Here is an 84,112-nt window from a genome sequence, read left to right on the forward strand (position 1 = left end):
GGATCATGCATTGCGATCGCCTGACCCTGGTCGAATGCGGCGTCCATATGAGCGCGGCGGCGCGCAAAGCGTCGGACCATCTGCCGATCTGGGCCGAATTCCGCCTTTGATCGGCCCCTCGACAATATCCTCTCCCTCTGCGATCCATGGGCCATGAAGGAGCGGGAACTCAGGCTAGCGCTGGTCTGCTATGGCGGCATCAGCCTGGCGATCTACATGCATGGCATCACCAAGGAAGTGTGGCGGCTCGCCCGCGCCAGCCGTGCCTTTCACGACGGTGCGCCTGCCTCCACCGGCAGCGAAGCCGTTTATCGGCAGATGTTGGAGGAGATAGAGGCCAAGGCCGGCATCCGCCTGCGCGTCATGCCCGACATCATCGCCGGGGCCAGCGCGGGGGGCATCAACGGCATTTTCCTTGCTCAGGCGATCGAGACCGGCCAGTCGCTCGATCCGCTGACCGATATGTGGCTCGACAATGCCGATGTCGATCGGCTGCTTGACCCCGACGCCCGCCCCGCCCGCGCGCTCACCAAATTCTGGGCCACCCCGCTTGTCTGGATGGCGGCGCGCCGCCCCGGCGACGCGATCGAACGCACCGTCGCCCCCGACACACGCGAAGAAGTGCGGCACAAACTCTCCCGCTTCATCCGCTCGCGCTGGTTCGAGCCGCCCTTTGGCGGGGAGATTTTCTCTGGCATGCTCATGGACGCCTTCGATGCGATGGCGGCGGCGGAGCGTGGCCCGCCTTTGCTCCCGGCCGGGCATCCGCTCGACCTGTTCGTCACAGTCACCGATTTCGAGGGCCATCCGCAAAGCCTCAATCTCAACAGCCCGCCCCAGGTGATCGAGACCGAACATCGCCTGTCGATCGGCTTTCGCGCGCGCGGCCGGGCACCCAATGGCGACCCGCGGGCCTTCGCCGATGCCGCCGAACTGGTCTTCGCCGCGCGGGCGACCGCCAGCTTTCCCGGTGCCTTCCCGCCCTTCACCGTGCGCGAACTCGACCGCGTCCTCAAACGCCGCCGTCGCGCCTGGCCGACGCGCGACGCCTTCCTCCACCGCGCTTTGCCCCGCCATGCGGCGCGCGGCACGGCGGAGGACGCCGTGCTGATCGACGGCTCGGTGCTGGCCAACGCCCCCTTCGCCCAGGCGATCGGCGCGCTGCGCAACCGCCCCTCCCGCCGGGAAGTCGATCGCCGCTTCGTCTATATCGACCCCAAGCCCGGCCACCGCTCCATCCGGCTCAACCGCCATGGCGACGCGGAAGATGCGCCGACCGGCGCGGACGCCCCGCTGCCCGGCTTTTTCCGCACCATCTTCGGCGCGCTGTCCGACATTCCGCGCGAACAGCCGATCCGCGACAATCTGGAAGTGATCGACCGCCATTCGGCGCATATCCGCCGTATGCGCCGCATCCTCGACACGCTGAGGCCCGGCATGGAGGCGGAGGTCGAAAGCGCTATCGGCCGCATGCTCTTTCTCGATCGGCCAACGCCCGCCCGCCTCTCCGCCTGGCGCGCCAAGGCACAGCAACGCGCCGCCGGATCGGCGGGCTTCGCCTTCCCCGCTTATGGCCATCTCAAATTATCGGGCATCGTCGAGGCGCTTTCGACCCTGTTGTTCCGCCTGTCGGGGGAGGACAGCGCAATGATGCGCGAAACCTATCGCCGGGCGATTTGGGCACAGGTGCGCGCGACCGGCGCGGACCAATTGACCGACCATGGCGGTTCCGCCTCCGCCCCGGTCACCTTCTTCCGCACCCACGACCTCGCCTTCCGCATCCGCCGCCTGCGTTTCCTGGCGCGGCGTCTCGCCGAAACGCTGGAGCGCGAGAGCGCGGTGGAAGCGGTCGAGGTGCAGGGGATGCATGATGCGATCTACGCCGCCCTCGCCCTCTATGCCGAATGCGAGGACGCCGATTTTCACGGCCCTGCCGTCATCGCCGCCGCGCGCCAGGTGCCGACCGACGCCGCCGCCGCGCTGGAGGCCGTCGCACACGCCCGCAACCTTCAGGCGCGCGATGATTCGGCCGACACACTTCTCGCCGAAGCCTTCGCCGCGCTGCCCAAGCCGGCCCGGCGCACCATGTTGCTCGCTTATCTCGGCTTCCCCTTCACCGATATCGCTACGTTACCGTTGCTCCAGGGTGACACTCTGGACGAATATGATCCGGTCAAGGTCGACCGAATTTCGCCCGAAGACTGTTCCGCCATCCGCGCAGGCGGCGCGCAGGCGACGCTGAAAGGCATAGAATTCAACAATTTCGGCGCTTTTTTCAGCCGCGCCTATCGGGAGAATGACTATCTCTGGGGTCGCCTCCACGGGGTCGAGCGGCTGCTGGACATCGTGAATTCGGCCATACCCACCGCAAGCCGCCTTTCGCCCGACAGGGTCCACGCCTATAGGCGATCTGCGTTTCTGGCGATCCTGGACGAGGAAGAATCGCGCTTGCCGCATGTCGCGGAATTGATCGCCAGCTTGCGGGAGGAAATCGGGTGAGCAGGCCTGTTGTGCTGGTGCCGATTATCATGTTGCTGGCGCTCGTCGCTGGCTGCCGCGCGTCGGATGATACGGCGCAGGCGGACAATGGCGTTGTCCCGACCGCCGTGGCGCAAGTCGCCGACAATGCGACCCCGCCGCCGCCCGAACCCGTAGCCGCGCCGACGCCGCCACCCGCCGCACTGGCGCGGGTTTCGCCGACCGTGACAGTCCGCGCCCAGCCCGCGCCCTATTTCCCGCTCGACCTGCCCCCTTCAGACGTCGCCGCCAGCGCCGCGCCCTTCCCGCGCGAAGTCACCGAGTTCATGGTGTCGCGCGACAGTTGCGACCATTTCCGGGGCGAAGAGCCCTATGACGCCGAACGCCGCGCCTATATCGCGGAGAATATCGCCGCTTTGTGTCGCGGCACCGATACCAAGCTGGCGCTGCTGCGGCAGCGCTACGCCGCCGATCCGTCCGTCACCGCTGCCCTGCGCAGTTATGAGGATCAAATCGAAAAGCGCATGCCGAAACAGGCTGGGCTATACTAACAACCCGTCGATCGCCCGCGCCAGGTCGATGTCGCGCTGCGACAGGCCACCGGCGTCGTGCGTGGTCAGAACAATGTCCACCCGGTTATAGACGTTAGACCATTCGGGATGATGATCGGCCTTCTCCGCCAGTATCGCCACCCGCGTCATGAAACCGAACGCCGCGACGAAATCGCGGAAAACGAAGCGGCGGCTTATGCCGTCGGGCTCAGCCACCACCGTCCATTCGGGCAGTTCGGCTAGGGCTGCGGCGCGCTGTTCTTGCGTCAATGTGGCAATCATGTCCCTATCCTCTTAATATGCTTTGGCTTATGTGGCAGCCATGTCGCATCATGGTCAACCGCCCCGCTTTGCCCCCACGATCCAGGAGATCGAGACGCTGGCGCTCGGCGCGCTGGCGCGCCTGCCTGAAACCTTCCGCGATCATTTGTCCGATGTCGTGCTGTTCGTCGAGGAATTTGCCGATCCGGCGATCCTGAAGGAAATGGAGATCGGCGATCCCTATGGCCTGACCGGCCTCTATACCGGCCGCCCCGTGGGGCATGAGCCGCAGACGGGCGACACCCCGCCGACCGTCCATCTCTATCGCCGCCCACTGCTCGACGAATGGGTCGAAACCGGCGTCCCGCTCGATGCCCTCATCACCCATGTCGTGGTGCATGAAATCGGCCATCATTTCGGCTTGTCGGACCTCGACATGCATGTGCTGGAGGATATGGTCGGGTCATGAGCGACGCGGCCTTGCGGCTGACCGATGTCGCCTGCCTGCGCGGCGGGCGGATGCTGTTTCGCGGCGTCAGCCTGACGCTGGGACCGGGCGAAAGTGCGCTGCTGACCGGCCCCAATGGCGTCGGCAAATCCAGCCTGCTGCGCTTGTGCGCCGGGCTGCTCCCCGCCTTTGCCGGCACGGTCGATCGGCGCGGTGGCATCGCGCTGACCGATGAACGACTGGCGCTGGACATGGACCTGCCGCTCGCCACGGCGCTCGCCTTCTGGGCACAACTTGACCGGGCCGGGCCGGACGCAGTGTCGGCCGCGCTTGACGCGATGGCGCTGACCCGCTTCGCCGACGTGCCCGTCCGCATGCTCTCCACCGGACAGCGCAAGCGCGCGATGCTGGCGCGGGTGATCGCCAGCCATGCTCCCATCTGGCTGCTCGACGAACCGGGCAACGGGCTGGACAGCGCCTCGACCGACCTGCTTGGCGCAGCAGTGGCCACGCATCTGGCGAGCGGCGGCATCGTCGTCGCCGCCTCGCACCAGCCGCTGCCGATGACCACGCCCCTCACTTTGGCGCTGGCCGACTATCTGCCCGACGCCATGGAAGATAGCCCATGAGGCTGCTCTGGCTCCTTGCGAGGCGCGATCTGGCGCAAGCCTGGGCATCGGGTGGCTTGTGGCTCCCCGTCGCCTTCCTCCTGCTCGTCGCCAGCCTCTACCCATTCGCGGTCGGCCCGGACGCCGCGCTGCTGGCGCGGACGGGCGGCGGCATGCTGTGGATCGCCGCGCTGCTCGCCAGCCTGTTGCCCGTCGATCGCCTGATCGCGCCGGACCGGGACGCCGGAATATTGGACCAGATCGCGCTGCGCGGCATCGGCGAGGAGATGGTCGTCCTCGCCCGACTGATCGCCCATTGGCTGGGCTTCGGCCCGGCCCTGATGATCGCGACCCTGCCCGCCGCTGCGCTGCTGAAGCTCGACGGCGGCACCATCTGGATGCTGGAACTCGGCCTGCTGGTCGGCACCCCCGCGCTCGCCGCGCTCGGCCTGCTGGTCGCCACGCTGACCGCTGGCCTCCGATCGAGCGGCGCGCTGGCCGGCCTGCTCGCCTTGCCGCTCGCCGTGCCGCTGCTGATCTTCGGCGCAGGCACGCTCGGCGACGGCAGCGGCGCAGCCCTCAAATTCCTCGCCGCCGCCTCGCTCCTGCTGGTCGCCCTCACCCCCTTCGCAGGCGGCGCAGCGATCCGCGCGGGGCGGGAATAGGGGCAGTCGCTAAAGTGCCGATGCAACCCTTTGCCCGTCGGCCGGGTTTGCCTGACGATACCGACATGACGACACGAAGGACATGACAGCATGATGCGCCAGCTCCGCCCCCTTTCCGTTGCTGTCGCCTTTGCGATCGCCGCCTGTGGCTCCGGCGCGCAGTCGGCGTCCAACTGCGCCGTGATCAGCCCGCAATCCGGTTCCAACACCGTAACCGTGGGTGAAACCTGGGCGGGCGTCAGTACAGGCGCCGGGTCAGCCACGACTCGCGATGGCCGCCTCGTCGTCGCTTATTATGATCCCGAACGCTATCTGACGGTCGCGACCTATGATCCACGCTCCGGCAAACGGTGCAGCCAAAGGCTGGAATCGCGCTTCGCTGGCTGGGACGCGCATAATGCGCTGGTCGTGGCCATCGACCGCAACGACCAGATCCATGTGTCGGGCAACATGCATGATAGCGCGCTCGTCTATGCGCGTGGCCCGGTCAACGACCTTGGCAAGCTGCGGCTTCTGCCCATGACCGGCCGGAACGAAAAGGCGGTTACCTATCCGCGTTTCATGCAGGATAGCCGGGGCAATCTCCTCTTTCTGTATCGCGACGGCAGTTCGGGCAACGGCATATGGCGGTTGAACCGATGGCAGGACGGCCAATGGCAGCATCTCGGCGCGCTCTTTGCCAACCGGGACGAAAAAGGCCCGGTAAGCGCCTATCCCAGCGATTTCGTCCAGGATTCGAACGGCCGGTTCCATGTCACAGTGGTCTGGCGCCGCACGCCGGACGTGGCCACTAACTTTGCGGTGACCTACGCCTCTACCACCGATTTCCGGTCCTGGTGGGTCGGCAGCGGGGGCAAAAGCGCGACGGGGCCGTTGGCACCCGGCACCATGCAGCGCGTCGATGCGCCTGGCGAAGGCAAAGGCCTGGTCAACAACGCGAAGATCGCGATTGCGCCATCGGGCCAGCCCCTCATCCTCTACACCAAATATGGCGACGGGGGCCGCAATGCCGTGTTCGCCGCCCGCTACGACGGACGCGGCTGGGTGTCGAAATCGATTGCGACGGCCCGTTCGCGAAGCGAAATTAAAGGTGGCGGCTCCATCCCCAACCTGCCGTCGGCCACATTCATCGACGAAGAGGGCCGCGGTGGAACCATGCATGTCCGGGCTGTGCCATCAGCCAAGGATCGCCAGGAACTAGCGCTCGATCCGGCGACACTCGATACCGCACCGTGGCGCGCCCCGATGCTCGCTTCCGCCCGCACACCTGCCAAGGCAGCTGCCATCGCTATCCCCAAGGGCCTGGACGACGCCACGACCCTCTCGACAACCGTCCGCCAGAATGGCGTAAGCGGCCCCGCGCAGGGGCAACTCCACTGGTATGCGCAAAAATCGAACCGGGATCGCGCCCGCACCTGCACGCCCAAGGCGCCGCGTGCCTGCAACCCGCCGCCATCGCCCCTGATCTGGATGCCCCAGACCGGCCGATAGTCCCCGTCGCCATTATCGCGTTGGAGGAAAATGGACGACTTAGGGCGCGCCCATTCCCGGCCTGCGCTCGCTCGACATTAGACTGCCGTTGCGCCAAAGGCGCGTCATGTTCGCGCTCGTCGCCTCGATCCTGTTCGTCCTCATCTGGTCCACCGGCTTCATCGTCGCGCGTGCCGTCGTGCCGCATGGCGCGCCCGAACTGGTGCTGGCGATCCGCCTCACCCTCACGACACTGTTGCTCGGCGGCGCAGCGCTCTACGCCCGGCAGGCACTGCCGCGCGGGCGGCGGCTCGCCCTACATCTGGGCGCTGGCGCGATGTTGCATGGCGTCTATCTGACGGTCAGTTGGTGGGCGGTCAGCCATGGTATGCCCGCAGGCGTCATGTCGCTGCTCGGATCGCTCCAGCCGCTGATGGTCGCGGTCGCCAGCGTGGCGCTGCTGGGCGACCGGTTGCCCGCCCGCGCCTGGACCGGCCTCGCCATCGCCATCATAGGCGTCGCCTGCGTCCTCCTGCCCATCATCCTGCGCAGCGGCGCAGGCTCGATCAGCCTGATCCCGGCGGTCGCGGGAATCGTCGCTGTCATCGGCATGACCGGCGGCACGCTCATCCAGCGCGGCGCGATCGCGGGCGACCCGATCCTGATTTCGGGCACAGTCCAGAATGCGGGCGGCGCGCTGGTCGCCATCGCCGCGACGCTGATCGTGGGCGAATGGCGTTGGGACAATGACCCGGTCCTGTGGCTCGGCCTTGGCTGGTCGATCTTCGGCCTGTCCGCCGCGGGCCTCAGCCTGCTCGTCTGGCTGGTGCGGCATCAGGGACCGACCGCCATGTCGATGCTCCTCCTCCTCGTTCCCCCGCTCGCCGCGATCGAAGCCTGGCTGCTGTTCAACGAACGGCTCGGCCCGATCCAGCTGATCGGCTTTGCCCTGGCGCTGGGCGGTGTCCTGCTCGGCCGTTCGCGCGGCAAGCGGCCGCCCGGTGCCGACCCCGCCGAAACCGTCACCTGATTGTCATCGTCTGCAACAGGCCCGTCATGATCGGGCGATAAGGGACAATATGGCCAAACCTCCCCCCTCCCGCCCCTTCCCGCCGGTCGACATGCGGATGCAGATGGCCTTGCGACAGACCGGCTTCGACGCGATCAAGGATCCGCCCAAGACCGCGCCACCCGCGCCCGATCTCACCCGCACGCTGCGCCGCCGCGAATGGCTGCTCGACGTGATGGAGCGGCAACGCGCCCTGTCTCCCTACGCCTCCGGCCTGCTGACGGCGGAAAATCTGTCGAGCGAGGATTTCCTGCACAGCTTCTACGCGACCGGACGCCCGGTGCTGATCAAGGGTGCGCTGGCAGACTGGCCTGCCCTCACCCGCTGGACGCCCGACTATCTGGCCGATGCGGTGGGCGACGCGACCGTGGAATATCAGGGCGGCCGCACCGCCGCTGGCGACTATGAACTGATGAAGGACCGCCACCGCCAGCGCGGCCCGTTCCGTGCCTTTATCGACCTGGTGCGCGATGGCGGCAACGACGCCTATCTCACCGCTTATAATAGCGCGGCGAACGGCCCCGCGCTTGCCCCGCTGCAATCCGATCTCGGCACGATCGATGCTTATCTGACCCCAGCACCCGGCATGTTGTGGATCGGCGGCGAGGGCGCCTTCACCCCGCTCCATTTCGACCTCACCAACAATCTGCTGGCGCAACTGACCGGCACCAAGCGCATCGTCCTGATCCCGCCATCGCAGACCAGGCACCTGGCCCATCGCCGCCATGTGTTCAGCGACGTGCATGACGTGACCGACCCCGCGCGACTGGCCGCCCATCCCGCGGCACGCGACATCTTGCGCTATGATCTGGTGCTGACGCCCGGCGACCTGCTCTTCATTCCCATCGGCTGGTGGCATCAGGTCCGGTCGGAGAGTTTCTCCACCATGCTGACCTACACCAATTTCCTCTGGCCCAATGCCGGGCATGAAAGCTACCCGGCGGATTGACCGCCGCGCAGGGGATCAGCCGTCCCGCAACTGCTCATGATGACGGATCACTTCATCAATGATGAAGCGCAGGAATTTCTCGGTGAAATCCGGGTCCAGCTTCGCGTCGAGCGCCAATTGCCGCAGCCGGGCAACCTGCCGCTCCTCCCGCCCCGGATCGGCGGGGGGCAGCGCATGGGTCGCCTTATATTCGCCCACCGCCTGGGTCACCTTGAACCGTTCGGCCAGCATGAACACCAGCGCCGCGTCGATATTGTCGATGCTTTCGCGATAGCGTTGCAGCATGTCGGTCACGGGATGCTCCTTTGGTTCCACTCGCAGGCTTTTTGCGCCATATGGCCCTACAGGCAAGCTATTCCCGCTTGCCTTTAGCTTTTTGCACCGCCACATGGCGCTTGTCATGACAGCACCCGCCCCCGGTAACGTCCACCCGATCGGCCGCGCCAAGAGCGCGCCATCGCTGGCCCCCATCATGAATCTGGTTGCCGACGGCATGAACCAGGTCAACGCCGTGATTCTGGACCGGATGCAATCGCGCATTCCGCTGATCCCCGAACTCGCAGGCCATCTGATCGCAGGCGGCGGCAAGCGGCTGCGGCCGATGCTGACGCTCGCTTGCGCCGACCTGGTCGGCTATGCGGGCAGCCGCCATTACAAGCTCGCCGCCGCCGTCGAATTCATCCACACCGCCACCTTGCTGCATGATGATGTCGTCGATGGCTCTGGCCTGCGCCGGGGCCGCAAGACCGCCAACATCATCTGGGGCAACAGCGCCAGCGTGCTGGTCGGCGACTTCCTCTTCTCCCGCTCCTTCGAATTGATGGTCGAGGCAGAATCGCTCAAGGTGTTGAAGATCCTGGCCAATGCCTCGGCCGTAATCGCGGAGGGCGAAGTCAACCAGCTGACCGCCCAGCGCAATATCGACACCAGCGAAGACCATTATCTCGACATTATCGGCGCCAAGACCGCCGCGCTCTTTGCCGCCGCCTGCCGCATCTCCGCCGTGGTCGCCGACCGCGATGACAAGGAGGAGCATGCGCTCGACGTCTATGGCCGCAACTTAGGGATAGCCTTCCAGTTGATCGACGACGCGATCGATTATGAATCGGACGGCGCGACCATGGGCAAGGATGCGGGCGACGATTTCCGCGATGGCAAGGTGACGCTGCCCGTCATCCTCGCTTATGCGCGCGGCGGCGACGAAGATCGCGCCTTCTGGAAAGCCGCGATTGCGGGCCACAAGATCAGCGACGACGATCTCGCCCACGCCACCGGCCTGCTGCGCCGCACCGGCGCGATCGCCGACACGCTCGCCCGCGCGCGCCACTATGGCCAGCGCGCGATCGACGCGCTCGGCATGTTCGACAATGGCAAGGCCAAAGCCGCGCTGACCGAAGCGGTGGAGTTCGCCACCCTGCGCGCCTATTGAGGGTTCGGGCCAGTATTTCGTCCAACCCAACACACCCCGTTCGCCCTGAGCTTGTCGAAGGGCCTTCCTTGAGAAAGTACAGGGCTTCGACAGGCTCAGCCCGAACGGGATGAGGCTGGCAGGCCAAGCAGCCCATGATCCTGACCCCCGAAACCATCGCTTTCCTCATGGCCGCCGCGCTGATGGCTGGCTGTATCGATGCGATGGCGGGCGGCGGCGGCCTCATCACCCTGCCCGCGCTGATGGCGGCGGGCATCCCCCCGGTGCAGGCGGTCGCGACCAACAAGCTGCAAAGCTGTTTCGGCACCTTCGGCGCGTGCCTTGCCTATGCCCGGCGCGGCCATATGGACCTCAAAACCTATAAAGGGCCGGTGATCGCCGCCTTCATCGGTTCGGTCGGTGGCGCATGGCTGCTGCAACGAGTCGATCCCTCGATCCTCGCAGGCTTGATGCCCGCGCTGCTGATCATCATCGCCGCCTATTTCACCTTCTCGCCCAAGCTCGGCGATGCAGACCGGCACGCCCGCGTCGGCATCTGGGCGCTCAGCGGCCTGGTCGGCGTCATCGGCTTTTATGACGGCTTCTTCGGGCCGGGTGCGGGCGCTTTCTACACCACTATCTTCCTGGCCTTGGGCGGCCTGTCGATCCTGCGCGCCACCGCGCAGACGAAAGCCGCCAATTTCGCCAGCAATGTCGCGGGCCTGCTCACCATGGTCGCGGGCGGCCATGTGCTGTGGATCGCGGGCCTGACCATGGCGATCGGCAGCATCATCGGCGGCCAGATCGGCTCGCACCTGGCGATGCGCTTTGGCTCGACGCTCATCAAGCCGTTGCTGATCATCATGTCGCTGGCGCTGACCACCAAGATGCTGATCGACCCCAAAAACCCGATCCACATCTACCTGTTCGGCTAGACGGCACCTGTTCCCCGGCGCAGGCCGGGGCCCAGTTCGGAGCGTGGGACTGGACCCAGGCCTGCGCCGGGGAACACTATAATTCCAATGGAAATTAGCCCGCAGCGGGGTTGCGGAGACGGCCGATTGACGCAACAGCACAGTCCATGACCGCCCTGCCGATCCACGACGTCCTGCCCGACCTGCTGGCTGCGCTACGCACCGGCAGCAACGCCGTGCTGGTCGCCCCGCCTGGCGCGGGCAAGACGACGGCGGTGGCCCCAGCCCTGCTCGACCAGCCCTGGTGCAGCGGACAGATACTCTTGCTCTCCCCCCGCCGCCTCGCCGCCCGCGCCGCGGCCGAGCGGATTGCCGAAATGCTGGGCGAACAGCCCGGCGGCACGGTCGGCTATGCGACGCGGATGGACAGCAAGCAATCGGCCCGCACCCGCCTGCTCGTGTTGACCGAGGGCATCTTCGTCCGGCGCATTCAGGACGACCCCGAACTGGCGGGCATATCCGCAGTCCTGTTCGACGAGGTCCATGAACGCAGCCTCGACAGCGATTTCGGCCTCGCCCTCGCGCTCGACGCGCAGGAAGCCTTGCGCCCCGATCTGCGCATCCTGCCCATGTCCGCCACGCTCGACGGCGCGCGCTTCGCCGCCCTGCTGGGCGACGCGCCAGTGATCGAGAGCGAGGGCCGCATCCAGCCGCTGGACCTGCGCCATATCGGTCGCAACGCCGAAAAGCGGATCGAGGATGAAATGGCCGCCGCCATCCGCCGCGCGATCAGCGAGGAAGCCGAAGGCGACCTGCTCGCCTTCCTGCCCGGCGTGCGCGAAATCGAACGGACCGCGGAGCGGATCGACGGCGGCCCGTTCGACGTCCATCTGCTGCACGGCTCGCTCGATCCGACCGCCCAGCGCGCCGCGATTCGCCCGTCCCGCTCCGGCGTGCGCAAGGTCATTCTCGCCACCTCCATCGCCGAAACCAGCCTGACCATCGACGGCGTGCGGATCGTGGTCGACAGCGGCCTCGCCCGCCGCCCCCGCTACGACCGGGCCGCCGGCGTAACCCGCCTCGTCACCGAACGCGCGAGCCAAGCGTCGGCCACCCAGCGCGCCGGTCGCGCCGCGCGCCAGCGGCCCGGCGTCGCCTATCGCCTGTGGGAAGCCGCCGCAAACGCGGGGATGCCCCCCTTCGACCCGCCGGAAATATTGGAAAGCGACCTCTCCAGCCTATTGCTCGACTGCGCGCTCTGGGGCGTAAACGATCCCGCGACGCTACGCTGGCTCGATCCCCCGCCGCCCGCCGCCCTGTCCGAAGCCCGCACCCGCCTGACCGCCCTCGAAGCGCTCGACATCGACGGCCGCATCACCCCCCATGGCAAGGCGCTGGCGAAACTGCCGCTCAGCCCGCGCATCGCCCATATGCTGGTGCGCGCGGGAGAAATGGGTCTCGCCCAGACCGCCGCTGAAATCGCCGTCCTGCTCGGCGAACGCGGCATCGGCGGCCAGGACACTGACCTCACCCAGCGCCTCCAGCGCTGGCGCCGCGAAACCGGCAAACGCGCGGACGCGGGACGCGGCTTGGCAAAGAGATGGGCGAACCTTCTTAAGCCCCTCCCTTCAAAGGGAGGGGTTGGGGTGGGTGCTACTTCTATCGACCACCATGTCGGCCTCTGCCTCGCCGTCGCCTTCCCCGATCGCGTATCCAAACGCCGCTCCGCCGATGGCGCGGACTGGACCAGCGTCGGCGGGCGCGGCTTCCGGCTCGACCCGCTCTCGCCCCTCGCCCGCGAACCATGGCTGGCCGTGGGCGAAGTGCAGGGCAGCGCGGCGGGCGCGCGCATCCTGTCCGCCGCGCCGATCAGCGAAGAAGCGGTGCTGGCCCTCTTCCCAGACCGGATCGCGACGACCCGTACCGTCCGCTTTCGTGCCGCCAATGGTGGGATCGAAGCGTTGCGCGAACGCCGCTTGGGCGCGGTGCGCCTCTCCTCCGGCTCCGACGACAGCCCCGACCCGCAAGCCGTGGTCGCCGCGCTGATCGATGGCGTGCGGCAGGGTGGCCTTGCCCTCCTCCCCTGGTCGGAGGCTGCCCGTTCGCTGCGGATGCGCGCCGACTTCGCCGGGATCGCAGCGCTTTCCGACGAAGCGCTGCTCGCCAGCCTCGACGACTGGCTCCCCCCACTCCTGGCGGGCAAGCGCCGCCTGTCCGACATCGACCGCGCGCATCTGTCCGCCGTGTTGGAAGGCCTGATCGGCTGGGACGGCAAGCAACAGCTCGACCGACTCGCCCCACCCGATTTCCGCTCGCCTGCAGGCAGCACCCATGCGATCGACTATGCGGCCGAAGGCGGCCCGCGCGTCGAATTGCGGGTGCAGGCACTCTATGGCCTCGCCGATCATCCGACCGTCGGTAATCAGCGCATTCCCCTTGTCCTCTCGCTCACCTCGCCCGCGGGCCGCCCGATCCAGACCACGCGCGACCTGCCGGGCTTCTGGGCGGGTAATTGGCGCGACGTCGCCAAGGAAATGCGCGGCCGTTACCCGCGTCACCCCTGGCCCGACGATCCCACCGCCGCCAGCGCCACATTGCGTACCAAAAATGCAGATGCCCGCCGCAAGTCTTGACTTGCGCGCGCTCCGTGGTGCAACGCAGCAGGACGATTTACCGGAGTCCTTCGCGATGAACGCGCGCATCTATCAGATCCAGAAAAATGCCATGCAGTCTGGCAAGGCGCTGACCCATAAATGGGTGCTGGACTATGCGCCCGCGCAAGCCAAGACGCCCGATCCGTTGACCGGATGGGCAGGATCAGGCGACACGCAGCAGCAATTGAAGCTCAGCTTCCCGTCGCAGGAAGCGGCCATCGCCTATGCCCAAAAGCAGGGCATCGCCTATACCGTCATCCCCACCCCACCCAAGACACTGAAATTGCAGGCCTACGCGGACAATTTCCGCTAAGCGCCGCGCCCCTCGCGCAATTTCCGGGCGCGATGCTGCCCGATTGCCGCCTTATTCCCTTGCCAAAGAGCTGTCACGGGCGGCAAAAGCCGTGCTTTCACGGAAAGAATGACCAGAATGACGGATCGCACCGAAATTTTCGACAGCGTCGCGGCGCAGATCGCTCCCTTCAACAAAAAGGGCGTGGACCTCACCGAAACCACCAGCTTTGCAGGCGACCTGGAATGGGACAGCCTGACCGTGATGGATTTCGTCGCCGCCATCGAGGATGAATTCGACATCCTCATCACCATGAACATGCAGGCGGAGATCGAAACGGTCGGCCAGCTGATGGATGCAGTAGCGAAGCTGAAGTCCGCCTAACTAATTTTATACCGTTCGTCCTGAGTAGCCATTGAGCGCAGTCGAAATGGCGTATCGAAGGACCGGCCGGAGCACAGATGCTTCGATACGGGCCTTCGACTTCGCTCAGTCCCTACTCAGCACGAACGGATTGAGGACCATATCATGACCGACGCCGCAACGCTCACCCCCACGCGCGACCTGTTTTCCAAATTCGATCCCCTGATCGCGGAGCGCGAAGCGCTGCTCGCGACCGGCGTGCGCGATCCCTTCTCGATCGTGATGGACCAGGTGCTGTCCCCCACCCGCGCGATCATCAAGGGCAAGGAAACCATCCTGCTCGGCACATATAATTATATGGGCATGACGTTCGATCCCGATGTGGTCGCCGCCGGCAAGAAGGCGCTCGACGAATTTGGCGCTGGCACAACCGGCAGCCGCGTCCTCAACGGCACCTATCAGGGCCATCGCGAAGTCGAGGATGCGCTCAAGGAATTTTACGGCACATCGTCGGCGATGGTGTTTTCGACTGGCTATCAGGCCAATCTCGGCATTATTTCGACGCTGGCGGGCAAGGGCGATTATATCATCCTCGACGCCGACAGCCATGCCTCCATCTATGACGGCTGCTTCCTGGGCGATGCCGAAATCGTCCGTTTCCGCCACAACAGCGTCGAGGATCTGGCCAAGCGCCTCGCCCGCCTGCCCGCCGATGCGCTGAAGCTCGTCGTGCTGGAGGGCGTCTATTCGATGCTGGGCGACATCGCCCCGCTGCCAGAGATGGTCGCCGCGATCCGCCAGCACCCCAATTGCATGATCCTGGTCGACGAAGCCCATGGCATGGGTTTCTTCGGTCCCAACGGCCGGGGCGTCTATGAAGAACAGGGCGTCGAGGACGATATCGATTTCGTTGTCGGCACCTTCTCCAAATCGGTCGGCACGGTCGGCGGCTTCTGTGTCTCCAACCATCCCAAGTTCGAAATCATGCGCCTCGTCTGCCGCCCCTATGTCTTCACCGCCTCGCTGCCGCCCAGCGTCGTCGCCACCGCCGCGACCAGCATCCGCAAGCTGATGCATGCGAGCGACAAGCGCGCGCATCTGTGGAAGAACAGCAAGCGGCTGCACCAGGGCTTGACCGATCTCGGCTTCACGCTGGGCACCAAGACCCCGCAATCGGCGATCATCGCGGTCATCCTGACCGATCAGGCGCAAGCCGTGGCCATCTGGCAATCGCTGCTGGAACTCGGCCTCTACGTCAATATGGCGCGCCCTCCGGCGACCCCGACCGGCACCTTCCTGCTGCGCTGTTCGCTGTGCGCCGAGCATAGCGACGAACAGGTCGAACAGATCATCACAATGTTCGAAGCCGCTGGCAAGGCGACGGGGGCCATCGCCTGACCATTGCGCTAGGTTGTTTCGCTGGCGGTGCGGTTGGGCTAGTGTGAAAATCGATGGCACAGGGCGACTTCACGGACACAGAGCGCAGCGGCGGGCGCGGCATGGCCCGCCGCGCCCTGCCGCTGCTGCTCGTCCTGCTGCTGATCGGCTCGCTCGGCGCGCTCATCTATAGCGCCAGCAACGCCACCCGCGATCATCAGCAGGCATTGGTGGAGCAGCGGCGCAGCTTCGACATCATCGCCCTCGCCCGCGCGTTCGAAGCGCGCACCGCCCGCGCCGAAGTGACGCTGGCCCGCTATGTCATCAGCCTGGACACCGACACAGGCCGCCTGTTTCAGGACCAGTGGCGCGGTGCGGCCAGCCAGTTGAAGGCGCTGCACTATGCCACGCGCCACAGCGGCTGGCAGCGCGGCAATGTGCAGGCGCTGCAACGGGCCTTTGACGACCGCACCAAGACGCTGAACGACATCGCCCTGCGCACGACCTATGGGCAGAAGATCGGCGCGCTCGGCCGCTTCCATCAGGCCGGCAGTTCGCGCGACTTGAAGCGTATCACCGCCCTGCTCGACATCGTCATCAAGGCCGAAAATGCCCGCCTGCGCGAACGCAGCCTGGCGGTGACGCTGGCGGGCGACCGCACCCAGACGATGGGTCGCACGTCCGGCCTGCTTGGACTTGCCCTGCTCGTCTGCGTCCTCTTCGCCGCCTGGTTCGCCAACAGTGCGCTGACCGACCGGCGTAATGCGCGCCGTCTCGCCGAAGCGGAAAGCGAACGCGCCGACCGGCTCGACACCGCCGTCCGCGCGCGCACCGCCGAACTGACCGAAGCCTATGAACGGTTGAAGCAGGAATCGACCGAACGCGAGGCGGCCGAAGAGCATCTGCGCCAGATGCAAAAGATGGACGCCGTGGGCCAGCTGACCGGCGGCATTGCCCATGACTTCAACAATATGCTGGCGGTCGTCGTCGGCGGACTGGAACTCGCCAAGCGCAAGATGCGGGTACAGCCGGAGGAAGCCGGTCGCCATCTCGACAATGCGATGGAGGGGGCGAGCCGCGCGTCCGCGCTGACCCGCCGCCTGCTCGCCTTCGCCCGCGCCGAACCGCTGCTGCCGAGCGCCGTCGATCCCGATGCGCTGCTGTCGGGCATGGCCGACCTCATCGACCGTACCATCGGCGACCAGATCCGCGTCAGCTTCACGCAAAATGCCCAAGGGTGGCGCATCTTCGTCGATCAGCATCAGATGGAAAATGCGATCCTCAACCTCTGCGTCAATGCGCGCGATGCGATGGACGGGCGCGGCCAGCTGACCCTGTCCACCGGCCGCGCGACGCTGGCGGCCGACGAGATTGGCGAGTGTCAGGCGGGCGATTATGTCACGCTGACCGTCACCGACGACGGCTGCGGCATGAGCGCCGACGTGCTGACCCGCGTGTTCGAACCCTTCTTCACCACCAAGCCGGTGGGCAAGGGCACCGGCCTTGGCCTCAGCCAGATTTTCGGTTTCGTGCGCCAGTGCGAGGGCGAAATCCGCATCGACTCGCAACCGGGCGAAGGCACCAGCGTCCATCTCTACATGCCCCGCCGCACCGGGGATGCCGCCGATGCGCTGGGTCAGGAAGCCCAGGCCAACCAAAGCCCCGTCGAACATCCGCCGACCCGCATCCTGGTGGTGGAGGACGACCCGCGCGTCCTTAACCAGACGATGGCGGCGCTCGGCGAACTGGGCCATCTGCCGATCGCCTGCGATCATCCGTCGAAGGCTGCCCGGCTGCTATCCCATAATAGCGACATCGGCCTCATCATCAGCGACGTGCTGATGCCCGACCTCACCGGGCCGGAAATGGTCAAGGCGCTGCCGGCCGCGTACGCCCATATCCCCGTGCTGTTCGTGACCGGCTATGCCGGCGACATGACCGAAAGCGCCGATTTCGCGAGCCATGCCGTGCTGCGCAAACCCTATACGCTGATGGCGCTGGGCCAGGCGCTCAGCCAAGCACTCAGCGAATCGCCCCGGAACGGAACAGCGCAGGCAGCAGAGTGACCGCGCCCAGCAGCGGCCAGCGCCGTTGCCACGGCTTGATGGTGATCGCCGTCCCGGCATGGCGATTGATTTTCCAGGCGAGATAATCGATCCCGCCCGCATAGGTGAAGCTCGCTTTGGCCAGGCGCAACACCGAAAGCCGTTTGCCACGCTGCTGCAACGCGCGCCAGCGTCCCGGCGCATCGGCGGGCGACGGTGGCAGGCCCTGCCCCAGCGCCGCCTCGCCCAACCGCCGGTAGCGATCGGGATCGGCATCGACGATCGAGAGCGACCGCCCCTTCCGCTCCGCGCGCAATTCGGCCCCATAGGTCAGGGTGAAGCCGCAGCGCCACAAGTCTAGCACGTCGTCGCTCTCTTCCGCCATCGGCCGGGCCAGCGACAACAGGGTCGGCGCGGCCTGCGCCACCGCGACGATCGCGCGCTGCCGCGCCAGATCGTCGGCCGCCCACAACAGTCGCGCAGGCTGGGCAAAGCGCGCCCACACCGAGACATTGTCCGCCGCCACACTGTTCAACCGCGCAAAGTCCGCTTCCGACAGGACGGCATATTTGGCGATCAATCCCTGATGTTCGAACGGAAAGACATTGGGCGGGATCAGCGCATTGGCGCGCGCGAGCCAGCTTTTGCCATAGGCCGACGGATAGTCCGACACGATCAGATAGAAATCGAGCATCAGCCCGTCGAGATTCGCTTCCCGCAGGCACGAACCATAGAAAAGCACCGCCCGCGCCGCCTGCGGATAACGCGCCGCGATCGCACCCGCCATCGCCGCCGCGCGCGGATCGGCAGGCTGGAGCAGTTCGGCACGGACAAGATCGACAAGAGAGCTGGGCATTCGCCCGCCCTTAGAGCGGATCGCGCCCGAAATGAAGAGGGGCAATCAGTCCCAGCGCAAGGGCAGCGCAGTGCAGGCACCGACATTGCCGCCCTTCATCGTCACCGGGCGATCAGGATCGAGCCGAACGGTCGGCATCCGGCCCAGCCATTCGCGCAGGAACACGATCACCTCCATCCGCGCCAGCCCCGCCCCCACGCAGCGATGCGCGCCAACGCCCATCGTCGTATGCCGCGTCGCATTGAGCTTGCGGTCGAACCGCACGGCTTCGGGCGCATCGAAACTCGCCGGATCCAGATTATGGAGAACGCTCGGCAGATAGATGATATCCCCCGCCTTCAGCGTCACGCCATCCACCTCGACATCGGTCACCAGGTTGCGGCTGACCGAAACGGTCGGATAACGGCGCATCAATTCATCGGCGGCATCGGGGATCAAGTCCGGCCGATCTCGCAGCAAGGCCTGGTCCTGGGGATGGCGCGCCAGATGCAGCGCAACCATGCCGACCATCGCCACCACCGTATCCAGTCCGCCGAACAGCAGATTGCGGCACATGCGCCGCGCCTCATCCTCGCTCCATGCCCGCCCCTCGACCGGTTCGGACAGGATGCGGCTGAACAGGTCGTTGCCCGGATTGGCCATGCGCGCAGCGATATAGGGGGCGAGATAGTCGTCGGCCGCATCGCGCAATTGCTCGACGGTCATCGACCCATCGGGCCGCGTCAGTTGCGACCCCAGCGCCCGCAATCGCGGCCGGTCGGACAAGGGCACATCAATCAGCGTCAGGAAGATGTGCAGCGGCAATATTTCGGCGAAATCCGCCACGAAGTCGCACGAACCCCGGTCGATCAGTCCGTCGATCAATTCGCGCGCGACCTGCGTCACCTGCGGCTCCATCGCGACGACGAAGCGCGACGCAAAGCCCTTCATCACCGCCATGCGAAAGGGCTGATGCTCCGGCGGGTCTTGTTGCAGCGGAATGAAACGCATCACCTCACCAAGCCCCGGCGTCACCGCCAGCACTTCGCTCGACAGCCGGACATTGTCCGCCCAGAGTGCCCGGACAATCTCGCCGCGCGTCGCGATCCAGTGGCCGCCATTGGCGCTGGTCCATACGACGCCGGGACCATCCTCCCGCACCAGCGATTGCCACGCCGCGAAATAATCCTGTTCGACACCGGGCGGCGCGAAAATGTCGAAATCGACGATCCGATCTGCCGGAACATGGGCCGGCCGCACCATCATGCTCTGCATTAACCCTGCCTCCCTTGCCCTGTTTATCAGGCGAGAAGCTATCGCAGGGCCACGCTCTGGCAAGCTGTGACTAGCGGCAGGTCAGGAGCGGCGGAAGATCAGCGTCAGATTGTTTGCGGGCATCGCCTGAACGCGATCGAGCGCGAAACCCTGCGCCGTCGCCAGCGCCCCGACATCCTCCAACGCCCTTATGCCCCATCGCGGATCGCGCGCGCGCAAGCTGGCATCGAACTCCACATTGCTGGCCGCAGGCGCGACATCGGCCTGAAAATAGGGGCCGTAGAGGACCAGCGGTGCGCCCTTTGGCAAAAGCCGCGCGCCTTGCGTGAACAACCCCACTGTCGCGTCCCATGGGCTGATATGCGTCATATTGATGCACAAGATCGCATCCGCCCGGTCGATCGGCCAGTCAGCCGCTGCATCGAGCAGGATCGGCGCGCGCAAATTGGGCAGGCCCGCCTCCGCCCGCCACGCCTCGATCGATGCCAGCGCGGCCGGATCGGGATCGCTCGGTTGCCAGTCGAGCGCGGGCAGCGCGGCGGCGAAATGCACCGCATGTTCGCCGCTGCCACTCGCCACTTCCAGCACCCGCCCGGTGGATGGCAATGCCGCGCGCAGCACCGCCAATATTGCGTCCCGGTTCCGCAGCGTCGCGGGGGCGTGGCGCTTATACGCTTCGCCGTCCGCTTCGCCCGGAATCCAGACCGTCATTCCGCCGCCTGCGCCAGCGCCGGTTCACTCCAAGTTAGCACCGGCTTGCGCGCCGCCAGCGTCTCGTCCAGCCGGCGACGCGGCGCATGATAGGGGGCGCCCTTCAACGCTTCGTCCCCCGCCTTGGCCCGTTCCGCCAACGACCGCAGCGCCATAATGAACTGGTCGAGCGCCGCCTTGCTCTCGGTCTCGGTCGGCTCGATCAGCATCGCGCCATGGACGACCAGCGGGAAATACATGGTCATCGGGTGGAAGCCCTCGTCGATCAGCCCCTTGGCGATGTCGAGCGTCGTGAAGCCCTCGGCCAGCCCCTTGTCGCTGAACAGCGCCTCATGCATGCACGGCCCGCTGGTGCCGAACGGCGCGTCCAGCACATCGTCCAGGCTGCGCAGGATATAATTGGCGTTGAGGACCGCATCCTCCGCCACCTGCCGCAACCCGTCCGCGCCATGGCTCATGATATAGGCGAGCGCGCGGGTGAACATGCCCATCTGCCCGTGGAAGGCGACCATCCGGCCAAAGGTGCCGCCATGATGGTCCTGCGCGGATTCCTCCTCGATCAGGACGAACTGGTCGCCCTGCTTTTCGACGAACGGCAGCGGCGCATAGGGGGCCAGTGCCGCCGACAACACCACCGGGCCAGAGCCGGGACCACCGCCACCATGGGGCGTCGAGAAAGTCTTGTGCAGGTTGATATGCATCGCATCGACGCCCAGATCGCCCGGCCGCACCCGCCCGACGATGGCGTTAAAGTTGGCACCGTCACAATAGACAAACGCACCCACCGCATGGACGGCATCGGAAATCGTCTTGAGGTCGCGCTCGAACAGGCCGCACGTATTGGGATTGGTGATCATCACCGCCGCCACATCGGGGCCAAGCCGCGCCGTCAGCGCCGCCAGATCGACGCGGCCTTCGGGCGTCGCGGGAATATCCTCAACCTGATAGCCGCAAAAGGCCGCCGTGGCCGGATTGGTGCCATGCGCGCTTTCGGGCACCAGCACCACCGATCGGGCATCGCCCCGCGCCTCCAGCGCCGCACGGATCGCCAACAGGCCGCACAATTCGCCATGCGCCCCCGCCTTGGGGCTCATCGCCACACTATGCATCCCCGTCAGCGTCACCAGCCATTGTGCCAGTTCATGGATCACCGCCAGCGCGCCCTGCACCGTCGATTGCGGGGCCAGCGGATGCAGGTCCGCAAAACCGGGCATCCGCGCGACCTTTTCATTCAGGCGCGGATTATGCTTCATCGTGCAGGAACCGAGTGGAAACAGGCCGAGGTCAATGGCATAATTCTGCCGCGACAGGCGCGTATAATGGCGCACCGTTTCCTGTTCCGACAGGCCCGGCAGGCCGATCGCCTTGCGCTCCAGCCCGCCAAGACGGCTCGCCACCTTCGGCGCGGGCGCGAAATCGACGCCGGTCGTCTCGGTCGATCCGATCTCGAAGATCAGCGCCTCTTCCAGCATCAGCGCGCGATTACCCGTCGCCGTCGCCGGAGCCATATGCGCGTCCGCAACCGCGACCGGCGTGGTGGGACGGCCTTCCTTGAGCATGGTCATACGAACAAACCTTTCACCACAAACCGTTCGCCCTGAGCTTGTCGAAGGGCTGCACTTTTCTTCGGATAGAAGGACGGGGCTTCGACAAGCTCAGCCCGAACGGAATAAGGAGAGATGCTCATGCCAGTTCCTCCTCAAGCGCTATGGCCAGCGCCTCTATATCCTCTGCCGTCACCGTTTCGGTCACTGCGACGACCAGCCCCTTGCCGATCGCGGGTGCATCGGGGAACAGCCGCCCCAGCGACACGCCCCCCAGCACGCCCTTGTCGGCCAGGCTGCGCACGACATCGCGCGCATCCTTGGTCAGGACCAGGGTGAACTCATTGAAAAAACTGTCGTTGAGCAAGGTCACGCCCGGCACTTGCGCCAGCCGATCGGCGGCCTGCACGGCCAGGCCGTGATTAAGGCCCGCCATGTCCCGCAAGCCGCGTTCGCCCAGCAAGGTCATATGTATGCTGAACGCCAGCGCACACAGGCCCGAATTGGTGCAGATGTTCGACGTCGCCTTCTCGCGGCGGATATGCTGCTCGCGGGTGGACAGCGTCAGCACGAAGCCGCGCTTGCCCGCCGCGTCCACCGTCTCGCCGCACAAGCGGCCCGGCATCTGCCGCACATATTTCTGCTTGCACGCGAACAGGCCGAGATAGGGACCGCCAAATTGCAGGCCGACGCCGATCGACTGGCCCTCGCCCACGACGATGTCCGCGCCCATCTCGCCCGGCGGCACCAGCGCGCCCAGCGCCACCGGCTCCGTCACCACCGCCACCAGCAGCGCACCGGCCGCATGCACCGCATCGGCGAGCGGCGTCAGGTCGGCGACCCGCCCCAAAATGTCGGGATATTGCACCACGACGCAGCTCACATCCTTGTCGATCGCGGCGATCAGCGCGTCGATGTCCGTCTGCGCGGTCAGCGTCGGCGCGTCATGCGCCAGCACGTCGCCGGTGAACTTCGCCATCGTCCGCGCGACCGACACATAATGGGGGTGCAGGCCCGACGACAGGATCGCCTTGCCGCGCTTGGTGATACGCCGCGCCATACCGATCGCTTCCCAGCAGGCGGTCGACCCATCATACATGGACGCATTGGCGACGTCGCAGCCCAGCAGGCGCGCGACCTGCGTCTGGAATTCGAACAAGACCTGCAGCGTCCCCTGCGCGATTTCCGGCTGATAAGGGGTATAGGCGGTCAGAAACTCGCCGCGCTGGATCAGATGATCGACGCTGGCGGGCACATGATGCTTATACGCGCCCGCGCCCAGGAAGAAGGGCGCTTCCCCCGCCGACAAATTCTGCCGCGCCAGCTTGCTCATATGCCGCTCGACCGCCAATTCGCTGGCATGATCGGGCAGGCCTTCGATCTGGCCGGAAAGCCGAGCCTCGGCAGGCACATCCACGAACAGATCATCGATCGACGCCGCGCCAATGGTGGCAAGCATCGCCTGCCGGTCAGTGTCGGTAAGGGGTAGGTAGCGCATTTCTTGCTCCTTCTCCCCTCCCCTTCAGGGGAGGGGCCGGGGGTGGGGGATGTCCGCCAGACGCAGCATTAGGGGCACGCCCCCACCCCAACCCCTCCCCTGAAGGGGAGGGGCTATGATTGATTACAACGCAGCGACGAACTTCTTATACGCCGCTTCGGTCATCAGCCCTTCCAGCTCGCTCATGTCGGTGATGCGCAGCTTGAAGAACCAGCCATCCTCTTCGGCATCGCTGTTCACGAGCGCAGGCTCGTCCTCCAGCGCGCCATTGGCTTCGACCACTTCACCCGAAATCGGCGCATAGACGTCGGACGCGGCTTTGACCGATTCCACCACAGCGGCGTCATCGCCCTTGTCGAAGGTCGCGCCTTCGACCGGCAGTTCGACGAACACGATGTCGCCCAATTGCTCCTGGGCAAAGTCGGTGATGCCGACCGTGGCGATCTCGCCCTCGACGTCGATCCACTCATGTTCTTCGGTAAAATAACGGCTCATGATGATAGTCTCCGGAATGATTGCTTGAAAATCATGATCACAAAAAGTCGGAACAAGAATTAGGCGGTCGCGCGGCGATAGCGGTGCGGCACGAACGGCATCGGCACCACCGTCGCGCTGATGCGCTTGCCGCGCACGTCGATCTCCAGCGCGGTGTCGAGCGCGCTATGCGGCAGGCTGACCCAGCCCATGGCGATCGGCGCGCCCAGGCTCGGCGCAAAGCCGCCCGACGTCACTTCCCCGACCAGATTGTCACCGACAAAGATTTGCGCGCCCTCCCGCGCGGGCAGACGCCCCTGGATCTTCAAGCCCACGCGCTTGGTGCCTGGGCCATCGGCCAGTTCCTTCATCACCCGGCCATGGCCAATGAAGCCGCCCTCCGCGCGCCGACGCTTGCCGATCGCAAAGCCCAGGTCCGCGCCAATCGTGCTGACCGCCGGCGTCAGGTCATGGCCGTAAAGCGGCAGCCCGGCTTCGAGCCGGAGCGAATCCCGCGCGCCAAGGCCGATCGGCTTGACCTGGCGAAGCGCACACAACGCATCAGCAAAGCCCTCGGCGGCGTCCGCAGGCAGGCTGATCTCGAACCCATCCTCGCCGGTATAGCCCGACCGGCTGATCCACAGCGCCACGCCGTTCCAGTCGAACGCGCCGCACTGCATGAAGGTCAGGTCCGCCGTCCCCGGCACCAACGCGGCCATCGCCTCGCCTGCCTCCGGCCCCTGCAACGCCAGCAGCGCCTGCTCGTCCATATGGTTCATCACGACCTCGTCGGGCAGATGCTCGATCATCCAGGCCATGTCGTCATATTTGGTCGCGCCGTTGACGACCATATAGATCGCCGCGCCATCGAACGCCCCATCGGCCGGGCGCGCGACCATCAGGTCGTCGAGAATGCCGCCATCCTGATCCAGCAGCATCGAATAACGCTGGCGACCGGGCTTCAACCCCTTGATATCGGCTGGCAGCATCGCTTCCAGCGCTTCGTCCACGCCCTCACCCGAAAAGCCGATCTGCCCCATATGGCTGACATCGAACAGCCCGGCATGTTCGCGGGTCCAGCTATGTTCGGCCATGATGCCATCATAATGGATCGGCATATGATAGCCCGCAAAGCCGACCATGCGCGCGCCCTGCGCACGGTGCCAGGCGTCGAGCGGCAGCGCTTCAAGCGGCAAGGCCTCTTCGAGCGTAGCTACATCATCATTTGAGTCATAGGTGGCGGTCATCGGACGGCCTTTCCGTGAGAGGGTTGCAGCGACGTTCAGCCCGGCCCGCACCGGACCGCTTCTGTTCGTCACCCCCTCTGTCACGGGAACCTGAGAGCTTTGACCAGCGGCCTTGCGGCCACATGGCTTACCCCTTCGGTGGGACGAGATAACTCGTCCGCTTTCCAGAGTGCCTTGCGCGCGATGCGGTCCATTGGCCTGAGAGATTCCGGGGCGGTTGCTCCTTCGGCGACGGGGACGGCCTCAAAGGCCACCCATGCTCTCCCGCATCATGCCCAGCGCCGAATCCTCGACACCGGAGACGTCCTAGGCATTGCGACAAAGGACAGGACACGTCAATCGCCTATCATCCTCCCCTTGGGGCTGGATGGCTGCGGCGGGCAGCATGTCGGAAGCTACGCCTATCGCATCAACCCCACCCCGTTCGGGCTGAGCCTGTCGAAGCCCCCTTCCCTTCTGCCAGAAATGCCCTTCGACAAGCTCAGGGCGAACGGAAGAAGGATGAGCCTTCCCCCTAACCTACCCAAATATCTCCGCATGCCGCTTCTCGGCATAACGGTCCGTCATCCCGGCGATGAAGTCCGTAATGTGGCGACTACGCGCCGGTTCGGCCAACACACACTCGTCGCGCCATTCAGGCGGCATCAGGCCCGGCTCTTCCTGATAGGCGCGGAACAGGTCGGTCACGACCACCCGCGCCCGGTCGGCCGCTGCCATTTGCTCTGGATGATGATAAAGCGTGGCATACATGAAGCGCTTGAGGTCGCGCTCCTGCGCCGCCAGCTCCGGCGAGAAGCCGACCAGCGTGCGGCCCAGCGCGCGCACATCCTCGACCGTTTCGACCCGCGATTCCGCGATATTCGCCCGCGTCGCCGCCAGCAGGTCGTTGGCCATCACGCCGATCTGCTCGCGCACCAGTTCGCGCAGCAGGCCGTCCTGCGGAACGTCGGGATAGCGGGTCCGCACCCGGTCCCAACATGAGGCGACGAACGGCACCTCCAGCAACTGTTCCAGCGTCAGCAAACCCGCCCGCAAGCCATCATCAATGTCATGGTTGTCATAGGCAATATCATCCGAAATCGCCGCCAACTGCGCCTCCAGCGAGGCATGGCTCGTCAGGTCCAGCGGAAACAGCGCATCCAGTTCGCGCATCGCCCAGCCGGGATGCTCGATCGGCCCATTATGCTTGGCCAACCCCTCCAGCATCTCCCAGCTGAGATTCAGCCCCTTGAAGCGCGGATAGGGGCTTTCCAGCAGCATCAGCGTGCGCAGCGTGTGGGCATTATGGTCGAACCCGCCATGATCCTCCATCGCCACTTCCAGCGCATCCTCGCCCGCATGGCCGAAGGGCGGATGGCCGATATCATGCGCCAGGCACAGCGCCTCGGTCAGATCCTCGTTCAGCCCCAGCGTGCGCGCGGTGGTACGACCGATCTGCGCGACCTCCAGGCTGTGGGTCAGGCGGACGCGGAAATGATCGCCATCGGGCGACACGAACACCTGCGTCTTGTGGCGCAACCGGCGAAAGGCGATCGAATGGATGATGCGGTCGCGGTCGCGCTGGAACATGTCACGCGGCCCGCGCACCTCCCCGCCCGGTTCGGCATGAAGCCGTCCCCGGCTGGCGGCGGGGTGGCAGGCATAGGAAGCAAGGATCGTCATGGGACGTCCTCTTACTGGCCGCCCAGCCTTTCGACCACCTCTCCCGCGCTGCTTTTCCACGCAAAGGCATCGCCACCGGCAGCCTTGATCTTGTCCTCCAGCGCCTTGGCGCGCGCGAAGTTGGGGAACGGCCCGACCAGCAGGCGGTTGGTCTGGCCCCAGTTCGCGCTCCAGCCATCCTGCGCGGACAGGCTGTCATATTTTTTGCGCAGCGCATTGAGCGTGAAGGAGAGGCCCGATTTGCTCGCCCCGATGCCGATCTGCAACCAGTTGCGCGACGGATTGTCGGCCAGCTTCTTCTTTTCTTCGGCTTCCTTCTTCGCCTTGGCGTCGGCTTCCGCCTTGGCCTTGGCCAGCGCCGCCTTCTTCACCTTGTCGGCAGCGGCCTGCCGCTCGGCGCGGCGCGCCGCCTGCAGCGCGGCGATCTCCTCCAGATCGACGGCAGCGACACGCGCCTGTCGCTCCGCTTCGGGCACGTCGATCGCGCGAATGATGTCGGCCAGCGTCCGCGTCGCCCCCGGATCAGGCTGCGGCGGCGCAGCGGGCACGGATTGAACCATGGCCGGCTGCGGCGCGGTCTGCGGCGCAGGCGACGGCGCGACGGTGGCTACCGATTCGAAGCCCGGCGCGGGCGGCCCCTGCACCGCTGTAGCGGGCGCATTCGCCTGCCGCACCGGCGGCGGCGTTGGATCCGGGGTCGGCGCGCTTGCCTGGACGGATGGCGCAACCGCCGCCGGTGCCGTCTGCGCTGGCGCAGGGCCTGGGGTCGGCTGAACCATCGGCGTCGGGGGCGGCGCGGGCGTAGGTTGCACCATCGGCGTGGGCGTGGGCGTGGGCGTGGGCGTGGGCGTGGGCGTGGGCGTGGGCTGAACCGCCGGCATCGCCTGACGTTGCGTCTGCGCCCGTGCCATCGCCACGCGGGCGGGCGTTTCAGATCGGGCCAAGCGCGCAGCCTCGCGCCGCTGGCGTTGCTGTTCGGCGCGGCGGGCCCGCGCGCTTTGCGGTCGATTGGTCGGCGCGGCGGCGACCGCAACCGGTGCGGCTGGCACCACGACCTGCGGCGTGCCGGGCGCTGGCGGGGTCGGCGTGATCGCCGCGATGCGCGTGCCGGTCTGCGCCGGGAACTGCCCGAAATGCACCGCCGCCGCCTTTTGCGGCGCGGTCAGATAGGGCATTTTCTGCATATAGGGGACGATCGCCGCCGCGAGTTGCGCGGGCATGGTCTGGTCGGCCACCTTGCGCGCTTCGGCCTGCTGGTTGTTCATCGCCAGGATGAACGCGCGATAGCGCCATGCCGCCCGGTCGCTCTTGTAGAGCAACGGCTCCAAAGCCCGCTCCGCCGCCGCCACCTGGCCCGATATGCCCAGCGACGCGGCATAGCGGCGGATCAGTTCGGCGTCATTGGGCGTCCGCTGCAACGCGGCCTGATAGTCGCGCTGCGCCCCGGCCTGATCGCCGGTCATGTCCCGCGCCAGCCCGCGATCCGCCAAAATCGTCGCGTCGGCAAAGCCCAGCCGCCCCGCCTGATCGAACAGCCGCACCGCCTCCGCCGGGTTCTGCAGCTTCAGATTGACGCGCGCCAGCCCCACCTTGATCCGGCCATTGCCGCTGGTGATCGTATCGGCACGCGCAAAGAAACCCGCCGCCGCGCGCGGATCGTCCAGCGCCAGCGCCGCCTCCCCCGCCCCGATCAACGCATCCACGTCGCGCGGATTGGCCGACAGGCGCGCCAGATTGCTGTTGAGGTCGGCGGCGCCAAGGGGACGGACCAGTTGCGCCTGATCGGTTTGCGCCTGGGCGGTTCCGGCCATCAGCAGGCCGCCAAGAATCCATGAAAGATATTGTGTCACATCCGCGCTCTAGCGGATCAAGGCGCGAATAGGAAATCGCCCAAACAAAAAAGCGCGCCGTGCTGCCCCATAGGACAGACGGCGCGCTGCATGACCGGCGCGGCGTGGGCCGCGCGCGATGATCTTACTGGTTGTTCTGGCGGTTCAGGAAGCGGGGAATGTCGACACCGGCGGCGTCGTCACCACCCGGCACCTTGTCCGCGCCACGGGTCAGGCCCGCCATCCGCTCGAACAATGTTCCGCCGCTTGCGACGCGCGGTGCGGCAGGGGCTGCGGCGGGTGCAGCATTGTCCGCACCCAGCACCAGTTCGTCCTGATCCGGCCCTTCGTCGGAAAACACCGCTGCAGGCTTGGGCGCGGCGAAGGGCGCGGGGGCCGCTTCGACCGGCGCAGGTGCAGGCGGCGCGGGGACGTCCAGTTCCAGTGTTTCGGGTTCCGGCGCAGGTGCTGCGGCCGGCGCAGGCTGCGGCGCGGGCGTCGCGGCCTTGGGCGCACCACCCTGCTGCGGCACCGACACGGCGGGACGGCTGGCAAAGCTGAACGGCTGCGTCAACGGCGCGGCATGGTTGCCGATCTCATTGTCGATGCCGGTGGCGACCACCGACACGCGGATCTTGCCGTTGAGATTGTCGTTGAACGCGCTGCCCCAGATGATGTTCGCGTCCGGGTCCACCAGTTCGCGGATATGGTTGGCGGCTTCGTCCACTTCCATCAGGCGCATGTCCTCGCCGCCGACGATGGAGACGATCACGCCCTTCGCGCCGCGCATCGACACGCCGTCGAGCAGCGGGTTGGCGATCGCCTTCTCGGCCGCCTGCAAAGCACGGCCGTCGCCTTCCGCTTCGCCGGTGCCCATCATCGCCTTGCCCATTTCGCCCATCACCGACCGCACGTCGGCAAAGTCGAGGTTGATGAGGCCGGGCATGATCATCAGGTCGGTGATGCTGCGCACGCCCTGCTGCAACACTTCGTCCGCCATCTGGAACGCTTCCTTAAAGGTCGTGTTCGGATTGGCGATCAGGAACAGATTCTGGTTCGGAATGACGATCAGCGTATCGACATGCTTCTGTAGCTCATCGATGCCGCTTTCCGCCGACTTCATGCGGCGATTGCCCTCGAAGGTGAAGGGCTTGGTTACGACGCCGACGGTCAGGATGCCACGCTCACGCGCCGCCTTGGCGATGACGGGGGCCGCGCCAGTGCCGGTGCCGCCACCCATGCCCGCGGTGATGAAGCACATATGCGCGCCTTCCAGCGCCGCTTCGACCATGGCGATGGTTTCTTCCGCCGCCGCCTTGCCGATTTCGGGGCGCGATCCGGCACCCAGACCCTCGGTGATCTGGGGCCCAAGCTGGATGCGGCGTTCGGCCGGCGAGCTGTTAAGCGCCTGCGCGTCGGTATTGGCGACGATGAAATCGACGCCCTCGACATTGGCGGCGATCATGTTCGCGATGGCATTGCCGCCCGCGCCGCCGACGCCGATCACCGCGATCCGCGGCTTCAGTTCGTCCACATGCGGTGGGCTGATTTCAATGCTCATATATTCTGCTCCCTCAGCTTCCTCGTCAGGAAGCGAAACCGTCATTAATTGTTAACACCAGAAAATAGGGGATTTCACCAGCTATTTTCGTTTCATTCCAAATTCGGTCAATAGTTTGTCTTCATCGCGCGCATCATCCGCTGCCACCAGAGCGGAGTCCCCAGACGATGCACCGTCTGCGGCGACGGCGCCATCGTTCGGAGATCAACCGGGTTGGAAGCACCGTAAAGCGCCAGACCCGCCAAAGTTGCAAAGGCCGGGCCACTATGCGCTTCGGGCATGGCGGACAAGCCCCGTGGCCGCCCGATCCGCACGGCCCGGCCCAGCGCGCCCTGCGCATAATCGGCAATGCCCTTCATTTCCGCGCCGCCACCGGTCAACACCACCTGCCGCCCGGTCGGCGTGTTGAACCCCATGCCCGCCAGCGCCGTGTTCACTTCGGCCATGATCTGGTTCAACCGTTCGCAAATGACGCCGACCAGCGCCGCACGGGTGATCTTGCCCCCCTCCGCATTCGGCCCGGCCGCCTGCCCCGCCGCCGCACTTTCGCCATGGGGCGCGGCAATCTCGATCATCTCGCGGAAATCGCGCGGATTCTGCATCGCCGAGCCGTAGAAGCATTTGATCCGCTCCGCCTGGCTGCGGCGAATGCCAAAGGCCGACGCGATATCGTCGGTAATGTCCGCCGCGCCGATCGGGATGCTGTGCAGCCCCACCAACATGCCACCCGCATAAAGCGAGACATTGGTCACCCCCGCCCCGATTTCCACCAGCGCCACGCCCAGGTCGCGCTCCTCTTCGGACAGGCAGGCGAGGCCAGTGGCGATCGGCGCGGCGACGATCGAATTGACGTTCAGATACGCCCCCCGCACACACAGGTCGAGATTGGCGAGCGGCGCGCCATCGGCCAGCACGACATGGATATCCACGCCCAGCAGGTCCGCATGCATCCCCAAGGGCTTCTTGACCGGCACCCGGCCATTGATGGTGAAGCAGGTCGGCTGGGCATGCAGCACGACCCGGCCATCGGGGTCGATGCCCTGCTGCCCCGTGGTCAGCAGATCATCGATATCCGCCTGCTCGATGCGATAGCCCGCCATGTCGCGTTCGACCGTGACGACATCGCTGACCAGGCTACCGCCCGAAAAGCTGACCCAGACATCCTCGATATTGGTGCCTGCAACCCGCTCGGCCTGCTCGATCGTCTCGCGTACCGCGAGTTCGGTGCGCTCCATGTCGGCGATGAAGCCGCGCCGCACGCCCCGGCTCTCGCGCTGGCCCGTGCCCAATATCGCCAGTTCGCCCGTATCGGTCCGCCCCGCGATCAAGGCGGAGACCTTCCACGACCCGATGTCGATCGCGGTGATCAGCTTTTCGACCTTGGGCTGCGCCATGCGGTTTAGCCCTCTTCCTCCGCGGGCGCAGCGCTCGCGGTCTTGCCGTCGGTGGCCATCGGCTTGTCTTCGACCTTGCCCTGCGGCAGGCGCAGGACGAAACGATCGGGGTCACGCATGTCGAACTTGACGATTCCGCGCCCCAGCAGGCGGTTGACGCCATCCATGCGCGCGAAATTCACCAAAGCCGCCGCGCTCCCCTTGTCGCCTTCGGGCAGGGACAAGGTTTCGCCCGACTGGAACCGCAGATCCCAGCGGCGGTTTCCCACCCAGGTCGCCCCCGCCAGCATCGGCTTCAACGCGGGCGCATTGTCCATCAGCGCATTCAGCCCCGCCGTCTGCCGATTGGCGTCCGGTCCCACCACTAGCGGCAGGTCGGGCATCGCATTGGCCGACACAGGTTGCAGCACCACGCCCGTCACGTCGATCAGGTGCAGTCGCCCGCCATGCTGCCACACCGCCACTGGATCGCGCTCGACGATGTCCACCACCAGCGTATCGGGCAGGCGGCGGGAAATGCGCGCATCCTTGATCCAGCCGAGTTTCAGCATCTCACTGCGCACCTTGGGCAGGTCGAGCGACAGCATCGAACGATCCACCTGTCCCAGCGCGATATTATAGACCGGCAGCTCGTCCATCCGCTCGACGCCGCGCACCTCGACCTTGTCGACCTCGAACCCGGCGCGCGCGGCCAGCAAAGCCGCCTGCTTATGCGCCATGGCGGGCACGCCGAAGAACATCGCGACGCCGACCACGCCCGCGCCGAAAATGCCAACAATCGCCCAGCTCGCCATGCGTTGCAGCGTCGCTTCGCTGACCGGCAGCGCCTCGATCACTCGGTCCAGCGTCGATTTCCGCTTGAGCGTGCGGCCGCGCCGCCCCTTGGTCGCCGTATCGCGCGCGCTGCTCAATCGCGTGGAGCCGCCCCGTCGGATGCGTGTTTCAGCCATGTTCCGTCCCCCCGGCGCGCGACAGCGCTTGCTCGACAATAGTCTCTACCAACGTGGCATAGTCAATGCCCAGCTTCGCCGCCTGTTCGGGGACGAGGCTGAGCGGCGTCATGCCCGGCTGGGTGTTGACCTCCAGCAGATAGAGCCCCTCGATCCCCTGTTCGTCGTCCCAGCGAAAATCGGCGCGCGACGCCCCCTGGCAGCCCAGCAATTGATGCGCGCGCAGCGCGATCGCCTTGCACGCTTCGGTGATGTCGGGCGGAATATCGGCCGGGCAGACATGCTCCGTCATGCCATCGGTATATTTGGCATCGAAATCGTAAAAGCCGCTCTTGGGGCGCAATTCCGTCACCAGCAGCGCTTCATCGCCCAGCACGGCCGTCGTCAGTTCGCGCCCGCGAATATAGGGTTCGGCCAGCAGTTCGGGGAAATCCTGCCACGGGCCGACACTGTCGCGACCGATGGGATCGCCATAATTGCCCTCGGACGTGACGATCGCCACGCCGACCGAACTGCCTTCATTGACCGGCTTCAACACATAGGGACGCGGCAACGGATCGCCCGCAAACAGGCTCTCGCTCGCCACGATCTTGCCGCCGGGCATGGGGATGCCATGCGGCACCAGCGCCTGCTTGGTCAGCTGCTTGTCGATCGCGATGACCGACGTCGCCAGCCCCGAATGAGTGTAGGTCAGGCCCATCAGGTCCATCATACCCTGCACCGTGCCATCTTCCCCCGGCACACCATGCAACGCGTTGAACACCACATCGGCCTTGGCCTCGGCGAGACGCGCCGCGACGTCACGATCCATATCGATCCGCGTGACCCGATGCCCACGCGATTCCAGCGCCTTGGCAACGCCCTCCCCGCTCATGAGGGAAACAGGCCGCTCTGCCGACCAGCCACCCATCAGGACGGCGACATGCCAGGGACCACGGGTCATCGATCAATCTCCGTCATCCCAGCGAACGCTGGGATCTCTCTTTTCTGTCTGCGCGGCGCAAGAAGGCAGTGGGATCCCAGCGTTCGCTGGGATGACGGGAAGAGAATGCCGCTCACTTCACCATCCCCACCCGCTGAATTTCCCATTCCAGTTCCACGCCGCTCTTGTCCTTCACCCGCCGCCGCACTTCTTCGCCCAACGCTTCGATGTCCGCGCTGGTGGCGTCGCCCAGGTTGAGCAGAAAATTGGTGTGCTTCTCGCTCACCTGCGCGCCGCCCAGTTGCAGGCCGCGACAGCCCGCTTCATCCACCAGCGCCCAGGCTTTGTGCCCGTCGGGATTCTTGAAGGTCGATCCGCCGGTCTTGCTGCGCAATGGCTGGCTGGCTTCGCGCGCGGCGGCGATCCGGTCCATTTCCGCCTGGATCGCGGCCGGTTCACCGGGAACGCCGCGAAAGGTCGCGCTGACCACGACGGCCCCTTCCGGCAGGGTCGAGTGGCGATAGCTATAGCCCAGCTCATCCCTGGAAAGCGTGACCCGCTCGCCCGACCGCAGCACCACGTCGCATGACACCAATATGTCGCACGTCTCGCGGCCATAAGCGCCGCCATTCATCCGCACGAACCCGCCGACCGTGCCGGGGATCGAACGCAGAAATTCCAGCCCCGCTATCCCCTTGTCCCGCGCGGTCGAGGACACGAGGATGCCCGACGTCCCGCCGCCGCAGACCAGGGTGGTCGCGTCCAGCGCCTCGACAGTCGCGAACGGCTTGCCCAGCCGCACCACCACACCCGGCACCCCGCCATCGCGTATGATCAGATTGGAACCAAGGCCGATCGCCATCACCGGCACCGCCGGATCGAGCGCGGACAGCAAATCGGACAAGTCCTGCGCATCCTTCGGCTCGAACAGCCATTGCGCCGCGCCGCCCGCCTTGAACCAGACAAGCGGGGCCAGCGGCGCATCGGGCTTTATCGTGCCACGGACAGCAGGAAGGGCCAGGCTCAACCGCGCACTCCCCACATATTCATCCATTTTTTCATGGACTTAATGCCAGCCTCTTGCGCCTGAGTCGCGGTCACGCCGGCCTGTACGTTTTGCTGTGCGGCATCGATCATGTCGCGCGCGGCTTCGACGCCCTGCATCTGCACGTCGATCATCCGCTTCTGCATTTCCAGGCCAACGGCGAACAGTTCGAACATCAGACCGCTTCCTTGACCTTGGCGGACACCGCCGCCGCAAGGCCTGCCGCCCATTTGGTGATGTCGCCCGCGCCCAGGCAGACGATCATGTCATCCGGCTGGATATCGGCGGCGATCGCATCGATCAGTTCGTCCATATCTGCCACGGTCGAAGCATGGCGATGCCCCCGGCGCTTGAGCCCCGCGACCAGCGCGGCGCTGTCCACACCCTCGATCGGCTGCTCGCCAGCCGTATAGACCGGAGCCGCATAAACCATGTCCGCATCGTTGAACGCTTGCTGGAAATCATCCATCAAATCGCGCAGTCGCGTGAAGCGATGCGGCTGGACGACGGCGATCACGCGCCCCTGCGCACCTTCGCGCGCTGCTGCCAGCACGGCTTTGATCTCGACCGGATGGTGGCCATAATCGTCGATCACGATGGCACTGCCAGCCCCGACCGCAATCTCGCCGACCTTGGTGAAGCGCCGCTTGACCCCGCCGAACTTGGCGAAGCCCGTCTGGATCGTCGCATCGTCGATCCCCATATGCAGCGCCACGCCGATCGCCGCCATCGCGTTCAGCACATTATGGCGCCCCGGCATCGGCATTTCGATCCCCTCGATCTTCCGCGTAGATCCATCGCGCTCGCGCACCTGGATATCGAAGCGGTTGCCGCCGGGGAAGCTCACCACATTGTCGCCGCGAATATCGGCCTGCGCCGAAAAGCCATAGGTCACGATCCGCCGGTCCTGCACGCGCGGCAGGATCGCCTGTACTTCGGGATGGTCGAGGCACAGCAGCGCCGCGCCATAGAAAGGCACATTGCCGACAAATTCGACAAAGGCGTCCTTCACCCGGTCGAAATCGCCATAATGGTCGAGATGTTCGGGGTCGATATTGGTGACGACGGCGATGGTGCCGTCCAGCCGCAGGAAGCTGCCGTCGCTCTCGTCGGCCTCCACCACCATCCAGTCGCTATTGCCCAGCCGCGCGTTGGAGCCATAGCTGTTGATGATGCCGCCATTGATGACCGTAGGGTCCACCCCGCCAGCATCGAGCAACGCCGCGACCATCGACGTCGTCGTGGTCTTGCCATGCGTCCCCGCGACGGCAACGGTGGATTTGAGCCGCATCAACTCGGCCAGCATCTCCGCCCGCCGGATGACCGGCACGCGCGTTTCCAGCGCCAGCTCGACCTCCGGGTTGCCGCGCTTGATCGCGGTGGACGTCACCACCACGGCGGCATCGCCCAGATTTTCCGCCTTATGGCCGATCATCACACGAATGCCCTTGGCGCGCAGTCCTTCGACCACATAGCCTTCGGCCACGTCCGATCCCTGAACATCATAGCCCAGATTGTGCATCACCTCGGCAATGCCCGACATGCCGATGCCGCCAATGCCGATGAAATGGATCGTGCCGATGTCCGTGCCGACACCCTTCATGAGCGAGATTCCTTCAGGTTCATCATGTTGTGATCCTCCCCTGGCAGGGGAGGTGGCAGGGCGTAGCCCTGACGGAGGGGTGTCACGCTCTCGATAGGGCGACACCCCTCCACCGGCTTCGCCGGTCCCCCTCCCCTTACAGGGGAGGATGCATAGGCCGCGATCTGGCTCACGCCGGAACCCCCGCCAGATTCAGCGTCGTCGGCATCGGCCCAACTCGCACCGGATCATTGACGATCGGCGCGTGGCCGATGCTTTCCAGCAGGTCCGCCATGTCGCGCGCGGCGTTGGGACGGCCGCAGCCCCATGCGCGCTTCGCAGCGTTCTGCAGCGCGCCCGGCTCCATCGCCATCTTCTGCATCTGCTTGGCCAGTTCGACGGCGGTAAAGCGCGCCTGCGTAATGGTGCGCGCGCCGCCTGCCTCGGTCATCTCGCGCGCATTGGCGGTCTGGTGATCGTCCATCGCACTCGGCAAGGGGATCAGGATCGCGGGCCGCCCGGCGCACGTCAGTTCCGCCAGCGTCGAAGCCCCCGCCCGCGCGATCACCAGATGCGCCCAGCCCAATTTCTCCGGCACATCGTTGAAATAGGTGGCGAGGTCGGCGGGGATTTCCATCTCCGCATAGGTTTTGCGCACGCGATCAATATCCTCGGCGCGGCATTGCTGCGTGACCTGCAACCGGCGGCGCAGCGCGACCGGCAGCATCGACAGGCCTTCGGGCACGACGCTCGACAGGATGGACGCCCCCTGGCTGCCGCCGATCACCAGCACCCGGAACACGCTTTCCTCGGTCAGCGCCGGGAAATCCTCGTCGCGCAGGGCTTTCACCTCCTCGCGCACCGGATTGCCGATCAGATGGACCTTCGCGTCATATTTGGACTTGAGCCGCTCGACCCCCGGATAGGCCGTCGCGATCGCATCGACCCGCCCGGCGAGCAGGCGGTTGACCCGGCCCAGCACCGCATTTTGTTCATGGATCGCGGTCGGAATGCCATCGGCCAGTGCCCCCAGCAAGGCGGGCATGGCGGGATAGCCGCCGAAGCCGACGACCGCGGTGGGCCGAAACGTCTCGTTCAACCGCCGCGACATGGCGCGCCCGGCGAGGATCGCCTTCAATGCCCCCGGCCAACTCGCCGGGTTCTTCGTCATGCGCCCCGCTGGCATGATATGCACTTGCGCCCGGTCGAAGATACCGGGGATCTTCGCGCCCCGCTCATCCGTGACCAACGCGACATGATGGCCGCGCGCCATCAACTCTTCGGCCACCGCATGGGCGGGAATCATATGACCCCCCGTCCCGCCAGCGGCCAGGACGAAGTGACGGGAAATGCTCATCGACCACTCCATTTGACGACCGTATGCCGACCCATGAAGGGGTTGCGTCGCGTGAAGGCGAGCAACAGGCCGACGCCGATGCAAAGCGCGAGCATAGAGGAGCCGCCATAGCTGATAAAGGGCAGCGTCATGCCCTTGGACGGAAATATCTGCGCATTGACGCCCATATTGATGATCGCCTGCAATCCAAACTGGGTGGTGAGGCCCGCGGCGGCCAAAATGGTGAACACATCTTCCTCGTCCAGCAGGCGCAGCAGCACCCGCACGATGATGGCGAGATAGACGCAGGCGATGGCGATGCAGGCCAGCAGCCCGAACTCTTCGCCGATCACCGAGAAGATATAGTCGGTATGCGCTTCGGGCAGGCGGAATTTATGCTGGCCCCCGCCCGGCCCGACGCCGGTGAAGCCGCCATGGGTGATGGTGCGGAAGGCCAGGTCGGTCTGGTCGGGGCCCGCACTCTCGTCCACGCCGATGCCCAGAAAGTCGTTGAAGCGCTGGCGGCCATTTTCATAGAACATATAGACCGCGACCAACCCCGCGAGGCCTGCGCCGATCAGCGCGCCGATCGCCCGCATCGACACGCCCGACAACAGCAGCAACACGCCCCAGCAGGCGCAGAAGATCACCGTCTGGCCGAAATCGGGCTGGCGCATCAGGACGAGCGCGATCAGCGCCGTGGTCACGCCGGTCAGCGGGATGACCGGCAAAGTCTGGTCCTTGCCGCGCAGCGACAGCAACCAGGCCAGCGTCACGACATAAGCGGGCTTGAGAAATTCTGACGGCTGGAAGCGGAAGCCGGGCAAGTCGATCCACCGCTTCGCCCCGTTCACCGTACTGCCAAGCAACGGCACCACCAGCAGCATCACGAAGAAGAACATAGCCATGAAGGTCGCCAGCCGCCGCGCCTGCGGCCGGGGCAGCATGGAAATGACCAGCATGATCGGCAGGCCAAGCAGCACGAAGAAGAGCTGGCGATAGAAATAGACGAGCGGATTGACCGCGATCTGCGCGGTCGACCGATCGATCGCGGCCACGGGCGAAGCAGCGGCGACCGCCACCAGCCCGATCGCCATCAGCGCGACGATCAGCGACAGGAGGACGCGATCGATCTCCCAGAACCAGATGGCAAGCGCGGTGCGTTCGCGCGGCACGGTGCGGGTGCGAAAACCCTTCACCAGGTCGCCAGCTCTAGACATGCGCGTCGTCCCTTCCCTGTTCATGCCCTGCCCCCCGATGCCGTCTAGTCGAGCGCCGCGACAGCGGCGACGAACGCATCGCCGCGCGCCTCGAAATCGCGAAACTGGTCGAAACTGGCACAGGCAGGCGAGAGCAATATCACGTCGCCGGGCTGAGCGATGCGCGCGGCGCGGCGGACGGCGGCGCTTAGCATCTCGCTATCATCGACCGCCATAGAGGAGCGCAGCAGGTCAGCGAACATATGCCCCGCTTCGCCGATCGTATAGGCATGGGCGACATTGCCGAAATGGGGGACGCATTCGTCCAGATTGTCAGACTTGGCGACGCCGCCCAATATCCAGTGGATGCGGGGCTTGCCGTCCTTTGCGGGCCAGGCGGCGAGCGCGGGCGCGGTCGAGGCGGCGTTGGTCGCCTTGCTGTCGTTGACGTAAAGAACGCCGTTGCGCGTCGCCACCGCCTGCATCCGGTGGGGGAGGCTGGCGTAACTGACGAGGGCATTGGCCAACGTCGCGTCGTCAATGTCTAGCGCTTTGGCAACGGCGATGGCCACCGCCGCATTCTGCGCGTTGTGCGGGCCTTGCAAAGCGGGCCAGCCCAATTGAGTGTCGGGATCGATGTCTCTGACCCCAACCTCAATCACGTCATCCCAGCGAACGCTGGGATCTCTCTTTTCTTCTGGAGCCGAAGAAGAAGTGGGATTCCAGCCTGCGCTGGAATGACGGAGGTTTTCAGCAATCGCCCGGCTCGGTTCATCCTCGGTCGCGATCACCGCGACATGCCCCCCCGACTGCATCGCGAACAGCCGCGCCTTGGACGCCACATAACCCTCGAAGCCGTTATAGCGGTCGAGATGATCCGGCGTGATGTTGAGTAGCACCGCGACATCGCAGTCGAGGCTATAGGTCAAGTCGATCTGATAGCTGGACAGTTCCAGCACATAGACGCCCACCCCCTGCAGGTTCGGCTCCAGCGGCGGCTGGCCCAACACCGGCAGGCCGATATTGCCGCCCATGGTGGCCGGATAGCCTGCCTGTTCGATGATATGGTGGATCAGCGCGGTCGTGGTCGACTTGCCGTTGGTGCCGGTGATGCCGACGACCTTGTGCGGCGGCAGCGTCGGGCGGGCGAGCGCGAACAGTTCGATGTCGCCGATGATCGGCACGCCCGCGATCTTCGCCCGCATGGCGATCGGATGCCGGTTGAGCGGCACGCCCGGCGACACGACGATGCCGTCGAAACCAGTGAGGTCGATCTCCATCGGATCGCCGATTTCCAAAATTCCGTTCGTTTCGAGCCCTTCGACTGCCTGCCAAGGCAGGCGCTCAGGATAAACTTCATCCCGTTGGGATGAAGTCGAGAAACCCTGCTCCGCGCGATCGTCTCTCGACTTCGCTCGAGACGAACGGCCAAGGGCTATCGCAGCCTCGCGCGCCGTCTCCTGACTATCCCACGCCACGACCCTCGCCCCGCTGGCCAGCAGCGTCTCGACCGTGGCAAGGCCGGACCGCGCCAGCCCCAGCACCGCATAGGTCTTGCCTGCAAAGACGTCCGAAACGATCATCGCAGCTTCAACGTCGCAAGACCGGCAAGCGCCAGCACGAAGGCGATGATCCAGAAGCGGATCACCACGGTCGGCTCGGCCCAGCCCAATTGCTCGAAATGATGATGGATCGGCGCCATCTTGAACACGCGCTTGCCGGTGCGTTTGTAGAAGAACACCTGGATGATGACCGACAGCGCCTCCACGACGAACAGACCGCCGATGATGCCCAGCACAATCTCATGATGCGCCGTCACCGCGATCACGCCGATCGTTCCACCCAGCGCCAGGCTGCCCGTATCGCCCATGAACACGGCGGCAGGCGGCGCGTTGAACCACAGGAAAGCCAGCCCCGCGCCGATGATCGCACCGCACAAAATCGTCAGGTTGCCCGCGCCCGGCACATGCGGAATGCCCAGATATTCGGCAAAGTCGGCGCGCCCGACCAGATAGACGATCAGCATGAAGGCCAAGCAGGCGATGATGACCGGCATGGTGGCGAGGCCATCGAGGCCGTCGGTCAGGTTCACCGCATTGCCGAACGCCACGATGACGAAGGCAGCAAAGCAGAAGTAAAATGGCCCAAGCTCGATCGCCGGACCATTATAGAAGGGCACGTAGAGCGCGGTATTGCCATGGCTGTTGACGATCATCCACGCCGCGACGCCCGCGATCAGAAATTCGAACGCCAGCCGCATTTTGCCCGACAGCCCCTTGTGGCTGGCCTTGGTTACCTTGTCATAATCGTCGAGAAAACCGATCGCGCCGAAACCCAATGTCACGAACAGGCAGGCCCAGACATAGGTGGAGGACAGGTCCATCCACAGCAGCACGGATATGATCATGGACGTCAGGATCATCAGCCCGCCCATGGTCGGCGTGCCCCGCTTGGCCAGATGCGTCTGCGGGCCGTCATCGCGAATGGGTTGCCCCTTGCCCTGGCGCACGCGCAGCCAGCCGATGAATTTGGGGCCGATCACCAGACCGATGATGAGCGCGGTGAAGATCGCCGCGCCCGCGCGAAAGGACAAATAGCGGATGAGGTTGAAGATACCCTCGAAATCCATCGTCTGGGCAAGCCAGTACAGCATCAGTCTTGTTCTCCGTCGGCAAGGGCCGCGACCAGCCGGAACAGGCCGATGCCGTTCGATCCCTTGACCAGCAGCGCGTCGCCCGCGCGCAGTTCATGTTGGATGAGGGGGATGGCGCTCGCCGTATCGGCGACATGCGCGAAGGGCAGCACGCCGTCCAGCGCATCGGCGAGCGGCTGCATTTCCGTGCCGACCAAGATGACGTAATCGATCCCATTGTCGCGCAGCACAGGCGCGATGTCGGCATGGAGTTCCGCGCTGCGGCTACCCAATTCGCGCATCCCGCCCAGCACCGCCAAGCGCCGGTCGGCCGTCTCGCGGCCCAGCTGCCGCAGCGTCGCCGCCATCGACAGCGGATTGGCATTATAGCTTTCATCGATTAGCAGCGCCGTGCCGCTGCCGACCGACAGGGTCCGCCGCTCGCCCCGGCCCGGCAAGCCCGGCATCTCGGCCAGCGCCAGCCCCGCCGCCGCCAGATCGCCGCCGACCGCATCGACCGCCGCCAGCACCGCCAACGCGTTGGACACCCAATGATCGCCAGGCGCGGCAACCGTGAAGCACAATTCGGCATCGGGCAGCTTGGCCGTAACCAGCGTGCCGCCGCCCGGCGCGGGCACCGTTTCGCGCGCATGGACATCGGCCTGCGGACTGGTGCCGAAGGTCAGAATGCGCCCGGCATGACGCTCCGCCTTGTTGTAGAGCAGCGCCACATGCGGGCTGTCATAGGGGATGATCGCGGTGCCGCCCGGCTCCAGCCCCTCGAAAATCTCGGCCTTGGCCTCGGCGATCGCCGCTTCGGTGCCGAAAAATTCGATATGGGCGGGCGCGATGGCAGTGACGATCGCGACATGGGGCCGCACCTGCCGGGTCAGCGCGGCCAGTTCGCCCGCATGGTTCATGCCCATTTCGAACACACCGAACGCCGCCTCGCGCGGCATCCGCGACAGGCTCAGCGGCACGCCGACATGGTTGTTGTAGCTTTTGACCGAGCGGTGAACCTCGCCCGGATGCGCGCGGTCGAGCGCCTGGAACAGCGCTTCCTTGGTCCCGGTCTTGCCGACCGACCCAGTGACGCCGATCACTTTGCCACCCATGCGCTTGCGCGACGCGCGGCCCAGCGCTTCGAGCGCGGCGGCGCTGTCGGGCACCAATATATGGGGATGATCCACCGGCTCGCTGACGATCGCCCCGGCCGCGCCCTGGGCAAAGGCCTTGTCGAGGAACTTGTGCCCGTCGGTCGCTTCGCCCTTCATCGCGACGAACAGGTCGCCATCCGTCACTTCGCGGCTATCGAACGCCACGCCCGAAACGGCAAACGGCGCCGACGCGGCGCCGCCCGTTGCCTGAGCGATATCTGCGGAGGTCCACAATGGCCCCGTCACGCGCCCTCCTCCCCGTTCGCTTCGAGCAGCTTCGAGCGAAGTCGAGAAGCGTCCGTCGAGAAGGCAGCGCATAGTTCTCGACAAGCTCGAACCGAACGGAGGACGGATGGCAGGCTCACTCCGCGCACTCCCGCGCCACGGTCACATCGTCAAAGGGCAGCACCCGGTCGCCGATGATCTGGCCCTGTTCATGCCCCTTGCCCGCCAGCAGCACGATGTCGTCCTTGCCCGCCTGCGCGATCGCGGCGGCAATGGCGGCACGTCGCCCGCCAATTTCCTCCGCTCCACGCGCACCCGCCATGACGGCGGCGCGGATCGCAGACGGCTCTTCGGACCGGGGATTATCATCCGTCACGATCACATGATCGGCCAGTTCCGCCGCAACCTGCCCCATCAATGGCCGCTTGCCTGCGTCGCGGTCCCCGCCAGCGCCGAACAGCGCGATCAGCCGCCCCTTTGTGTGCGGGCGCAGCGCCTCGATCGCGGCTTTCAGGCCGTCGGGTGTATGCGCATAATCGACATAGACCGGCGCACCCGTCTTGCTGATAACGGCCCGTTCCAGCCGCCCGCGCACGGGTTGCACCCGGCCCAGCAATTCCAGCACCTTGACCACGTCGCCGCCGGTCGCGATGACCAGCCCGGCTGCGGTCAGCGCATTGGCGGCCTGATACGCACCGATCAGCGGCAGATTGACGGTGTAGCGCTTGCCCTCGACCTCGATCTCCAGCAATTGCCCCAATTGCGTCGGCGTGCGCGAGACAAGGCGCAGCGCCTCCCCCTTCTCGCCGACCGACAGCAGCTTCAGCCCGCGCGCCGCGACCCGCGCGATCACCTTGTCCGACCAGGCATCATCGGCCCACACCACCGCCGCGCCATCGGCCGCGACCACTTCATCGAACAGCCGCATCTTGGCGTCGAAATAGCGGTCCATATCGCCATGATAGTCGAGATGGTCGCGCGACAAATTGGTGAAGGCGCCCGCGACGACCGGCAATCCTTCGGTCCGATATTGGTCCAGCCCATGGCTCGACGCCTCGAACGCGGCATGGCTGACGCCTTCGCGGCGCAGGCCCGACATGTTGGCGAGGAAGGTGACGATGTCCGGCGTCGTCAAACCCGTAGAAACCTGATCGACCGACGTCGTGACGCCCAGCGTGCCGATGGAGGCGGCATGATGCCCCATCATCCGCCACAATTGCCGCGCCAGTTCCACCGTCGACGTCTTGCCGTTGGTGCCGGTCACGGCCACGGTCACATCGGGAAAAGGCGCGAAATAGCGGGCGGCCAGCTGCGCGAACAGGCGACGGGGATTGGCGTGCGCAATATGGATCGCGCCCTCCACCACCGCTTCCGGCCGGGCGACCACGGCGATCGCGCCCGCCTTCACCGCATCGGCAATATAATCCTCGCCATTGACGCGCAGCCCCTGAAACGCGCCGAACACCGTGCCGCGCGCAACCTTGCGATTGTCGATCGCAAAGCCAGTGACATTGCGGTCGAGGTCGGCGTCCGCCCCGACATGCGCGTCCAGACCGTCGATCAGCGAACCCAGCCGTGTCATTCGCTCTCTCCCTTGGCCTTCCACAGCAGCGGCATCAGGTCCGAAATATCCACGTCGCGGCGCTCGTCGGGCATCACGCCCAGCATCGGCCCGACCCGTTCTACCACGCGCTTGACCACGGGCGATGCGGTCCAGGCGGCGGTGCGCAGCCCGAACGTCTCCGCATTGCCCTTGGGCTCGTCCATCATCGCCAGAACGACATAGCGGGGATTATCCATCGGAAAGGCAGAGGCGAACGTCGTCACCAGCGAACTCTTGTTATAGCGACCTTCTTCGGGCTTCTCGGCGGAGCCCGTCTTGCCACCCACCCGGAAACCCTTGGCGTCGGCGCTGCGTCCTGTACCCTCCGACACGATCATCCGCAACAGCTGGCGCATCCGCGCGCTCGTTGCGGCGGTGAAAACGCGGCGACCCTGCGGCACATCGTCCGCATCCAGCTTGCGCAACGTCGCGGGCCGCCACATCCCGCCATTGACGAGCGCGGCATAGGCGCTGGCCAGATGCAGCGGCGTCACCGCGATGCCATGGCCATAGGACACGGTCATCGTCGTGATCCGTCCCCAATTGGCGGGCCATAACGTCCCGGCGCGCTCCTTCAGTTCGATCGGCGCGCGCTGGTCGAAATGCAGGGCGCGGAACAAGTCCTGCAACGGGGCCGCCCCCAGTTCGTCGGCGATGCGCGCGGTTGCGATGTTGGAACTATGGACCAACGTTTCCGGCACGTTGATCCACCGCCCCATGGCGTGGTCGTCCTTGATGCGGAACCCGGCGATGGCGATCGGCGCGGTCGCATCATAGCGCTTGCTCATCGACGTCACGACGCCCTTGTCCATGGCGGCGGCGATCGACAGCGGCTTGAAAGTCGATCCCAGTTCGTAGCGCGCCTGCACGATCTGGTTGCACAGCGGCGACTGGCTGCAGCTCTTGCCCGCATAATTTTGCAGCTTGTTGGGGTCGAACACCGGGATGGAGGCCATGGCGATCACTTCGCCGGTGTTGACGTCCAATATGATCCCGCCCGCACCACGGGCGCGCTGCGACACCATTTGCGCATAAAGCTCGCTTTCCAGCGCGCCCTGTACCCGGCTGTCGATCGAAATGGCGAAGGGCTGGCCGCGCAGCGTCGCGTCGGTCAGCCGATCGTTGAAGGCTGACTCGACGCCCATCCCGCCGACGCCGTTGGCGTTGGGCGCAAAGCCCAGAACATGCGCCGCCAACGTCCGCTGCGGATAGAGCCGTTCCTTTTCGCGCGGAAATTCGATGCCGATTTCGCCCAGCGCATTCACTGCCGCCACCTGTTCGGGCAGCGCGCGGCGGCGCAGATAGGCCCAACCCTTGCCGGTCAGCTTCTTGTAGAAGACTGCCTCGGCTTCGTCGGGGAAGATTTCGTGCAGCTTGCGCGCCAGTTCAGCCGGTTCGCCGATCAGCTTGGACGGGCGCACCGCCACTGAATAGGCATCCATCGTCCGCGCCAGCGGCACCCCGTTGCGATCGACGATGTCGGCCCGCGCGGGCAGGAAAGCCGACAGCGCATCGTCGCCCTGGCCGCTCTGCGTGAAGATGCCGACCCAGAATAGCCGCCCGATCACGATCAGCGTGATGAGTATGAACAGGATCAGCAACAGCATCAGCCGGTTATGCGCAACAGCGGTCAGGCTGACGCGCTGCCGCCCGACACGGGCATGGCCGGGTTGGACGATGATCGTGGCCATCAGCGCGCCCCCTTCTTGCGTTCGCGCGCCGCCTTGGCGCTCAAATCGCCCAGCGTGCTGTCATCCAGCAGCTTGGCATCGAGCATCGCCATCCGTTCCGCCTTGCGCGCGACCGGATTGGGCTTCGACACATCGGCATCGACCTTGGCCTGCACCGCAGGCGTCCGCGGCGGCGTGGCCTTGGCCAGCTTCTCGACATTGTCGGCGGCATGGGCTTCGCGAATGACGGCGATGTCGCTGCGGATCTGGGTCGCGGCGGGACTGGCGGGTGCGGCCTGCGGCGCGGACGGCAGGTCGGCGGGGGTTTCCACCATCGCCACCATCACGGGTGGCGCGACATAGTCAGGACCATTGGGCTGCACCCCGTCCAGCTGCGCCAATGCGCGCTCGCCCGCCAGATATTGCCCGGCGGTCGGCGTGCCATACATGAAGTCATGCTGGTTCCAGCTTTCCAGCTGCCGCATCGAGGCGCGCGCGCTGAATTCCGTTTCCAGATAACGGATCTCGCCCTGCGTCCGCGCGATCTGCGCGCGTACCCGCATCAGTTCGTTGCGCTCGGTCGCGACCTTGAGCGACACCATATAGGCCCCCAGCGCGCCCAGCGCGACCAGGATCACCCAGATCAGGCTCTGCAACCTCTTGACGGCGATCATGGACGGGCACTCCGGGCGGACGGGACAACAGGGGATTGGGCAACGGGGGCAGCGGTGCGGACGGCGCTGCGCAAAGTGGCGGATCGGGCGCGGGGGTTGCGCGCCAACTCCGCTTCACCGGCCCGCACCGCCTTGGCCGGCTTGGCGAAGGTCGGCGCGGCGCTCGCCTGCTTTTCAGGCATATGGCGTGATCCGCCCCCATCGCCCCCGCTGCGATTGCGCAGGAATTGTTTGACGATGCGGTCCTCCAGGCTGTGGAAGGTAACGATCGCCAGGCGACCGCCTTCCTCCAGCAGCGCTTCGGCCGCTTCCAGCCCGCGCTCCAGTTCCTCCAGTTCGCGATTCACATGAATGCGGATCGCCTGGAAGGTACGGGTGGCGGGGTCTTTCTTGTCATGCGGCTTGTGGCCCAGCGCGCGGCGCACGACGCTGGCAAGCTGCGCCGTCCGCTCCAGCGGGCGCGCCATCACGATCGCGCGGGCGACCCGGCGCGACCGCGGCTCGTCGCCATAGCGATAGATGACGTCGGCAATCTCTTCTTCGGCCGCTTCGTTCAGGAAATCGGCGGCGTTCATGCCCGCCTGGCTCATCGTCATGTCGAGCGGGCCGTCAGCCTGAAAGGAAAAGCCGCGATCGGCCCGGTCGAGCTGCATCGAGGATACGCCGATATCGAGCGTCAGGCCCGACACCGACTCGATGCCCTGTTCGGCCAGCAATTCGCGCATCCGCGAAAACTCGCCCGCGATCAGCAATATGTCGTTCGCCGCGGCGACGGCCTGGCCTTCGCGGATCGCATCGGGGTCGCGATCGAAGGCAATGACACGCGCGCCCTTCGCCGCCATGGCGCGCGAATAGCCGCCCGCGCCGAAGGTGCCATCGACATGGATTTCGCCCGGCGCAATGGCCAGGGCTTCCAGCACTTCATCCAGCAGTACAGGGATATGCGGAACGGTCTCGGTCACTTGCCGCCCTCTGCCGCGCGCGCATCGAGCCAGCGCTTTGCCTTGTTGCGGATGACTGCCGGACGATCGGGGCTGGCGACCAGCGCCTTGGGATCCCAGAGCTGGAAATAAAGGCCTACGCCCAGAAATACGACCGCGTCGGTAATGCCCACTTCTTCCTTGATATCGGGGTGCAGGAAGAAGCGGCCGCCATCGTCGAAATTCACGTCTTCGATCATGCTCAGGCGGTTTTCACGCTCCAGGTCGCCGTTGAAGGGACGGTTCGCCTCACGCGCTAGCCGTTCCAGTTCGGCGACTTCATCGAACAGGAACTGCTTGTGCGACAGGCCGAAACCAGTGGCGCAGCCATTGGCCATGTGAATCGACAGGCACAGCCGGTTCTCGCCGCCGCTGGCCTGCTTGACCTGCTTGCGCATCTCCAAAGGCAGCACGAACCGGCCTTTGCCGTCCGCGACGCTGATTGCGTTGCCTGAATAGAGAATTGCGTCCGACACGGCGACTAGCGGCCCCTTTTCCATGGGGCACAGATTTCCTGCCCACGGAACCGCGATCGCGAATCCCGATGCACAGGACTGATCAACGCCTGATGAACCCCAATGCGAGATTACCTATCAAGCATGGGCTGGGCTGCAAAGGGAATTTTCGGGATTTACCGGGAAAACCCGGTCAAAAATGGGATCAACCGCTTTCTGGCGCTTCTCCTTCGGGATATACCTTCTTTGTTCTCGTGCCGCCGCCCGGCCTGACCCCGCGCAACAGCCCCGCACCCATCACGGCCCAGCCCAGCCCAGCCAGAATCGCCCAGCGCAGCGCCGCGACCACATCCGCCCCTTCACGCATCCAGCGCCGGTCGCCGGGGATTGCCGCACCCAACCATTGCGCGATGCGCGCGGGTGTGTCGGCGCTCCAGACGCGAGGATCGAGCGGACGGGCGGGATCAGCGAGCCACAGCCGATCATCGATCAGGTCCGCGTCGCCCAACAGCACGACCTCACCCCGGCCGATCCGCTTGCGCTGCACCATGTCCCCGCCCCCCGCCATCTGCGCGCCCGACAGGGTGAGAAGGGCGCCATCGGGCAGGAACCAGCGCCGCTCCCCGTCCTCGATGCGATCGAACGCAAAGCCCCAATGGCCCAGCAACGGCTCCAACAAGCTGGTGGCGGGCGCGCGGCGACGGTCGCCCATGGGCAGGTCGGACGGCCAGCGCAGCAACGGATCGGCCAGCACCACCGCCCTGCCCCCGCCCCGCACCCAGCGATCGACCGCCACCAAGGCTTCGGGCGTCATCGCGCGCGGCTGGACGAGCAGCAGCAGGCGCGCACGCGACGGCTCCAATTGCTGTGCATCATCGATCGGCTGGACGGTGAAACGGGTACGCAGCACGGTGACGATCGCCGCATCGGCCCGTCCCTGCGCATCCCAGAACAAAGGCAGGGCGGTGATGACCGCCAGGGCCGGGCGATCGACGACAGGTTCGATCGGTTGCGCCGGGCCGCGCCACGCCAACAGGGCCGCCAGAGCCAGCAAGGCAATGCCACCGGCCACGCGTTTTGCGCGCAATGGCGCACCCTGCCGGACCAATGCACCACCAAACGCCGCTGATGATGCAACCAGGATCAAGCCGGTCGCCGCTACAGGGTCAGGCCACCGCCCCGCCGCGACCCCGCAAAAGAGCAAAGCGGACACGACGGCGCCCATAGTCCAGGCCAGCAGCGGCCATCCCTGCCTTGCCAGCAACAGCCCCATCGCCGCCATCACCGCCAGCGCGGGCCAGGCCCAATCCCATGGGTCGGTCTGTCCGGTCGCAAAGGCGCGCTGTAGTCCCGCGAGCAAAATCGCAAGGCCCGGCAGCCACAGGATCAGGACTCGCTTTAGCGCCGCCATCATGGGCGGCTTCCCCTGACCCTGTGCATCGGCGTCAGCGCGACGGCTGCGCGGGGTCGCGATCCATGGGATTACGCAAATTGGGGTCCGGCTCAAGGTCAGGGACCAAAGGCGCCTGCTCCGGCGCGGGCTGTACCCCAAGCTCAGCGAGCGGATCCCTGGGCGACACGGCGGCATTGCCGGTCATCGTCGGCACCGCTGGCGGCGGCAGCGCCGCATCGTCCACCCGCGCCTTTTCGATCACGATATTGGCAAGGCCCACCAGCAACACGACGCCCGCCAGTCCGGTCAGGCCGATCTGGACGCGCTGCAACCCTTCGACGCGGCGGGGTGTCTCAGCCATGGGCTTGCTCATTTTCTTGTCGCCGCGACCCGTGTCGGCGCATCAACCATTGTGCGCGAGCCAGGGGAAGACCGTCAAGCCCTTCGCTTCGAGCCACTGGCGATTATAGAGCGTCGAGAGATAGCGGAAGCCCGTGTCGCACAATATGGTGACGATCCGCTTGCCCGGCCCCAATTGCCGCGCCAGCGCCACCGCGCCAGCGACATTGATGCCCGACGAGAGGCCCAGGCACAGCCCTTCTTCGCTCAGCAGGCGGCGGACCCATTCCAGCCCTTCCTCATCCGAAATGCGGAACTGCGTGTCGATCGGCGCGCCTTCCAGATTGGCGGTGATCCGCCCCTGCCCGATCCCTTCGGCGACCGACGACCCTTCGGCCTTCAATTCGCCATGGGCATAATAGTTGAACAGCGCCGCGCCGTGCGGATCGCTGAGCGCGATGGTGATACCTTCATCCTTGGCCTTGAGGCCAAGGCCAACGCCCGCGATCGTCCCGCCGGTCCCCGCCGCGCAGGTGAAGCCGTCGATCCGCCCCTCCATCTGGGTCCAGATTTCTTCGGCCGTGCCGACGATATGCGCCTTGCGGTTGGCGATATTGTCGAACTGGTTGGCCCAGATCGCGCCTTCCGTCTCTTCCGCCATGCGGCGCGAGGTGTGGACGAAATGGCCGGGGTTGGAATAGGGTGCAGCCGGCACGGTCACCAATTCGGCGCCCAGCGCGCGCAGCGTGTCCATCTTCTCGCGGCTCTGCGTTTCGGGCATGATGATGATCGACTTATAGCCCTTGGCATTGGCGACCAGTGCCAGGCCGATGCCGGTATTGCCCGCCGTCCCCTCGACGATCGTGCCGCCCGGCTTCAACAGCCCGCGTTCTTCGGCATCATTGACGATGAACAGCGCGGCGCGGTCCTTGACCGACGCGCCGGGGTTGGCGAATTCGCACTTGGCGAAGATGTCGCAGCCCGTTTCCTGGGAAGGGCCGGTGAGGCGCACCATCGGCGTGTTGCCAATCAGCGCGAGACTATTGTTCTGGAGCAGCATGGCGTGACGCATAGCGGACGCAACGCGCCTTTGCCAAGCAAGGGAATGATGGCCCGGTGAAAGAGCCGATTGTTAACGCAGCCGCTGGTTAACGTCCCATCGCGGCACAGCGCAAAATCCGGCAGGCAATTTTTAGCTTTTTGCCTTATGGGGCAGCGCAGGCAGCCCTCGGCTGCGGCTATAAGGTCTTGAAATGCAGCGGCTCGAACGATTCAGCGGATGGAAAGGACGCAGCGCGGTCATCGGACTTGCGCTGTTGGCGCTGGCTGCGCCCCGTTTCATCACCGCCGCACCGCTCGACATGCTCGATGGCGATCAGGGCCGCGCATCGGCCGATCCTGCCGAAGAATCGGCAGCGAATTTCCCCGGCTCCGCCTTTTTCTTCGCACAAGGCGCGTTCGATCCCGTGCCGGGCGTCGAAACCGTGCAGAGCCAGCATGTGCTGGGCCTCGATGCGGTCAAGGCCGCCCCCGCCACCATCTTTCGCGGCCTCACCCCGCTCGACAGCTATCGCGCGGTCAACTGCCTGACCTCGGCCATTTATTATGAAGCCGGAAACGAGCCGGAAGACGGCCAGCGCGCCGTCGCGCAAGTGGTGCTCAACCGGGTGCGCAGCCAGCTCTGGCCCGATACGGTCTGCGGCGTCGTCTATGAAGGGTCCGAACCCACCGACTATCGCTGCCAATTCACCTTCAGCTGCGACGGCGCGATGGCGCGGCTGCCTGCGGCCGCTTCATGGAACCGCGCCCGCCGCGTCGCGCAGGAGGCGCTGAGCGGCACCGTCTATGCGCCGGTCGGCCTCGCCACCCATTATCACACGCTCGCCGTCCGCCCGGACTGGTCGTCCCGCCTGCATGCCGTGGCGGTCATCGGCGCGCATATCTTCTATCGCAATCCCGGCTTCAACGGCACGCCCGCCGCCTTTCGTGCAGTCTATCTGGGCCGGGAAACCCAGTCCGGCCCCGCGCGCCGCGTCTGGCCGACCCGCCCAGTGGCCCCCGTCGAACTGCTCGCCCCCGCCTATAGCGCCCCAGCGCCAGCAAAAGCGGCACCTGCAATCGGCTGGACGCCGCCTGCGCCCCAGGTCGATGACAGCCTGCCGGAATCGACGATCCGCCCGGAATATCGCAATAGCGGCCGGCCGCTGATCTGACTTTTGATGATGGCCGGCACCCTATTTTAATCTTAACAGCCGGTTGACCATCAAAGTCCTTGAAAAGACGCGCGATAAAAAGTGCAAATTTTTGACCCCGGTTTGGAACCAGATTTCGGGCTTGTGGGTTCTATATTCAGGACAGCAAATCTTTTGCCCCCCGCTCTTGCTGTCCAAATTTATGAGCCCGGAATGCTTCCCCCCCCGACGCGTTCCGGGCTCAACCTTTTTCCGGGCAAGATAATATTTGAAATCATTATATTTTCCACCGCCGGAACGCTTTGTCGGGCGGCGGGTTCTGATCTGCGTCACCGGCATGGCGCAAACCAACCGGTCGCGAAGTTTCTCAAGGAGACGGTCTATGACGAAGAAGATTTTCGCAGCCCTGCTGCTCACCGGTTCGCTGATGGTCGCCGCCTGCAACACCGTCGAAGGCGCTGGCCGCGACGTACAGAGCGCCGGCGAAGCGGTCGAACGCGCTGTCGACTGACCTGCACGATTTTCTGATTTGCCTCCCAGGCATCAATGAGGTCTGCCCCCAAGGGGCAGGCCTCTTTTTTTGCCGGTTCAGGCCGCCGCCTCTTCCGCCTCTTCACCCTTGGCCTTGCGCCGATCGGTGAACCAGATCGCCATGATCGTGATTTCGTACAGCAGTAGCAGCGGGATCGCGAGCATCAGTTGGGATACGACATCGGGCGGCGTCAACACAGCCGCGACAATGAAAGCCGCCACGATCATATAGCGGCGCAGGCCGATCAATTGCGCCCGGCTGACAAACCCCGCGCGGTTCAGCAGCATCAACAGCACCGGCATCAGGAAGCTGATGCCGAACGCCAGGATGAATTGCATCACCAGCCCCAGATAGGCGTCCGCGCTCGGCAGCGCCTCGACCTGCAAGCCGCTGCTATTGCCCTGAAACTCCAGAAAGAAGTGGAACGCCGTCGGCATCACCACGAAATAGGCAAGGCTCGCGCCCATGCCGAACAGGAAGGGCGTGGCCAGGATGAAGGGCAGCAGCGCCTTCTTTTCCTTGGCATAAAGCCCCGGCGCCACGAACGCCCAAAGCTGATTGGCGATGATCGGGAAGGACAGGCAGAAGGCCCCGAAAAAGGCGATCTTCACCTGCACGAAAAAGGCTTCGTAGAGCTTGGTATAGACGAGCTTGCCCCCGCCATCACCAAAGGCTTCCTTGAGCGGATGCACCAGGATCGCGAAAAGCTGCTCGGAAAAATAGAAGCACAGCGCCCCGGTCAGGGCCAAGGCATAGACGCATTTGAGCAGGCGACCGCGCAATTCGATCAGATGGTCAAGCAAGGGGGCCTTGCTCTCGTCGATATCGCCGATCATGCCGCCGCATCTCCCTTGGGAGTCGCGGACGCGTCGGCGACATAGGGCGGACCATCCGATGCCGCGACCGGTGCGGCGGCCACAGGCGCGGACTCTGCTACAAACGGCGGCACTTCCACGGGCGCAGGCACGGCCGACTGCGCGACATAGGGTGGATGCTCGTCAGCGGCCAATGGTGCGTCCAGCGCTTCCATCGCGGGCGCTGCGGTCTCAGGCGGATGCTCGGCCATGATCCGCTTATTCTGGTCGGCCCATTTCTTTTCCAGTTCTTCCAGTTCGACTTCGCGCACCATCGCGTCCAGGCCCGTGCGGAAATGGCGGGCCATGCCCTGCGCCTTGCCGATCAACTGCCCCACCTTGTAGAGCGCGCGTGGCAAGTCCTTTGGCCCGATCACGATCACCGCAATGATCACGATCACCAGAAACTCGGTGGAATCGATGCCGAACATGGGACTGGTCTACCAGATTGTGCGAATCAGACCTTGGTCTTGTCTTCCGTGGTCACGCTCGCATCCTGTTCGGACACGCGCTGCCCCTCGATACGGCTGGCAGGCTTGGTGGGCGTGGCGTCATCATCGTCGGCCATGCCCTTCTTGAAGCTCTTGATACCCTTGGCGACGTCACCCATCAGGCCGGAAATCCGACCGCCACCGAACAGCAGCATGACGACCAGGAGTACAATGACCCAGTGCATCAGCGAAAAGGAACCCATTTTCAATACTCCAGCAAGCAGACCTATCTAGGCCACATCGTCATCAGTTTCCAGAACGGATTGGCCGCCCAGACCCTCCAGCGCCAAATCCACCGGATCGAGCAGCCCGGCCGCGCGCAGATCGTCCACGCCCGGCAGGTCACGGCGGCTGCTAAGCCCGAAATGTGACAGGAAGTCTACGGTCGTCGCATAGATGAGCGGACGGCCCGGCACTTCGCGCCGCCCGGCGGGCCGCACCCAGCCCGCTTCCATTAGCACGTCGAGCGTCCCCTTGGCCACCTGTACGCCCCGGATCGCCTCGATCTCGGCGCGGCTGACCGGCTCATGATAGGCGATGATCGCCAGCGTCTCCATCGCCGCGCGCGACAATTTGCGCGGTTCGTCCTTTTCGCGGCGCAGGATATGCGCCAGGTCCGGCGCGGTCTGGAAATGCCAGCGCCCGCCGCGCTCGACCAGATTGACGCCGCGCCCGGCATAGTCGTCAGCCAGCCGCGCCAACGCCGCAGCCAAGTCGCCCTCACCGACATGCAGCTTGAGGTCGGCAGGCGTCATCGGCGCTTCCGCCACGAACAGCGCCGCCTCCACCGCGCGCCGGAAATCGTCGGGTTCTTCATTCATGCGCCTGCCTCCGGTGCCGCCGCGCGCAGATAGAGCGGCTGGAAAATCCCGTCCTGCTGCAATTCCACCCGCCCCTGCCGCGCCAGTTCCAGCGCCGCGACGAAACTGCTCGCCAGCGCCGACTTCGCCTTGGGACCGTCCAGATCTTCGGGCAGAAACGACTCCAGCCGGGTCCAGTCGATCGCCGTGCCGACCAGCGCGCCGACGCGCTGGATCGCTTCGTCCAGCGTCATCACTGGTCGCCGCGCGATGGTGTGAACGACCGGCCGTGTGCGCGCGCGAATCTGGCCATAGGTCTGAATGAGGTCATAGAGGCTGGCCCGCCACTGCGTCTTGCGCACCAGCCGCAGCCCTTCGGGCTTGCGCCGCACGAACACATCGCGCCCGATCCGGTCCCGCGCCATCAGCCGGGCAGCGGCATCGCGCATCGCGTTCAGGCGCTGCAACCGCAATTGCAGGCGCAGCGCCATCTCCTCAGGACTGGGATCGGGCTGTTCCTGCCGGGGCAGCAGCAGCGAGGATTTCAGATAGGCGAGCCACGCCGCCATCACCAGATAATCGGCCGCCAGTTCCAGCTTCAATTCCCGCGCGCCATCGATGAAGGCGAGATATTGTTCGGTCAGTTCCAGGATCGAAATCTCGCGCAGGTCGACCTTCTGCCCGCGCGCCAGCGTCAGCAACAGGTCGAGCGGCCCTTCCCAATGGTCGAAGCTGACGGTCAATATGTCCGGGCCGGGGATGACCGGCGACGCGAACATATCCTCGCTCACTCCACCGTCACCGACTTGGCGAGGTTGCGCGGCTGATCGACATCGGTCCCCTTGGCGACCGCGACATGATAGGCCAGCAACTGCACCGGCACCGCATAGACGAGCGGCGCGATCAGCGGATGCACTTTGGGCATTTCGATCGTCGCCATGCAGCCCTCACCAGCCAGCGCGATGCCTTCGGCATCGGAAATCAGCACCACCTTGCCGCCGCGCGCCTGCACTTCCTGCATGTTGCTCACGGTCTTTTCGAACAAAGGCCCGCTCGGCGCGATGACGATCACCGGCACCAGTTCGTCGATCAGCGCGATCGGCCCATGTTTCATCTCGCCAGCGGCATAGCCTTCGGCATGGATATAGCTGATTTCCTTGAGCTTGAGCGCCCCTTCCAGCGCCATCGGATAATCCGGGCCACGACCCAGATACAGCACGTCGCGCGCGGGTGCGATCAGATGCGCCATCGCCTCGATCTGGCCGTCGCGGCTGAGCGCCTCGTTCAACGCCGCCGGCGCTTCGGACAGATGCCAGACGATCTCGGCCTCTTCCTCAGGGGTCAACTTGCCCTTGGCCCGTGCCAGATTGGCCGCCAGCGCCGCCAGCACCGCCAATTGGCAGGTGAACGCCTTGGTCGAAGCGACGCCGATCTCCGGCCCGGCATGGGTAGGCAGCAACAGGTCGGCCTCACGCGCCATCGAGCTGGTGGGGACATTGACCACCACCGCGATGATCTGCCCCTCTGCCCTCGCATGGCGCAGCGCCGCCAGCGTATCCGCCGTCTCGCCCGACTGGCTGATGAACAGCGCCAGCCCGCCCGGCTCCAGCACCGGGTCGCGATAACGGAACTCGCTCGCCACATCGATGTCGACGGCGACGCGCGCGAATTTCTCGAACCAATATTTGGCCACCAGACCGGCATAGTAACTGGTGCCGCAGGCGACGATGGTGATGCGCTTCACCTGACCCAGGTCGAAATCCATGTCGGGCATGGCGACCTCATTCTCCATCCGACGCAGATAAGCGCGCAGCGTCTGGGCGACGACCACCGGCTGCTCGAAAATCTCCTTCTGCATGAAGTGGCGATGGTTGCCCTTGTCGATCATCGCTCCCGACACGCCGGACAGCGTCACCGGCCGTTCGACCGGCTGATTATCCTTGTCGAAAATCTCCGCGCCTTGAGCTGTGATGACGACCCAGTCGCCCTCTTCCAGATAGGCGATCTTCTGCGTCAACGGTGCCAGTGCCAGTGCATCGGACCCCAAATAGGTCTCGGCATCGCCATAGCCCACGACCAGCGGCGACCCCAGCCGCGCGCCGATCAGCATGTCGGGATGGCTGCGGAACAATATGGCCAGCGCGAACGCGCCATGCAGGCGCGGCAAGACCTGCGCGACGGCATCGCGCGGCGACACGCCCTGCTCCACCAGTTCGCTCACCAGATGCGCGACCACCTCGGTATCGGTCTGGCTATCGAAGATGCGTCCGCGCGCCATGAGTTCGGCACGCAGCGGCTTGAAATTCTCGATAATGCCATTGTGGACCAGCGCCACTTCGCGCGTCGCATGGGGATGCGCGTTGCTCGTCGTCGGCGCGCCATGCGTTGCCCAGCGGGTATGAGCGATGCCCGTGGTGCCGGGCAGCGGCTCGTCGCGCAATTCGGTCACCAGATTGGCGAGCTTGCCTTCCGCCCGCCGCCGCTCGATCGCGCCGTCATGGACGGTAGCGACACCCGCGCTGTCATAGCCGCGATATTCCAGCCGCTTCAATCCATCGACCAGCCGCTCCGCCACGTCGTCCCTGCCGATGATACCGATAATGCCGCACATGTGCCGGAGAGCCTTTCAGAGGATATAGGGAACGCGAATGCCCGGCATCTCTGCCGGAAAATCCTTAATATTGCGGGTCACCAACACGCGGCCGCGCAATTGCGCCGTGGCCAGGATGATGGCGTCCATCGCTTTGAGCCGACCGCGTTCGCGGCGCAAGGCCGCCGCGCGTCGGCCGACTTCCGCGTCGATCTCGTCGACCCCGAAACCGGACAATAAAGTTTCCGCCCGCCACAGCCCGTCGCCCACGCCCTTCGACATCACTTCGATCCAGACCGCCCGGCTGATCCATGCCCGCGCGCCAAAATCGGTCGCGCGATCAATCTCCGCGCGCGCCGGTGGAAAGCCCGCCAGCGCATCGATGATGATGTTGGTATCGAAACTAAATCCGCTCACCGGGACGCCGGCTTTTGAGAGCCGGGATAGTTGCCCGCCACCATATCGAGATAGATTTGGCGCTGGCGATCATCCTCCGCGTCGAACAAGTCAGGGAACTCCGCCTTGGTGTCTTCGTAGTCGTCGTCCCAGGGCCGGGTCGATGAGGCCCGCTCCCGCCGCTGCCACGCGACCGCGTCGCCAATATCGACACTCTCTTTCCATGCGCCAAAGCCAATATCGAGCCATTTCTTGGTGGTCACAGACTCCGTTTCCACGCGGTAATCCCGCACCGCCTCCCGCAACACGGCCGCGCGCGACTTGCCCTGCTCGCGGGCCAGTTGGTCGAGCCATTTGACGTCTTCGTCGGGAATATCGGCCAGGAAGCGCATGATGATAGATTGATATCATATCATGATATCATGTCAACAGGCGTCTCACTGTGGCCGGACAGTGATCAGCCAGATGTCCGGCGGTGCCAGCATCCGAATCGGCAATCCGCTGGTTCCGACCCCGCCCGCCACGATCATCGTCCTGGCCCCGTCGCGATACAGGCCGCAGGCATAGCGGGTGCCATATTTCGACGGGACGTAGACGATTCCGGCAAAGGGCAGCGCTACCTGCCCGCAATGGGTATGCCCCACCAGCGTCAGCGACGGCACATCGGGCAAAGCCGGAAACACATCCGGCCCGTGCGACAGGATCAGCGGCGCACCGCCCACCCGCGCCATCGCCGCCAGCGTCGCGGGCAGGTCGATCCTGTGCGTATAGACATCCTGCAACCCGCCGATCGCCAGCGGCCCGCGCCGCACCGCGCCATCCTGCAACAGGGTGATGCCCATGCGCGCAAAGGCCGCCTGCCAGTCCGCACCGCTCAGCGCGCGGCGGTTCTTCTTACTGCGGCTATCATGATTGCCCAGCACCGCGACGACACCCAGAGGTGCGCGCAGTCCCGCAAAGGACGCGATGCTCGCCCGCGCATCATAGGTCGCCCCGCCCTTGGCATCGCCGATATAATCGCCGCCCAGCAGGATGAGATCAGGCTTGAGCGCATTGATCTGCGCCACGATCCGCGCCATCCGCGCCGGGCTATTGTCCGGCCCTGACAAATGCGTGTCGGTCAGCAGGGCAACGGTGACGGGGGCACGCGGCGCATCGGCGGGAAAGGGCAATGCCACCTCCGCCCGCCGCACCACCGGCATGGCGCGCGCATTGAGGATGAGCCAGCCGACAAAGGCCGCCGCCAGCACAAACAGACCAAGCAACGCCCGAAATATCGTGGTCACTCTCATCCCGCCAATCCGTGCTCCTGCGCAAGCAGGAGCCCAGGGTCGAACGACCTGCCCTGCATCCTAGGCTCCTGCTTTCGCAGGAGCACGGAAAGGTCACTCACTTCGCCGCCTTCTTCGCCACCATCCGCTCGCGAAACGCCGCTGCCCAACCCGGCTTGCTCACCTGCGCGGGCCGCACCAGGCACAGCGAATCATCGCCCACCGGCTGCGTCACCACGCTACCCGCCGCCACGATCGCGCCGTCGCCAATCTTGACCGGCGCGACCAGCGCGCTGTTCGATCCGATGAACGCCCCCGCACCAATTTCCGTGCGATATTTGAAGAAACCGTCATAATTGCAGGTGATCGTCCCCGCGCCGATATTGGCCCCCGCGCCCACGCCCGCGTCGCCGATATAGGACAGGTGATTGACCTTCGCCCCTTCGCCCAGCCGCGCCTTCTTGATCTCGACGAAATTGCCGACCTTCGCCTTGACCCCGATCTCCGCGCCGGGCCGAAGCCGCGCATAGGGACCGATCGTCGCGCCGCGCTCGACGCGCGCGCCCTCCAGATGGGAAAAGGCGTGGATCACGACATCGTCGGCCACCGTCACGCCCGGCCCGAACACCACGTTCGGCTCGACCACCACATCGCGGCCCAGCACCGTATCATGCGCAAAGAACACCGTCTCCGGCGCCACCAAGGTCACACCCTCGCGCATCGCCTCGATCCGGCGGCGCGCCTGCCACATCGCTTCCACGCCGGCCAGTTCGACCCGGCTGTTGACCCCCGCCACTTCCCAGGCTTCCGTCTCGATCACGGCGCTCTGCGCACCCGGCAGCATGATGATGTCGGGCAGATAATATTCGCCAGCGGCATTATCATTGCCGATCTGGTCGAGCAGCACGAACAGGTCGGTCGATCGCACCGCCATCAGCCCGCTATTGCACAACGTCACCGCGCGCTCGGCCTCGCTCGCATCCTTAAATTCGACCATCTTGCCGATCATGCCCTGCCCGTCGGCGATGATCCGGCCATAGGCGGCGGCATTGTCGGGGCGGAAGCCCAGCACCACCGCGCGCGGATCATCGCCCCGGTTCAGCCGGTCGAGCATCGCCCGCATTGTCGCTGCGCTCACCAGCGGCACATCACCATAGAGGATCAGCACATCGCCCGCGAACCCGGCCAGCGCCTCATGCGCTTGGGCGACCGCATGGCCGGTGCCCAACTGCTTGTCCTGCACCGCGATCACCGCGCCGGTGCCCGCCACTGCCGCTTCCACCTGTTCCCGGCCTGCGCCGACCACCACCACCTGCCGCTCCGGCTCCAGCGCGGCGACACTCGCCAGCAGGTGCAGCAGCATCGGTCGCCCGGCGACCGGGTGCAAAACCTTGTGCAGCGCGGATTTCATGCGCGTGCCTTGGCCTGCGGCAAGGATGATGACGGCGAGAGGACGGGCGGCAGTCACGATGGCTTTGTCCCTGATAAAAAGGTTGATGGCCCAAGGCTCTGCCATGTTTGGCTTGCCTTTGCCACCGCCCACGCGGCATGGCGCGGCCATGGCCACTATTCCTTTCGATATCGTCGGCTTCGACCTCGACGGCACGTTGATCGACACCAGCGGCGATCTCGCCGCGGCGGTCAACCATGCCATCGGCACGGTGGGCCTTGCCCCCTTCCCCGTCGCGGACATTCGCCCTTTCGTGGGCCAGGGCGCGAAAGTAATGCTGGACCGCGCGCTGGCGGCGTCGGACGCGCAGGACGATGCCTTGCTCGCGCAATTGCTCCCGGTGCTGCTCGACTATTATCAGGCGAATCTCAGCGCTCATTCGGCCCCCTACCCCGGCCTCATCGACGCGATGGACGCGCTGACAGCGGCAGGTGTCACGCTCGCCATCTGCACCAACAAGGCGGAGCGTTTCGCCTTGCCGCTGATGGATCAGCTTGGCCTGTCGCACCGTTTCGCCAGCATCGTCGGCGGCGATACGGTCGGCATCGGCAAGCCCGATCCCGCGCCGATCCACGCCATGATCGAGCGGGCAGGCGGCGGCCGTACCATCTTCGTCGGCGACACGATCAACGACATTGCGGGCGCGCGCAATGCTGGCATCCCTAGCGTCGCGGTCAGCTTCGGCTTTCTCGACGGCCCGGTCGAAGAGTTGCAGGCCGACGCCACCATCCACCATTTCGACGAATTGCTGCCCCTGCTGCAAGGCTGGCCGCAATGACGCTGCGGCTGGAGCGCGACGGCCCGGTCGCCCGGCTGCTGATCGACCGCCCGGCCCGGCGCAACGCCATGACGCAGGCGATGTGGGAGATGCTGCCGGTCCTCGTCGGCGAAGCCATGGCGAACGATGCCATCCGCGTGCTGATCCTCGCGTCGGCCACCCCCGGCCTGTTCTGCGCCGGGGCGGATATCGATGAATTTGCGACTTGCTCCGGCGACCCCGACTGGCGCATCGCGAACCAGACAGCGATCCGTGCAACGCAATATGCGCTCGCCCATGCCGACAAGCCAGTGATCGCCGCGATCGACGGCGATTGCGTCGGTGGCGGCTGCGGCCTCGCTATTGCCTGCGACCTGCGCATTGCCGCGCCCGTTGCGCGGCTGGGCATCACGCCTGCCAAGCTCGGTATCGTCTATTCGTTGTTCGACACCAAATTGCTGGTCGATCTCGTCGGCCCGGCCCGCGCCAAGCGCATCCTCTTCACCGGCGCGCTGCACGACGCGGACGCCGCGCTCACAATCGGCCTGATCGACCAGATCGCCGCCGATCCGCTGGCGGCAGCAGACGCCCTTGCCCACACCATCGCCGCCAATGCCCAGCATAGCGTGCGATCCTCCAAGGCGATCATCCGCCGCATCCTCGATGGCCAGGCCGATGATGACGAAGGCACGCTGGCGCTCTTCCGCGACGCCTTCACCCTGCCCGATTTCGCCGAAGGCGTGGCCGCCTTCCGCGCCAAACGCAAACCCGATTTCGGCGGCTAAGGCCTCAGGGCTGCGCAGCCGCGAAATAGGATGCGACCCAATCGCGCAGCGCTTCATCGGACGTGACCGCCGCGCTCAAATCCGGCTGCCCCGGCCAGCCCGCATCGCGCACCGTCATCCCGCCGCCGCTGCGCTCGCCCTCATAGCGCGGCAGGACGTGGAAATGGACGTACGGGTCAACCATCATCAGCATCAGATAGTTGATCTTCTGATAGCCGACCGCCGCCCGCAATGCCGCTTCGATCGCCCCGGTCACGATCTTGAGTTCGGCATGGGCTTCGGCCGGCAAATCCCCGAACGCGGTCGCGTCGCTCTTGGCCGCCAGCACCAGCGACCCCAGCGTCGGCTGGGCCGGGCGCAGCAACACCACCCAATGCGCAAACTCCGCGATCAGGCTGGCGGGCCAGCCGAACTTCTTTATCGTATCGTTCATGCTGCCGCCTCATCCATCCAACTGACGATCGGCCGTCCCGACCGTTTCACGCCATAGGCCTGCGCCAGCCGCACCGCATGGACGACCAGTGAAATCACCGTCCACCAGGCCAGCGCCACCAGCCCGATATCGGGTCGCCCCAACAGCAGCGCCACGAACAGGATCACCATATTCGGGTTGCGCCGCGCCGTCACCAGCCGGAACTGGCTGTCGAACCGCCGCCAGACATGGATATCCATACCGAAATCCTTGAGGAACGCCCCCTCGATCAGGCGTTGCAGCACATAGCCGACGACCACCGCCGCCATCACCAGGATGAACGCCTGCCCCGTCAGCGACAGGCCCCAAGCGGCCAGACCCGTTCCCCAGAAATACCACCAGAAGGGTGGGTGAACCAGATCGACGCCATGGTCGATCACATTGCCCCATTTGGACGAGGTGATGGTACAGCGCGCCAGCTTCCCGTCCACCGTATCCAGCACCATGAAGATGAAACCGCACAGGAACCCGGTCCAATACATCCCTTCTGAAAACAGGAAGGTCGCGATCAGGCACAGCGTCACCCCGATCACCGACACCATATTGGGCGTCATCTTGAGCTGCGCCGCGATCCGCGTCAGCACCAGCGCCAGTTCGGGCCACAGATATTTGGTCAGCACGTCCGTCACGCCCTTATAGGCGCCGAAATAGCTGTGCCGCTCGATCGCGCGCCGGGTCGCGGGAGTGAGTTCGCGCACCATCGGCTGCTCCAGCTTGCGCAACTGCCGGTTATAGAGTTTGCGCCCGTCCGACAGGTCAACGACCGTCACCCGCATCGGATCATGTCCCTGCGGCACCTGCCCCACGACCGGCACGCCACCCCAGGCAAAGACCGTCCCCGGCGTCTCCAACACCAGCCGCAACAGCAGCGGATCGAATGCATAGGTGAGGTTGAAGACCAGTTCATGCCCCGGTGCCAGCGCGCTGCCATTCTTCGCCGCGCTTTCCGCCATCCGGCGGTTGCGTTCGGCATTGGTCATGCCCCAGATCGGCGTGGCATTCTGCCCCAGCATGCGAATGGGGCCAAGGGCAGTGGTCATCGTCTCAGTCATGCAGGCGCTTTCGCGAAGGTCATTATGATGTCGGCCTGCCGCCGCGACGCGGGAATCGGCGACAGGTCGATGGATTGCTCCATCGCCGCTTCCTGCGCAGCAACGAAGCCGGGTTGCAAGTCTTGCGCCCGCGCCAGGGCATCGGCCAGCGCGTCCGGCGTCTCGATCACCTGCCCCAACCGCCAATGCGCAAAGGCGTCACCACTGGCATCGCGCCGGTCGAGATTGAGGAAGATGCACGGCCGCGGCTGGATCAGAAACTCATATATCTGGCTCGATACATCGCCCAGATAGACGTCGGCGCTCATCGTATAACTCATGTCGATCGCATGGCGGCTGCCCATGTCCACACGGATATGCGGCGCGGCGCTGACGATCGGCGCGACCGCCTGCGCCAGCTTCGTGTGCGGCGCGATGATGACATTCCACCCCTTGAGCGACTCCAGCGCCGCCAGCATCGCCGGGCCATGCCGCACCCAGGAGGACAGATCAGGGTCGAAATGCGGATTATAGAGCAGCACCGGCTTGTCGTCGGCGAAGAATCGCTGCCGCGCTGCCTTCAACTCGAACTTGGCATAGCCCCCGACCACGACCTTATCCGCCGCGCACAACCCCCGTTCGATCATCCGGCGACGATCCTTTTCGCCTGCCACCAGCGTCAGGTCGAAATCGGCATGGCGCTTCTTATAGCCCCCCTCCCGGTCGCCCGCGCCATGTTTGATCAGCACCAGTCGCGACGCGAATCCCGGCACCCGCCGCAACCAGGCTGTGGAAATCTCCGTCGTCACCAGCAGCGGAAAGGCCGCGATCGTGCGGTAATTGCCGAGCAGGGTGAGGATTCGCGAGGGCTGGCGGAACAGCGAGTCGGGTTGGCCCGAAAAGCGCCGCAACCGTACCGGCCGCAACCGCTGGTCGGTGTCATACCCCGCCACCAGATCCAGTATCGCATCCGATGGCGACAGCACATGCACCCGCACCCCCGGACGCCGCGCCAGTTCCAGCGCGGCAGGCAGCCAATGATAAAGCTGCTGCGCTTCGGCAATGGCGAGAAAGGCGATGTCCATGCGCGAAAGCCACTCCAGACGGGCTGGAGGCCTAGCGGCGATACAGGGGCTTTTGCAAGGGCGCGCGTCGCATTCCCTTTTGTAGGTGCTGGACCTTTGCCCATATTTTGGTATGCGGGCCGCAACCGAACGACACTCTGAAAGAGGCTCGACGAGCGATGGCCGAATTTGCGTTGCCCAAGAACAGCAAGATCAGCGGTAAGGGTGTGACCCACCCCGCCCCCGCAGGCGCAACCAATGTGCGCAGCTTCAAAGTCTATCGCTATGATCCCGACTCCGGGCAAAACCCGCGTTACGACACGTTCGAGGTTGACCTCGACCAGTGCGGACCGATGGTTCTGGACGCGCTGATCAAGATCAAGAATGAATATGACACCACGCTGACCTTCCGCCGTTCCTGCCGCGAAGGCATTTGCGGCTCCTGTTCGATGAACATGAACGGCAAGAACGGCCTCGCTTGCACCACCGCGATCGACGAATGTTCGGGCAAGGATGTGAAGATCACGCCGCTGCCGCATATGGACGTGATCAAGGATCTGGTGCCCGATTTCACGCATTTCTACGCCCAGTACAACTCGATCCAGCCCTGGCTCAAGACCGTGTCGCCACCGCCATCGGGCAAGGAGCGACTCCAGTCGCCCGCCGAGCGCGAAAAGCTCGACGGCCTTTATGAGTGCATCCTGTGCGCCTGCTGCTCGACCAGCTGCCCCTCTTATTGGTGGAACAGCGACAAGTTCCTGGGCCCGGCCATCCTGCTCCAGGCCTATCGCTGGCTGGCCGACAGCCGCGACGAATATACGGGCGATCGCCTCGACGAGCTGGAAGATCCCTTCCGCCTCTATCGCTGCCACACCATCATGAACTGCGCCAATGTCTGCCCCAAGGGTCTGTCGCCGGCCAAGGCGATCGCCGAGACCAAGAAGATGATGGTCGAACGGCAGCTTTGATCTTGAATAGTGATGGTGTCGCCGGGGGTCAGCCACTGACGGACGGGCAATGGGCGGGCTGGATCGCATGGTCCGACCCGCACCCCGATACGTTTTTGCAGGCGATCGGGCGCGGCTATATGCGCGAACTCTCGCCCGGCCGGGCGGAAGTCGCGCTGGAAACCCGCTCCAGCCATCGCAACCGGCTCGACACGCTCCATGGCGGCTTCCTCGCCGCCTTTGCCGACCACGCCTATTTTGGCGCGCTCTGGGCGATGGGGCATAAGGATCAGATCCATGGCGTGACCATCGACCTGTCGATGCAATATCTGGGCGCCGGGCGCGTCGGCCCGCTGCTGCTGGCGCAGGTCGACCTGTTGCGTGAAACCGGCCGCCTGCTGTTCCTGCGGATGTTGATGACGCAGGATGGCGAACCCGTCGCCGCCTCCACCGCCACCATCCGTAAGGCCCCGCCCGCCAAATGACCGGTGTCCTTGCTCGCTACGAAGCGTTGATCGCTGCCGGAGAATTGCGCGCCGATCCCGATCAGCGCGCCGCCGCCGTCCGGCTCGACACCCTGCAACAGCAGTTGGAAGCCGCGCCCGAACGCGGCTCGACTCTGTGGCGGCTGCTCCGCAAGGCCCCCGAACCGCCGCGCGGCCTCTATATGTGGGGCGGCGTCGGGCGCGGCAAATCCATGTTGATGGACCTGTTCTTCGACACGGTGAAAATCCCGCGCAAGGCGCGTGCCCATTTCCACGAGTTCATGCTCGACGTCCACGCCCGCTTGGCCGAGGCGCGCAAGTCCGAAACCGGCGACCCCATCCCCCCGGTGGTCGAAGCGCTGGCTGAGAATGCGCGGCTGCTATGCTTTGACGAGATGGTGGTCAACAATATGGCCGACGCCGCGATCATGTCGCGGCTGTTCACGGGATTGCTCGAAAAGCGCGTGACGATCGTCACCACGTCGAACCGCGTGCCCGACGATCTCTACAAGGACGGCCTCAACCGCCAGTTGTTCCTGCCCTTCATCGACCTGATCAAGGATCGGCTCGATGTGCAGACATTGAACGGCCCGACCGACTATCGCCGCGACCGGCTGGGCGATGCGACGCTATGGCACTGCCCCAATGGCGACGAAGCCACGGCGGCGCTCAGCACCGCCTTCTTCCGCCTGACCGACTATCCGCCGTCCGACCGCGCCCATGTCCCGTCCGAAGACATAGCCGTGCAGGGCGGCCGCACCCTGCATGTGCCCAAAAGCCTCAAGGGCGTCGCCGTCTTCTCGTTCAAGCGCCTGTGCGCCGAAGCGCGCGGCGCGCCCGACTATCTGGCGATCGCGCGCAAATATCATAGCGTCATCATCGTCGGCATCCCGGTGCTTGGCCCGGAAAACCGCAATGAAGCCGCCCGCTTCGTCACGCTGATCGACTCGCTCTACGAATATAAGGTCAAATTGCTGGCCTCGGCCGACGCGGAACCGGCCCAGCTCTATCCGCAAGGCGATGGCGCGTTCGAATTTGAACGCACCGTCTCACGCCTCATGGAAATGCAGTCCGACGATTATCTCGCGCTCGGCCACGGCCCCAAATAGCATCCTCCCCTGGCAGGGGGTCGTTGCGAAATGCGCATCGCTTACCAATCACCGTCATTCCCGCGAAGGCGGGAACCCATCTCCCCCCTTATCGTCTTGGCTTTCGGTTCGGAGATGGATCCCCGCCTTCGCGGGGATGACATAAAGACCTATGGGTAACTGCCTGTTGCAGCACGTTATAGCGCGCATCGCCGTCATCACGGCGCAATCTTCTTGTCCATATCCTGCGAAAAATAGACCGGATGCCTTCCGTCGGGAAGGCATCCGGCAGGGTAGCGCTGCAGGGAAGGCTCACCGGCCAGGGTAGGAGCCGGGAGCGACAGCGTGTGAATCGCCTTTAATGCAACTGCGAATGAATTGCAAAGATAAATCCGACTTCCCACCTTTGACAGGTTGAAACCCCCGGTCGAAGGGCGTAGGCGAGGCATCAATTCCAGTAGTCAAGACTTGGAGGATGACAGATATATGGCCCGTAAGAAGATCGCGCTCATCGGCGCTGGCAATATTGGTGGCACGCTGGCGCATCTCGCCGCTCTGAAGGGCCTTGGCGACATCGTCCTGTTCGACGTCGTCGAAGGCATCCCCCAGGGCAAGGCGCTCGACCTGTCGCAGTGCGGCGCGGTCGAAGGCTTCGATGCCAAGATCACCGGCTCCAACGACTATGCCGACATTGCAGGCGCGGACGTCATCATCGTCACCGCCGGCGTCGCCCGCAAGCCCGGCATGAGCCGCGACGATCTGCTCGGCATCAACCTCAAGGTCATGAAGGCCGTGGGCGAAGGCATCGCCGCCAACGCCCCCGACGCTTTCGTCATCTGCATCACCAACCCGCTCGACGCGATGGTATGGGCGCTGCGCGAATTTTCCGGCCTGCCCCACAATAAGGTCGTCGGCATGGCGGGCGTTCTCGACAGCTCGCGCTTCAACCATTTCCTCGCCGAGGAATTCCAGGTGTCGGCCAAGGACGTCACCAGCTTCGTGCTGGGTGGCCATGGCGACACGATGGTCCCCGTCATCGAATATTCGACCGTCGCGGGCATCCCCGTCCCCGACCTCATCAAGCAGGGCCGCTCGACGCAGGAGCGCATCGACGCGATCGTGCAGCGCACCCGTTCGGGCGGCGGTGAGATCGTCGCCCTGCTCAAGACCGGCTCGGCCTTCTATGCGCCCGCCACCAGCGCGATCGCGATGGCCGAAGCCTATCTTGGCGACAAGAAGCGCCTGCTGCCCTGCGCCGCCAACCTCACCGGCCAATATGGCGTCGACAATCTCTATGTCGGCGTGCCCGTGATCATCGGCAAGGACGGCGTCGAGCAGGTCATTGAGATCGAGCTGAATGAAGAGGCCAAGGGCAACCTCCAGGTGTCGGTCGATGCAGTTAAGGAACTGCTGGACGCCTGCAAGGCGATCGATCCTTCGCTGGCCTAACGTTTAACTGTTCCCCGGCGAAGGCCGGGGTCCAGCTCCACAACTCATCTAGCCCTCAGCCACCGCATGGGCGCGAATTTTAAGGACAGAGGCCGTCTATGAGCATTCTCGTCAACAAGAATACCAAGGTCATCACGCAAGGGATGACCGGTGCCACCGGCACTTTCCATACCGAACAGGCGCTGGCCTATGGCACGCAGATGGTGGCCGGCGTCACGCCGGGCAAAGGCGGCCAGACCCATATCGGCCTGCCCATGTTCGACACCGTGCTGGAAGCCAAGACCAAGACCGGCGCTGATGCGTCGGTGGTCTATGTGCCGCCACCATTTGCCGCCGACTCGATCCTCGAAGCGATCGACGCGGAAATCCCGCTGATCATCTGCATCACCGAAGGCATCCCTGTGCTCGACATGGTGCGCGTCAAGCGCGCGCTGTCGGGCAGCAAGTCGCGCCTCATCGGCCCCAACTGCCCCGGCGTCCTGACCCCCGACGAGTGCAAGATCGGCATCATGCCCGGCAGCATCTTCAAGAAGGGCAGCGTCGGCGTCGTATCGCGCTCCGGCACGCTGACCTATGAAGCGGTGTTCCAGACCTCGAACGCGGGCCTGGGCCAGACCACGGCTGTCGGCATCGGCGGCGATCCGGTCAACGGCACCAACTTCATCGACGTGCTGGAACTGTTCCTGGCCGACGACGCGACCGAATCGATCATCATGATCGGTGAAATCGGCGGCGATGCGGAAGAACAGGCCGCCCAGTTCCTGATGGATGAGGCCAAGCGTGGCCGCAAGAAGCCGATGGCCGGCTTCATCGCGGGCCGCACCGCCCCTCCGGGCCGTCGCATGGGCCATGCCGGTGCGATCGTATCGGGCGGCAAGGGCGACGCGGAAAGCAAGATCGCGGCGATGGAAGCCGCCGGGATCAAGGTCGCGGCCAGCCCCTCGGAACTCGGCACGACTCTGCTCGAAGTGCTGAACGGCTAAAAAGCGACTATATATAGAGGCGGCCGGGCTGCACCCTGGCCGCTCACTTCCCGCACCGCGACTGCACGCGGCACGGATCGGACAAGATATTATGGGTTACGAAAACCAGGATTTCGAGATCGAGCAAGGCCCCAGCTGGGCGCGCCCGAATTGGCCGTTGTCGGACACTGACGACCTCACCGGGGCGCTTGACCCCACGCAGATGCAGGTCGCGGTCAAGGCCGCCGCCAAAGCTGCGGGCAAGGCGGTGTCGGATGCCGACATAGCGCAGGCCGCCGAAGATTCCATCCGCGCGATGATGCTGATCCGCACCTATCGCGTGCGCGGTCATTTGGCCGCCAATCTCGATCCGCTGGGTCTGACCCATCGCGATCTGCCGGCGGACCTGACGCCGGAATTTCACGGCCTGACCGACCTCAACAAGAAAATCTATCTCGGCGGCACGCTCGGCCTGCAATTTGCCAGCGTCAGCGAGATCGTCGCGATTCTGCGCGCCAATTATTGCGGCAATGTCGGCCTCGAATATATGCACATCGCCGATGTGGAGGAGCGCCGCTTCCTGCAGGACCGGATGGAAGGCAAGGACAAGGAAATCATCTTCACGCCGGAAGGCAAGAAGGCGATCCTGGCCAAGGTCATCCAGGGCGAGCAATATGAGAAGTTCCTGGGCCGCAAATATGTCGGCACCAAGCGCTTCGGCCTCGACGGTGGCGAATCCATGATCCCCGCGCTCGAAGCCGTCATCAAATATGGCGGCCAGTCGGGCGTGCGCGAAATCGTCTATGGCATGGCCCATCGCGGCCGCCTCAACGTCCTCGCCAATGTGATGGCCAAGGGCTTCCGCGTCATCTTCCACGAATTTTCCGGCGGGACCGCCAACCCCGAAGATGTCGGCGGTTCGGGCGACGTGAAATATCATCTGGGCACCTCCACCGATCGCGAGTTCGACGGGATCAAGGTCCATATGTCGCTGGTGCCCAACCCCTCGCATCTCGAAACGGTCGATCCGATCGTCCTCGGCAAAGTCCGCGCGCAGCAGACCTTCCGCGACGACCTCGACAAGCATGAGCAGGTTCTGCCCGTGCTGATCCATGGCGACGCAGCGTTCGCGGGTCAGGGTATCGTCTGGGAATGCCTCGGCTTCTCCGGCGTGTCGGGTTACAATACCGGTGGCTGCATCCACTTCATCGTCAACAACCAGGTCGGCTTCACCACCAGCCCGCAATTCTCGCGCGGCTCGCCCTACCCGTCCGACGTGGCGAAGGGCGTTCAGGCGCCGATCCTGCACGTCAATGGCGACGATCCCGAAGCGGTGACCTTCGCCTGCAAACTGGCGGTCGAATATCGCCAGACCTTCCACCGCGACATCGTGATCGACATGTGGTGCTATCGCCGCTTTGGCCATAATGAAGGCGACGAGCCTTCGTTCACTCAGCCGCTGATGTACGCGAAAATCCGCCAGCACCCGCCGGTCAGCGACGTCTATGCCACGCGCCTCAAGGAACAGGGCGTGATCGGCGACGATTTCGTGGCCAGCGCGACTAACGAGTTCGTCACCCATCTGGAAGACGAGTTCGAAGCCTCCAAGAGCTACAAGGCCAACAAGGCCGATTGGTTCGCTGGTCGCTGGTCTGGTCTCCACAAGCCCGCCGACGCGGAAACCACGCGCCGCAGCGTCGAATCCGCCATCTCGCCCAAGCTGATGGAAAGCCTGGGCAAGACGCTGACCACCGTTCCCGAAGGCCATGCCGTCCACAAGACGCTCCAGCGCGTGCTGGACGCCAAGGCGGAGATGTTCAAGACGGGCGCGAATTTCGACTGGGCGACCGGCGAGGCGCTGGCCTTCGGCTCGCTCCTGTCGGAAGGCTATGGCGTGCGCCTGTCGGGCCAGGATTCAGGGCGCGGCACGTTCAGCCAGCGTCACTCGGTCTGGGTCGACCAGAATACGGAAAAGAAATATATCCCGCTCTCGACCGTCCGTCATGGCCGGTTCGAGGTGCTGGATAGCCCCTTGTCCGAATATGGCGTGCTTGGTTTCGAATATGGCTATGCCCTGGCCGACCCCAAGAGCCTGGTCCTGTGGGAAGCGCAGTTCGGCGATTTCGCCAACGGCGCGCAGATCATCTTCGACCAGTATATCGCTTCGTCGGAAAGCAAATGGCTGCGCGCCAACGGCCTCGTCTGCCTGTTGCCGCACGGCTATGAAGGACAAGGGCCCGAACATAGTTCGGCGCGTCTGGAACGCTTCCTTCAGCTCTGCGCCGAAGGGAATATTCAGGTCGCCAACATCACGACCCCGGCGAACTATTTCCACGTCCTGCGCCGTCAGATGCTGCGTCCCTTCCGCAAGCCGTTGATCATCATGACGCCCAAGTCGCTGCTGCGGCACAAGCTGGCGGTGAGCAAGGCTGAGGATTTCCAGGGCGACACCCACTTCATGCGCATCCTGTCGGACATGAACCCGGCACCCGATGCGGAAACGAAGCGGCTGGTGCTCTGTTCGGGCAAGGTCGCCTACGACCTGATGGAAGCGCGCGATGCGGCCGGAGACAAGAACACCCAGATCGTCCGTATCGAACAACTCTATCCCTTCCCCACCGAAGCACTCGCCATCCGCATGGAACGTATGCCCAAGCTGGAAGAAGTGATCTGGTGCCAGGAAGAGCCACGCAACAATGGCGCGTGGTTCCATGTGGAGCCCTATATCGAGGAAGCCTTGGCGGACGTCGGCAAGGCACCGATGCGCGCCCGCTATGCCGGTCGCAAGGCCTCGGCGTCGCCCGCAACGGGCCTCGCCAAACGCCATGTCGCCGAACAGGGCGCCCTCGTCGCCGATGCGCTGGGTCACAGCGTCCGTGAAGAAATCCGACGCCAGAAGAAAGGCTGAACAAGCTCATGGCTACCGAAGTCAAAGTCCCAACACTGGGCGAATCCGTTACCGAAGCGACCGTGGGCCAGTGGCTCAAAAAGCCCGGTGAAGCCGTCGCGCTCGACGAACCCATCGTCAGCCTGGAAACCGACAAGGTGGCGGTCGACGTGCCCTCCCCGGTTGCCGGCACGCTGGGCGACATCATCGCCAAGGAAGGCGACACCGTGAATGTCGGCGCGCTGCTGGCGATGGTCAACGAGGGCGCGGCTGCGGCCGCCGCTCCTGCAGCGTCGCCCGCCCCCGCTGCCAAGGCGGAGGCCGCTGCGCCTGCGCCTGCCGCATCGGCCCCTGCGCCAGCCGCGTCGGACGAGGATGAAGGCGGCAATCTGACGCTCTCCCCCGCCGTGCGCCGCCTGGTGCTGGAGCATGGCCTTGACCCGTCCAAGATCAAGGGCACTGGCAAGGACGGTCGCCTGACCAAGGACGACGTCACCGCCGCTGTTGCCGCTGGAACGGCCAAGGCCGCCGCGTCCGCGCCAGCCTCGGCCCCTGCCGCCGACGCTCCTGCCGCTGGCCCCACCCGCGCGCAGGAACGGGTGAAGATGACCCGCCTGCGCCAGACGGTCGCCAAGCGTTTGAAGGAAGCGCAGAATACCGCAGCGATGCTGACCACGTATAATGACGTGGACATGACCAACATCATCGAGGCGCGCGCGAAGTATAAAGACCTGTTCGAAAAGAAGCATGGCGTCCGTCTGGGCTTCATGGGCTTCTTCACGAAGGCAGTCTGCATGGCGCTCCGCGACATTCCGGGCGTCAATGCGCAGATTGAAGGCGACGAAATCGTCTACAATAATTTCTGCGACATCTCGGTCGCGGTGTCGGCCCCTACCGGCCTCGTCGTTCCGGTCATCCGCAACGCGGAATCGCTTAGCGTTGCCGAGATCGAAAAGACCATCGGCGGCTTTGGCAAGAAGGCCAAGGAAGGCAAGCTGACCATGGAAGATATGAAGGGCGGCACCTTCACCATCTCCAATGGCGGCGTGTTCGGCTCGCTGCTGTCCAGCCCGATCATCAACCCGCCCCAGTCGGGCGTTCTGGGCCTGCACCGGATCGAGGACCGCCCGGTCGTTCGCGACGGTCAGATCGTGATCCGTCCGATGATGTATCTGGCGCTCAGCTACGATCATCGCATGGTCGATGGTCGCGAAGCGGTGACCTTCCTCGTCGCGGTCAAGAACGCGATCGAAGACCCGACCCGCCTGCTGATCGACCTGTAAAAGTCACAATCAGACACCATATCCGTTCGGGCTGAGCCTGTCGAAGCCCCGTCCTTTCTGTGCAAAGGACAAAAGAAGCAGTAATGCCCTTCGACAGGCTCAGGGCGAACGGAGAATAACATGTCCGATTTCGACTATGACGTTCTGGTGATCGGGTCCGGCCCCGGCGGTTATGTCGCCGCGATCCGTGCCGCGCAGCTGGGTCTCAAGACCGCCTGCGCCGAAAGCCGCGACACGCTCGGCGGGACCTGCCTCAATGTCGGCTGCATCCCGTCCAAGGCAATGCTGCACGCCTCCGAACTCTATGACGAAGCGGCCAACGGCACGCTCGCCAAGCTCGGTGTCAAGATCGACAAGATGAGCCTCGACCTCACGACCATGCAGGGCCAGCGCGCCGATGCGGTCAAGGGTCTGACCGGCGGCATCGAATTTCTGTTCAAGAAAAACAAGGTCACCTGGCTCAAGGGCCTGGCCAGCTTCACCGGCGCCAACACCGTTGAAATCAACGGCGAAAAGGTAACGGCGAAGAATATCGTCATTGCCACCGGCTCGTCGGTCACGCCGCTGCCCGGCGTCGAAGTCGACAATGACGGCGGCAAGATCGTCGATTCGACCGGCGCGCTTGTGCTGGACAAGGTGCCGGGCCATCTCGTGGTCGTCGGCGGCGGTGTCATCGGCCTGGAAATGGGCAGCGTGTGGCGTCGCCTGGGCGCGAAGGTCACGGTCGTCGAATATCTCGACCAGATCCTGCCCGGCATGGACGGCGAAGTCCGCAAGGAAGCCAACAAGATCTTCAAGAAGCAGGGCTTTGAATATCGCCTGGGCACCAAGGTCACCGGCGCGAAAGCGCATGACAAGGGCGTGACGCTGACCGTCGAACCCGCCGCCGGTGGCGATGCTGAAACCATCGAAGCCGATGTCGTGCTGGTATCGATCGGCCGTCGTCCCAACACCAACGGCCTTGGCCTCGACAAGATCGGGCTGGAACTGAATGCGCGCGGCCAGATCGAAACCGATCATGAGTTCGGTACGAAGGTGCCCGGCGTCTGGGCGATTGGCGACGTCATTCCCGGCCCGATGCTCGCGCACAAGGCCGAAGATGAAGGCATTGCGGTCGCGGAAAATATCGCGGGCCTGACCGGCATCGTGAACCACGACCTGATCCCCTCGGTCGTCTATACCAAGCCCGAAATCGCGGGCGTCGGCCTGACCGAGGAAGCCGCCAAGGAAAAGGGCGCGATCAAGGTCGGCAAATTCCCGATGATGGCCAACAGCCGCGCCAAGACCAATCATGAGCCCGAAGGCTTCGTGAAGATCATCGCCGACGCCGAAACCGACAAGGTGCTGGGCGTCTGGATCATCGCCACGCCCGCCGGCACGATGATCGCGCAGGCGGCACAGGCGATGGAGTTCGGCGCATCGAGCGAAGACATCGCCTACACCTGCCACGCCCACCCCACGCACAGCGAAGCGATCAAGGAAGCCGCCATGGCGGTCACCGGCAAACCGATCCACATGTGATCGCCGCCACCTCGCGCAAATGAAAAAGGCCTCCGCAAAACGGAGGCCTTTTTCATGTCATTGCCTTGCAAGGGTCGGAAGCAGGACTGACTATGGCATTATAAGACCCCGTTCGTCCTGAGTAGCCATTGAGCGAAGTCGAAATGGCATATCGAAGGATCAGGCGCTGCATATAATGCTTCGATACGAGCCTTCGACAAGCTCAGTCTCTACTCAGCACGAACGGATGTTATATAACCGATCCAGATTCATCATGGCTTATGATCAGATGCAGAGGTGTCACCCTATCGAGACAGAAAATGCCTCTGTCCTGCAATCCGCCTGAAAAGCACGACGTTCACCCGCCCCCCCTATCGCCGATAGCGCCCCTCATCGACCCACCGCGCCGTCAGCGCGGCCGCCGCTTCTACATCCTGCGGAAAATCGACCTCCTGCCACGGCAACCCGTCGATCGACACGGTGCCCACCCGGTTCCCCTTGGCGATGATGTCGATCGCGCGCAGATACCAGCGTTCCACGCCTTCGGGCGTCCGCATCATCTGGTTGATCTGATTGCGGAAAATCGCCGGGCCTTCGCCGGTGAAAGCCAGCATGCCGATCGATTCGGCATTGGTGTCGGGCGGCAGCAACCGCTTGCCGATATGGTGCAGGCGGCCGCTCTCGTCGCGGTTCACCTTCATGTCGTCATCATCATAATCGCCATCGGGCTTCACATCGACGGTGACGGTGATCGCATCGGTCGCGCCGGCGATCAGCTTGGCGACGATCTCGTCCGACACGATGGTATCGCCGTTCAGGATGATGAAGTCGCGGTCCATCTCTTCCCGCACGATCCAGCAGGTGCCAAGGTTATCCGCGACCTGGAAGAAGGGATTGAACACCGTGCGAATGCGCGCGCCCGTCTCGCGGTAAAGCTGCAAGGCATGATCCTCGACCCGCTCGGTGCGAAAGCCCGTCACCACCACGATATCGGTCACGCCGTTGGCGACCAAAGCGGCGACCTGCCAGCTGATGAGGGTGCGCCCGTTAAATTCGATCATGCATTTGGGCACGTCGCGGGTCAGCGGCAACAGGCGTGAGCCTTGCCCGGCGGAAAGGATGATGGCTTTGCTGATCGTCATAGCGCGCGGCCTTAAACGGCAATTTGGCCGAAAAAAAGGCGGGGTTTGCACGACGGCCCGAACCCCCTAGACAGGCGCACGCCGGATGACCGGCATCCGGGTGAAAGGCCAGGGCAGACGTGAAGGTCAAACGCGGATCGGGGCAGGCAGGCGACGGCTTTTCGCGCATCCTGGCCAATACCGGCTGGCTGCTGGGCGGCAAGGGCGTCGGCGCGGTCCTCAGCATCGCCTATCTCGCCATCGTCACCCGGACGCTCGGCGTCGCCGATTTCGGCCGCTTCGCCCTGGTGCTGAGCGCCGCGCAGGTCATCAAGACGCTGGTGTCCTTCGATAGCTGGCAGATTGTCGTGCGCTATGGTCAGCCGCATCTGACCGCAGGCCAAGGCGATGCGCTCAACCGGGTGCTGCGCTTCTGCATCCTGATCGACCTGGCATCCGCGGTCGCAGGCGGGCTGATCGCCGCCGCCATCCTGCTCCTGTTCGCTGACCTGCTGGAGGTCGGACCGCAAATGGCCTGGCAGGTCTGGCTCTTCTGCATGGTGATGATGATCACCATCCGCTCCAGCCCGACCGGCCTGTTGCGCCTGTTCGACCGGTTCGACAGCGCCGCGCTCGCCGAAACCATGATCCCGGTGGGGCGCATGATCGGCGCAGGGGCGGCTTTGCTGTGGATGCCCGACATCACCGGCTTCCTCATCGCCTGGGCCTTTGCCGAACTGCTTTGTGCGCTCAGCTATTGGGGGCTGGCTTTGCGCGTCGGCCATGGCCGCATCGGTCACTGGCGCGCCGGACGGGCGATCGACGCCCGCCGCGAAAACCCCGGCATCATCGGCTTTCTGACCGCCACCAACCTCCAGACCAGCCTCACCTCGATCGGCCAGCAGGTCGCGGTGCTAATCGTCGGCGCCTTCGTCGGCCCGGTGGGCGCTGGCCTCTACCGCCTCGCCAATCAGCTCGCCAATTCGCTGACCAAGATCAGCAGCTTGCTGTCACGCAGCATCTTCGTTGAACTCTCGCGCACCAGCAGCCATGGCAAGGAAGCGCTCGGCGCGCTGTTCCGCCGCACCAACCGGCTGGCGCTGATCGCGGGCGCGGTCATCATCGCGCTGATTGCGACCATCGGCCGCCCGCTATTGGGCTTCATCGCCGGGCCGGACTTTCTGCCCGCCTATCCGCTGCTGCTGCTGCTCGGCATCGCCGCCTGCATCGAACTGATCGGCGTCAGCTACCGCCCGCTGCTGATGGCGACCGATCGCGCGGGCCTGTCGCTGCGCATCACCTTCGTCGCCACCCTGCTGCTGCTCGGCCTGCAAGCCGCACTGCTGCCACTCTACGGCACCATCGGCGCAGCGGTCGCGAATATCGTCGCTGCCCTTGGCGGTTTCGCGATGATGGGCTGGGCCAGTCGTCGGGCCGTGGCGGGCGACAAGTAAGCCACCACCTGCCGTTCGTTTCGAGCGCAGTCGAGAAACCTGTGCGAAAGTTTCTCGACTGCGCTCGAAACGAACGGAACCCCGAATAACGCCTACCGCCCCGCCAATATCGCCTCGATCAAATCTACATCCGCCTGCTTGTCCGCATCGATGCACGCTTCGGGCTGCGCCATCGCCACCAACCGCGCCACCAGGCCAAAGCGTCGCCCGACCCGCGCCATCCCGCCGCGCAGCGTCGAAATCCGCAACAGCGCGCCCAGCAACGCCAGCGGCCCGAAGGCGGACAGGATTTTCCAGCCCTTCTTGCGGTCCTGCTCCACCTCCTGCCACAAAGCGATCACCGGCCGGGCCTTCTCGCTGCCGAACCAGAAGATATTTGCGCCCGACCAACCGCCATCGCGAAACTTCAGCCAGGTCCGCCGCGATTGCGGATAGCGCGCCAGCAGCGTCGCCCGCTCAACCATGGCGACTGCAATATCCGCGCCCGTCGCCTCGGCAATGAACTGATCGAGCATCGCCCGATCGAGCAGCACATGATCCGCCGTGGTCAGCAACAAAGGAAAGGGCAGATCGCCCGCCTCCATCAACGCCAGCAGCGACGAGGCAATCCCCGCCCCGCCCCGCTCGAACCGCACGCGCGGATGCGTACCCAGCCACGCCGTCGCCGGATCGGCGGCAAAGGCATCGGCCCGCTGCGTCAGGACGATCACTTGCCCGATCGCGGGATGATCGAGCAGCGCGCGCGCCGGGCGATTGATCATCGGCTCGCCCGCGACCGGCGCGAGCGGCTTGACCGGCACGCCTGCGGCGATCGCCAACGGATCGGGAATGGGCCGCGCACCCGCAAGCAGGATGGCAGTGACGGAAGCCGGAGCGGAAGCAATCATCCCCGCTCGTTACCCAAGCGGCACCCGCGCGGGAAGCGGCTTATTTTCCGCTGGCGACCGGCGCGGCCGATGGCACTTCGGCAAAGGCCTGGCGCTGGCCCACAGGCAGCCCCTTGTAGCGCGCCAGTTGCGCGCGGAACGCCCGCAAATCATTGCCCGCCAGTTGCGCCGTCGTGGTGAACTTCACCGACAGCGGATTGACCGTCGCACCGCCGCGATAGAGTTCATAATGGAGATGCGGCCCGGTCGACAGGCCGGTCGAGCCGACATAGCCGATCACTTGGCCTCGGCGGACACGCTGGCCCGGCGCGGCGGCGATGCGGCTCATATGCGCATAACCGGTGGCGATACCGCCGCCATGCTGGATACGCACATAATTGCCATGCCCGCCATGCCGCCCGGCATAGGCGATCACGCCATCGGTCACCGCATAGATGGGCGAACCATAGCGCGCCGCGAAGTCGATCCCCGCATGCATCCGGCTATAGCCCAAAATCGGGTGCCGCCGCATACCATAGCTGGACGACATGCGCCCGGCGACCGGGGCCGACAGCACGCCGCGCCGCTCGCCAACGCCCGACGCCTCGAACCATTCGGTGCGGCCATTGCTGGTCCATTTGAGCATATCGATCGACTTGCCGCGCGCGCGCTGCAACCCGGCATAGAGCAACTCGCCAACCTCGATATCGCCCGTTTCCGCGCGGCGATATTCAGTCACGATGTCGTAGCGGTCCCCCGCGCCGATGCCACCCAGATCGACCTGCCCCGCTATCACCCGCAGGAAGGCCTGCACCGCCTTGGGCGGGGCTCCTGCAGCACGCGCCGAGCGATAGATGCTGTCGCCCACCACACCCTGAATGCGCAGCGGCGTATTATCGACGCGAATAGGAATGCGCCGCACCGACAGCACCCCGCCCACCCGCTCCAGCTCTAGCGCCAGGTCGAGCCGCGCGCGGAACGCCAGCCGATCGAGCGGCCGGGGCCGGTCGCGGCTGGCCCGGCGACCCAATATAATGTCGAGCCGCGTGCCCGGCTTCACCCCATCACTAATATCCGCGCCGACCAGCGCGTTGATCGTCGCCACATCGCCGCTGCTGACCCCCGCGCGCGACAAGGCGCGCGCCAGCGTGTCGCTGCTGCCGACCTGGGCATTGAGTTCGATCTGTGGTCGTTCGGGCGTCTGGCGCAATGGCTGCACCGCATCGGTCGCGCCCATCCGCCGCCCGCTGTCCGCGCCCAGCGCCAGCGGCGTGATCATCTGGCTGCGCACTTCGTCATAGTGCGCTTCGGCCATCGTCCGGCCGGGCAGCCCCGGAATGGGCTTGAAACCGGGCGACAGATACAGCGCCGTCGCGCACAGCCCGAAACAGCTGGCCAGCCCCCGAAACCAGGTCGGGCTACCGATCCGCTGGGCAAGGTCGGGGACGAGTTCTACCTCATCCGCCCATTCGCGCAGCCGCATCCGCCAGTCCCGCGGCGGCACCGGCGCAGGCTGACGCAGCGAGTCGGCCAGCCATAGCGACATGGTGGCGCCGCCCTGCTGCGATCCGAACTGGCTATCCTGAAACAAACCGACGACCCCCAGGGGCATGATAGCATTGCTTGGCGACGCAACGGCCCCCGCGCCATGCGTCGGGCCAGACCCTTGTGAAGCGGCAGGGTTAAAGTCAATTTAAGACGCGCCAATGACGCACGCGCCTGCGACGACCCGTGCCACGGACCCGATAGGAATGCACCAAGGTAGGGAACCCGCGAATCTCCTTGCTCCATCGCCTCCCATGCTCGACAGAGGGCCACCATGGTTGCCTTTGCCCGATCGCCCGTCACCGCCGTCCTGGGGCCAACCAATACCGGCAAGACCCATCTCGCGGTCGAACGCATGTGCGGGCACAGCAGCGGCATGATGGGCTTCCCCCTCCGCCTGCTCGCCCGCGAAGTCTATGACCGGGTGGTCGCGATCAAAGGCCCGGCGCAAGTCGCGCTGATCACCGGCGAGGAAAAGATCGTCCCGCCCCACGCCCGCTATTTCCTCTGCACCGCCGAATCCATGCCGATCACCGGCGATTATGCCTTCGTTGCGCTGGACGAAGCGCAACTGGGCGCGGACCCCGAACGCGGCCATATCTTCACCGACCGGCTGCTCCGCGCGCGCGGGCGCGAGGAAACCATGATCCTGGGGTCCGCCAGCATCGCCCGCACCGTCAAGGCGCTGGTCAAGGATGTCGAGATCATCGGCCGCCCGCGCTTCTCCACCCTCTCCTATGCGGGCGCGAAGAAGCTGTCGCGCCTGCCCAAACGCTCCGCCATCGTCGCCTTCTCGGCCGAGGAAGTCTATGCCGTCGCCGAAATGCTGCGGCGTTTCCGGGGTGGTGCCGCCGTGGTAATGGGCGCGCTGTCCCCCCGTACCCGCAACGCGCAGGTGCAGATGTTCCTCAATGGCGAGGTCGATTATCTCGTCGCCACCGACGCGATCGGCATGGGGCTGAACCTCGACGTCGCCCATGTCGCCTTCGCCTCGCTGCGCAAATTCGATGGCCGCCGCACCCGCCGCCTGACCGTCAGCGAAATGGCGCAGATCGCCGGGCGCGCCGGGCGGCATCACAAGGATGGCACCTTCGGATCGCTGGGCGGCGAAGATAGCGATGCTGCCTTCACCCCCGAAGAGATCGAAGCGATCGAGGCGCATCGCTTCCCGCCGGTGGACCATCTTTTCTGGCGCGACGGCACCCCGCGCACCGACCGGCTCGACCATCTGATCGCTGATCTGGAGGAGCGGCCCGACCGCCCCGAACTGCGCGCCGCGCCGCAGGCGGTCGATCTCTCCGTCCTCAAGCGGCTCGCCGACGATCCCCTCGTCATCGACCGCGCGCGTGGCCAGCGGCAGGTCGAACGGCTCTGGGCCGCGTGCAGCCTGCCCGATTTCCAGAAGCTCGGCACCGAACATCATGGCCGCGCCGTCGCGCGCATCTGGCGCTTCCTCTCCGAAGGCAATGGCCACATCCCCCGCGACTGGTTTGCGCAGGCAATCGCCCGGCTCGATTCGGTCCAGGGCGACATCGACACGCTGGCGGGCCGGATCGCCGCGGCGCGCACCTGGTCCTACATCGCCCACCGAGCCGACTGGCTCGCCGATCCTGCCGAAATGGCCGAACGCACCCGCGCGCTGGAGGAAAAGCTGTCCGATGCGCTCCACGCCGCCTTGACGCAGCGTTTCGTGGACCGGCGCACCACCGTCCTGTTGCGCGATCTCGGCCAAAATGCCAGCACCCTGCCGGTCACCGTCGAACCGGACGGCAGCGTGAGCGTCGATGGAGAATCGATCGGGCGACTTGACGGATTTCGTTTCTCGGTCGATCCCGCTACGCGGCATCAGGACAGGAAGATGCTGTTGGCGGCGGCGGAAAGGCGCCTTGGAAAGGTATTGCGTGTGAAGGCAGATGAATTGGTTGCGGCGGCGGATGCGGATTTTGCCCTGCTGGACGAAGCGGGACAGATGCCGGGCATCGCCTGGGGGCAGGCGACGGTCGCGACCCTGCTGGCGGGGCCGACCCTGCTGACACCCGAAATCCGGCTCGACCGCGCGCTGCTCGAACTGGCGCCCGATCTGCAGAAGCAGGTCGCCACGCGGCTGGCCAGCTGGCTCGACGCGCAGAAGCAGAAGCATCTGTTACCGCTGGTAAAAATGGCCGAAAGCGCCGCCGATCCGGCCGTCCCCGCCGTGGTGCGCGCGGTGTTCGCGCAGTTGGCCGATGGCGGCGGCGTGATGGCGCGGGTCGATCTCGACGCCGCGCTCGGCCATCTCGACAAGGACCAGCGCCATTTGCTGCGCCGCGCGGGCATCGATATCGGCGTGCTCGACATCTATCATCCCGGCCTGCTCAAGCCCGGCGCGGCGCGCTGGCGCTCGGCCTTGCTGGCAGCGCGACTCGGCAAGCCCTGCCTGCCGCTGCCACTGCCCGGCCTCACCCTGCTGCCGGTTGGCGACAAATTCGCGCAGATGGGTGCGCGAATCGCTGGCTTTCGCGGCTTTGGCGATCAGATGTTGCGCATCGACATGGCCGAACGCATGGCCCGCGCCGCGCATGAGGCGATCGCCAAGGGCGAAGCCTTCACCGCGGTCAGCCCGCAGATCGTCTCGCTCGGCCTGCTCGAACCTGCTTTCCTGCAACTGATGCGCGCGGCAGGCTTCCGTCCGGTCGAAGCGCCCACCCCGGCCCCGGCCGAGGAAGTTGTCGAAGGAGCTGAAACGGCAGAAGCGCCCCCCGTCAGCGCGGCGAACTGGGTGTTCAAGGGCCGCCAGAAACCCCGCCCCGAACGCGCCCAGCACGCCCGACCGCGCACCGGCCGCCCAGACAATGAGCAGAAGCCACGCGGCGACAAGCCCGCCCCTGGCCGTCGCGGCAACAAGGACGGCGCACCTGTGCCCTCGCGCCCGAACCCCACCGGCGGCAGCCCCGCGCCCGCCAACAATGCCTTTGCCGGATTGGCCGAGCTGCTTGGTCGCAATGGCTGATCCGGGCGCAGCCCCCGGCCATGCGCCGACGCTGCGCATCGACAAATATCTCTGGTTCGTCCGGCTCTGCTCCAGCCGGTCGAGCGCCCAGAAACTGGCGGAGGACGGGCATATCCGCCTCAACGGCCGCCGCATCGACCGCGCCCACGCCCCCGTGCGCGCGCACGACCTCATCACCTTCCCCCACGGCACCACCGTCCGCGTCGTCCGCATCACCCACCTCCCCACCAGACGCGGCCCCGCAACCGAAGCGCGCGGCTGTTATGAGGAACTGACGGTCGGCGAGTGACGGGCGGGGGCCGCGCCATCCCAAGCGCCACCCCACCCGCAACCCTCTTGCATTACCGACGGGGCCAAGGCACCTCGGCGCGGATGCATAGAGAGACTGATCTGGAAACCACCCTGTTGGGGCCAGTCCTGCCGGATCGCGCCTGCGGCGATTGCACGGCCTGCTGCACCATCCTCACCGTCGATACACCCGATTTCCAGAAGCCGCCCGGTATCCCCTGCGTCCACCTCGGCGCGCAGGGGTGCAGCATTCATGCCGATCGCCCGCCCATCTGCCGAACCTGGTTTTGCGCCTGGCGCAGGGTCGCGCGCCTCCCCGATGCGGCGCGCCCGGACCGATCCGGCATCCTGGTGTCGCTCGATTTCGTCCGCGAACCGCGCAACTGTTTCGAAGGCGTCTCGATCATGGTCCGCATGGAGCCGGGCAGCGACGCGATCACCAATGGCATGGCCGCCACCATCCTCGACGCCCTGTGCGATCAACTGATACCCGTCTGGTTCAGCGACGGGTCCAAGAAGATGCTGATGCACCCGGACGATAAAGTCGCCAGCCTCGTCCTGTCAGGCGACCCCGCGCCGGGTCATTTGAAAGAAGAAGTGGCCGCCTGGCGAGACCGATACAGCGCGTTCGTGGCCAAGGGCTAGCGGAGGCGATCGGCGACATTGAGTGAATTGCGGACACTCATCAAACGCCGTCACCCCGGACTTGATGCGGGTGTGGATTCACATTGGAAGTGCAACGGGAGGAATGTTTCGGCTGGAGTTTTGAAGCCGAGGCATTTTCTGGGTGTGTTATTGTAGTTTGCGATGATGGCGTCG

General features: G+C 65.2%; 79 protein-coding genes and 1 riboswitch (1 of these 80 running past the window's edge). Of the genes, 32 read left to right on the plus strand and 47 right to left on the minus strand.

The window, feature by feature from the left end; all coding sequences use genetic code 11:
* The 3 genes in view from SxD43FB_RS12715 to SxD43FB_RS12725 are tightly spaced (at most 43 nt apart) and all read left to right on the plus strand, a layout consistent with a single transcriptional unit that may run on beyond the window.
* A protein-coding gene (locus SxD43FB_RS12715) for an endonuclease/exonuclease/phosphatase family protein (protein WP_096062501.1) crosses the window boundary here: on the plus strand, window positions 1–110 show its end. Its footprint begins 586 nt before the window's first position; the window shows 110 of its 696 coding nt (coding positions 587–696); its start codon lies off the left edge, out of view; it ends in the stop codon at window positions 108–110.
* Between the two features lie 43 nt (window positions 111–153).
* Window positions 154–2,499 (plus strand): patatin-like protein, encoded by a 2,346-nt coding sequence (locus SxD43FB_RS12720; RefSeq protein ID WP_096062502.1) that lies wholly within the window; start codon window positions 154–156, stop codon window positions 2,497–2,499.
* 29 nt (window positions 2,500–2,528) lie between these two features.
* The gene (locus tag SxD43FB_RS12725) at window positions 2,529–3,029 is read left to right on the plus strand and encodes a hypothetical protein (protein WP_096062503.1); all 501 of its coding nucleotides are present in this window, start codon (window positions 2,529–2,531) and stop codon (window positions 3,027–3,029) included.
* Here the strand turns inward: SxD43FB_RS12725 and SxD43FB_RS12730 are convergent.
* Window positions 3,021–3,311 carry a 4a-hydroxytetrahydrobiopterin dehydratase gene (locus tag SxD43FB_RS12730; protein WP_037472453.1) on the minus strand — a complete coding sequence of 97 codons (291 nt, stop codon included), beginning with the start codon at window positions 3,309–3,311 and terminating at the stop codon, window positions 3,021–3,023. The two genes, SxD43FB_RS12725 and SxD43FB_RS12730, sit on opposite strands and share 9 nt — an antisense overlap.
* Window positions 3,312–3,351: 40 nt before the next feature.
* Here SxD43FB_RS12730 and SxD43FB_RS12735 point away from each other — a divergent pair, with 40 nt between their 5' ends.
* The 6 genes from SxD43FB_RS12735 (at window position 3,352) to SxD43FB_RS12760 (ending at window position 8,499) form a co-directional block, all read left to right on the plus strand.
* Complete coding sequence (locus tag SxD43FB_RS12735) at window positions 3,352–3,759, plus strand: metallopeptidase family protein (protein WP_037472566.1); 408 nt, start codon at window positions 3,352–3,354, stop codon at window positions 3,757–3,759.
* Window positions 3,756–4,367: a heme ABC exporter ATP-binding protein CcmA gene (ccmA, locus tag SxD43FB_RS12740; protein ID WP_096062504.1), complete on the plus strand. Its 612-nt coding sequence runs from the start codon at window positions 3,756–3,758 to the stop codon at window positions 4,365–4,367. The genes SxD43FB_RS12735 and ccmA overlap by 4 nt, the downstream gene beginning before the upstream one ends.
* On the plus strand, window positions 4,364–5,011 hold the full coding sequence (locus tag SxD43FB_RS12745) for a heme exporter protein CcmB (protein WP_037476293.1): 648 nt from the start codon (window positions 4,364–4,366) through the stop codon (window positions 5,009–5,011). The genes ccmA and SxD43FB_RS12745 overlap by 4 nt, the downstream gene beginning before the upstream one ends.
* A gap of 90 nt (window positions 5,012–5,101) precedes the next feature.
* Window positions 5,102–6,502, plus strand: a complete 1,401-nt coding sequence (locus tag SxD43FB_RS12750) for a BNR repeat-containing protein (RefSeq protein WP_096062505.1) — start codon at window positions 5,102–5,104, stop codon at window positions 6,500–6,502.
* 106 nt (window positions 6,503–6,608) lie between these two features.
* Window positions 6,609–7,511, plus strand: coding sequence for a DMT family transporter (locus tag SxD43FB_RS12755; protein WP_096062506.1), 903 nt, complete (start codon window positions 6,609–6,611; stop codon window positions 7,509–7,511).
* A 49-nt stretch (window positions 7,512–7,560) separates the two neighbouring features.
* Window positions 7,561–8,499, plus strand: a complete 939-nt coding sequence (locus SxD43FB_RS12760) for a cupin-like domain-containing protein (protein ID WP_096062507.1) — start codon at window positions 7,561–7,563, stop codon at window positions 8,497–8,499.
* A 15-nt stretch (window positions 8,500–8,514) separates the two neighbouring features.
* Here the strand turns inward: SxD43FB_RS12760 and SxD43FB_RS12765 are convergent, their stop codons facing one another.
* A complete protein-coding gene (locus tag SxD43FB_RS12765) occupies window positions 8,515–8,793 on the minus strand; it encodes a chorismate mutase (RefSeq protein ID WP_037478645.1) in 279 nt (92 codons plus the stop codon).
* Window positions 8,794–8,899: 106 nt separating this feature from the next.
* Here SxD43FB_RS12765 and SxD43FB_RS12770 point away from each other — a divergent pair, with 106 nt between their 5' ends.
* The 7 genes from SxD43FB_RS12770 to SxD43FB_RS12800 all read left to right on the plus strand — a co-directional run bounded on the left by SxD43FB_RS12770 (window position 8,900) and on the right by SxD43FB_RS12800 (window position 17,573).
* Window positions 8,900–9,928 carry a polyprenyl synthetase family protein gene (locus tag SxD43FB_RS12770; protein ID WP_037478643.1) on the plus strand — a complete coding sequence of 343 codons (1,029 nt, stop codon included), beginning with the start codon at window positions 8,900–8,902 and terminating at the stop codon, window positions 9,926–9,928.
* 134 nt (window positions 9,929–10,062) lie between these two features.
* Window positions 10,063–10,842 carry a TSUP family transporter gene (locus tag SxD43FB_RS12775; protein WP_096062508.1) on the plus strand — a complete coding sequence of 260 codons (780 nt, stop codon included), beginning with the start codon at window positions 10,063–10,065 and terminating at the stop codon, window positions 10,840–10,842.
* 146 nt (window positions 10,843–10,988) lie between these two features.
* On the plus strand, window positions 10,989–13,454 hold the full coding sequence (hrpB, locus tag SxD43FB_RS12780; protein ID WP_096062509.1) for an ATP-dependent helicase HrpB: 2,466 nt from the start codon (window positions 10,989–10,991) through the stop codon (window positions 13,452–13,454).
* A 55-nt stretch (window positions 13,455–13,509) separates the two neighbouring features.
* Entirely contained in the window at window positions 13,510–13,788 is a 279-nt protein-coding gene (locus tag SxD43FB_RS12785) for an ETC complex I subunit (RefSeq protein ID WP_037480484.1), read from the plus strand.
* Between the two features lie 117 nt (window positions 13,789–13,905).
* The gene (locus SxD43FB_RS12790) at window positions 13,906–14,151 is read left to right on the plus strand and encodes an acyl carrier protein (RefSeq protein ID WP_096062510.1); all 246 of its coding nucleotides are present in this window, start codon (window positions 13,906–13,908) and stop codon (window positions 14,149–14,151) included.
* Window positions 14,152–14,295: 144 nt separating this feature from the next.
* Window positions 14,296–15,528, plus strand: coding sequence for an aminotransferase class I/II-fold pyridoxal phosphate-dependent enzyme (locus SxD43FB_RS12795; protein WP_096062511.1), 1,233 nt, complete (start codon window positions 14,296–14,298; stop codon window positions 15,526–15,528).
* Window positions 15,529–15,581: 53 nt separating this feature from the next.
* Window positions 15,582–17,573: an ATP-binding protein gene (locus SxD43FB_RS12800; RefSeq protein ID WP_096062512.1), complete on the plus strand. Its 1,992-nt coding sequence runs from the start codon at window positions 15,582–15,584 to the stop codon at window positions 17,571–17,573.
* On the opposite strand, the gene SxD43FB_RS12805 is transcribed toward SxD43FB_RS12800, so the two are convergent.
* From SxD43FB_RS12805 to SxD43FB_RS12945, 29 genes are all read right to left on the minus strand, one after another.
* A complete protein-coding gene (locus tag SxD43FB_RS12805; protein WP_096062513.1) occupies window positions 17,530–18,408 on the minus strand; it encodes a hypothetical protein in 879 nt (292 codons plus the stop codon). The two genes, SxD43FB_RS12800 and SxD43FB_RS12805, sit on opposite strands and share 44 nt — an antisense overlap.
* Before the next feature lie 45 nt (window positions 18,409–18,453).
* Complete coding sequence (locus SxD43FB_RS12810) at window positions 18,454–19,662, minus strand: cytochrome P450 (RefSeq protein WP_096062514.1); 1,209 nt, start codon at window positions 19,660–19,662, stop codon at window positions 18,454–18,456.
* A gap of 81 nt (window positions 19,663–19,743) precedes the next feature.
* Complete coding sequence (locus SxD43FB_RS12815; protein ID WP_096062515.1) at window positions 19,744–20,373, minus strand: DUF938 domain-containing protein; 630 nt, start codon at window positions 20,371–20,373, stop codon at window positions 19,744–19,746.
* Window positions 20,370–21,938 carry an aminomethyl-transferring glycine dehydrogenase subunit GcvPB gene (gene gcvPB / locus SxD43FB_RS12820; RefSeq protein ID WP_096062516.1) on the minus strand — a complete coding sequence of 523 codons (1,569 nt, stop codon included), beginning with the start codon at window positions 21,936–21,938 and terminating at the stop codon, window positions 20,370–20,372. The genes SxD43FB_RS12815 and gcvPB overlap by 4 nt, the downstream gene beginning before the upstream one ends.
* 118 nt (window positions 21,939–22,056) lie before the next feature.
* Window positions 22,057–23,415, minus strand: coding sequence for an aminomethyl-transferring glycine dehydrogenase subunit GcvPA (gene gcvPA, locus SxD43FB_RS12825; RefSeq protein ID WP_096062517.1), 1,359 nt, complete (start codon window positions 23,413–23,415; stop codon window positions 22,057–22,059).
* A gap of 123 nt (window positions 23,416–23,538) precedes the next feature.
* Window positions 23,539–23,910 (minus strand): glycine cleavage system protein GcvH, encoded by a 372-nt coding sequence (gcvH, locus tag SxD43FB_RS12830; protein WP_096062518.1) that lies wholly within the window; start codon window positions 23,908–23,910, stop codon window positions 23,539–23,541.
* A 59-nt stretch (window positions 23,911–23,969) separates the two neighbouring features.
* A complete protein-coding gene (gene gcvT / locus SxD43FB_RS12835; protein WP_096062519.1) occupies window positions 23,970–25,136 on the minus strand; it encodes a glycine cleavage system aminomethyltransferase GcvT in 1,167 nt (388 codons plus the stop codon).
* Window positions 25,137–25,312: 176 nt separating this feature from the next.
* Window positions 25,313–25,413, minus strand: a riboswitch (glycine riboswitch).
* Between the two features lie 242 nt (window positions 25,414–25,655).
* Complete coding sequence (locus SxD43FB_RS12840; protein WP_096062520.1) at window positions 25,656–26,798, minus strand: deoxyguanosinetriphosphate triphosphohydrolase; 1,143 nt, start codon at window positions 26,796–26,798, stop codon at window positions 25,656–25,658.
* A gap of 11 nt (window positions 26,799–26,809) precedes the next feature.
* Complete coding sequence (locus tag SxD43FB_RS12845) at window positions 26,810–28,609, minus strand: SPOR domain-containing protein (protein ID WP_096062562.1); 1,800 nt, start codon at window positions 28,607–28,609, stop codon at window positions 26,810–26,812.
* A 163-nt stretch (window positions 28,610–28,772) separates the two neighbouring features.
* On the minus strand, window positions 28,773–30,188 hold the full coding sequence (ftsZ, locus tag SxD43FB_RS12850; protein WP_096062563.1) for a cell division protein FtsZ: 1,416 nt from the start codon (window positions 30,186–30,188) through the stop codon (window positions 28,773–28,775).
* Between the two features lie 107 nt (window positions 30,189–30,295).
* Window positions 30,296–31,582, minus strand: a complete 1,287-nt coding sequence (gene ftsA, locus SxD43FB_RS12855) for a cell division protein FtsA (protein WP_037480110.1) — start codon at window positions 31,580–31,582, stop codon at window positions 30,296–30,298.
* Window positions 31,583–31,587: 5 nt separating this feature from the next.
* Complete coding sequence (locus SxD43FB_RS12860) at window positions 31,588–32,532, minus strand: cell division protein FtsQ/DivIB (RefSeq protein WP_096062521.1); 945 nt, start codon at window positions 32,530–32,532, stop codon at window positions 31,588–31,590.
* Window positions 32,525–33,475 carry a D-alanine--D-alanine ligase gene (locus SxD43FB_RS12865; protein ID WP_096062522.1) on the minus strand — a complete coding sequence of 317 codons (951 nt, stop codon included), beginning with the start codon at window positions 33,473–33,475 and terminating at the stop codon, window positions 32,525–32,527. The genes SxD43FB_RS12860 and SxD43FB_RS12865 overlap by 8 nt, the downstream gene beginning before the upstream one ends.
* Window positions 33,476–33,587: 112 nt before the next feature.
* On the minus strand, window positions 33,588–34,508 hold the full coding sequence (gene murB, locus SxD43FB_RS12870) for a UDP-N-acetylmuramate dehydrogenase (protein WP_176482770.1): 921 nt from the start codon (window positions 34,506–34,508) through the stop codon (window positions 33,588–33,590).
* Complete coding sequence (locus SxD43FB_RS12875) at window positions 34,478–34,675, minus strand: hypothetical protein (protein WP_096062523.1); 198 nt, start codon at window positions 34,673–34,675, stop codon at window positions 34,478–34,480. Before SxD43FB_RS12875 ends, murB begins: the two co-directional genes overlap by 31 nt.
* Window positions 34,675–36,102, minus strand: coding sequence for a UDP-N-acetylmuramate--L-alanine ligase (gene murC, locus SxD43FB_RS12880; RefSeq protein WP_096062524.1), 1,428 nt, complete (start codon window positions 36,100–36,102; stop codon window positions 34,675–34,677). The genes SxD43FB_RS12875 and murC overlap by 1 nt, the downstream gene beginning before the upstream one ends.
* A 169-nt stretch (window positions 36,103–36,271) precedes the next feature.
* Entirely contained in the window at window positions 36,272–37,438 is a 1,167-nt protein-coding gene (gene murG / locus SxD43FB_RS12885) for an undecaprenyldiphospho-muramoylpentapeptide beta-N-acetylglucosaminyltransferase (protein ID WP_096062525.1), read from the minus strand.
* Entirely contained in the window at window positions 37,435–38,637 is a 1,203-nt protein-coding gene (locus SxD43FB_RS12890) for a putative peptidoglycan glycosyltransferase FtsW (RefSeq protein ID WP_069067025.1), read from the minus strand. Before SxD43FB_RS12890 ends, murG begins: the two co-directional genes overlap by 4 nt.
* A gap of 44 nt (window positions 38,638–38,681) precedes the next feature.
* The gene (gene murD / locus SxD43FB_RS12895; RefSeq protein WP_096062526.1) at window positions 38,682–40,199 is read right to left on the minus strand and encodes a UDP-N-acetylmuramoyl-L-alanine--D-glutamate ligase; all 1,518 of its coding nucleotides are present in this window, start codon (window positions 40,197–40,199) and stop codon (window positions 38,682–38,684) included.
* Window positions 40,196–41,269 (minus strand): phospho-N-acetylmuramoyl-pentapeptide-transferase, encoded by a 1,074-nt coding sequence (mraY, locus tag SxD43FB_RS12900; RefSeq protein WP_037477658.1) that lies wholly within the window; start codon window positions 41,267–41,269, stop codon window positions 40,196–40,198. The genes murD and mraY overlap by 4 nt, the downstream gene beginning before the upstream one ends.
* Entirely contained in the window at window positions 41,269–42,651 is a 1,383-nt protein-coding gene (gene murF / locus SxD43FB_RS12905; RefSeq protein WP_255245715.1) for a UDP-N-acetylmuramoyl-tripeptide--D-alanyl-D-alanine ligase, read from the minus strand. Before murF ends, mraY begins: the two co-directional genes overlap by 1 nt.
* 115 nt (window positions 42,652–42,766) lie before the next feature.
* A complete protein-coding gene (locus SxD43FB_RS12910; protein WP_096062528.1) occupies window positions 42,767–44,212 on the minus strand; it encodes a UDP-N-acetylmuramoyl-L-alanyl-D-glutamate--2,6-diaminopimelate ligase in 1,446 nt (481 codons plus the stop codon).
* Window positions 44,209–45,924: a penicillin-binding protein 2 gene (locus SxD43FB_RS12915; RefSeq protein WP_096062529.1), complete on the minus strand. Its 1,716-nt coding sequence runs from the start codon at window positions 45,922–45,924 to the stop codon at window positions 44,209–44,211. Before SxD43FB_RS12915 ends, SxD43FB_RS12910 begins: the two co-directional genes overlap by 4 nt.
* Window positions 45,924–46,577 carry a colicin transporter gene (locus SxD43FB_RS12920; RefSeq protein ID WP_069066201.1) on the minus strand — a complete coding sequence of 218 codons (654 nt, stop codon included), beginning with the start codon at window positions 46,575–46,577 and terminating at the stop codon, window positions 45,924–45,926. The genes SxD43FB_RS12915 and SxD43FB_RS12920 overlap by 1 nt, the downstream gene beginning before the upstream one ends.
* Complete coding sequence (rsmH, locus tag SxD43FB_RS12925; RefSeq protein ID WP_096062530.1) at window positions 46,574–47,539, minus strand: 16S rRNA (cytosine(1402)-N(4))-methyltransferase RsmH; 966 nt, start codon at window positions 47,537–47,539, stop codon at window positions 46,574–46,576. The genes SxD43FB_RS12920 and rsmH overlap by 4 nt, the downstream gene beginning before the upstream one ends.
* Window positions 47,536–48,033, minus strand: a complete 498-nt coding sequence (locus tag SxD43FB_RS12930) for a division/cell wall cluster transcriptional repressor MraZ (protein ID WP_037479258.1) — start codon at window positions 48,031–48,033, stop codon at window positions 47,536–47,538. Before SxD43FB_RS12930 ends, rsmH begins: the two co-directional genes overlap by 4 nt.
* 184 nt (window positions 48,034–48,217) lie before the next feature.
* The gene (locus tag SxD43FB_RS12935; RefSeq protein WP_096062531.1) at window positions 48,218–49,426 is read right to left on the minus strand and encodes a Gldg family protein; all 1,209 of its coding nucleotides are present in this window, start codon (window positions 49,424–49,426) and stop codon (window positions 48,218–48,220) included.
* Between the two features lie 31 nt (window positions 49,427–49,457).
* A complete protein-coding gene (locus tag SxD43FB_RS12940; protein ID WP_096062565.1) occupies window positions 49,458–49,766 on the minus strand; it encodes a hypothetical protein in 309 nt (102 codons plus the stop codon).
* 42 nt (window positions 49,767–49,808) lie between these two features.
* On the minus strand, window positions 49,809–50,804 hold the full coding sequence (locus tag SxD43FB_RS12945; RefSeq protein ID WP_096062566.1) for a cysteine synthase A: 996 nt from the start codon (window positions 50,802–50,804) through the stop codon (window positions 49,809–49,811).
* Between the two features lie 193 nt (window positions 50,805–50,997).
* Here SxD43FB_RS12945 and SxD43FB_RS12950 point away from each other — a divergent pair, with 193 nt between their 5' ends.
* Both SxD43FB_RS12950 and SxD43FB_RS12955 read left to right on the plus strand, forming a co-directional pair.
* Window positions 50,998–51,957 carry a cell wall hydrolase gene (locus SxD43FB_RS12950; protein ID WP_096062532.1) on the plus strand — a complete coding sequence of 320 codons (960 nt, stop codon included), beginning with the start codon at window positions 50,998–51,000 and terminating at the stop codon, window positions 51,955–51,957.
* Window positions 51,958–52,318: 361 nt separating this feature from the next.
* Window positions 52,319–52,447, plus strand: a complete 129-nt coding sequence (locus SxD43FB_RS12955) for an entericidin A/B family lipoprotein (protein ID WP_037476638.1) — start codon at window positions 52,319–52,321, stop codon at window positions 52,445–52,447.
* Window positions 52,448–52,524: 77 nt separating this feature from the next.
* Here SxD43FB_RS12955 and tatC read toward each other — a convergent pair whose 3' ends face one another.
* From tatC to glmU, 10 genes are all read right to left on the minus strand, one after another.
* Window positions 52,525–53,304: a twin-arginine translocase subunit TatC gene (tatC, locus tag SxD43FB_RS12960; protein WP_037476637.1), complete on the minus strand. Its 780-nt coding sequence runs from the start codon at window positions 53,302–53,304 to the stop codon at window positions 52,525–52,527.
* Window positions 53,301–53,753 (minus strand): Sec-independent protein translocase protein TatB, encoded by a 453-nt coding sequence (gene tatB / locus SxD43FB_RS12965; RefSeq protein ID WP_096062533.1) that lies wholly within the window; start codon window positions 53,751–53,753, stop codon window positions 53,301–53,303. The genes tatC and tatB overlap by 4 nt, the downstream gene beginning before the upstream one ends.
* Before the next feature lie 26 nt (window positions 53,754–53,779).
* Window positions 53,780–54,016 (minus strand): twin-arginine translocase TatA/TatE family subunit, encoded by a 237-nt coding sequence (locus SxD43FB_RS12970; RefSeq protein ID WP_037476635.1) that lies wholly within the window; start codon window positions 54,014–54,016, stop codon window positions 53,780–53,782.
* Between the two features lie 27 nt (window positions 54,017–54,043).
* A complete protein-coding gene (scpB, locus tag SxD43FB_RS12975) occupies window positions 54,044–54,634 on the minus strand; it encodes an SMC-Scp complex subunit ScpB (protein WP_096062534.1) in 591 nt (196 codons plus the stop codon).
* The gene (locus SxD43FB_RS12980; RefSeq protein ID WP_096062567.1) at window positions 54,631–55,392 is read right to left on the minus strand and encodes a ScpA family protein; all 762 of its coding nucleotides are present in this window, start codon (window positions 55,390–55,392) and stop codon (window positions 54,631–54,633) included. The genes scpB and SxD43FB_RS12980 overlap by 4 nt, the downstream gene beginning before the upstream one ends.
* An 8-nt stretch (window positions 55,393–55,400) precedes the next feature.
* Window positions 55,401–57,224 (minus strand): glutamine--fructose-6-phosphate transaminase (isomerizing), encoded by a 1,824-nt coding sequence (glmS, locus tag SxD43FB_RS12985; RefSeq protein WP_096062535.1) that lies wholly within the window; start codon window positions 57,222–57,224, stop codon window positions 55,401–55,403.
* 15 nt (window positions 57,225–57,239) lie between these two features.
* Entirely contained in the window at window positions 57,240–57,620 is a 381-nt protein-coding gene (locus SxD43FB_RS12990) for a PIN domain-containing protein (protein WP_069066195.1), read from the minus strand.
* Window positions 57,617–57,991, minus strand: a complete 375-nt coding sequence (locus SxD43FB_RS12995; protein WP_096062536.1) for a ribbon-helix-helix domain-containing protein — start codon at window positions 57,989–57,991, stop codon at window positions 57,617–57,619. The genes SxD43FB_RS12990 and SxD43FB_RS12995 overlap by 4 nt, the downstream gene beginning before the upstream one ends.
* Before the next feature lie 45 nt (window positions 57,992–58,036).
* Window positions 58,037–58,801, minus strand: coding sequence for a metallophosphoesterase (locus SxD43FB_RS13000; RefSeq protein WP_255245717.1), 765 nt, complete (start codon window positions 58,799–58,801; stop codon window positions 58,037–58,039).
* 187 nt (window positions 58,802–58,988) lie between these two features.
* Window positions 58,989–60,281 carry a bifunctional UDP-N-acetylglucosamine diphosphorylase/glucosamine-1-phosphate N-acetyltransferase GlmU gene (gene glmU / locus SxD43FB_RS13005; RefSeq protein WP_255245718.1) on the minus strand — a complete coding sequence of 431 codons (1,293 nt, stop codon included), beginning with the start codon at window positions 60,279–60,281 and terminating at the stop codon, window positions 58,989–58,991.
* 148 nt (window positions 60,282–60,429) lie between these two features.
* On the opposite strand from glmU, the gene gph reads away from it, so the two are divergent.
* Window positions 60,430–61,098, plus strand: coding sequence for a phosphoglycolate phosphatase (gene gph, locus SxD43FB_RS13010; protein WP_176482771.1), 669 nt, complete (start codon window positions 60,430–60,432; stop codon window positions 61,096–61,098).
* Window positions 61,095–61,862: an enoyl-CoA hydratase-related protein gene (locus tag SxD43FB_RS13015; RefSeq protein WP_096062539.1), complete on the plus strand. Its 768-nt coding sequence runs from the start codon at window positions 61,095–61,097 to the stop codon at window positions 61,860–61,862. The genes gph and SxD43FB_RS13015 overlap by 4 nt, the downstream gene beginning before the upstream one ends.
* 4 nt (window positions 61,863–61,866) lie before the next feature.
* Here the strand turns inward: SxD43FB_RS13015 and SxD43FB_RS13020 are convergent, their stop codons facing one another.
* The 3 genes from SxD43FB_RS13020 to SxD43FB_RS13030 are packed head-to-tail and all read right to left on the minus strand — an operon-like array spanning window position 61,867 to window position 64,450.
* The gene (locus tag SxD43FB_RS13020) at window positions 61,867–62,295 is read right to left on the minus strand and encodes an HIT family protein (protein ID WP_096062540.1); all 429 of its coding nucleotides are present in this window, start codon (window positions 62,293–62,295) and stop codon (window positions 61,867–61,869) included.
* Window positions 62,292–63,386, minus strand: a complete 1,095-nt coding sequence (locus SxD43FB_RS13025; protein ID WP_096062541.1) for a CDP-alcohol phosphatidyltransferase family protein — start codon at window positions 63,384–63,386, stop codon at window positions 62,292–62,294. Before SxD43FB_RS13025 ends, SxD43FB_RS13020 begins: the two co-directional genes overlap by 4 nt.
* The gene (locus SxD43FB_RS13030; RefSeq protein WP_096062542.1) at window positions 63,383–64,450 is read right to left on the minus strand and encodes a CDP-glycerol glycerophosphotransferase family protein; all 1,068 of its coding nucleotides are present in this window, start codon (window positions 64,448–64,450) and stop codon (window positions 63,383–63,385) included. Before SxD43FB_RS13030 ends, SxD43FB_RS13025 begins: the two co-directional genes overlap by 4 nt.
* A gap of 158 nt (window positions 64,451–64,608) precedes the next feature.
* Here SxD43FB_RS13030 and SxD43FB_RS13035 point away from each other — a divergent pair, with 158 nt between their 5' ends.
* The 8 genes from SxD43FB_RS13035 (at window position 64,609) to lpdA (ending at window position 75,051) form a co-directional block, all read left to right on the plus strand.
* Window positions 64,609–65,397, plus strand: a complete 789-nt coding sequence (locus tag SxD43FB_RS13035; RefSeq protein ID WP_096062543.1) for a succinate dehydrogenase iron-sulfur subunit — start codon at window positions 64,609–64,611, stop codon at window positions 65,395–65,397.
* 2 nt (window positions 65,398–65,399) lie between these two features.
* Complete coding sequence (locus SxD43FB_RS13040; protein WP_037480764.1) at window positions 65,400–65,861, plus strand: PaaI family thioesterase; 462 nt, start codon at window positions 65,400–65,402, stop codon at window positions 65,859–65,861.
* Entirely contained in the window at window positions 65,858–66,970 is a 1,113-nt protein-coding gene (gene zapE, locus SxD43FB_RS13045; protein WP_096062544.1) for a cell division protein ZapE, read from the plus strand. The genes SxD43FB_RS13040 and zapE overlap by 4 nt, the downstream gene beginning before the upstream one ends.
* 465 nt (window positions 66,971–67,435) lie before the next feature.
* A complete protein-coding gene (gene mdh, locus SxD43FB_RS13050) occupies window positions 67,436–68,398 on the plus strand; it encodes a malate dehydrogenase (RefSeq protein ID WP_096062545.1) in 963 nt (320 codons plus the stop codon).
* 98 nt (window positions 68,399–68,496) lie between these two features.
* Window positions 68,497–69,381: a succinate--CoA ligase subunit alpha gene (sucD, locus tag SxD43FB_RS13055; protein WP_096062546.1), complete on the plus strand. Its 885-nt coding sequence runs from the start codon at window positions 68,497–68,499 to the stop codon at window positions 69,379–69,381.
* 91 nt (window positions 69,382–69,472) lie between these two features.
* Window positions 69,473–72,268, plus strand: coding sequence for a 2-oxoglutarate dehydrogenase E1 component (locus tag SxD43FB_RS13060; protein WP_096062547.1), 2,796 nt, complete (start codon window positions 69,473–69,475; stop codon window positions 72,266–72,268).
* An 8-nt stretch (window positions 72,269–72,276) separates the two neighbouring features.
* Complete coding sequence (gene odhB / locus SxD43FB_RS13065; protein ID WP_096062548.1) at window positions 72,277–73,530, plus strand: 2-oxoglutarate dehydrogenase complex dihydrolipoyllysine-residue succinyltransferase; 1,254 nt, start codon at window positions 72,277–72,279, stop codon at window positions 73,528–73,530.
* A gap of 120 nt (window positions 73,531–73,650) precedes the next feature.
* Window positions 73,651–75,051, plus strand: a complete 1,401-nt coding sequence (gene lpdA, locus SxD43FB_RS13070) for a dihydrolipoyl dehydrogenase (protein WP_096062549.1) — start codon at window positions 73,651–73,653, stop codon at window positions 75,049–75,051.
* Window positions 75,052–75,401: 350 nt separating this feature from the next.
* On the opposite strand, the gene SxD43FB_RS13075 is transcribed toward lpdA, so the two are convergent.
* On the minus strand, window positions 75,402–76,172 hold the full coding sequence (locus SxD43FB_RS13075) for a phosphocholine cytidylyltransferase family protein (protein ID WP_037477105.1): 771 nt from the start codon (window positions 76,170–76,172) through the stop codon (window positions 75,402–75,404).
* A gap of 119 nt (window positions 76,173–76,291) precedes the next feature.
* Between SxD43FB_RS13075 and SxD43FB_RS13080 the strand changes: the two genes are divergently transcribed.
* Window positions 76,292–77,605, plus strand: a complete 1,314-nt coding sequence (locus SxD43FB_RS13080; RefSeq protein WP_096062550.1) for an oligosaccharide flippase family protein — start codon at window positions 76,292–76,294, stop codon at window positions 77,603–77,605.
* Window positions 77,606–77,697: 92 nt separating this feature from the next.
* Here SxD43FB_RS13080 and SxD43FB_RS13085 read toward each other — a convergent pair whose 3' ends face one another.
* Window positions 77,698–78,492 carry a nucleotidyltransferase family protein gene (locus tag SxD43FB_RS13085; RefSeq protein ID WP_096062551.1) on the minus strand — a complete coding sequence of 265 codons (795 nt, stop codon included), beginning with the start codon at window positions 78,490–78,492 and terminating at the stop codon, window positions 77,698–77,700.
* A gap of 40 nt (window positions 78,493–78,532) precedes the next feature.
* Window positions 78,533–80,083, minus strand: a complete 1,551-nt coding sequence (locus SxD43FB_RS13090; RefSeq protein ID WP_096062552.1) for a M23 family metallopeptidase — start codon at window positions 80,081–80,083, stop codon at window positions 78,533–78,535.
* 207 nt (window positions 80,084–80,290) lie between these two features.
* On the opposite strand from SxD43FB_RS13090, the gene SxD43FB_RS13095 reads away from it, so the two are divergent.
* The 3 genes from SxD43FB_RS13095 (at window position 80,291) to SxD43FB_RS13105 (ending at window position 83,938) form a co-directional block, all read left to right on the plus strand.
* Entirely contained in the window at window positions 80,291–83,005 is a 2,715-nt protein-coding gene (locus SxD43FB_RS13095) for a helicase-related protein (protein ID WP_096062553.1), read from the plus strand.
* Window positions 82,998–83,294 (plus strand): RNA-binding S4 domain-containing protein, encoded by a 297-nt coding sequence (locus SxD43FB_RS13100; RefSeq protein WP_096062554.1) that lies wholly within the window; start codon window positions 82,998–83,000, stop codon window positions 83,292–83,294. The genes SxD43FB_RS13095 and SxD43FB_RS13100 overlap by 8 nt, the downstream gene beginning before the upstream one ends.
* A gap of 83 nt (window positions 83,295–83,377) precedes the next feature.
* Window positions 83,378–83,938, plus strand: a complete 561-nt coding sequence (locus tag SxD43FB_RS13105; protein ID WP_096062555.1) for a zinc/iron-chelating domain-containing protein — start codon at window positions 83,378–83,380, stop codon at window positions 83,936–83,938.
* Window positions 83,939–84,112: the final 174 nt, after the last annotated feature.

The sequence above is a fragment of the Sphingobium sp. D43FB genome (assembly GCF_002312805.1).
Taxonomy (GTDB): domain Bacteria; phylum Pseudomonadota; class Alphaproteobacteria; order Sphingomonadales; family Sphingomonadaceae; genus Sphingobium.

Bases quoted from the DNA above. Each gene is read 5' to 3' on its own strand.
- SxD43FB_RS12720 (WP_096062502.1), top strand. From the start codon at position 154: ATGAAGGAGCGGGAACTCAGGCTAGCGCTGGTCTGCTATGGCGGCATC.
- SxD43FB_RS12725 (WP_096062503.1), top strand. From the start codon at position 2,529: ATGTTGCTGGCGCTCGTCGCTGGCTGCCGCGCGTCGGATGATACGGCG.
- SxD43FB_RS12730 (WP_037472453.1), bottom strand. From the start codon at position 3,311: ATGATTGCCACATTGACGCAAGAACAGCGCGCCGCAGCCCTAGCCGAA.
- SxD43FB_RS12735 (WP_037472566.1), top strand. From the start codon at position 3,352: ATGTCGCATCATGGTCAACCGCCCCGCTTTGCCCCCACGATCCAGGAG.
- ccmA (WP_096062504.1), top strand. From the start codon at position 3,756: ATGAGCGACGCGGCCTTGCGGCTGACCGATGTCGCCTGCCTGCGCGGC.
- SxD43FB_RS12745 (WP_037476293.1), top strand. From the start codon at position 4,364: ATGAGGCTGCTCTGGCTCCTTGCGAGGCGCGATCTGGCGCAAGCCTGG.
- SxD43FB_RS12750 (WP_096062505.1), top strand. From the start codon at position 5,102: ATGATGCGCCAGCTCCGCCCCCTTTCCGTTGCTGTCGCCTTTGCGATC.
- SxD43FB_RS12755 (WP_096062506.1), top strand. From the start codon at position 6,609: ATGTTCGCGCTCGTCGCCTCGATCCTGTTCGTCCTCATCTGGTCCACC.
- SxD43FB_RS12760 (WP_096062507.1), top strand. From the start codon at position 7,561: ATGGCCAAACCTCCCCCCTCCCGCCCCTTCCCGCCGGTCGACATGCGG.
- SxD43FB_RS12770 (WP_037478643.1), top strand. From the start codon at position 8,900: ATGACAGCACCCGCCCCCGGTAACGTCCACCCGATCGGCCGCGCCAAG.
- SxD43FB_RS12775 (WP_096062508.1), top strand. From the start codon at position 10,063: ATGATCCTGACCCCCGAAACCATCGCTTTCCTCATGGCCGCCGCGCTG.
- hrpB (WP_096062509.1), top strand. From the start codon at position 10,989: ATGACCGCCCTGCCGATCCACGACGTCCTGCCCGACCTGCTGGCTGCG.
- SxD43FB_RS12785 (WP_037480484.1), top strand. From the start codon at position 13,510: ATGAACGCGCGCATCTATCAGATCCAGAAAAATGCCATGCAGTCTGGC.
- SxD43FB_RS12790 (WP_096062510.1), top strand. From the start codon at position 13,906: ATGACGGATCGCACCGAAATTTTCGACAGCGTCGCGGCGCAGATCGCT.
- SxD43FB_RS12795 (WP_096062511.1), top strand. From the start codon at position 14,296: ATGACCGACGCCGCAACGCTCACCCCCACGCGCGACCTGTTTTCCAAA.
- SxD43FB_RS12800 (WP_096062512.1), top strand. From the start codon at position 15,582: ATGGCACAGGGCGACTTCACGGACACAGAGCGCAGCGGCGGGCGCGGC.
- SxD43FB_RS12805 (WP_096062513.1), bottom strand. From the start codon at position 18,408: ATGCCCAGCTCTCTTGTCGATCTTGTCCGTGCCGAACTGCTCCAGCCT.
- SxD43FB_RS12810 (WP_096062514.1), bottom strand. From the start codon at position 19,662: ATGCAGAGCATGATGGTGCGGCCGGCCCATGTTCCGGCAGATCGGATC.
- SxD43FB_RS12815 (WP_096062515.1), bottom strand. From the start codon at position 20,373: ATGACGGTCTGGATTCCGGGCGAAGCGGACGGCGAAGCGTATAAGCGC.
- gcvPB (WP_096062516.1), bottom strand. From the start codon at position 21,938: ATGACCATGCTCAAGGAAGGCCGTCCCACCACGCCGGTCGCGGTTGCG.
- gcvPA (WP_096062517.1), bottom strand. From the start codon at position 23,415: ATGCGCTACCTACCCCTTACCGACACTGACCGGCAGGCGATGCTTGCC.
- gcvH (WP_096062518.1), bottom strand. From the start codon at position 23,910: ATGAGCCGTTATTTTACCGAAGAACATGAGTGGATCGACGTCGAGGGC.
- gcvT (WP_096062519.1), bottom strand. From the start codon at position 25,136: ATGACCGCCACCTATGACTCAAATGATGATGTAGCTACGCTCGAAGAG.
- SxD43FB_RS12840 (WP_096062520.1), bottom strand. From the start codon at position 26,798: ATGACGATCCTTGCTTCCTATGCCTGCCACCCCGCCGCCAGCCGGGGA.
- SxD43FB_RS12845 (WP_096062562.1), bottom strand. From the start codon at position 28,609: ATGGCCGGAACCGCCCAGGCGCAAACCGATCAGGCGCAACTGGTCCGT.
- ftsZ (WP_096062563.1), bottom strand. From the start codon at position 30,188: ATGAGCATTGAAATCAGCCCACCGCATGTGGACGAACTGAAGCCGCGG.
- ftsA (WP_037480110.1), bottom strand. From the start codon at position 31,582: ATGGCGCAGCCCAAGGTCGAAAAGCTGATCACCGCGATCGACATCGGG.
- SxD43FB_RS12860 (WP_096062521.1), bottom strand. From the start codon at position 32,532: ATGGCTGAAACACGCATCCGACGGGGCGGCTCCACGCGATTGAGCAGC.
- SxD43FB_RS12865 (WP_096062522.1), bottom strand. From the start codon at position 33,475: ATGACCCGTGGTCCCTGGCATGTCGCCGTCCTGATGGGTGGCTGGTCG.
- murB (WP_176482770.1), bottom strand. From the start codon at position 34,508: ATGGATGAATATGTGGGGAGTGCGCGGTTGAGCCTGGCCCTTCCTGCT.
- SxD43FB_RS12875 (WP_096062523.1), bottom strand. From the start codon at position 34,675: ATGTTCGAACTGTTCGCCGTTGGCCTGGAAATGCAGAAGCGGATGATC.
- murC (WP_096062524.1), bottom strand. From the start codon at position 36,102: ATGAAGGGTGTCGGCACGGACATCGGCACGATCCATTTCATCGGCATT.
- murG (WP_096062525.1), bottom strand. From the start codon at position 37,438: ATGAGCATTTCCCGTCACTTCGTCCTGGCCGCTGGCGGGACGGGGGGT.
- SxD43FB_RS12890 (WP_069067025.1), bottom strand. From the start codon at position 38,637: ATGTCTAGAGCTGGCGACCTGGTGAAGGGTTTTCGCACCCGCACCGTG.
- murD (WP_096062526.1), bottom strand. From the start codon at position 40,199: ATGATCGTTTCGGACGTCTTTGCAGGCAAGACCTATGCGGTGCTGGGG.
- mraY (WP_037477658.1), bottom strand. From the start codon at position 41,269: ATGCTGTACTGGCTTGCCCAGACGATGGATTTCGAGGGTATCTTCAAC.
- SxD43FB_RS12910 (WP_096062528.1), bottom strand. From the start codon at position 44,212: ATGACACGGCTGGGTTCGCTGATCGACGGTCTGGACGCGCATGTCGGG.
- SxD43FB_RS12915 (WP_096062529.1), bottom strand. From the start codon at position 45,924: ATGGCCACGATCATCGTCCAACCCGGCCATGCCCGTGTCGGGCGGCAG.
- SxD43FB_RS12920 (WP_069066201.1), bottom strand. From the start codon at position 46,577: ATGATCGCCGTCAAGAGGTTGCAGAGCCTGATCTGGGTGATCCTGGTC.
- SxD43FB_RS12935 (WP_096062531.1), bottom strand. From the start codon at position 49,426: ATGATGGCGGCGCTAAAGCGAGTCCTGATCCTGTGGCTGCCGGGCCTT.
- SxD43FB_RS12940 (WP_096062565.1), bottom strand. From the start codon at position 49,766: ATGGCTGAGACACCCCGCCGCGTCGAAGGGTTGCAGCGCGTCCAGATC.
- SxD43FB_RS12945 (WP_096062566.1), bottom strand. From the start codon at position 50,804: ATGCTGCTCCAGAACAATAGTCTCGCGCTGATTGGCAACACGCCGATG.
- SxD43FB_RS12950 (WP_096062532.1), top strand. From the start codon at position 50,998: ATGCAGCGGCTCGAACGATTCAGCGGATGGAAAGGACGCAGCGCGGTC.
- SxD43FB_RS12955 (WP_037476638.1), top strand. From the start codon at position 52,319: ATGACGAAGAAGATTTTCGCAGCCCTGCTGCTCACCGGTTCGCTGATG.
- tatC (WP_037476637.1), bottom strand. From the start codon at position 53,304: ATGATCGGCGATATCGACGAGAGCAAGGCCCCCTTGCTTGACCATCTG.
- tatB (WP_096062533.1), bottom strand. From the start codon at position 53,753: ATGTTCGGCATCGATTCCACCGAGTTTCTGGTGATCGTGATCATTGCG.
- SxD43FB_RS12970 (WP_037476635.1), bottom strand. From the start codon at position 54,016: ATGGGTTCCTTTTCGCTGATGCACTGGGTCATTGTACTCCTGGTCGTC.
- scpB (WP_096062534.1), bottom strand. From the start codon at position 54,634: ATGAATGAAGAACCCGACGATTTCCGGCGCGCGGTGGAGGCGGCGCTG.
- SxD43FB_RS12980 (WP_096062567.1), bottom strand. From the start codon at position 55,392: ATGTTCGCGTCGCCGGTCATCCCCGGCCCGGACATATTGACCGTCAGC.
- glmS (WP_096062535.1), bottom strand. From the start codon at position 57,224: ATGTGCGGCATTATCGGTATCATCGGCAGGGACGACGTGGCGGAGCGG.
- SxD43FB_RS12995 (WP_096062536.1), bottom strand. From the start codon at position 57,991: ATGCGCTTCCTGGCCGATATTCCCGACGAAGACGTCAAATGGCTCGAC.
- SxD43FB_RS13000 (WP_255245717.1), bottom strand. From the start codon at position 58,801: ATGCCGGTGGTGCGGCGGGCGGAGGTGGCATTGCCCTTTCCCGCCGAT.
- glmU (WP_255245718.1), bottom strand. From the start codon at position 60,281: ATGAAATCCGCGCTGCACAAGGTTTTGCACCCGGTCGCCGGGCGACCG.
- gph (WP_176482771.1), top strand. From the start codon at position 60,430: ATGGCCACTATTCCTTTCGATATCGTCGGCTTCGACCTCGACGGCACG.
- SxD43FB_RS13015 (WP_096062539.1), top strand. From the start codon at position 61,095: ATGACGCTGCGGCTGGAGCGCGACGGCCCGGTCGCCCGGCTGCTGATC.
- SxD43FB_RS13020 (WP_096062540.1), bottom strand. From the start codon at position 62,295: ATGAACGATACGATAAAGAAGTTCGGCTGGCCCGCCAGCCTGATCGCG.
- SxD43FB_RS13025 (WP_096062541.1), bottom strand. From the start codon at position 63,386: ATGACTGAGACGATGACCACTGCCCTTGGCCCCATTCGCATGCTGGGG.
- SxD43FB_RS13030 (WP_096062542.1), bottom strand. From the start codon at position 64,450: ATGGACATCGCCTTTCTCGCCATTGCCGAAGCGCAGCAGCTTTATCAT.
- SxD43FB_RS13035 (WP_096062543.1), top strand. From the start codon at position 64,609: ATGGCCGAATTTGCGTTGCCCAAGAACAGCAAGATCAGCGGTAAGGGT.
- zapE (WP_096062544.1), top strand. From the start codon at position 65,858: ATGACCGGTGTCCTTGCTCGCTACGAAGCGTTGATCGCTGCCGGAGAA.
- mdh (WP_096062545.1), top strand. From the start codon at position 67,436: ATGGCCCGTAAGAAGATCGCGCTCATCGGCGCTGGCAATATTGGTGGC.
- sucD (WP_096062546.1), top strand. From the start codon at position 68,497: ATGAGCATTCTCGTCAACAAGAATACCAAGGTCATCACGCAAGGGATG.
- SxD43FB_RS13060 (WP_096062547.1), top strand. From the start codon at position 69,473: ATGGGTTACGAAAACCAGGATTTCGAGATCGAGCAAGGCCCCAGCTGG.
- odhB (WP_096062548.1), top strand. From the start codon at position 72,277: ATGGCTACCGAAGTCAAAGTCCCAACACTGGGCGAATCCGTTACCGAA.
- lpdA (WP_096062549.1), top strand. From the start codon at position 73,651: ATGTCCGATTTCGACTATGACGTTCTGGTGATCGGGTCCGGCCCCGGC.
- SxD43FB_RS13075 (WP_037477105.1), bottom strand. From the start codon at position 76,172: ATGACGATCAGCAAAGCCATCATCCTTTCCGCCGGGCAAGGCTCACGC.
- SxD43FB_RS13085 (WP_096062551.1), bottom strand. From the start codon at position 78,492: ATGATTGCTTCCGCTCCGGCTTCCGTCACTGCCATCCTGCTTGCGGGT.
- SxD43FB_RS13090 (WP_096062552.1), bottom strand. From the start codon at position 80,083: ATGCCCCTGGGGGTCGTCGGTTTGTTTCAGGATAGCCAGTTCGGATCG.
- SxD43FB_RS13095 (WP_096062553.1), top strand. From the start codon at position 80,291: ATGGTTGCCTTTGCCCGATCGCCCGTCACCGCCGTCCTGGGGCCAACC.
- SxD43FB_RS13100 (WP_096062554.1), top strand. From the start codon at position 82,998: ATGGCTGATCCGGGCGCAGCCCCCGGCCATGCGCCGACGCTGCGCATC.
- SxD43FB_RS13105 (WP_096062555.1), top strand. From the start codon at position 83,378: ATGCATAGAGAGACTGATCTGGAAACCACCCTGTTGGGGCCAGTCCTG.